Below are 115,343 nucleotides of genomic sequence, written 5' to 3'. Positions count from 1 at the left end.
CCACCGCCTGTTCCTCCAAGCGTAAAGGCTGGACGAACAATTACAGGGAAACCAATTTTTTCAACAAAGGCCTGTGCCTCAGCCAATTCATGGACAATTTCACTATCAGGAACAGGCTCGTTTAATTCGTTCATTAAATTCCGGAATAATTCACGGTCCTCAGCTCGGTTAATCGCCGATAACTTTGTACCGAGAATTTCTACGCCACACTCTTCCAAAACGCCTGATTTTGATAATTCAACGGCAAGATTAAGACCTGTTTGCCCTCCAAGAGTTGCTAATAGAGCATCAGGGCGTTCCTTGCGAATAATGCGGCTGACAAATTCTACTGTCAGAGGTTCGATGTAGACAGCATCAGCCATCTCTGTATCTGTCATAATCGTAGCAGGATTTGAATTGACAAGGATAACACGGTAGCCTTCCTCTTTAAGAGCGATACAAGCCTGTGCGCCTGCATAATCAAATTCCGCAGCCTGGCCGATTACAATTGGGCCTGATCCGATTACTAAAATGGAGTTAATATCTGTACGTTTAGACATGTGCTGTTACCTCCTGTTTGTTCTCTTCCATAAGCGCAATAAAATGTTCAAATAATCCATTTGCATCTTCCGGTCCTGGTGAGGCTTCAGGATGGTATTGAACGGTAAATGCAGGATATTCCAGATGCTTTAAACCTTCAACTGTCCCATCATTTAACGCAACATGCGTAACTGCTAATTTTGTATTTTTAACAGAATCTGCTTCGACAGTATAGCCATGGTTTTGTGATGTAATCGCGATTTTTCCAGTAGCAAGGTCTTTTACCGGATGATTGGATCCGCGGTGGCCGAACTTCATTTTTACTGTGTCTGCCCCGCAAGCAAGAGCAAATAATTGATGACCCAGGCAAATTCCAAATAGAGGAACCTTCCCTAATACTCCTTTTAGCATATCAATTGCTTCTGGAACATCTTTTGGGTCTCCAGGTCCGTTCGAAAGCATGATTCCATCCGGACGCAGTTGAAGGATTTCTTCAGCAGTTGTATGGTATGGCACGACAACTACATCGCAGTCACGCTTATTTAATTCTCGTAAAATGCCGTGTTTCATTCCAAAATCTACAAGAACCACTCTTTTTCCACGTCCTGGGCTTGGATACGGATTTTTCGTAGAAACCTGTCTTACCTGATCGATTGGAAGTGTTTTGCTGCGTAATGATTCAATTACTTCATTTGCATCTTTTTCAATACTGCAGATAGCTCCTTTTAAGGTTCCGTACTGACGGATAATTCTTGTTAATTTACGTGTATCAATCCCGGCAATACCAGGAATTTTTTTCATTTGGAAATACTCATCAAGAGTAAATTCACTTCTCCAGTTTGAAGGAAAATCACATACTTCTTTTACGATAAATCCTTTTATTGCCGGATTAATTGTTTCAAAATCATCACGGTTAATCCCATAGTTTCCAATTAAAGGGTATGTCAATGTAACGATTTGTCCGCAATAGGACGGGTCGGATAGAATTTCTTGGTATCCGGTCATTCCAGTATTAAATACTACCTCTCCAACCGTTTCGCTATCACTGCCAAAACCTTCACCGATAAAAATCGTTCCATCCTCTAAAACCAACTGTCTCTTCATGCTGTAACACATCCTTTTTCCCAAACTATATTTCCTTCTGCGATTGTCATGATCGGCCAGCCCTTACATGCCCAGCCTCCAAACGGGGTGTTTTTTCCCTTTGATAAAAATTCCTCTGGGTTTATATTTTGTTCTTCTGTTAGGTTCAATAGGACAAGATCTGCCGGTGCCCCAACCTCGATTTTCCCATATGGCAGGCCAAATGCTTCTGCCGGTTTCTTTGTTAAAAACTCAATTAATTGCTCAAGCGTAATGATATTCTTTAATACTAAGTTTGTATAAAGTAGCGGGAAAGCCGTTTCTAAGCCGACAATTCCAAATGGTGCTGCGACCATCCCTTCGCTTTTCTCCTCTGCAGTATGTGGTGCATGGTCTGTTGCAATAAAATCGATTGTTCCGTCTAAAAGACCCTCAATGAGCGCTTCACGGTCGCTGGCATCCCTTAGCGGCGGATTCATCTTATAGTTTGCATCAAGTCCAGGAATATCATCTTGAGAAAGTAATAAATGGTGCGGGGTTACTTCCGCAGTAACCTGAATTCCTGCTCTTTTCGCATCTCTTACTACCCGGACAGATTCCTTGGTACTAATATGGCAGACATGATAATGGCAGTTTGCCGCTTCAGCAAGTAGGACGTCTCTTGCAATTTGAACCGATTCACAAACTGATGGAATTCCATTTAAACCATTATTTTTTGAAAATTCTCCTTCATGGACACTGCCTTTATGAATCAACGTGTTTTCCTCACAGTGCGCAACAATCGCCATATCCACTTCTGCTGCCTTTTTCATCGCTTGCAGCATCATATCAGCAGATTGCACCCCTACACCATCATCTGTAAAGGCAAATGCTCCTGCCTCTTTAAGTGCCGCAAAGTCGGTCAATTCTTGCCCAAGCTGTCTGGTTGTGATTGAAGCATACGGTAAAACGCGGACACTTGCTGTTTCCTTGATCCTTTGTTGCATCCACTCCATTTGTTCTTTGGAATCAGGAACCGGTCTCGTATTCGGCATAGCTGCGATGGTTGTAAATCCGCCCTTAGCAGCAGCTAATGTCCCCGTTGCAATGGTTTCCTTCTTTTCTCCACCAGGCTCACGAAGATGGACATGCAAATCGATAAATCCAGGAGTAACAAGCAATCCTGCTGCATCAATTTTACGATCAACAGCCGCTGTAATATTCTCCTCAATTTTAGTAATCACACCATTTTCTATTAATATATCTGATTGAATTTTTTCTCCATTAGATGCTGTGTAATAAGCGTTTTGAATAAGCAGTTTCATTGTTATTTCCTCCTTCAAGATTTTCTAGAGCTCTTTTTAAAGCAGCCATTCTGACATATACACCGTTTTCCATTTGTTTAAAAATTCTCGAACGCTTGCACTCAACTAGGCTGTCAGCAATTTCAACATTTCGATTGACAGGGGCTGGATGCATGATAATGGCTTCCGGCTTCATTAACTTTTCTCTTTCTATTGTAAGACCATATTGTTTATGGTAATCATGCGCTGTAAAGCTTCCTTTTTGCTGGTGCCTTTCATGCTGCACACGAAGAAGCATGACTACATCCGCTTCCTTAATGGCCTGATCAATGGGCCTAAACTTCGATAAGCTTAAACTTTGGTTATCAAACCATTCTTCCGGCCCTGAAAAAATAACTTCCGCTCCCAGTCTCGTTAATACATCCGCATTTGAGCGTGCCACCCGGCTATGACGGATGTCGCCGATAATAGCGATGTTTAAACCGGAAAAACGGCCAAACTCTTGATAAATTGTCATAAGATCTAAAAGAGATTGTGTAGGATGATGGCCGCAGCCATCCCCGCCATTGATAATCGGGATATTTACCTTGCCCACTAATTCGTCAAAGTACCGGTCTTGCTGGTGCCGAATAACGATTGCATTTACACCAATTGACTCCAAGGTTTTTACTGTATCGTAGAGAGTCTCACCTTTTTGGACACTTGAAGTAAGCACTTCAAATGGGATTACTTCGAGGCCTAACTTTCTTTCAGCCATATCAAAGCTGCTTTTTGTTCTTGTACTAGGCTCAAAAAACAAATTCGCGGTAAAAACCTGTTTTGCCGGCTGCCATTTCATCCCTTCTGAAAACTTCCTCGCATCACTTAAAATTTGGTAAATCTCTTCAACCTTTAATTCATTTGTTGTCAATAAGTGAGTTAACATAAGTTCATCCCGCCTCTCTTTTATCGAAAAAACACCCTGACTTTCTAGTGTCAGGGTGTAAAAACTCTGTACTAAAAACAAGGCTATCAAACATTAACCTATCGTTTTTGTACTACACCCTTATAAGCCTCTCTGGACTTCATTTAAAAGGATTTTGCAATTATGCTGTTTTCTTCTTATTTTCCACTTCATCTTCGTCAAACATATTTTCACTCACCGGAGGTCTTCCAGGAAGAATAAGGTTAAGTAAAACACCCAAAATTGCTGCTAAGGCCATTCCTTGAATTTGGAATGTATCAGATACTTTAATGAATGCCCCGCCAATACCAATGACAAGGATAACAGATGAAATAACTAAGTTTCTTTTATCCCCAAAATCAATTTTACTATCAACTAACATCCTTAATCCTGAAGAAGCAATGATTCCGAATAACAGGATGGAAACACCGCCCATAACAGGTGTCGGAATGGTGCTAATCAATGCTGAGATTTTACCTACAAACCCAAAGATAATGGCAAAAACTGCTGCACCGGCAATGATATAAACGCTGTAGATACGGGTAATCGCAAGGACTCCAATGTTTTCACCGTATGTGGTCTTTGGCGGCCCTCCAATAAGTGATGAAATGAGTGTCGCTGTTCCATCACCAAGAATTGATCGGTGTAAACCAGGATCTTTAATATAATCATGTCCAACTACTTTGCTTAAGACCAGCTGATGGCCAATGTGTTCCGATAAGGTCACTACGGCAACCGGAACCATCAGCAGGACTAAATCCAAAGTGAATTTAACTTTATAGCTGATAAACGGGAAGATAAAATCCGGAACTTCAAACCATTGTGCTTTTAATACTGGACTGAAGTCGACAATCCCTACTATTAATGCATATATATAACCAATAACGATTCCGCCTAATATTGGGATGATACTCAACATGCCTCTTAAGTAGATTGAAAAGATAATGGTTGCTGCAAGTGTCACAAGAGCCACTGAGAAATGAAGCAAACTATATTTTTGTGTCACTGGGTTATTCATCGCCATTCCAACAGCCGTTCCGGAAATGGCCAAACCGATTACAATGATCACTGGACCAACAACAACCGGAGGGAGGAGTTTCATGATCCAACGATAACCGGCCCTGCTAATGATCAGTGCGACAATTCCGTATAAAAGCCCTGCCATGAAAGTGCCAACCATTGCTGCCCCTGGACCGCCTGCTGTTTTTGCTGCAATAATCGGGGCGATAAACGCAAAGGAAGAACCAAGGTAGGCAGGAACTTTAAATTGTGTAATTAATAAAAACGCCAAGGTCCCAAGTCCGCTCGATATTAGCGCAATCGCTGGACTTAATCCAACCAAATACGGAACAAGAATTGTAGAACCGAACATTGCGAATAAATGCTGTAGACTTAAAGTCAGCCATTGTCCTGGCTTTGGAACGTCTTTTACGTCTAAAATTGGTGAGCTTGACATTTTTTCTCCTCCAGTTTTCATAAGGGGTTTTTCTTTATTTATTAGCATGGATTTTTTTTTCATAAAAAAACCTCTTTGCCCGGAATGGTACAAAGAGGATAGAATTACCGAATATTGAGTGTATACCCGGTTTTTCCCCTTTGTCAGCCTCACGGGACTGCTATTAAAAGGGTGCTATTTATTTGTCATAAATACTTACTTGATCAACTTGGTCAATTTCTGCTAATTCAACCACGATTTTTTCCACACTTGATGTCGGAATGTTTTTCCCGACATAATCGGCTCTAATTGGAAGTTCTCGATGTCCACGGTCTACTAATACGGCTAGCTGGATTACAGAAGGGCGGCCCAAGTCCATAATGGCATCTAGCCCTGCTCTTACCGTTCGTCCTGTATATAATACATCATCTACAAGAATAACTTTTTTATCAGTAATTTCCGCAGGAATATCTGAGCCTTTTACAAGTGGTTCTTGATTATCCGTTTTCTTCGTCAAATCATCTCGATACAAGGTAATATCCAGTTCTCCTACAGGAATAGGTTTACCTTCAATCTCTTCAATTTTTTTTGCCAGGCGTTCAGCGATATAAATTCCCCTAGTCCGAATCCCAACAAGAACACATTCTTCAATACCTTTATTTTTTTCAATAATTTGATGAGCAATCCGTGTTAAAGCTCTCGAAATCGCCTGCTCATCAAGAACAATTGCCTTTTGATTATTCATAAAAAAACCTCCCGCTGTGCTTGGCGAGAGGTTGACAATTCTGAAATTAGGCAAAAACCACCTAAAGACATAAACCGTTACCTTCTCAGCCTCACAGGACTGATTTAAAGGTCATATTCAACTGTTGTTATCTTACAATACTTTTTATTCCCGTGTCAACGATTATTTCGTAATTGATCTAACAGCCTTTCAAAATCGGATGGAATCGGTGCTTCAAATTCCAGATATTCCTGAGTTCGCGGATGAACAAAACCCAGTACCCCTGCATGTAATGCCTGTCCGTCAATTTCAAGTGTTTTCTTCGGTCCATACTTAGGATCTCCCGCAAGTGGATAGCCAATGTATTTCATATGGACACGAATTTGATGGGTTCTCCCTGTCTCTAATTGACATTCTACCAAGGTAAAATGGTTATAACGCTCCAGCACATGAAAATGGGTCACCGCATGTTTGCCATCATCCACCACAGTCATGCTTTGACGGTCCTTTGGATCCCTTCCCAGCGGTGCGTCAATTGTACCAAAATCATGCGGGATAACCCCATGCACAATTGCCTTATATTTACGGGTTACTGATTTTTCAACTAATTGATTTACTAAGCTCTCATGCGCCATATCGTTTTTTGCAACCATTAAAAGACCTGAGGTGTCTTTATCAATTCGATGAACAATTCCAGGACGTAATACCCCATTAATACCAGATAAATCCTTGCAATGTGCCATTAGGCCATTTACAAGCGTTCCCGTTAAATGACCTGGCGCAGGATGAACGACCATTCCTCGCGGCTTATTTACAACTAACACATCGGTATCCTCATAATAAATATCTAAGTCCATTTCCTCTGGAATCACATCGAGTGGTTCTGGATCTGGAATCGTAATCTCGATAAGATCATTTACTGCACATTTATAATTTGTTTTCACCACTTGTCCATTAACGAGGGCATTTCCATCCTTTATCCATTGTTGGACCTGTGTTCTTGACCATTCTTCATCAAGGGCAGAAATTACTTTATCAATGCGGTCGCCCTTTTGTTCCTCAAGAATGGTGTGTTCCATTTTCTCCATATGATTTCTCCTTTGATTCTCTCTCATCACGCAGCATCGAAATCATTAATAAAATTACGCCGATTACTAATGCTGAATCTGCAATATTAAATACTGGAAAATTATAACCAAAAATAAACGTATGAATAAAATCGACAACTTCCTTACGAATCACCCGGTCAATGAAATTCCCAATAGCCCCTCCAAGCATAAAAGAAAGGGAAACTCCAAGCAGCCATTTACCTTTTGCTGCTTTTTGTAAATAGTAAATTAAAGCAATAATGACCACCAAGGTGATGACGTAAAATAGCCACATTTGTCCTTGTAAAATTCCCCATGCAGCTCCTCGATTTCTATGGGAGGTAATATAAAGAAAATTTTCTATAATGGTGATGCTTTCGCCAAAATGCATTTTACTTACAATTAGCCACTTCGTAATTTGATCCAATACAATAACAAAAATCGCAATTAAGTAATAAAACACTAAGAAATACCTCCACATTTAACATTACTTCCTTAGCATTTTAGCATAATGAATAGCGAAACGACAATGTGATGGATTAAAAAGAGGAATTTATCGGTTTTTTATAAAATCTAACCAAATACTCTGAATCTTTTGTTGACTTTAACGTGGGGATTAACTGTAATAAATCGTCCGGCAGTAATTCACCTGAAATTTCACATTGACCATATTGGCCCCTTTTCATTTTTTCCATAGCAGAATCAATATCAGCAAGTTCTTCCTCCAATATAGAGGTAATCCACTCCCGCTTACTCTTGTGTTTTAATGAATGTTCAATTTCTTCTTTTGTTTGACGGAGTTCCAAAAACAGCTTTTCCTGCATTGCATTCATAGTTGTTACCTCCGCTTTCATTATTGTTTCATTATTATCCACCGTCTGACCAAAGCTGACACGGATAAACATTTGACATCAAAAACAACAATTAACGGAGGTGGAAAAATTTAAAAGCCCTGTTAACACAGGGCTTAATCTTTAGGCTAAATGTGTATAATTTTCTTTTACTACTTCTGCACAGCGCGGGCAAAGTGTTTTATGCTCTGAATCCTGGCCGACCTCTGGTGAGACAACCCAGCAGCGCTCACATGTCTCACCTTCCGCTTTGGTGACAACAATCGCTGCATTTTCAAGTTTAAGAGCATTTTCAGGTGCATCCTCCATAGAGCCTGCAACTTCAAAACCAGAGACAATAAATAACTGCTGCAAGCTTTCTTGAATCGAATCTAAAAGAGCTTTTGTTTGCTCATTTACATACAGAGTAACTTTTGCTGTTAACGATTTTCCAATTACTTTTTCATTTCTAGCTTCTTCTAGCGCTTTTAAGACATCATCCCTGAGTTTCATAAATGATGACCATTTTTCCTCTAAATCTTTTGCATTTGCATAATCTACGTATTCAGGAAGATCTGTCAATTGAACACTCTCCTCCTCAACATCAGGAATAAACTTCCAAACCTCATCCGCTGTATGAGAAAGAATCGGTGAAACCAATTTAGTTAAAGCAACCAATGAATCATACAAAACAGTTTGGATGGCACGGCGTTCATGATTATCTTTTGCCTCAATATATAGGACATCTTTTGCAAAATCCAAATAGAATGCGCTCAAGTCAAGTGTACAGAAATTATTTACTGCGTGATAAATACCGGAAAACTCATAATTTTCATATGCATTTCGGACATTTTTAATTAGCTTATTTAATTTGACAAGCATAAATTGATCCACTTCTCGTAAGTTTTCAAAAGCAACCTTATCAGAAGCTGGGTTAAAGTCTGCTAAGTTTCCTAATAAGAAACGGAACGTGTTACGGATTTTTCGATACACTTCGGCAACTTGTTTCAAAATGGCATCTGATACACGGACATCCGCTTGATAATCAACAGAAGCTACCCATAAGCGTAAAATATCAGCACCAAGCTGGTTCATAACCTTCGATGGAAGTACTGTATTTCCTAATGATTTACTCATTTTTCGGCCTTCACCATCAAGTGCGAAACCATGGCTTAGAACTCCTTTATATGGAGCTTTTCCTGTAACGGCAACAGCTGTAGAAAGTGATGAGTTAAACCAGCCGCGATATTGGTCGGAACCCTCAAGATAAAGGTCTGCCGGGCGGACTAAATCTTCTCTTTCTAGTAAGACAGCCTGATGGGAAGATCCTGAGTCAAACCAAACGTCCATGATATCTGTTTCTTTTGTAAATGTGCCATTCGGGCTGCCCGGATGGGTAAATCCTTCAGGAAGCAACTCTTTCGCTTCACGTTCAAACCAAACATTTGAACCAAACTGGCGGAATAAGTCTGATACATGATTAATTGTTTCATCCGTGATGATTTCTTCCCCATTTTCTGCGTAGAATACTGGGATTGGTACACCCCAGACACGCTGGCGGGAAATACACCAATCACCACGGTCACGCACCATATTAAATAGACGAGTTTCTCCCCATGCAGGAACCCATTTGGTTTCCTTAACCGCTTCAAGGAGCTCATTTCGGAAATCTTTAATTGAAGCAAACCATTGGGCAGTAGCTCGGAAAATGACCGGTTTTTTGGTTCTCCAATCATGTGGATAGGAGTGTGTAATAAATGAAAGCTTTAACAGTGCCCCTTCTTTTTCTAACGCTTCTGCAATCGGTTTATTCGCTTGATCGTAAAATAATCCTTCAAAACCAGGTGCTTCATTCGTCATATGCCCTTTATCATCCACTGGACAAAGTACTTCCAAACCATATTTTTGACCAACATAGAAGTCATCTTCCCCATGGCCTGGAGCAGTATGGACACAGCCAGTACCGGCATCTGTTGTGACATGCTCCCCTAACATAACTAATGAATCACGGCCGTACAACGGATGCGAAGCAATGATATTTTCTAGTTCAGAACCTTTTAGTTTTTGTACAACAGCTGTTTCTTCCCAGCCAATTTCCTTTGTTACAGCTTCTAAAAGAGCTTCGGCAACTAAGTATTTATTTCCATTTGCAGTTACAACTACATACGTTAAATCAGGGTGAACAGAGATCCCTAAGTTTGCAGGAATCGTCCAAGGAGTTGTTGTCCAGATGACAATTTGGGTATCGGCATCAAGAACACCCTTTCCATCTTTCACTTTAAAACCAACATAAATGGAGGCTGAACGTTTATCTTGGTATTCAATCTCTGCCTCAGCAAGAGCTGACTCACTGGATGGTGACCAATAAACAGGCTTTAGGCCTTTATAAATATAACCTTTTTTCGCCATTTCCCCGAATACTTTAATTTGCTGTGCTTCATACTCCGGTTTCAGAGTGATATAAGGGTTTTCCCAATCACCGCGAACACCAAGACGTTTGAATTGAGTTCGTTGGTTATCAATTTGTTGTAAGGCATATTCAGTACAAAGCTTTCTGAATTCCGCAACGGTCATTTCTTTCCGCTTTACACCTTTATTGGTTAATGCCTGTTCGATTGGCAGACCATGTGTGTCCCAGCCCGGTACATATGGCGCTTGGAAACCGCTCGATGATTTATAGCGAACGATAAAATCCTTTAAAATTTTATTCAGAGCATGACCCATATGGATATCGCCATTTGCATATGGAGGTCCATCATGAAGGACAAACATTGGACGTCCTTTTGTCCGCTCCTGTACTTTTGCATAAATATCAATTTCTTCCCATTTTGCCTGGATATCTGGCTCCCTTTGCGGAAGATTGCCCCTCATTGGAAATTCAGTCTTTGGCATTAATAACGTATCTTTATAATCCATTTTTTCTTCCTCCAATAAATATTTCTATTGAACAGATTAGACCATTTTTACAATTGTCTCTGTTAAACATGGTTGTTGATTTCCGCTCCAGGCACTTCGCTTTCCGTGGGCGGTCTGGGGAGCCTCCACATCACTTTGCTCCTGCGGGTCTCCCCTACCCCGTACTCCCACAGGAGTCTTCGTGCCTTCTGCTCCAATCAACTTTGTTTAAAAATCAATATTGTTCTTTAATATTTCCTTACAATAAAAAAACCCTCTCATCCCAAAATAGGGACGAGAAGGTTTTCCCGCGGTACCACCCTGATAGACAAGTACATATATACCCATCCGCTTAACCATTCGTAACGTGAATCATACGCCAAAGCCTACTAACCTTATATAGATTTTCAGCCTGGGACTCAAGGGTGATCTTCCAACTTTTCAACTTTACCGGGCTTTCACCCTCCCCGGCTCGCTAGAAAAAGCATCCGAAAAATTGTACTGTCCCTTTCATCGTCATTGTCCATACTATTTAATCTGTTAGAAAATTATATGCTATTAACTAAAGATTCGTCAAGTTAATGAATCTTCTTCTTCGTGAACTTTTAGTTCGGTTGCATCAATTTCGTATTCCAATAAATGATCCCAATCATCTGTGTTCAACATATCGAGCTGGGCTTCAATTAGCATCTTAAATCTTGTGCGGAAGACTTTTGACTGCTTTTTCAAATCCTCAATTTCCATTGCAATTTTTCGTGCTTTAGATAGGGATTCGTTTACAATCCGATCAGCATTTTTCTCAGCCTCTTTAATAATCAGCTTAGCTTCCTTTTGCGCACTTCGTTTTACCTCTTCACCCGCTTCTTGAGCAATAACAATTGATTTATTTAATGTTTCTTCAATATTTACAAAATGGCTCAAGCGTTCATTCATTTCATTTAAACGCTCTTCCAATTCTTTTTTCTCGCGTAAAACTAATTCATAATCCTTTATTACTTGATCAAGAAATTCATTTACTTCATCCTCATCGTAGCCTCGAAAACCTTTATTAAATTCTTTATTGTGTATGTCTAACGGCGTTAAGGGCATGATGCCACCTCCATCAATGTATGCGTCTGTATGTATAACATTATTAATTCGACAAGATTTTCGATTTTCCTGCTGAAATATAAATTATTTTTGTTTCCCAACTTGTATTCGCCATTTTTCTTTCTTTGTTTTTCCATCAATTGACAAAATTTTCACTCTGCCGTGTCCGCGGACAGAGATTAAATCGCCTTCTCCACATTCAAAGGAAGGGCTTTCGGTTAGAGTCCAGTTAACCTTAACTAAGCCTTGCTGAATCAGAAGCTGCGATTTTTGCCTGGAAAGATGATGAATTCCAGACACTACCGTATCCAAACGCAAGGATGAAACTGTCATTTCACTTTCTACCCATTCATTGTGTACAGAAATTGCCTGATCAAGTTCTATTTCCTTTAATCGTACGGTGGCCCGCCCAATGGATTGCAGATTCATTTTAATATAATCACTAACTTCCTTTGAAGCAAAAAATTGAACTCTTTCTTCCTCAAACAGAATATCTCCGAATTTCCCCCGCTTCAAGCCCAATGACATTAGTGTTCCTAATACCTTTGGATGTTCAATCGTCAAAAATTTGGAGGGATATACAATTTCAAATAATGCAATTTGGAAATCATCAAGGGTCTCTGAAAAATAATCAGGAATAATTAGCGCTCTTTTTCTTTCAACGCCTAAATTACCGCCAAAGAGGCGGTATTGAATTGAACTATTTTCACCAATCAGGACTTTTAAAATATGCTGTTCCCTTGGATCAAGGAAATCCGTCAGCCTAGTAGAATAAGAGGATTCCACATAATCCTTCCAATGTAATACCTGATCAATAAATTCCCGCTCTTCAGGCCGAAAATGCTGATAAATATTCATAACCGTCTCCTAACTAAAGCGGTAAAACCGAAATTAAACAATCCAACTTTGCAATGCTCTTAGTCCTACCGGAGCATAATAGAGAACGAAAAATGCTGCCAATGGGGATAGATCCATCATGCCGATTGGAGGAATAATCCGTCTAAATGGCTCTAGGAACGGTTCACAAATTCGTGCAAGGAAAGAACCAATTTGCGAGCTGCTCATATTTGGGAACCAAGACATTAAAATATAAATGATTAGAATCCAACGATAAATTCCGATTAACTGAATTAATAGATTAAAAATTAAATCCATTTCCGTTTACCACCTCGTATCCTGAAATTCACTTTCCTTTACCAATGCTTCTGTAATATTACCGGACACTTCTACATTATCAGGTGTACACAAAAAAATCTTTTCGCCAATTTTTTGAATTTCTCCGCTGATGGTATATACTGCACCGCTTAAAAAATCTACAATTTGTCTTCCCTGTTCACTATCAATGCGCTGCAAGTTAACGACAACGGCACGGCGATTTTTTAAATGATCAGCAATCTCAGTCGCCTGAGAATAAGTGCGCGGTTCGACGAGTACAACCTTTGAAGACTTTTGTACACTTTGCAAGCTTACAACATTTTGAGGTTTAGCAGCTGGTTTGGGCTGTCTGACAGGCTGGACTTCTTCTACAATGTCCTCATTTCCATCAAATTCCTCATCTAAAAAGAAAAACGTTTTTAATTTTGACTTTATGCTCATCATCATCCACTCCTAACCATCTTCGCCTACTAGTGCTGTTCCTATTCTTACCATTGTTGCTCCCTCTTCAATTGCAATTGCAAAATCATTAGACATTCCCATCGAAAGCTCTGTACAAGGCGCATAATCTAGTTGAAGTTCCATGATTTGGTCCCGCAACTGTCTTAACCCGCGAAAACTATTGCGAAGCACGTTCTCATCATCGGTAAAAGGTGCCATTGTCATTAAGCCCTCAACCCGAATGTTTTTCAATGGCTGAAGCTGTATAATAAATTCAATTGCTTCTTCAGGTGTTAAGCCATGTTTTGATTCCTCTTCGGAAATATTCACCTGAACGAGACATTTAACTGGTTTCACTGCACGCTTATTGATTTCTTCTGCCAGGGAAAGTCGGTCCAATGAATGGATATATTCAACTTTATCGATGATATTCTTTACTTTTCTTGTTTGCAAAGTTCCAATAAAGTGCCATTTAGGCTTGTCCCCTAACACTTCCCATTTCTTAAGAAGACCTTCATCACGGTTTTCTCCCAGATTTAAGATACCAGCTTCAACTGCTTCCATCGCTCTTTCCGTACTCACATATTTGGTAACGGCAATGACCTTTATTTCGTCGGGCTTTCGATTTACTGTTCGACATGCCTCTAATATTTGCTCATTAATATGTTCAAGCTTTGCTGCTACTTTCATAATCGTTTTAGCTCTCCTTCCAACCAATGAAACTCATCATTCTTCCTGACCGTCCCTTATCACGGCGATGGGAAAAAAATTCCCCTTCATCGCAACTGGAGCAAAAACCGGTCACGAGAATATTTTGATTAGGTATACCTGCCTTTATCAAAATTTGCTTGTTAAGCTCACGCAAATCTAATGAATATTGACCATCATTTACTAAATTATATGGCTTTTTTTCGACATCTTCTAGTGCTTTTTCTACAAAATCAATAACACGGTCATCTACAATATAACATTTTTCACAAATAGACGGTCCAATTGCCACAAAAATTTGGTCAGGACTAATTCCTTCCGCTTTAAACTCCATAATCATAGTGGCGGCTATTTCATTGACCGTTCCTTTCCAGCCGGCATGGGCGGCTCCAATCAAATGTTTCTCCGGTGCAATAAAAAAGAGGGACGCAATCTGCAAAGCAGAGAGTTAATAAAATGCCCTCTTCAATTGTATAAAAACCATCCGTCCCTTTAAACGAATGTTCATAAGCATCAGAACCTTTTCCTCGGTCCGCCTTTGTGATCTTTTGAATCACAATATCATGTGTTTGTTCAGCACCAACCCATTGTTTCAAAGGGAATTGGAGCAGGTCAGCAACCTTCGCTCTATTGGAGCATACATGAACTGGATTGTCACCGACGTGAAACCCCATGTTTAGCTTTTCAAATTCCCCTAGTGAGTCCCCGCCTTTTTTGGTCGTAATACCGGCAACTAAACCGGGGAATTTCTCCATCCAGCTTTGTATTGTAAAAAATGATTGATTTCCTTTAACAAATGAATCCATGATCTACCTCTTCTTTTTCCTATAGTTTAACATGAATAGTAAGATTGGTCACCGCAAGGATAACTTGGTGACATTTAGGCTTCATCAGAGATTTTTTCTTCAAAGCCTTTATAACGGACCAATATTACATCCTGGCCAATTTTGATAATATTCTTCCATGGAATCACAATATCTTGATCCTTTCCAAAAAGGCCGAGGACCCTGCCGCTTCCGCTTATGACGACGGCTTCAATTCTTCCTGTTGATAAATTAATTTCAATATCCCCGATATTCCCTAGCCTTTTCCCATCTGAGACATTGACAACGTCTTTTATTTGAAAATCAGAAATTTTAACCATCCTTATTCACTCCCATTTTTCTATATACTATAGAAAATATATGATAAAAAGATGGAATTTATTTTGAATTACAAAAGAAAAAGCGGAACCGCCTTAGGAACAAGCACAGCTTGTTCCTGTGATGATTATTCTAAGTAGTTTTCCTTAGTGATCAGACCCAACAGCTGCTTGCGGGCCTGACGGTGAAGTCGTTTTTTTGACTTCATCAGCATGCCTACAACACTGAATTTGCATCCTTGAAGGCATACGACGAGGTGAACGGCACTTTTTGGAATATGCTTTGCCGAAGGAGCAGGATAGCGACCTAGAGGGGCTATGCACTGGAGCTAGACAATTAAATAAAGCTGCCCATTTTGGACAGCTTAATTTTGGATGTTTTTATTCATTTGTCGGATTGCGGCTTTCTCTAGACGAGAAACTTGGGCTTGAGAAATTCCAATTTCGTCAGCTACCTCCATTTGCGTTTTACCTTGGAAGAACCTTTTTCTTAAGATTAATTTTTCGCGGTCGTTTAACCTGCGCATACCTTCTTTTAAGGCAATCTCTTCTATCCAATGGATATCTTTATTTCGTTCATCGCTTAATTGATCCAATACATAAATCGGGTCGCCGCCATCATTATAAATTGGCTCGAAGAGAGAAACTGGGTCTTGAATCGCATCAAGTGCAAAGACGATTTCTTCATGGGGAACCTCTAAAACCTTCGCTATTTCTTCGGCAGTTGGTTCCCTGGACGTCTCACTCATTAGCCTTTCTCTAACTTGCAGGGCCTTATAAGCAATATCTCTCAGAGATCTGGAAACACGAATCGGATTATTGTCACGTAAATACCGACGAATCTCTCCAATAATCATTGGTACGGCATAGGTGGAAAACTTTACATTTTGACTTAAATCAAAGTTATCAATTGATTTCATTAGTCCAATACAGCCCACCTGAAACAGGTCATCAACAAACTCTCCACGATTGTTAAATCGTTGAATAACACTTAACACGAGTCGTAAATTTCCGTTGACGAGCTTTTCACGGGCAGTTAGGTCGCCCTCTTGCATTTGCTTGAAGAGTAATCTCATTTCTTCGTTTTTTAATACTGGAAGCTTTGATGTGTCCACACCGCAAATTTCAACCTTATTTCGAGTCAATCCTTTTTCCCTCCTCACAGGAGCTGCTGTACAAAAAACAGTATCTCCTTGGGCAGGAAAAATATGCACTTTTACTTGGCAGCTGATTGACCCTAATAGATCGAAAATCGTGCTTACATCCCGAAATTATTAGCTTTTTTGCTTAGAAAAATTTTCTTTTTTTCCAAAACTAAACCATTTTATTGAACTCTTTTCTTAATCTCTTGATTATTCTTTTTTCAAGTCTCGAAATATAGGATTGGGAAATCCCCAACATATCTGCAACATCTTTTTGCGTTTTTTCTTCTCCATTTGTAAGACCAAAGCGAAGTTCCATAATTTGCTTTTCGCGATCTGTTAATTGATGGAGGGCTTTTGTTAAAAGCTTACGATCCACATTTGCTTCCAAATCCTTTGTGATGATATCATCATCTGTTCCAAGTACATCTGAAAGCAATAATTCATTTCCATCCCAATCAATGTTTAATGGTTCATCAAAGGAAACCTCTGATCTAATCTTATTATTTCTTCTTAAGTACATCAGAATTTCATTCTCAATACATCTCGAGGCATATGTAGCAAGCTTAATTTTCTTTTCCGGGTTAAACGTATTGACTGCTTTAATTAAACCGATGGTACCAATACTGATTAAATCTTCAATATTAATTCCTGTATTTTCAAACTTTCTGGCAATATAAACTACAAGTCTGAGATTTCGTTCAATCAAAATGGATCGTGCTGCTTTATCCCCGCCAGGTAATTTTTTTAAAAGCAGTTCTTCTTCATCTTTACTTAATGGAGGGGGCAATGCCTCGCTTCCGCCAATATAATAAACTTCGTCCGTTTTAAATCCCAATTTGATTAGTAGTTTATACCAGTAATAGGAAAAGCGTATTCTCCATTTTTTCATGCAAGTTCCTCCTTCTAAAAATATGTTTTTCTGAGTATAGTAATATTAACTTACCTTTTCTGTATTCCCGGGCTGTCTAGGTCCAGTAAGCATTTTTGGATGGACGATGCATTGGAAAGCATCATCGGGAGAAAGCTCTTGCATAGTAAACGACACAAGACCCTTTTCACAAAGGAAGCAATCACCGTTTTTCTCAATTAATATAGAGTCAGGTTTTACCGCCATAATCAGTTGATGCTCTTGTCCAACCACACGAAAAGGAATTATTCGAAGCTTGTTTTGCCATTCTGAAGGTAATTCTTCCTCTCCCATTAATAAAGTCTCAGAATTCGCTGCCATCCGCTTGATTGGTTCTGACATAACTTCCATTTGGTTTTTAATCGAGATAAACATAACGGGAAGCCTTGTTAAAGGATCATACACTTGATTTCCACTATCCACCAATCCTTTGAATGCATAGGTCTCAGAATTGATCGTAAGGTTAACACTAACAATTTGATCAAACTGAATCTTCGTCATTTCCATCCCTTCCACATTCTTCTTTGAAAAATGCCAAGCAATCGGAAACCCGATAAAAACAAACAGCCAGCTGATCGGATCTCCAAACCCCTTTAGTCCAGCAAGCAGGATGGACTCTGTTTGTAGAAAATAATGCGCCCCAATCAGTGCACCACCAATCAAAAACGTAGAAACATATAATGTCATTAATGCCTTTATAAAATAGACCAGTCGCTTATATCCAAACGTGGCAAGAATCATCAATACCGAAAAGAGAAGTTTTGTAATCGGATGGTTTGAAAAGGCATGTATGGGTGTGAACGATAATAAAATAATCAAGGAACCGATAAATCCACCAGATAACAACCTCCATAATCGAATCTTTCTCTTTAAAAAAATCGCTGTTAAATATAGGAGCAGAGTATCAAATAAAAGGTTTAGAGCCCAGATTACATCTAAATATACAATCAAATAGCTTCCCCCTTCATTGATTCCCCCAAAAGAAAACTAAACCTCTTTATATTTCTATTATTCTGTTTTTTATCTTGTTTAGGAAAAAGTATAACGCACATAGAGCGCTGAAGTGTGTCACTTTCTGTAAACAAAAAAGCAGAAATTTTCACTATATGTCAGAGATTTTGTCGTATTTTTCCAGTCATATAAAAAGAAAAGGCACGGTCCCTATGTAAAATGTACCCTATAGAGTAGACACTTAAAAAAAGTGCTTTCTATAGGGTACTTTTTTTATATAATTTAATAACACAACTAGAGACATACTGGAGACGGAGAAATCATGAGTAAAAAGACTTTTACAGAGAAAGAAATCGCTATACTATCTAAGAATCCATATATACAATCTGTTAGTTCAAAAGGAATTACATACTCTGATGAGTTTAAGCAACACTTTATCTCAGAGTTCAATAAGGGGAAATTCTCGAGACAAATATTTGAAGAAGCAGGGTTTGACGTTGATATTATCGGGATACAAAGAATTAAATCAGCTTCAGAACGTTGGAGGAATGCCTTTAAGAAGGCTGGGGTATTGGGACTTAATGACACTAGGAAAGAAAGTTCTGGTAGACCACGTGTAACGGAGTTATCCCTTGAGGAGAAATATGCCAGGTTAGAAGCTCAAATGAATCTCTTAAAGGCAGAGAATGAACTCCTAAAAAAGATCCGCATGCTAGAAAGGGGGCTGGTGAAGTAAAACTCCCTGCTAGTCAAAAATATATCCTCATTCGGTACGTCATTGAGAAATACAACTTGAAGCACATGGTGAGTTTCCTTTGTGAGGCAGCTAATGTTTCACGAAGCGGGTATTATAATTATTTCTCTCAGAAGTCCGTAGAACAGAGAAAACGGCAAGATGCAAAGGATGAAGAATCAAAAGCGTTGATATTAAAGGCCTTTCACTTTAAAGGTAAAATGAAAGGGGCACGTCAAATTAAAATGACATTGGCGGGCCAATTTCAGTGTGTCTTCAATTTGAAGAAGATCCGTAGAATCATGAAAAAATATGATATTGTCTGCCCAATCAGGAAAGCAAATCCATACCGAAGAATGATGAAAGCCACTCAGGAACACAGAGTGGTTCCTAACCTATTAAACCGTCAATTCAAACAAGATGCACCAGGTAAAGTACTGCTCACGGACATCACATACCTAAACTACCATAGTGGACAAAGAGCGTACCTGTCTGTGGTTAAAGACGGGTCTACCGGGGAAGTATTGGCGCACTATCTTTCTAATCGCATCACCATGGATTTGGCCACTAACACCTTACTCAAATTAAAGAAGAATCGAAACTTTAAGAAGGCTGAAAATGCTCTTATCCACTCTGATCAAGGGACACATTATACCCATCCCGATTTCCAAAAACTCGTTCGGAAACTAAGGTTACGTCAGTCTATGTCTAGGAGAGGGAACTGTTGGGATAACGCCCCAATCGAATCATTCTTTGGTCATCTGAAAGACGAGGTAAACATAAAAGCGTGTAAGACGTTCGAGGAGCTTCAATGTGAAATAGACAAGTATATCCGCCACTATAACCATACCAGATATCAATGGAACCTAAAAAAGATGACCCCTGTACAATACAGAAATCATCTTCTTCAGGTTGCTTAATCCCTTTTTTCAAAATGTCCTTTACAAAGGGTACATTTTAATGCAGGACCGTGCCTTTTCTTTTAAAAAAATCTATCTTCTACGATTCCGATTTCTTAAGAAAGTTGGAATATCTAAAGTTTCTTCTTGAGAATTATTTGTATTGCGTACCGGTTCTTGTGGTACTTCTTCACGCTTTGGTTCTCTTTTAACGTTTCCAATTGGCGGTTTAGCCTGCCCAAATGAAGGGCGAGCCACTTTCGGCTGAATGACTTCCTCATTAAATCCGGTAGCAATGACGGTTACGATAATCTCATCTTTTAGATTATCATTGATAACAGATCCGAAAATCATGTTTACTTCTTGGTCAGATGCTGTTGCAACAATATCGGCTGCCTCTTGCACTTCGTACAAGCTCAAGTTTGAACCGCCGGTAATGTTCATCAATACACCTTGCGCCCCATCAATGGATGTTTCAAGTAATGGAGAACTAATTGCTTTCTTTGCAGCTTCAGCTGCACGATTCTCACCAGCTGCAATACCGATCCCCATTAATGCAGAGCCTTTATTCGACATAATCGTTTTTACGTCCGCAAAGTCCAGGTTAATCAATCCTGGAACCGCTATTAAGTCAGAAATACCCTGAACACCTTGACGAAGTACATTATCAGCCTCACGGAATGCTTCAAGCATAGGTGTGCTTTTATCAACAATTTCTAAAAGCCGGTCGTTTGGAATGACAATTAGGGTATCTACCGCTTCCTTCATCGAAGCAATTCCCCCGGATGCCTGTGTAGAACGTTTTTTCCCTTCAAAGGTAAATGGACGTGTAACGACACCCACTGTTAATGCCCCAAGCTCACGAGCAATTTGTGCAATGACAGGCGCCGCTCCGGTACCTGTTCCGCCGCCCATGCCTGCGGTTACAAATACCATATCCGCCCCGCGTAAAGCTTCTTCTAATTGTTCTTTACTTTCTTCAGCAGCTTTTTTTCCTACTTCAGGATTAGCCCCAGCCCCAAGACCTCTGGTCAATTTACCGCCAATCTGCATTTTTACTTCTGCCTTTGAAAGATTTAAGGCCTGTGCATCTGTATTTACAGCAATAAATTCAACGCCTTGTACCCCATGTTCAATCATTCGGTTGACTGCGTTATTTCCGCCTCCGCCAACACCGATTACTTTTATTGTCGCAAGAGAATCTAAATTGGTATCGAACTCTAACATGACAAATCCTCCTAATTCGTCGATTTTCCTTTTCGTATGCTTATTCGAAAAAGTAACCAAGGATTTTTTTAACTTTTGATGACATCTTTTCTTCTGGTTGCTTTTCTACCTTTGCTTTTGGCTGTTGTTGTTGTTGTTTTGGGACTTTCTTTTCGATCGGTTCCGAAACTGGCGATGGTGCAGCAACAGGACCCCCTGGTAATCTAGCATTCTTGTAAGCATATTTGATTAGACCAACCGCTGTTGTATATTGAGGCTCTCTTACTCCAATATAATCAGGTATAGCTATGCGAACTCTATTTTGCAATATCACCTGGGCAAGCTCCAGCACTCCTTGCATATTTGCGATTCCGCCGGTCAACACATACCCTCCAGGCAAATCATTAAAGCCTTTTCGTTTCATTTCATGTAAAATCAAGTCAAAAATTTCTTCTAATCTCGCTTCAATTATGTCAGAAATTTCTAGTTGGTTGAATTGTTGATGCTGATCACTTCCGATTATCGGAACACTGAATACTTCATCCTCTGAAGCTTCATCATAGAAAGCATGTCCATGTTTAATCTTGATTTTTTCGGCATCCTCCGTAGAGGTGCATAAAACCTTTGAAAGATCATTTGTAATATGCTCTCCACCAACCGGCAAGACACTGGTTGATTTTAAATAACCCTGTTCAAAAACTGCCAGGGTGGTAGAACCGCCGCCAAGATCAATTAAGGCCACCCCAAGATTTTTTTCATCCTTTGATAAGGCAAATGAACCCGCAGCAAGCGGCTGAAGGGTTATGTCAAGAATCTCCAAACCTGCCTTTTCAACACATCTGAGTGTATTATGCAAAATGGTTTTAGACCCTGTTATGATGGTCCCTTCCATTTCTAAACGAACACCAATCATACCGCGCGGATCATTGATTTCATCAAGTCCATCAACGATAAATTGTTTGGAGACTACCCCGATGATTTCTCTTTCAGGAGGAATGGAAACGACTTGGGCCGCGTCAATTACCCTTAGGACATCATCATTGGTAATTTCCCGATTCGGACTGGAAACGGCTACAACGCCATGGCATGGCTGCAACATGACATGATTCCCCGTTATTCCGACAATGACTTGTCTAATTTCCATTCCAATCATTCTTTCTGCCTGCTCTATCGCTCTCTTTATTGAATGAACGGTTTCGTCTATATCTACAATTGATCCTTTACGTAAACCTTCCGATTTTACATTACCAACACCAATTATATTTAATGAGTCATTGACCATTTCACCAATGATAACTTTTACACTGGATGTACCGATGTCAAGACTAACATATATTTCATTGCTGTTCATTCTTTGGCACCTCCTTTAGCATTCCTTCAGTCGAACAACAATTTTATTTTGTTCAAAAAAAGTTTCCTATACATATCTTATAAAATTATTCGTCACAACTAAATGATTCCCTTTAAAATTCATCAATTTTTTTCTAATTTTTCTTTGCTAGATGACCATTTTGCTATTAAAATTCGTCGAATGACAGCAATATTTTGAAACAACCTGACTCCAAATGCAAACACTGCTGCTAAATACAAGTCTACACCAAGATGGACACCTAGAAAAGCTAAACTTGCTGCAAGGATGATATTAAAGAAAAAGCCGGAAACAAATACTTTTTCATCGTAAATATTTTGCAGATTTGCTCGAATTCCCCCAAACAATGTGTCCAGTGCAGCGAGCACAGCAATCGATAAATAATTTGCATATTCTTCGGGAATTCGAATATCAGTAAACAACCCGAGAACCGACCCAATGATTAATCCAAGTATGGGAAGCCACATTACTTATTGCCTCCTCCTTCATTTCCTTTAACCGGCTCCATATAACGAATTCGAATTGGATTTTCATAGGAGGGAACCGTCACTTTTGTTTTAGGTGAAGATACAGTCAATCGCAAATTTTCAATGTAAAACTCCTCAATAGACTTTGAAACCTTCATTCGATTATACAATTTTTCTGCAGTATCGATACTGTCTGCGACCACTTTTACCTCTATTGGCAAGCTTTTAATGGTATGTCCATCAATTTTCGTTTGGGCATTAATATCACGAATAACGGTAGTATTAATCACTCTTTGTCCATCAATTGAGACATATTTTGCCTCATACATATTTAATTCATTTAGTAATCTTTGCAAAAGATCCGGAGAAACTTCTTGGGTTACAGATGCCCCTAATTCAATTTCCTCAAGCGCGGGTTCGATTTTCAAGGTAATTCCGGGGCCTGTTACCTTTGTTAACCCGGCTTCAACCTTTAACTCATTTAATGTATCTTTCAGTGCCTGCTCCTTACCCTTCTTTCGTTTCGACTCATATGCGGTCAATTTTTCCTCATTTGAACGAATTTCACTTAAAAGAGTCGACTGCAATTCCTTTTCCTTTAACAAGGCCTCACGAATCTCCCATATATCTCGTGTATCACGATCAACCGGTTTTTTTATCGTTTGAAATTGAATCGCAATCATAAAACCGATTATGGCAGTAATCAAGGTAAAGCTTAAGTTTTTCTTCGGTTTGTCCACCTTTTTCACCTAACCTTTTAATATATTAAATTGTGGACATTGTTTTCATCTACTAATTCCCTAAAATAGGATTTAGAGTTATTTCATTCTCTTGTTCAAGGCTAAAAACAATATTATCATTCACAAGCTGATCCTTTACCCCTCCGGTAAGATTTAATGCAGCAGTTAGAACATCGGGGTCTCCTATTGCCGTTATCATAAAAGGTGCCGGATGCTGCACACCATCAACAGTAATGACAGGACCATTGCAATTAATGTAGGAATGACTTGTCAGCCTTTGGCCATTGATGGCAATTGCCGCTGCACCTGAGATATATAATTCATTTATAACTTTAAACACATGGAATTCATGAACTAAATAATTATTAACATTGACCACTTTAGGGTTATAGGCACCATCCGCCAGAGTCACTTTGACCCCTCTGCCCTTTACCTTTACCTTTCCTAAAAACATCCGGTATTTCTCCGCATCTTCTGCAAGGTTGTAAAAGACCTGCGCTTCCTTCGAAAGGTCTTTTTCATTTTCAAAAACCATATTTTGCTTTTTTGCTAATTCCTTTTCAAGTTTTCTGTTTGATTCCTTTTGTGCATTCAACTGGTTCCTTAAATCAAGGGTTTTCTCCCATTGTTGGTCTGAAAGCCTCTTCGTATCACTCATGTGTTCTCTTTGAGTTAAATGATAGGAAAAGGCAATTAGATACCCAAGCACCAAACACACAAGGGACAAGATTACGTGATTACCCTTGACCTTTATCCTACCCACCTTTTTGTTCCTCCGTCTTTGTATCATATGCCTTGAAATAAGAGCCTACTTCTAAGTCAATCACCCCTTTTTTATTTGGGTCTAATTGGCTCACGATTGAAGGATAATGAACCATTTTTTCTGAAAAGCTTCTTAAGGTTGCACTCACTTCGAAACCATCATTCATAAATAAGGAGATATGATATTTGTCTGTTTTTTTCGGAGTATAGTGAATCTCAGATATGGAATTTACAATTTCAGCGGGAAGATTTTTTAGTTCATCAACCATTTCATTTAAGACAGTGCCTTCCTCGAAATCAAAAAGAATGGGAGAATTACTCGGAATTTCTTTAAACGATTTCTCCGTAAGTATTTTCCCATTTTCCATAACTGGATAATAGGAGCCTTCTTTTTTCAGGTAGGCAATTCGTTTATGCTCTTGGATGGTAATCATAATAGTGTTGGGCCATTGAATCTTAACTTTTACCTTGTTAACTTCTGAAAGTTCCTTTAATTTTTGAGAAATCTCCTTGCTCTTAACCTTCCAAATATTCGTATTTTTCGTGACCCCAGTTTTTTTGATAATTTCCTGACTGGAATATAAATCATTTCCTATCACAGTAATACGTTTAACATGGCTTAATGGTGATTGCATATAGGCGATAGCTGCAATGAATGTAAAAAAAAGAAGAAGCAGGAGAATAAGCCTTCTGTTTGCTTTTCGCCGTCTTTGCTCTTTTAACTTAGGTATTCTGTCCTCTAAAGCAACAATTTTACCTTTATCCATTCCTTTCCCCCCGTCAAAAGAACAACATTAAGCTTGTCCCCAAAAATAGCTTAAAAAATTTCCAATTTGCTTTTAAAGTGAAAACAACGGCACGAATAATCATGCCGTCATTCATTTTCTTCCGTTTTTTTATTTATGATTAGTAATTATATCACAATATTTGTCATTCGGACGAAAAATTAACGTTAGAAAAAAGCAATAAATTTTGGTATTTAACATATCACTTTTTCTATTTTCTGCCAATGATTTCTACTTCTGTTTCCATTTTAACTTCATATAAGCTATAAATCGTGTCCTTTACATATTGTATTAAAGCAAGGACATCACCAGCTGTTGCATTTCCAGCATTGACAATAAAATTGCCATGCATTTCTGAGATTTTGGCCCCGCCTATGCTATGCCCCTTTAATCCAGCCACTTCGATTAACTTTCCGGCATAGTTTGGAAGAGGATTCCGAAAAATACTTCCCGCGCAAGGAAAATTCCATGGCTGTGTTTCTTTTCGGTAATCCTTATTTTTTTGCATCTGTGAAACAATGCTTGTTTTTTCTCCCGATTCAAGTTGGAAAACAGCCTCGACCACAATTCCCGGACGTTTCTTTTGTAGTACAGATGTTCGATAGGTAAATTCCATTTCTTCGTTTGAGAGCCATTCCATTGTTCCATTTTCGAAAAGAATGAGGGCTTTCGATAATATTTTACTAATGTCCGATCCATGTGCTCCTGCATTCATATAAACTGCCCCGCCGACAGAACCTGGAATTCCACTCGCAAATTCAAGGCCTGTTAAACCCATTTTACTAATTTTTGTAGCTAAGCTTACAAGTGAATAGCCGCCGCCGACTCTAATTTCAGAATCCTTAACAGTAAGTTGATCTAAGCCGGTACCTAGTTTAATTACCACACCTTCAATTCCCTTATCAGAAACTAAAAGATTGGAACCACGACCGATTGCCCTCCATGGGAATTGATGCTTACGGACTAATTCCATTACTTTTATTAAATTTTCAGTTGAAGAGGGTTCAATAAATAAATCGGCTGGACCGCCTATTTTGATGGTGGTATGGTTTGCTAGCAGTTCGTTTTGTTTTACTTTTCCAATGTCTAATTCCTTCAATTGTTTAATTATTTCGTTCACTTAATCACCCTGACTTTCTAAACCTTTTTTATACAATTTATGCTTAAAGTGAATTTGGGCTACCTTAGTTTTTCGTTTGTTAGTTTTTTTATTAGTTGTATAAACTCATTTACGCTCCAGGCTCTCGCTTTCCGTGGGCGTTCCGGGGAGCCTCCTCGGCCGTTGAAGCGCCTGTGGGGTCTCCCCAGTTCCGTACTCCGCCGCATGGGTCTCGTGCCTTCCGCTTAAATTAATAAACTATGGTATCTAGCTCAAACTTTTTATTAAATCATAAAGTCTGTTGGCGGAATCTGGAACGCCGATTTTCTTCGCTTTGGCCTTCATGTCTTTCAGTTTTTCCTTGTTTAATAAAATTTGGTCAATGCTTCCAACGAGACTCTTGCTATTCAAATCTTTTTCTAGCAATATTTTTGCTGCACCATTTTCGCTCAATGATCTTGCATTCTTTTCCTGATGATTATTGGTAACATATGGACTTGGGACAAGAATACTTGGAATCCCAAGTGAAGTAAGCTCTGCTAACGTGGTAGCACCTGCCCTTGATACTACTAAATCAATTCCTGAGAGTACTTCGGGCATATTATGAATAAACGGCTTAATGATGACATTACTTGGATTACCGATTAACTCCACTTCTTTTTTTACATCCTCAAAATGCACATCACCGGTTATATACAAAACCTGATATGATTTACTGCCAAATTCAGATAATGCTTTTACAACCGCATCATTAATCGGTTTAGCACCACGGCTTCCGCCAAAAATAAGTACGGAAGGAGCGGTTGCACTTAAGCCGGCTGATAATCTTCCTTTCACCCCATCTTGGCCAATCACTTCTGATGCCCGGGGGTTGCCAGTAAAAACAACCTTATCTATAGGAAAATATTCTTTCGCTTCATGAAAGCAAATGGCAATTTTATTCACATAACGGCTTAGAAACTTATTGGTCAAACCTGGAACGCTGTTTTGTTCATGAATAATGGATGGAATCCCAAGTTTTGCGGCTGCATATACGACGGGACCACAAACATAGCCTCCCGTTCCAATCACAACGTCCGGTTTAAACTCTTTCAAGATCTTTTTGCTATCTCGTGTTCCTTTGAAGAATCGAAAAATTGTTTTAATATTTTCAAAGGAGATTTTTCTCCGAAACCCGGTAATATGAATTGATTTAAAAGGAATTTTTTCTCTTGGGACAAGATTGCTCTCTAAACCATTTTTCGTTCCTATGTATAAAAATTCCGCATCTTTTGTCTGTTTTTGAATTTCTCTTATAAGGGCAAGTGCAGGATAAATATGTCCTCCCGTTCCGCCTCCGCTGACAACTATCTTCATAAATACACCTCATTAATAATTGCTGCCTACGTAATTACCTTCCTCATTCTACTATAAAAATCTATAAAATAAAGTCATTGATAAAAGAATGTTATGTAAATGTAAAGAAAACTCGCCGATTGGCGAGCCGTCAGTTGAAGATAGGGGCTTAGTTGCCTTATAGTGAAAAATACCCTGTTATTAAAACAGGGCATCTAATTAATATCTTGAATAACGGCTAATATTTAATAGAACACCAATAGCCATTAACATTAAGGTCAGCGATGACCCTCCATAGCTTAGGAATGGCAGTGTAATACCCGTAACCGGCATCAGTCCTGTGACTACACCGATATTGATCATAACTTGAATCGCAACCATTGCAATAATTCCAACAGCTAGGAAGCTTCCGTACAAGTCCGGAGCACCCAGTGCGATTCGAATCCCCCTCCAAGGAGCAATGCAAACAGCAATAGGATAAATGAACCGCCGATAAATCCGAGCTCTTCAGAAAGAATCGCAAAGATAAAGTCTGTTTGCGGTTCCGGCAGGTAGAAAAACTTTTGCCGGCTTTGACCAAGACCCAATCCAAACAAACCACCCGGACCAATCGCAAGCAGCGATTGGATGATTTGAAAACCGCTTCCAAGTGGGTCAGACCAAGGATCAAGGAAAGAGGTAATCCGCTTAATACGATAAGGGGCCGAAGCAATCAACCCAACGAATCCTGCAACCCCCAGCAGTCCTAAAAAAGTAAAGTGACTAATTCGGGCACCAGCAACAAAAATCATCACCACACAAGTTCCTATCATTACTGTCCCCGTCCCAAGATCGGGCTGGAGCATTATCATGGCAAAAGCAATAAATGCAAGTCCAAGTGAAGGGATAAGCCCTTTTTTGAAGGAAGTAATAAATTTCTGCCGTTCAGATAAGTACTTCGCTAAAAAGGCAATCATTGCCAGCTTCATGAATTCAGATGGCTGAATTGAAAATGCGCCTACGCCAATCCAGCTTCTTGAACCATTTCGAACATTACCAATCCCAGGGATCAAAACAAGGACCAATAAAACAAAACAAACAATTACGATCGTTTTTGCCCATGTCCTCCAAGTCCAATAATTGATGTTCATAATGAAAAACATTGCAGCGATTCCTACCCCTGCAAATAGGGTTTGTCTTTTTGCAAAGAAGAAGGAATCATGAAATTTATATTCTGCCCATACAGCGCTGGCACTGTAAACCATTATCAGCCCAATGGCAAGAAGCGTGAAGGTTACAATCATCAAAATAAAATCAGGGGTTGTTCTCTTTGTCGGCACCACTAAACACCTCAACTACCAGTTTTAGGGCTTATAGCGAACCTCGGTGGAGAACACTATGATTGTCTAGCGCTAGCGGCCGATAGGCGCCTTGCGCTTCCCTTTGGACAAGCCCTTACTTAAGCTTATGCACGGCTTCGATAAAAATGTCTCCCCTTACTTCAAAAGTTTTATATTGATCCCAGCTGGCGCATGCAGGAGATAACAAAATAACGTCACCTGATTGGGAATACTGATAAGCCACAGGCACGGCTTCTCCAACATTATCGACACGCTTCATCATTTTTATTCCAGCCTCTTTCGCTACACGTTCAAGCTTCGGAGCAGTTTGACCAAACGTTATTAACGCTTTAACATTCCTTAAATAGGGAATCAGTTCATCAAATTCATTTCCTCTGTCCAAACCACCTGCTAATAAAATAACAGGAGTTTTGAAAGCAGCTAATGCATTTACTGTAGCTAAAATATTGGTAGCTTTTGAATCGTTATAAAATTTACGTCCGTTTATTTCACTAACATATTGCAGACGATGTTTTACTCCTGTAAATGTTTTGAGTACTTCTTGAATGGCGAGATTGTCCACCCCGGTAAGTTTGGCTGCGACAAGCGCAGATAAAATATTTTCAAGATTATGTACACCAGGCAGGGCAATATCTTTCACTTCCATCACTTTTTCACCGTTAAAACAAATCCATTCACCACAAAGATAAGCCCCTTCAGATAATTCACTTTTCGTGGAAAATGGAATAATTTTAGCCCCGGAATGACGGGCAATTTCCATCGTATCTTCTTGATCATAATTAACGATTAAATAATCATTTTCGGTTTGATTTTTTGTTATATTTGCTTTTGCCTTTATATATTCTTTCCTTGAGCCATGATAATCCAAATGAGCATCATAAATATTTGTGATAATTGCAATTTTAGGAGTGAATGCCTCAATCCCCATTAACTGAAAGGAAGATAACTCGATGACAATCGTATTTTCTTTCGTCGCCTCTTCTGCTACGCCTGAAGCCACTGTTCCAATATTACCGGCAATCAGCGGCTGCTTTTGTCCCTCCTTCAGCATTTCATAAACTAGAGTTGTGGTCGTCGTTTTTCCATTTGTACCGGTAATCCCAATAAACGGCGCTTCGGAAATTTGGTAAGCCAATTCAACCTCCGTAATGACAGAGATCCCTTTTTCAAGAGCCCCTTCAATGATTGGATTGTTATAAGGAATTCCTGGGTTTTTAACAATTAGTTCAAACCCATCATCAAGAAGCTCTACAGGATGGTCACCGCAAATAACTTTGATCCCTTCTTCCAACAATCCACGTGCTTCAGGGTTTTCCGATAATGGCTTTCGATCATTTACCGTTACAAATGCCCCAAGCTTATGTAAGAGTGCAGCAGCGGTCACCCCGCTTTTTGCAAGTCCAAGAACAAGAATCTTTTTATGACGATACGTCTCAATCTGTTTCAATTACAACCACACCTCGATATAGATTCCAAGAATCGCTAATATTAGTCCTACACTCCAAAAAGTAACAACAACTCGCCATTCAGACCAGCCGGCTAATTCATAATGGTGATGCAACGGGCTCATCCGAAAAATCCGCTTCCCTGTTGTTTTAAAAGAAATGACTTGCAGAATAACTGATAAGGTCTCAATGACGAATACGCCGCCAATAATGATGAGCAGAATTTCAAGCTTCGTTAAAATGGCAATAGCGGCAATCGCCCCGCCTAATGCAAGCGAACCAGTATCTCCCATAAAAACCTTAGCAGGATGCGCATTAAAAACTAAAAATCCTAACACTGCTCCAACAATTGCAACGGAAAAAATCGCTACCTCTACCTGCGATTGATTCCAGGCCAGTACAGCATATGCACCAAAAGCAATGGCCGCTGTACCCGATACTAACCCATCAAGTCCATCTGTTAAATTGACTGCATTGGAAAAACCTACAAGCCAAAAAATAATGAAAAAGACATAGAACCAACCTAAATCAAAGGAGTAATCTCCAAAAGGTAAAGTAATCTCCGTCGGAAAATCATTTTGTTTATAAACAAAATAAAAAATGACTGAAATAATGATTTGTCCCAAAAGTTTTTGTCTGGACGTTAACCCTAAATTTCGCTTTAATACCACCTTGATAAAATCATCAAGGAAACCGAGTAAGCCAAAGCCGAATGTCACTAGTAAAAGCAAATAGGTTTTTACGGTTGGCGCAGAAAACTTTCCGGTCATCACTAGAGTGGTAATAATAATTGAGAATAAGATCATAATCCCGCCCATTGTCGGTGTACCTGTTTTCTTTTGATGGGATTTCGGGCCTTCTTCACGAATGCTTTGTCCAAATTTTAACCTTCTTAAGAAAGGGATAAAAATGGGAGATAACAATACAGAAATTAGAAATGCCATAATGATAGTAAATAAAATAACTTGCTCCAGCATTTTATCCCCTCCTTCCTTCATCAGCTACATTTAACTTATCTGATAATTCATTCAACATCACAGCAATATCATATGTTTGTTTATTTTTGTTAAGAAGTTTTTTCTTTAAAAAATCAAATTTTGTTATATTCATTGTTTTTTCTGTTTCTCCATCTAATTTATCTATATAGTGTTGTAGGATCATCCGCAAAGCTTCCTCCGGATCTTCCACAAGAAAAACCGGAAAGTGGTTCGGAGTATAGCGCGGCAGCTGTTTTTCTTTATCCCAAATGGCAGCGATTGCCCCATTGGCAAGTGCCTCTTTTAGTTCACCTGATTCTTCACTGAGTGGTACAAAAATCCCTTTCGGCTGAATTGCCGCTGATTGGTCCGTTACCGTATAAAAAGTTAGAGTGGGATCATGGGCGCCCCGAACTTCATGAATGAAATTGGCAACATCATTATAAACTAAATACATCTCCTATCTCCCCTTGAGTGCATCTTGAGCTACAAGCCGGTCATCAAAATCATATACCTTGCTACCAATAATTTGATAGGTTTCATGACCTTTACCGGCAATAAGAATTACATCACCTTCAGATGCACGTTCAACTGCTGCTTCAATTGCCATTTTTCTGTCGGGTATAACTTCAAAGCTTAAACCTTGTACTCCTGAAACCATATCATTAAGTATGGCCATTGGATCCTCACTTCTTGGATTATCTGATGTAAATATCGGGTCTGTCGCAAATTTGCAGGCAATTTGAGCCATCAGAGGTCTTTTCGTGCGGTCCCGGTCACCCCCACAGCCAACAACGACAAATATTTTTTTCTGGGCGAATTGCCGGACTGTCTTCAAAACATTTTCCAAGCTGTCAGGTGTATGCGCATAATCAACGATGATTGTAAAGTTTTGACCTTTATCAACTAGTTCAAATCTTCCCGCCACTCCTTTAATACTTTGAATTGACTGGATAATTTGCGTTATGGGCACGGCTGAAACGATTGAAGCTGAAACGCTTGCTAACACATTATACACATTGAATTTCCCTAAGAGCTGCATTTTAACCGGATATCTTTCCTTGTTAATGATTAATTCGAAGCTTGTGCCAAAGGACTTCATTTGAATATTTTCCGCCCGGATATCCGCATGGTTGTTAATCCCGTATGTAATGACATGCGCAGCCGTAGATTTTTCAAATAATACCGAAGCAGGCTCATCTGCATTCAAAATGGCAAATTTCGGTTTGCTTTTTTCAAAGGTATTTCCGAGCTGGGAAAATAGCAAGCATTTTGCCCGATGGTAATCTTCCATGGTTTTATGGTAATCAAGATGATCCTGGGATAAATTCGTAAAAACCGCAACATCATAATCACAGCCATGGACCCTTCCCATATCTAAAGCATGGGAAGAAACCTCCATTACCGCTAGTTCAACATCGGCCTTGACCATTTGCTGAAAATTTTTTTGCAATGTCAGACTATCAGGGGTCGTATTTTTGGTTTCAATTGTCCTATCACCAATTTTTGTATACATCGTTCCAATCAAGCCAGTTTTCTTCCCCGCATCTGCAAAAATCTTTTCAATTAAATGACTAGTGGTGGTTTTCCCGTTCGTTCCGGTAATGCCAATTAAATGCATTTTTTTCGATGGCTGCCCGTAATAGGCATCGGCAAGGACCGCCATGGCACGATGAGTATCCTTTACTAAAATAACCGGTACATCAAGCGGAAGTATTTTTTCGGCAAGAACAGCGGCTGCACCATTCATAACAGCGGCTTTTGCATAATCATGACCATCCACTGTGTAGCCTTTAATACAAATAAATAAACTTCCCTTTTGCACCTTACGGCTATCGTTTTCAATCGATGAAATTTCCGGATCGGCGCCCGAATAAGGGACTAATGAATGCAAATATTCAAGTAGATTTTGTAGCTTCATGTTCTCTCAAATCCTCTCATGACCAGGAAGTACATGGCTGCCTAATTTGAAGAAGGTTAAAATATTCTACTTCGAGTATTCCAGCTCCAGTGCCCAGCCCTTAAGGTTGCTTTTAGGACTAACCAGGCGCATCAGCTTTTCTTATTTTACATGAAAATAAAACCAAATTCCATTCTACCATTAATTGCAGCGGAAAAATAGGCGGCAGAATACATATTCCAGCCGCCTACCCCATTACTTTTAATTCTATTCACCATTGCCAAAATAAAGTCTAATTTTCGAACCCTCTTTTAATTTTGTTCCCGGTGCAGGGGATTGCCTTACCACTGTATCACCTTCACCACTTGCATCAATTTTCAAATTGATCATTTGTTCGCCAATTTCACTTTTTGTCAATCCAACCAGGTCAGGCAGTTCAATTACCGGGACATCATCCCAAGCCTTTTTCTTTTCAATTTGGTTTTTACGTGGCTCAACCCCCATGGCTCGCAAACTATCCTTCATGATATTTCCAACTATTGGCGCTGTAACCTGACCCCCGAATTGAACAACTCCCTTCGGATTATCGACAGCCACATAAACAACTAGCTGCGGGTCATCCGCTGGCGCAAACCCTATAAAGGAAACAATATGATTATTTTCTAGATAACGTCCATTTTGTGCTTTTTGGGCCGTCCCTGTCTTACCGCCAATTCGATAAGAGTCAACAAATGCTTTACCACCAGTCCCTTGAGCAACAACACTTTCAAGTGCATTGCGAACCTTTTTAGACGTTGCCTCAGAAATCACTCTTCGTTTTGCTACGGGTGAATTTCTCATAACTACTTCATTTGTTAAAGGATCATCAATCTCTTTCGCAATATACGGTTTATACAAAATTCCTCCGTTAATAGCCGCCGCAACCGCTGTAACCTGTTGAATGGGGGTAACTGATACCCCTTGGCCAAATGCCGTAGTCGCTAATTCAACCGGACCGACCCGATTTAAATTAAATAAAATCCCTGTACCTTCTCCTTGTAAATCAATTCCTGTCTTTTGGCCAAATCCGAAATCCTTTATATATTTAAACAATGTATCTTTACCTAAACGCTCTCCTAATTCTACAAATCCAGGGTTACATGAATTTTGTACAACCTGTAAAAATGTTTCACTGCCATGCCCTCCGCGCTTCCAGCATCTCAGCCTCGCCCCCGCAACGGTAACATATCCAGGATCATGAAATTGATCCTTCTCTAAATTCACCTTTCCCTCTTCTAGTGCAGCAGCAAGGGTAATAATCTTAAAGGTAGAACCAGGCTCATAGGTTGACCATACTGGAAGATTCCGGTTGTAAACCTCCTGCGAAACATTTCTAAAATTAGAAGGATTAAATGTAGGGCGGCTGGACATTGCTAATATTTCTCCATTATTAGGGTTCATAGCAATGGCTATAATTCCATCTGGATTATACTTAGCCTCGGCAATATCTAACTCCCTTTCCACAATGGTTTGGATCTTTGTATCTATGGTTAATTTTAAATTAAGACCATTTTTAGGCGGTTCATAATCATCCGCCATATCGTTCATCCGCTGTCCTTTTGCGTTTGCATAAAACTTTACGGAACCCCGGTCCCCGCTAAGTTCCTTATCATAATACTTCTCAAGACCCATCAGGCCCTGGTTATCCACTCCGGCAAAACCAAGAACATGAGAAAGATAGCTTCCATATGGGTAATGGCGTTTAGAATCCTCACCAATATAGATTCCATCAAGACCTAATGCCCTTATTTCTTTGGCCTTTTCATGGGATATTTTCCTTCCCTCTTTGATTCTGACAATCGATTGTCCTTGGGTAATTTCTTTATATGCCTTTTCCTTAGTTATATTTAGCACGGAGGCAAGTTTTTCAGCCGTTTCCGCTGGGTTTTTAATTTGTCTTGGAACAACCCAAACCGTTGGAGCACTGACATTTGTTGCAAGCGGGACCCCATTTCGGTCGACAATCTCTCCTCGCTCAGGCTCAAAGGGTATATTTCGGCTCCACGAATCTTTGGCTTTTCCTGTAAGCATATCACCAAGAACAAACTGTACATACCCAAGCCGGACATCGATAATTAAAAAGACAAGTATTCCAACGAAAAGTGCAATCATTAACCGTTTACGGACAGTTACATTTGAAACACGCATACTTTGAACGAGCCTCCTTTGTGTGGTCGTTCCATTTATATGCTTGTACAAAAAAAATTAGACCGTTAAGAAATAAGAAAACTCACCCTTTGATGAAAGGGCGAGTTTTCCTTAATCGCTAATATTTTGATCAGGTTTTTTTTCTTGACTGGCATCCTCTGTGTTTATTGACTGCTGCTCGGGAGTTTGCAATTGTACAATCAAATTATCTCCCTTTTTTAACGTAGCTCCAGGACTAATATTCTGCTTCACTACATACCCGCTGCCTGCAACGTTAAACTTCAAATTCGCTATTTTTGCAAGCTGCATAACATCACGGAGTGACCAGCCTGTCATATCAGGAGCAAACATCTTACCTTTCGTACCTAATAAAACCTTTTCTCCTTCGAGAATGGTTGTTCCAGCTTTAGGAAGCTGGGTGGTTACTTCCGGTCCTTTTCCAAGCACAATCGGACTAAATCCTTGATTATTTAAATTTTTTACAGTTTCTGTTATTGCATCACCAGTGAAATTTCCAAGCTTAATCGAACTAGGCTTTTGAAGTTTCGATGGACGGATATTTAAGTATTGCAAACTATTTTTCATTACCGGTTTAAAAATCTCTGAAACAGGGCGTGAGCCAAATTCATAGTTGTCTACTTGCGGCTGTTGCACTGCAACATAAACAATTAATTTCGGATCATTTTTTGGCGCCATTCCAAGAAAGGAGAAAATATAATTCTGTGAACCAGTTAAATATCCCCCGCCATTTGGGTTTGGGATATTCGCTGTCCCGGTTTTACCAGCGACGCTATATCCATCAATTTTGTAGCGACCGCCTGTCCCATTTTTTGAAGTAACAACTGTTTCAAGATAATTACGAACAGTTTTTGCGGTTTCAGCAGTTATTGGTGTGGATACCACTTCAGGTTTGTTTTCTTTAATCGTTTTTCCGGTATCGTGATTGACAATTTTCTCTACTACATGAGGTTTCATCATTTTACCATCATTGGCAATCGATGTTGCTGCCTGAATTTGCTCAATTGGTGTTATCGCTGTACCTTGTCCAAAGGCTGTTGTTACTTTTTCGATTGGGTAATTATACTGAATTTTTCCTGATGCTTCATTGGGAAGATCGATTCCGGTCGGCCGGTCAAATCCGAATTTACTTAAATACTCTCGGAATTTCTCAAAGCCTAATTTTTCATGAGCTATTTTTGCGAAGGCAACATTCGATGAACGCTGCAAACCTTCTAAAAAGGAGATGGTTCCCCAGCCAGAATAATTATGATCATGTATCGCCGGTGACCTTGGAGAAACCTGATAGGATCCTGATTTATACAATTCATTCGGGTTGAAAACCCCTTCATTCACCGCTGCGGCAAGCGTGAAAATCTTCATGGTCGAACCAGGTTCATATGAGGTTTCAATGGCTTCATTATGCCAGCTGTCCGTAATGCCTTCTTTCGTTTTCGGGTCAAAAGACGGACGCTGCCCCATCGCTAAAATATCACCTGTTTTCGGATCTGCTACAATCGCAATAATTTTTTTCGGATTATATTCCTTTGCAACCTTATTCATGGCATCTTCTAAAAATGTTTGGATTTTCTGATCTATTGTTAAATAAACATCATCCCCATCCTTTGCAGGGGTGATGTTTTCCTTTTTATCCGGAAGTATATAGCCCCATAAGTCACTTTCGTAATTTATTTTTCCATTTGAGCCTGTTAGGTAATTATTTAGAGATTTCTCAATTCCCATCTGTCCTACTATTTTATTATCTTTTTTTTCATCAGGGTCAGCATATCCTACTAAATGAGAGGCAAATATCCCGTTTGGATAGAAACGCTTCATTTGTGGGATAAAGGTAATACCCGGAAGCTTTAAAGCCTCAATTTTCCTTTTCGTTTCAATCGAGATATCTTTTCCGGCAGAGCCAAATTGAACTTCAAACAATTTTTGGGTTAATCTACTATAAATCTCAGACTCATCCATATCAATATATTTGGCCAATTCTTCTGCAGTTTTATGCGGATCCTTAACATGCATGGGATGTTTCGGGTCCGTCGTCATCTTTTTACTTAAAATGGCAAGAAGTGTATAAGAAGCGGTGTCTTCTGCGACGACTTCTCCGTTTCGATCATAAATAATCCCTCTGGAGGCTTCAAGTGTTCCGACCCTTGTATATTTTTTCTGTGCCTTCGCTGCAAGCGGCTGACCGGCAGCTTCCCCGGATATTTCGATTGAAAAATATCGGAAAAGCAATATAAAAAAGAGCAGGCCGAATATTCCAAATAAACAGGCTGCTCCAACATTCATATAGGGCTGTTTCTTAATCATTTTTGCACAACCTTGACGTTATTTTCGTTTAAAACGAGTCCCATTTCCTTTGCTTTTTCATAAATACGTTCATACGTACTTAGTTCGCTAACTTGTACTTTTAAGTCATTGTTTACTTTCTTTTGCTTCTCAATTGATGTTTCAGTTTCTTGAATCGATTTGTTCACCTGCCATATTTGCGACTGGTTCGAAATCATGTGAACAGCACCAAAACAAACCATACCGGCAAACGCAATCCCGAGTACTTTTTCCCCGGGTGTAAGCCAGGACTTCTTAGCTTTTACTTTTTGTATTAGTTTTTCTTGAACGGTTTCAGTCACTTGTTGCTGCTCTTGATATTTCCTGGCAAGATTACTCAAATTTTTTCCCCTCCAGCAATTTTTTATATTTTTTCTGCAATACGAAGCTTCGCAGATCGGGCACGATTGTTTTGTTCGAGTTCTTCTTCAGATGGAAGAATGGGTTTTCGAGAGATTAATTTTAACGTTGGTTTGTATTGTTCTGGAATAATCGGTAAACCATGGGGTAAATCAGGGGCAACGCTAGCTTTTTTAAATGCCGCCTTACAAATTCGGTCCTCTAATGAGTGGAAGGTAATCACACTGATTCTTCCTCCCGGATTTAAAATATCCATTGCTTGGTTTAATGATTGTTCAAAAACGGATAATTCGTCGTTTACTGCAATTCTTATCGCCTGAAAAACCCTCTTGGCAGGATGTCCGCCTTTTCTTCGGGCGGGTGCAGGGATTGCGTCCTTTATTAATTCAACCAATTCCGCTGTTGTCTCAATTGGTCTGGATTCTCGGGCTGCTTCAATTTTCCTTGCAATTTGCTTAGAAAATTTCTCTTCACCATAGCGAAAAAAGATTCGGACTAAATCTTCATATTCCCAGTGATTAACGACATCATAGGCAGAAGTGTGTGCTTCACGATCCATTCTCATATCTAATGGAGCATCATGATGATAGCTGAATCCTCTTTCCGGTGTGTCTAACTGTGGGGATGATACTCCCAAATCATAAAGAACACCATCAACTTTCTTAATTCCTAAGGCTTGGAGCTCATCTTTTAAATATAAAAAATTGCTTTTAATAATCGTTAATTTTTCAAGATTAGACGATAACTTTTCTTTGGCATTGGCAATCGCCACTTCATCCTGATCAAAGGCAAATAATCTTCCCTCTGCCCCTAATTTCGAAAGAATGAGCTCACTATGGCCCGCTCCGCCTAATGTACAGTCAACGTAAATACCATCCGGTTTGATATTTAAGCCTTCTACCGCTTCGTTTAATAACACAGTTGTATGTTCAAACATTTTCCAATTCTCCTTATCGAATCAAACGATATATAATAAGTTATGTTTATATAACTTTTCCATTATATATCAAAGCCAATCATATTTTCTGCAATCTCAGCAAAAGAATCCTCAGATTGCACAAAATAGTCTTCCCAAATCTGCTTGCTCCAGATCTCAATTCGATTGGAAACACCTAAGACAACACATTCTTTTTCTAATTTTGCATATTGAAGTAATGGGGCAGGAATATTAATCCTTCCTTGCTTGTCCAACTCGCTTTCAGTTGCACCTGAGAAGAAAAATCGAGTAAAAGCACGGGCATCTTTCTTAGTTAGTGGTAAGCCTTTAAGTTTTTCTTCTATCACTTTCCACTCTGTTAATGGGTAACCAAACAAACATTGATCCAAACCTCTCGTGATAATGAACATTTCACCAAGATCATCACGGAATTTGGAGGGCACGATGATACGGCCTTTATTATCGATGCTGTGATGGTATTCACCCATGAACATACCCGCTACCCCCACTTTCTATATAAAATGTACCACATTCCCCCACTTTCCTCCACTTATTTTTACTATTCGTTCTAAAGATTTAAAATCCCTTTAAAACTTGTAATTTTTCTCAAAAAAAAGAAACTTCACAAAACGGGAAGTTTCTACATTTTAATTATTTTATGCCGTCCATCAAACTCAAAACTTAATTGCATTACATCACTAATGAGATTAAGCCCATATTGATTTAAATAATAAAACACATTCCATGTTCTCTCCTGCGGGAACCCGTCAGGTCTTAATGAAAGATCCACACGTCCATATTTTCTTAGGATGACATCGTGTTTTAATTTTACCGAATCATCTAGTTTCTTTTGCATAAATTCAATTTCTTCTACAAGTTTTTTCTCATTTTTCTTTAATAATGGCAAAAGTCCTTTATCAAGCTGGGCAGTCTTTGCCTCAATCAGACGGTATTGCGAAGCCAATTGTTCCTTTGTTGCTAAGAAGAGTTCTTCAGCTTCTTTATCTTTGATTGAGTCAAGAAACAATTCTTTGTCGGTTGTTGTCCCCTTGGTTAAAACAGTAGACAAAGTTAAATTTAGCTCATTCATGTCCGTTTCAACAGAGCGGTCAAGCAGAGTAATATTCAGCCTTGGCACAATCGGGGGCATTTTCATATTAAACAATTCAAAAACATGCTTAAGTTCTGCCCAATAAGAGATTTCCCCCGGGCCAGCAATGAACGCAATGGTTGGGAAAAGTAATTCCTGCATTAAAGGTCTTGTTACCACATTATTGCTCAATCTGCCGGGATCTTTTGCTGCAATCTCCACTAATTCTTCTTTTGTAAAGGAGATGACTCCACTTTTCCCCACAAACCGGTCTATTTCTAGATTGTATTCCAGGAGAATTCGTTCGTTCATTCTTTCATCGCAATAGAAAAGATTCGCAGCCTGATCGTGTGCTTCAATCGTTATCGGGTAACCCTTTTGACTAATCAGATCCTGCTGTTTTAGCAAAGAATAAGTAATCGAGTTATGATGAATAATTTGTTCTGTCAAAAATTCTTTTTGAATCTGGCGAAAAAATCGGTCACCTGAATCAACAATTAACAAGCCGTAATCTTTAAACATTTCCATGACAATGTTTGCAAAAAAGTCTACAAACGTATCCGATTTGCTTATTTGCTCTTCTGCAAATTCAATAAGACGATTGGTATGATTGGTTTCACCAAAGTTTTCAATCACATTTCGTACCCATGCAAGACATACATCTTTATCCAAGTGAATATCAGAAACCATTTTCTTTTGAAAAACTTTCTCTGGATAAATCCATTTATCCATTCGGTTTTCTACCGGAACAAAAACGTGATTTACTTCCTGAAAATCATGATCCTCACCGGCAATCCAAAAAACAGGAATAACAGGTACACCAAGCTGTCTCTCTTTTTGCTCAGCTAATTTAATGATGGAAATAACTTTATGTATCGAATAAAGTGGTCCCGTTAGTATTCCTGCCTGCTGCCCGCCAATGACAACTACACTTTTAGGATTTAACAGTTTTTCAAGTGAATTTTCCACTGCCTTTGAAGAGGGATATTTCTTCATGAACTCTCTAATGTGTGCAGTTAATTCTGCGCGGGGGAAGCTTCGATTTTTCAACTCTGTTAATCGATCCTGGTCGTCGGATATTTGATTATAACGATAGTGGAAAAATGATTGTATATCAGCTGCCTGCTCCAAATAATTAGAAGCAAATCGGTTTACAGCCGGTAAAGAGAGATTTAAAATCTCCATTTATGTACATCCTTTCTAATCAACCATATTCATTCCTTAAGAGTATAGCATTAACCACTCTTTTTCAAAAAAAACTTTGCTTGTGAAAATTCTTGAAAACAAAATTATTTATGAAAAAAAGGTAAAGGTCAGGGCCCGATGAATTGACCCATAAAATGTAAGAGCCGTGTAAAAAAGGAAAAAGACGATAAAATTGCACCTCCAAAATCCCTTCAACACTTTACCGAATAAAATTTCACCTTTTATTTTCCAATGAACCACCGCAAAAGTCATTGCAATTAGAATCACCACTATTATTATTAACCAGAATAGCGATTTTCCCCAAATGGTTACGATTAAAAAATGAACAGCAATAATAAATAAGAAGGTTGTAAAATCTAATGCCTTATGGACAGATTTACGTTTATTCTTTGTGATCATCCTAAATATAATATATGCCGCTACAAATCCTAATGGCGGTAAAACGAAAAGGACTGATAAAACAGTTGAAATAAACGTAATCATATCAAACCACCTTTTCCAAGCTCTTTCCCCTTTAAAAGGAGATAAAAACTTTCAATTAAAGGAACCTTTTTGAACTCCTCATTTGCCTTTTCCGATAAGAAGCCTAAAATTGCTTCCACTTCAGTTTTTCGATTTGCTTCAATATCCTTTAGCATAGAAGAACGATTTTCGGCTGTTTTATGACAAATATCGATTATTTTCTTCAAATGAAAATCAGGGTTTTCTATATTTAATAGAATTGAGATTTCGTTAAATAAATGAACAACATTTTTAAAATAATATTCATTTTTAATTAATTCACCATTTTTCACCCCAAGGATAGCTGTTAATGGATTTATAACCGAATTGACAATTAATTTATTCACCAGCATCTTGTAAAAATCATCGTTCATCAAGATTGGAAATTCACTAGGTCCGGCTTCGATTAATGCTGTTAACACATAAGTATCGCCGCGAAAGACAGCAACATTTGTTACGCCTTCTCCATTATGACTGACGGTAAAAGCATTTTCCCTGTATGCACCATGTTCAACTGATCCGACAAAAATCTGTGTTCCCGTTAGTGTTTCTAAATGCTTTAAATGACCCATTCCATTTTGTAAAAATAACAGGTTTTTTGGAGTTATTGATAGTCTATTTATATTTTTAATAATCTCTTCTAGATGGTAGGATTTTACCGTAATGATGATAAGATCTTCCGTTCCTTCCCATTTACTTAATGGTAAAGCACAAACCAAGGCTTGAGCCCTATTAGTGTTCTTTTTTAAAATAATTCCGTTTTTTTCAATTTCCATTGCTTGTTCTTCTGTTCGTGTATAAAGTGTAACCTTAAAAACACGACTCAAATAAGATGCAAATAATAGGCCAAGTGACCCGGCACCAATAATTCCAATTTCCAAGCATATCCCTCATTTTTTCACTTTTCTATTATTTTATCAGAAGGTTTTTCACTTGGTAAGAAAAATCCCTTTTCATCAAAAGTGAAAAGGGACTTTGTACTGTCTAGCTCCAGCGCCTAGGGGCTTCCGCATTTCTATTTAGACTGGATACACCGGATGTTTCCGAACGCTGAATGTTAATTCTTTTGTCTCATAATAATCAAAACGCTGAACTAATACATCCCGCAATTCCTCCGGGGCAACAATTTCATCCACAATTAACTCCGAGGCAAGCTTATAGATATCAATACTTTCTTTATATTCTTTGTGCTTTTCCTGAACAAAAGCGATTTTCTCTTTTGGATCGGCAATTTCGTTTATTTTATTTGAATAAACTGCATTTACAGCTGCTTCCGGACCCATTACAGCAATTTGTGCCGTTGGTAAAGCAATACAGCAATCTGGCTCAAATGCAGGACCAGCCATTGCATAAAGTCCGGCACCATATGCTTTTCTCACAATGACAGAAATTTTAGGAACAGTTGCCGAGCTCATTGCGGCAATTAATTTAGCCCCATGGCGGATAATTCCGGCTCGCTCTACTTTTGTTCCAATCATGAAGCCTGGGACATCAGCAAGGAACAATAAGGGAATATGGAAGGCATCACATAGTTGAATGAATTTTGCTGCTTTATCAGCAGAATCAACAAACAGGACGCCCCCTTTTACCTTTGGCTGATTGGCGATAATTCCAACTGCCCTGCCGTCGATTCGCGCCAGACCCGTGATAAGCTCCGCTGCAAACAGCTTTTTAATCTCATAAAAACTTCCCTCATCTACTAAGCGGTCAATACATTGGTACATATCAAACGGGGCATTTTGATTTTCCGGAATAATCTCTTCTAGTTCACGGCCTTCCTTTGGCACAATTCCAGCAATTAACTGTGTTCTTTCTTTAAAGTTTGCCGGAAAATACCCGATATATTTTTTTGCTGATTCTATCGCTTCCTCCTCACTATAGGCAAGAACATCGCCACAGCCGCTTACCGAACAATGCATCCGGGCTCCACCCATTTCTTCGAGGGTTACCTTCTCACCGATCACCTTTTCCGCCATGCGCGGCGAACCAAGATACATGGAAGCATTTTGATCCACCATAATAACGATATCGCAAAATGCCGGAATATAGGCCCCTCCTGCCGCTGAGGGCCCAAAAAGAATACAAACCTGCGGAATCATACCGGAGAGCTTTACTTGATTATGAAAAATCCTTCCGGCGCCGCGGCGATTTGGAAACATCTCTAACTGGTCGGTGATTCTCGCACCAGCAGAGTCAACTAAATAAAGTAATGGAACCTTTAATTTTTCAGCGGTTTCTTGAATACGAATGATTTTTTCAACCGTGCGGGCTCCCCAAGATCCAGCTTTAATCGTTGAATCATTTGCCATAACACAAACAGTTTGGCCGTTTATCTTTCCAATCGCACAAACCACCCCATCGGCCGGTAGATCACCCGCTTGGAAATTAGCAAATTTCCCGTCTTCTTCATATATTCCTTCATCGAACAATAACACAAGCCTCTCACGTACAAACAACTTGTTTTGTTCTTTTAGCTTCTCGTGATATTTTTTAAGCCCGCCAGACTCAATTTTTTTACGATTTTCGGTCAATCGTTTATTCAGCGTATTAGGTGTTTCCATTGTTCTCCCCCCTTATCAACTGCTATTCAATTACTATTAAAACATCCCCTTCATTAACAAAATCTCCAATGCTCACTTTACATTCTCTAACAATTCCTTCTGTGGGACTTTCAATCGGGATTTCCATTTTCATTGATTCGAGCATTAAAACCTCCTGCCCCAATTTCACATTTTCACCGTTTGAAACAAAAATATTTAAAATGGTACCAGCCATAGAAGCAGTAATTTCTCTCATACTCATTCTCTCCTTAGTTTTTTAATTGTTTTGTTAAGAAATTTGTTGTATAGATACCCTTTTTAAAATCTTCATTCGCCAGTATTTTTAAGAAAAGCGGCGCGTTTGTTTTAATTCCATCAATTTTTAGGCTTTTAAAGAATCGTTCTGCAATTATTAATGCTTGATCGCGAGTATCACCATGAAAAATACATTTCGCTATCATTGGGTCATAAAAAGGAGTAATAGTACCTCCGCTTACATAACCGGCATCTACCCGGACACCTTGCCCACTTTCCCACTCAAAAATTGCAATTTTACCCGGTGATGGCAAAAAACGTACAGGGTCTTCCGCATAAAGACGGAATTCAATGGCATGCCCCTCTAACGTGATTTCAGATTGAACTTTCGGAAGCTTTTCTCCCTCTGCAATCAAAATTTGCCACCTAACAAGGTCTAGTCCAGTGATTTCTTCTGTAACAGGATGTTCTACCTGAATTCTCGTATTCATTTCTAAAAAGTAGAAATTTTCTTGTTCATCTACTATGAATTCAATTGTCCCGGCATTAGTGTAGTCAACAGCTTTTGCTGCTTTAACAGCTGTATCATACATTTTTTCACGAACTCCATTGGAAAGGAATGGTGACGGGGATTCCTCTACCACCTTTTGGTGTCTTCTTTGAATCGAACAATCCCTTTCATATAAATGAACGATATTTCCATGTATGTCACCAAAAACTTGTATTTCAATGTGTCTTGCGTTTGCAATATATTTTTCGATAAAAACCTCATCTGAGCCAAAATAAGCCATTGCTCTCGACTTTGTCGATGCATAGGCTTTACCGAGCGCTTGCTCATTTTCACATAACACCATTCCGATTCCCCCGCCTCCACCACTTGCTTTCAGCATTATGGGGTATCCAATTGTTGCTGCTAAGGAGCAGGCATCTTCAAGTGTCTTTAATCCATGAGCGCTTCCCGGAACCACGGGAACACCAGCGTGTTCCATTGTTTGCCGAGAAACAATTTTATCCCCCATTAGCTCAAGGGTTTTCGGTTCTGGACCAATAAAAATGATTCCTTCCTCAATTGTTCTCAAGGCAAATCCGCTGTTTTCGGATAAAAATCCATATCCAGGATGAATGGCATCCACCTTTTCCTCTTTGGCAATAGCTAAAATTTTTTCAACTTGCAGATAGGATTTAGTAACTGGAGGCTCACCAACATACACTGCCTTAGATGCGGCTTTAACATAGGGCATTTCCTTATCGGCATCTGAATAAATAGCAACTGTTTCAATCCCCATCTCATGGCAGGTTTTAATAATCCGAAGCGCAATCTCTCCCCTGTTGGCTATTAAAATTTTTTGCACATGATTACCCCTTTCTAAACCCCTTTAGTCCCTCCATAATTATATGTTTCTACAACCTTCACGAAATTTCCTGCAAACTTTGAAAACGCTTCCTGAAGTTTTAATGGAGGAAATTTATATAATTTTGTTATATAATAAACGTAGTAGTTCGATTTAAATAATTCAAAAATTATCTCATATCCATGTTATTCAGTATCACTTGAAGATATACGGATGATGTATCCAATCACTTTCTTTTTAGGGGGTTCCTTTATGGGGTCAAAAGTTGAAAAATTAAAAATCAATTTTAAAACACTTGAAGAATTTAAAAAGTTTAAGCAATATGGAATTCAAGAGCTATCTATGCTAGAAGATTTAGAAGCCAATATGGTGGAAGATCATAGTGATTCACCATTTTATGGTATTTATTTTGGAGACAAACTAGTAGCAAGAATGAGTTTATACCAAATTGACGCGAAATTTGACCGCTATTTCTATCCACCACAAAATTATTTAGAGCTTTGGAAGCTAGAAGTACTGCCTGACTATCAAGGTAAAGGCTACGGCAAACAGCTTGTAGAATTTGCAAAAAGCTTTGGTCTGCCTATTAAAACTAATCCTAGAGTTCATTCAAGTGAATTTTGGAATAAGATGGATTTTGATGCTGTTGAGTATGATATGGAACGTGACCGCGGTGAAAATCCTCTTGTATGGTATCCTGCAGGTGTAGAAGCACAGCATTAAAATAAAAAAGCGGACATAAAGTCCGCTTTTTTATTTTTCCACTCTTTCAAGATTCCCGTTTTTATCCATTTGGAATTTTACCTTTTGCTGACGGTCTTCCTCCTGAAGAACAACCATTTTTCTTGCTCTTTCCATGATTTCAATCAATGATCGATAATCTTCCTCAATCGCTTTTAAGTTTTTACTCAATTTTTCATTTTCGGCTGCCAGATAGAAGATTTTCTTTTCTAATTCTTTTATTTTTTCAACTGACTTTTCTCGGTCCTCTTCAATGGTGGAGCTAACCTCAGCTTTCCTATGAAGTCCCTCTAAAAAATGGATAACGGTTTGAAAACTAACAGATTCACCACTGGATATGGATGAGGCGGCTTCCACCATAACCTCGGTAACATTTTTTTCTTCTTCCACTTGAGGTAATTGTTTTTTCATTTCCTTTCTTTGTTTTTTGGCAAGTTCAATTCCTGACTTGTATTGTTTCCTAACGAAAGAATTCCAGCGAAAACCACAGGCTGCTGAAGTTCTTGACAGCTGTTTTCCTACTTCCTCAAAAGCCTGTAGCTGCGTTCCTCCCTCACGGATATGTCTTAAAACAACTTCGGCAAGCAATAAATCTTCATCTTGTGACCATGCATCTTGGCGAGTTGGCGACATTCAGATCCCTCCTAGTGTTTTTATTCATACATATGCATCTACTAGAAAAGATAGACTGAAACAACACCTGTTTTCGGTTTAATTGTTTGTTTTTTTATTCATAAACATTTTGACATATTGATGGTGGGATTCATTCTCCCAAAGGCGGGCACAATTTCGGACTTCCTTCTCTATTCTCTCTTGCAGTTTCGTTTCCTCCCACCTTCCAATCCATATCTGTTTATAGGATTGCAGTACACCTTTGTCCTTAAATAAGAGATTTTCCAAGAATGTTTCACATTCTTTTATAGGGTCAGTCTCATAAAGGGCGTCAATCAAACCTATCTCATTTAATCTTTCTATCTTATGAACCTCAGCATCCATTAACAGCTTCATGTAAAGGGGATTTGGCAGCTTTTCTGCCAAAATCGTTCCCCCTCCCCAGCCAGTTGTAATTGATTGCTTTCCTTGAATAAAACCAGCTTTTATTCCCTTCCGTGCTAGACGAAAGTCGCAGGCAATGGCAATCTCACATCCGCCACCAACTGCATGTCCGTTCATAAGGGCAATAGTAGGAATGGGTAATGTTAACAGCGAGTAAAGAATTTTAGACATTTTTGAGAGCATTGAATAGGCTTCTTCTTCGGTTTCAAGCAAGTGAAAGACAGATAGGTCTCCTCCAGAACAAAAGGCATTTTCTCCTTCTCCCGTAATAACCAAAGCCAAAACATCAGGGTCAGCTGCATGATGAATCGCTTTCGAAAGCCCTTCCATAACATCATAATCTACTGCATTTCTTTTATTGCCTCTTGTGATGGTAAACAATAAATAACCCTTTTCTGATTTTTCAATGGTATAAGCCATAATCCTTTCTCCCTTCAATATGAAATATGTATGGATTGCTTCTTTTAAAATTACTCATTGATTATCGCACTAATCACTTAGTTTGGAAATTAACATCCCCTTTAAACGACAAAAGCACAAGGGCTTTATGCTCCTTGTGCTTTTTATCTCAATGAAATTAGTCGTTCACAACGTCTTTTCCTTTGTATGTTCCGCAAGCTTTACACACGCGGTGAGCAAGTTTCATTTCACCACAGTTTGGGCAACTTACCATACCAGGTACGTTTAATTTAAAATGAGTACGACGCTTTCTCTTTGCAGTTTTAGAAGTTCTTCTAAAAGGTACAGCCATTCTTCCCACCTCCTTAAAGAGTTTAAAGAAAGTCATGAAGACGAATTACTTAAAGTCTTCACGTTGCTCCATGTTTTGCCGATTATGATTCGGAAGAATTGTCATTGTCAAAAAACTTAGCAAGTCCAGCTAGTCTTGGATCAATTTTTTTCGATTGATCCTCTTCATGAATCACTTCCCAATCCTTACCGGATTGTGGCGCAGCATCTTCATGTGTGACATCTTCGCAAAAAACCTGCATCGGAATCTCAAGTAAAAGAATTTCTCTAATGACTGGCATTAAATCAATACAATCCCCTTTTACTTGATGCACTTCCTCTTCCATTTCGTAATTCGAAGTTTGTAAGAGGAAAGTTTCAGATGTTTCGACATAAATTGGAAGCTTCACATCCACTAAAGTACGAGAACAAGGAAGTATTAAATAACCTTCGATTTTTAAATGAAAGGTCACTTTCGTTGAATCAATATCTCCTCTGCCGGTAATATGCATTGGAGATACCTCTCGGATGGAAGGATCATCTTGTTTAATCTCATCAACCCGAATCGTTTCATCAATCGGAAAATCCTTGTTTCGATATTTTTGTAATTGGCTTAATGTCCATTTCAATTGAATCACCCCAAGGCAACAAAGGTAATTATAGCCTTCGATTAAATTTTTGTCAATGTTTTTTCTTTACACCTAGGAAGGTGATTTTTGAAGCAATAAAGTTCATAAAAACAAATCATTTATTAGTGTAACCATTTACCATTATTACAAACATCATATCAAATTGGCGAATTTAAAGTCTGAGAGAATTCTTGGTATAATGATTTTACCAAATTAATTAAAGGAGTATACAAATGAAAGCTGTTGGCGTAATTGTCGAATATAATCCCTTTCATAATGGACATGCTTTTCACGTCCAAGCAGCAAGAGAAACCTCGAATGCCGATATTGTGATTGCAGTAATGAGTGGAAATTTTCTGCAAAGAGGAGAGCCTGCACTAGTTTCCAAATGGTACCGAACGAAAATGGCTTTATCGGGGGGAGTAGACCTCGTATTTGAGCTTCCATATCAATTTGCTACCCAAAATGCAGAGTTTTTTGCTGATGGGGCTATTTCTATATTAGATGCTGTGCATTGTGAATCTTTTTGTTTTGGAAGTGAAAGCGGTGACATTTCCTCCTTTTTAAAAACCATTGACTTTTTGGAAGAGCATCAAGAAATCTTTGATGAGAATGTAAGAAGACATATTAAATCGGGTGTTAGCTATCCAAAAGCATTATCACTTTCGTTTCAGGATTTTACTGATACAGAAGGTTTATTAAACCTAACAAAGCCTAATAACATCCTGGGATTTCAGTATATAAAGTCGATAAAAAAAGTAAATAGTAAAATAAAACCGCTAACCATTGCCCGAAAGAATGCCAATTACCATGATGAGCATTTTGCTTCTGAAACGATTGCGAGTGCAACAAGTATACGTAAAGCCCTTTTTTCAACTGATGATAGAACATTTACCATCGACCAGTATGTCCCTGAACCGACGACTGAATTATTAAAGGAGTATTACAATCATTATAGGGGATTTCATCAATGGGAAAATTATTGGAGCTATCTACAATTTCGACTGATTCAGTGTACCCCGGAAGAACTTAGGAATATTTATGAGGTTGAAGAAGGAATTGAAAATCGGCTGAAAGCTGCTGCCTTAACCGCTGGCAGTTTTCAGGAATTCATGGAAAAAATAAAAACTAAGCGTTATACCTGGACAAGACTGCAACGAATTTGCGTACATATTTTAACGAATGCAGTAAAAGAAGAAATGAGCAAACCTGAAGGTGCAAACTATTTAAGATTATTAGGGATGACCCAAAAAGGAAAAACATACTTAAACAAAGTGAAATCCGAGCTTAAGCTCCCGCTCGTTTCAAAACTATCTTCCTATAAACAAAAAGAAATTATGCTTGATATCAAAGCAGCACAAATCTATTCATTTGGCATCCCTTTGGACCTAAGAAATGAATTCATCCAGCAAGAATATAAACAAATTCCAATCATAGTAAAGTAAAAAGACGGTGCAATGCACCGTCAGGCTGTCGAAAACCTTCGATAGCTTTTTATTTTATATATTTACTTTTATAATTTACCGCGTTAATTTATTGTAATAATATTAATGTATACGCTTCAAATAGGGCTGTTGATTTGCGCTCTAGGCGCTTCGCTTTCCGCGGGCGTGCCGGGGAGCCTCCTCGTCGCTGCGCTCCTGCGGGGTCTCCCCAGCCCCGTACTCCCGCAGGAGTCTTCGCGCCTTCCGCTCCAATCAACAGGGCGTAACAATAGAGCCATCCTCATAATATAAAAATTATAAATAATAAGTGCTGAATTTAATGTTTAAACCTGAATTAGTTCCTGATGATCTTCTTCGCTTTTAATTGACAAATATATTGATTTCTCCTTTCTTCTTGAAAAAGTTCGTCCATTTTATAGTGAGGATAATGGCCGTGATTTGTACGTTTGTCCTAATAGTCCAGAAATAAAATACAAAACAACAAATCGGGAAGGATATAGAGAATATAAATAGGATTCAAAGAGGTGTGAACATTGTCCACTTCTCTCTCAATGTACCCGTTCAAATAATAAGGTAAAGATAGTAACACGTCACGTTTGGGGAGAAGATAAGGAAAAAGTAAGATTGAATCGACTATCTAAATCGGGAAAAATGCTTTATAAATTTAGAAAAGAAAAAATCGAGCAAAGCTTCTCAGACTCAAAAGAGCTGCACGGGCTTCGCTACTGCCGTTTACGGGGGGTGAAAAAGGCAAGTGAACAGGCTCTCCTTACGGCAGCCTGCCAAAATATAAAAAAGATTGCAACACATTTGGCAATGTTAGAAAAGTGTGTTGCAATACATTAGGTTGATTCTCCCCCTGTTGATTGGAGCGGAGGGCACTCGACTCCTGCGGGATAAAGAGGTCACTGGAGACCCCGCAGGCGCCAAGGCGCCGAGGAGGCTCCAGGACCTCCCCGCGGAAAGCGAGTGTTCGGAGCGGAAATCAACAGGACAGTTAGCAGGAACAAACGATTTAGGTAAAATAAGAAATTTAAATTCAGATAATAAAAAATTGCCGAGAAAAATACCCTTTCTCGACAATCTGACGGTGCTATGCACCGTCTTTTACTTTTTAGGCAATTTTTCTAAATAGGTAACGGCATCATCAAATGTATCTACCGGTACAATTTTCATTTTTGTTTTGATATCTTTGGCAGTTTTCACAGCTGCCCGGTAGTTGGAATCTTTTGCACCTTTTTCATTAGGAGCAAAGAAAATTTCCGCTCCTGCTTTATCTGCTGCTACAATTTTTTGTTCAATTCCCCCAATTGGACCAACCGTCCCATCCACATCAATGGTACCGGTTCCTGCTATTTGATAGCCTTTCGTCAAGTCTTCTTTTGTTAATTGATTATAAATTTCGAGTGAAAACATCAATCCAGCTGAAGGGCCGCCAATTTCATCCGTTTTTACTTCAACAGGTGGATTTACCTTTACTTCCTTGTCATCAACTAAATAAATTCCGATTCCCACTCGATTAGGCTGCTTTTTTAACGGCTGGACATAGAGTTTGGCTGTTTTTGTTTTTTTATCTCTCATAAACGTTAAGGTAACTTGGGCACCCTTATTTTTTTCACCAACATAGGCAATGAATTTTTCTGAGGAAGGGAACTGATGGCCATCAACCTTAAAAATTCGATCACCTGCTTGAAGCTTGCCATCCGCCGGCATTCCCGGAACGACATCCACCACATAAATACCTTTATATTTATAATTTACCGGAAGGCCAGCTTTTCGGTACGCAACATCAATCGCATTTAATTTGGATTGGGCCATGAGATAGAGCTGTTTTGCATTATACTCCTCATCTGTCTCGGTTTTATCTAAAACCTGTTCTACTGGATAGAGTTCTTCATATTTTTTTATTTTTGCTTCTAAATAGGAGTAGATTGTTGCTCTTCCCATTCTTACTGTTGTCAACATAAAGTTGCCTTTTTCCTTGTATCCATCTTCTACCTTTATTATAGGATGAAGTTCTTTAGCCATCCCCGGTTTTGTTACATAAAAGGGGAGTGTATAAAACAAACCGCCAATTAACACAATCGCTATAATTAATATAGCACTGAAATATATTTTCTTACGCATTCCACTTTTTACCCCTTCCACTGCTCAATAGCCTGTTTAATTTGAGGAATATGTTTTTTAATTTCTTCTTCTCCTGCCTTAATAATCTCTTCAATGTTGGTGAATGCGCGTGAACTAAACATTTCAACCGGAGGACGGATCATAATGTCCGCGGCAATCTCCCTTGTATTGATAATCTCAGTCTGCATGATATCAATACTTTGCATAATCACATCATAAATCGAGGTGATTTCAGCGTTTCGTTTCACCATCGAGACATCCACGGCAATGACGATATCTGCACCCATATCTTTTGCAACCGATACAGGTACACGGTCGGAAACACCCCCATCTACTAAAATCCTCCCTTTGTACTTTTCCGGAACAAAAATTCCCGGAATGGAGATACTAGCCCGAACGGCTTCTGCAACAGGACCATTTTGAAACACTACTTTTTCTCCAGTTAAAAGGTCAGTTGCGACAATTCCAATTGGAAGGGATAAATCTTCTATATTTTTTCCGTGCGTAAATACCCTGACAAATTCCTTCACTTTCTTTCCTGCAATAAACCCCATTTTTGGAACAGTAAAGTCTAAAAAATACTTTCGTTTAAAAGCTGTTGAAAGTTTGTATAATCGATTCATTTCTATACCGGCACCGTAAAAGCTCCCCACAAGGGCACCCATACTGCTTCCTGCAATCAGGTGAAATGGGATCCCCTCTTCCACCATTACCTTGATCACACCTAAATGCGCAAACCCGCGTGCTCCGCCAGATCCAAGTGCTAACCCTATTTTAGGCTGTACCATTAAAGTTACCACCTCACTCACCCGCAAAAGTGAAATCTCGTTCAATCTTATGGTCTAATTTCTCGAACTATGAGTATATTTGATTTATATGAGGACGAGTAGTAAAAGGACATTTGCGTGAATATTTCTTATTTTATCATTGATACGGGGGAAATGCATAGTTACTGTTACCCCAAGGAAGGAGGTCCCCTTCGTGTTTCGTTCAAAAGTTAAAACGATTGTCTTATCCATATTCATTACCATACTAGCTGCTTCACTTATCAGCTTTCCGAAGGAATCCTTGGAAGCTTCAGTCCGTGGTCTCAAGATGTGGTGGGAAATTGTCTTCCCTTCCTTGCTGCCCTTTTTTATCGTTTCCGAAGTGCTAATCGGCTTTGGAGTCGTTAAATTTATTGGAGTCCTATTGGAACCCCTTATGCGGCCTGTTTTTCGCGTACCCGGTGTGGGAGGTTTTGTATGGGCGATGGGAATGGCCTCCGGGTTTCCTGCAGGAGCCAAATTTACTGCCCGCCTGCGCCAGGAAGGTCAGTTGACTCAAATTGAAGCAGAACGTCTTGTTTCATTCACGAACTCTTCGAATCCATTATTTATTTTTGGTGCAGTTGCTGTTGGTTTTTTCAATAATGCCAAATTGGGCATCATACTGGCCTTGGCCCATTATCTAGGGAATATCTGTGTTGGTATCATAATGCGTTTTTACGGTAAAGACAAGGGACGCCATCAGGATGAACCAAAGCGTAAATTCATCATCCGATCAGCTTTTTCCACCCTGCATCGTACAAGGTTAAAGGATAATCGCCCCATCGGAAAAATGCTTGGCGATGCCGTTAACTCTTCCATTCAAACCTTGTTAATGATTGGTGGATTTATTATCCTATTTTCAGTCATAAACACACTGCTGTATCATTTACATATTACCGCGATTTTAGCTAAAGCTGTTGAAATGCTTCTTTCCGTGTTTTCCTTTACGGAAAACTTAAGCATTCCTCTTATTTCTGGAATATTTGAACTTACACTAGGAAGCAAGCTGACAAGCCAAGTACAGGATGCACCTCTTTTGCAACAGACCATGATGGTAAGTTTTATCCTGGCATTTAGCGGCTTCAGTGTTCAGGCACAGGTTGCAAGTATTCTAGCCCAGGCAAATATTCGCTTTCAGCCATTTTTCATAGCGCGGATTATCCATGGTATACTCGCAAGTATTTTTGCCTATCTCTTATGGAAGCCAGTTTACCTCCGTTTTTACCAAACCGACCATCCAACCAGTGCCGTACCTGTTGGATTTTTTGAAAAAGGTTCTTGGGTGCATAGCTTTTACGAACGAATGATCGAGGCTGGACCGATAATTACGATATTTTCACTTGCACTTTATACGGTCATCTTATTTTTTAGATTACAAAGAAACCGGACATAATTACTTATGCCCGGCTTTTTTTATTCATGTTTGTAAAATTTTGCATGCAACGCTTTTTCAACATATGGAGGCACCAGTTCTGATATTTTTCCATTGTACTTGGCTACCTCTTTTACAATACTAGAACTTAAAAAGGAATATTGGTTGTTCGTCATAATAAAGAATGTTTCAATTTCTTCATTTAGAACCCTGTTCATTGAAGTAATTTGCATCTCATATTCAAAATCGGAAACAGCCCGCAAGCCGCGAATGATGGCATTCGCCTTAACGCTTTTCGCATATTCAACAAGTAAACCTGCAAATTCATCGACAATTACATTAGGTATATGTTTTGTTACCTCCTTAATCAAGTGAATGCGTTCTTCCGCTGTAAAAAGAGGATTTTTAGAAGAATTATTTAACACTACAACATATATCTGGTCGAAAACTTTGGCCCCTCGCTTAATAATATCTAAATGGCCATATGTAACTGGATCAAAACTCCCTGGACAAACGGCTATGCTAGCCAAAATGACTCCCCCTTATCACTACTCACAGATTGACGAATAAATCGTAACCGTAATAATCCCATATTTTTCATGTTTTATTTGTGTTAAGGCCCCTACCGATAGCGGAAGCTCTACATCGTGGCTGTGTTCACAAACAACAATCCCGTCTTCATTCAAAAGGTTCTCTTCTACAATTGTTTGCATTAAGTTAATAAGCTGCTGCTTTTTATACGGTGGATCCAAAAAAATATAATCGAAACGGATTTCTCTTTTTATAAGTGCCTTTAATGCACGCTCAGCATCATTTCGATATACCTCGATCTTTTCATCAAAGCTGCACGATTTAATATTTTCGCGAATCACTTGAATGGCTTTGGCGTCACGATCAATAAAAATCACTTTATCCAAGCCTCGGCTTAGAGCTTCGATTCCCAAACCGCCGCTCCCTGCAAATAAATCGAGTCCGATTCCACCGTTAAAATAAGGCCCAATCATATTAAATAAGGCTTCTTTCACCTTATCTGTTGTTGGCCTTGTTGTATTTCCCGGTACTGCTTTAAGGGGTCTACCTTTACAAATACCTGAAACCACTCTCAGAACTATCACCACATTTATTTAAAAAATCATTTTTCTTCCCCTATCCTACCATAATTGAATAAACTAGCCAAATATCAAATCATTTCAACATCATAATAGAAAAAAATAAAAAAGCGTGTATAAGCTTTTTCGTTGTGGGGATAATGTTATTAACAACATCAATTCGAGGATGTTGTTGCCAACCGCGGAGAAGACTTACGTTTCCCCATAAGTTCTTCCTCCGGTTTCTCCTCTCCCTTTGCCTTCTATCCTTGGTTAAGGATATAGAAGGACCCTGCAGATTTATTTCTGCGGGGTTTTTTATTTTTACACAAAATGATAAAGTATTGTTGAGTCTAAAAAAAAGGGGAGTCAGACTATTGATCCAGCGTTTTATTGAATTAGGTGAGGGTTTTTCTGATATATATGAGTTAATAGAGCTTGCCAAAGCAAATCAGCATCGTCTGCTGCACATGATGGCATTACATACAACCATCGACGATAAGCAGGTAACCTCCTTAGTCGTTGTTTTGAAGCCAACAGATCCTGGAAAATTTCAAGCCTTATATATCTGCCGAGAAGGAATTCCAAATCCAAATTATTTGGCGAATCAACGTTATGGTTTGTTTGCCCAAACAGCAGAAATCCTTAACAAAACAATTCATGAACTCTCTGTAAAACCATCCACGATATTCCATGAAAAAGAACTTTATTATCAGTATTTAATCGGGATTTTACGATTAAATCATTATTTATTACCTTTACATTAAAAAAGTGGGGGCAGCTGCCCTCACCTTTTTAAATTCCCATTTTATAGTCGTATTCCTTTGCCTTGTCCGGCGCCGAATTTTCAAATTCCTTGTTCAAAAAAGGTTTATAGGAGGGTTCGACCTTCTTTACAAAGGAAAAAGAGCTTAATTTTTCCATAATTCCCTCTAAATCCTCTTGATTACAATACAAAACCACATATTTTAGTTTTTTTGAAACATAATGGACATTCCCAAATCGCCGTAACATTTTGGCTTGTTTTAATGAGTACAGCCAAATAACTAAACCTTGTCTTTGAACAAACATACTTTTTTCCCCTTCAACAAACCTTCATTTTAATTAGTCTAGCATATCAAATCAGTATTTTTCAATTCAAACTTTTCTGTAATTAGAAAAGCGGAAGCACCTTGGTCAGCCCCGACAAGTGCTGGAGGTCCTGGCGGTGAAGTCGTTCTTTGACTTCATCGACAGGACCGAAGCAACCTCGAGGGGCTAGGCGCTGGAGCTAGACAATTCTCAAAGTCGAATTTTTTTTTTATCTCTATAAAAAAATCGGCTTCCTTAGCCGATTCTAATCCCATTAACCACAGCTGCCGCTGCTGCAGCCACCACTGCAGCTATGTCCTGTATCAAAAAATGGATTCCCTGTAGGCACTTTAATATGCTCTGAGACAGATCCACCGATTAAGACACTGATATCGTCCAAAAGTGCCTGCAAATCATTTTCTGCCAGTTTGAAATCTGCTACAAGCGGATCCAAATCCATTTCCCGCTTATATTCACGGACTTCTGTCATGATTTTTTTATAATCAGGGTGATATTTACCAAAGCGCTGCACTTCTTCATATAGGTCTTTTACGCTGATAAACCGTTTAATTTTCCTTTGTGATTCCCGATTATGCCGCAATTTATATAAGGAAATTTGATATTGTTCAACAACATCAGATTCTAAAATCATTTTAGCCAATTCTTCTGCATTTTCTACTAATTCAACTCGCTCAGATGTAGCAAGCATGTCGCCCACCTCCACTCATATTTTAACACGAACGATAGGAGAAAGCGAAATTTTCCTTTTTACTTAGGTATATTTACCATGAATTCTTTCGTTAATCCATATGGCCGATTATTTAAATCAATCACTTCAAGCCTTACTTTATGATTTCCAGGTGTTAGTCCTTTAACGATAAACGCCGCTGTAGAAACCTCTTGAAATTTCCTATCATCGACCCACACAACCATCTTCCCAAGTTTTTCTTTTGAACTGTCAGATTCTCGAAAACTAATCCCGGATAAAATACACTCCACCATCACATTCGGCCCTCTTGTTTTGTATTGAACAAATAAGGAAGGCTTTTCCTCTGAATTTTGGTTTAATTCAGAGTTAGAATCAAATTTATATGTACTAGCTTGTACAAATGGTATTATTTTTGACTTTGATTCCGGCTTGGGCAGATCGTTTTGACATCCTGTCATAATGGAAAGTACAAAAATGGAAAGGGTCAGCATCCAAAAATTCCTTTTCAATTCCATCACTCCTTTCCTGTATTGTTCGCTTCCTTTTTGTTTTTTAATCTAAATAAAACAAGCAAAAGACCACATAATTTTTTTATGTGGTCTTGATTACCCTTGATTTTTCATCGATTGAAACATATTCAACATCATTGAAGCCATTTGTACACTGTTAGAGAATTTTTCCACTTGATGTGGGATTGTTTTCTTATAATAGTGCAATGACGCGATTTCTAATGATTGTATATCATAAGGGTTTCTGCTAAGTTTTCGGTACCAGAGCGGCTGCTCCCGAATAAATTGCTTGAACTCTTTTTGTCCACCTAAATACTCTAGGACATCTTTACGCATATTTTAAAATCCTTTCTTTTAATCTTTTCGAAATGTAAAAGGATTTATTGGCCCTTCTGGCGGTTTTCCGGGCGGTTTTGCCCCGTTACTCCCTTGAAATTGTGATAAAACACCTTGAATCGCTCCAATTGCTTGACTTAAATTGTTAATATGGTTTTGAATTTGATTTGGATCCATTTTGTTAACCATTCCCATTATATTCGATATTAAGTCCCCCTTTTTTTCTGTATTTGTTTCCTGTTCCTCTGGTTTTTCAGACAAGTCATTATTTTCATTTCCAATTTTTTCCCATCGTGCATCCTCTTCTCCCAGCAGATACCAATCCTCGTACAATTCCTGCCAGGTGGTTTTACCCTTCCGTACCTCTTGGATCATCTTAGGATTATTCTTTACAAATTCCTTAAACTTCGCCACAGATGGATGTAGTTTTTTTTGAGCCATTTTTTTCACCTCTGCCGACATCATGCCTATATTACGATATGTCAGAAAATAAAATGTGTGAAAGACTTAATGATGCTTAAATTATTTATAAGTGGTAAGATGTTCTTGAAATGAAATGAAAGAGGTAAAAAGATGAAGGACAAATTATTCACATTATTAGAAGCATGTTTAGAAAATGGTACTGAAAATGATATAACTGCCATTGCCCAATTTCTAGAGGTTTTGCAAAGAAAAATTAACGTAGGTAAACGATCTTTTATCGATCAGTTTTTTCATATGGATAGTAAGCTTGACGAAAACTGCTGTGAAATAACGATTCCATTAAACCCGATTCTAAACAATTCGTTTGATATTGTCCATGGTGGAGTAACAGCAACGCTCCTTGACACGGCAATGGGAACACTTGCAAATTACCTTCTTCCAGAAGGATATGGTGCTGTTACCAATCAGTTGAATATCCATTACATTGCCCCTGGAATTGGGGCAAGTCTCCGCTGTAACGCCGAGATTATCCACCAAGGCAACAAAACATTGGTCGTCACCGGTGAAGTCCATCGGGATGATGGTAAAAAAATTGCCTATGCAACCGGAACATTTTTTGTCATAAAGAAATAATATTTAGGGGGTCAAACATATGGTCACCGCCATTGTAATCCCTGTTATCCTTCTTTACTTTTATTTGATTACAAAAAAAGAAATGAAGGTACAAGATACTAAATGGCTTTCGCTAGAAAATATCCCTCAAGAGGCCGTTGCAGTTGGAGAAATTAAGAGTATTTATGAGGAAAAACAGCGCTATTATTATCATCGCTACATTTTTGTCCAGGAAATAAAGCTACAAACAAAATCGCAGCAAGTCACTGTAAAAAAAATTACTCCTCTTACCAAAACAACAAAGATTGAAACCTTTAAAGTGGGTGAATTTCTAAAAGTATACGGTTGTTGGGAAAGCAGCCAATTAGTCTTTAGTCATTTTGAAAGAATAAAAAAAACAGCGGCCTTCAATAGACCGCTGTTTTTATTGTTTCCACTTTTGAATAAAGTTCTGTGTATAATACTTTTGGAATACTCCTACACCAAGATGGGAAAAATCTTTATTTAACATGGAATCACGATGTCCTTTGCTGTTTAGCCAGCCTTCAACTGATGCTGGTCCATCAATATAATTAGCAGCAATATTCTCCCCCGCAGCTTGATAAACAACCTTAGCTGACTTTAACCGATCGGAAAGGGTGCCAAATTTCTTTGATGTATGGGAAAAATCATTATTTTTAGCCATATCCTTACTATGGCCATATGCAGCCTTCGCGGTTTTTTCATCCCACAATAGCGGCTTTAAATCATGTCTTACTCTTAAAACATTTGTAATGTCAAAAATTTGCTTTTCTTCTCCTACTTCAATCTCTCTCCACATTTCAATACTTGGTTCATCGGCCTCTATTAATTTCCCACTATAAACAAGCTCATAAGGACGCTGTTTAATGAGGGTATCAGCATCAAGGAACCGAACACTTGAAAGATTTCCTGTAAATTTATCAATATAGAGTTGTACATACACATTTCCTAATCGGACGACAGGCCGTATATTTAAATCTGTATCATTCAATTCAAACCGATAAGAGTTCCCATCCTGATCAATTTCAATATTGGCATCAATATATTGAGTATTAAAGATTTCCTCCACTGGTTGGCCAATTTCAAACGGTGCAACATCTAAATTCTTACCAATTGCATAGACTGTTACGATTCGGTTATTTTCAACCCCAACTTGCACATAGCGGGAATAATCTAAGTTATAAATGTACCATTGATAACCATAGGCTGATTCGTCAATTCGCTGCGGCCTTCCAAGTTCTTTTTCCAAAGCCGATAGTTTTTTCCCAATTAGTAGGGATAGCCCTTCTTTTGGCCTTTCCCGAGAGATTTTACTTTGCTTTATATCTGGATTTTTCGGCAATGTCGGACTCATTTCTGAAGTGTGATGGTCTTTTATTAAGACCTCATCACTGCTATCGTCTTTTACACTTATATAAAAACCAATGGATAAGAAAAGAGCCAAGACAACAAGAATTCTTATAAGTGTTCGCAGAGGCCAACACCCTCTCTAATACTTTTCTATGTAATATAGATAAATTAATTATATCATCTATATCTTTTTAAGTGATATGTATACATCATCTTAACAGAATAGTAACATTAAGAACAAGAAAACAGGTACCAACGGCACCTGTTTTCTTGTTCTTTAATGCTGAATTCCATTATAATTTGATTCGGAAATCTCCGTAAGGGCTTGTTTTGCCTGATCGTCTGTTAAATCCCTGATTGCGAAGTCCCCAAGTGATACTATTCCTACTAGCTTATCGCCTTCTACAACAGGAAGGCGACGAATTTGATGTTCCGCCATTAATTTAGCTGCTTCCCTGCTGGAAGCATCAGGTGAAACCGTAATTAAATCGTTACTCATTATATCTTCCACTTTCGATGAAGCAGGATGTTTTTCTGCAACACATCGTAAAACGATATCACGGTCAGTAATCATTCCGACAAGCTTATCATTATCCACGATAGGAATGGCCCCAACATTTAAATCCTTCATTTTAACTGCCACTTCAAATACATTATCAAGTAAAGAACAGCTTTCAACCTTGTCGGTCATAATTTCACGAATTTTTTCCATAACAAATACCCCCTATAATAATAAAATTCTTAACAATAATATAGAATTCCCCCAAGAGATTAAATTATTCTGTAAATGAATTCATTGCAAGTTGATACAAATTCAACTATTATTAAATTGAATTAAATCTGCTATAATACCGAATAATGTAACATAGGGGTAATGGCACGTTTTTAGGAGGGAATTCAAAAGTGAAATTCGAAAATACTGGAATTGAAAAATTTAAAGCTGATTTAAACCGCTTGGATGAGGTCATGGATGAACATGGCTTAGTACGTGAAGGCCAATGGGATTATGAACGTGTTACATATGATCGTAAATTTGAATTAAAAGAGGGCATTTTCTACTTGCGTGTGTTTGGTTATGCCACCCAGGGGGACGTGGGCTCGCACAAAGCTACTATTCAATTGATGACACCATTACTAGGGAAATACTACTATCCACACGGAGTAGAATATGGTGAAGGTGAAAACTTCCCAAGCGGCCTTGTAAACCAATGTAAAAAAACTTTAGAAGAAATTAAAGGTAAAATTGAAAAGTTTGCTGAATAAAAAAAGACGCATGATTTGCTCATGCGTCTTTTCTTTAAAATCCGAGAATTGCTTTGATTAAAGAGGTAGTTTCTCCACCCTTGTAAAATACATATAATAATAGGTAGACCGCTACACCGGTGATGGCCGTAAAAAACCAGACAATACATGTGATAGGTCCAAGTTTGCGGTGAACTTTAAGTTTATTTTTATAGCCAGTTATTATGGAAATAAGGCCTAATACTGCTCCCGTAGTGGCAAGCGTAATATGAAAGATTAAAAACACTGTATAGAAAATCTTAATATTATCAGGACCGCCAAAGGATGTATTTCCGATAAACACTGTTCTTGACTCATAAATAATAAAGAAAATAAGAGCAAATATGGCCGCAAGTGTCATTGTTTTTTTATGGGCATCAATTCGTTTTTGTTTTATTTGCCGCCAGCCAATTGCCATTGTAATGGCACTTAGAATGATAAAGGACGTACTAATCGTAGGTAAAATAGGTAAGGACATTTAAGCTTCCTCGCTTTTTAATTATTCTAATGCAATTTTAAAGTACTTCACATTCTTTTTCAAACATAAAGCTAAATTGGTTTAATTCGGAAAAAAATCTCCCATTGGGACAGGGAGATTTTATTCAACAAGGGTTGGCTTTAAAGTTTTATTTAGTTCTGCCTCAGATTCAGCTTGATCTTTGCGGTACCATTCAAAAAATACATGCCCTAATACAAAAGCAAAAATGATTTCCTGAAGAACCTTCATAATAACTCCACCTAACTGTTGGTCATCCACTAATGACATGGAACTAAATAGTTGTGGTCCACTAAGATTTAAACCCTCGAAGGTCGAAGATCCGACACATAAACTCATTACCCTCCCCCATACATTTGGGTCAGAATAAGTCGCGTAAAATGAATGATCTGCAAAGATAATTAATGCACATGAGGGTGTCAATAATATTCCGTTTATAAAAAGGTACCCTACTTTTTTTAATCCGGTTATACCTTTTAGTTCCGGAAGCGGGCATATTAATGACCACCACAAACAAACCGCGGAAGAAAATAACAATATCGAATAACCAGCATGGAAAAATCCATTTTGCATTACATTATCAAAAATAACTGGAATATGATACAAAGAAAATAATCCATTAAAAAGTAAAAGTGCCAAAATTGGCTTTGTTACTAGATTAAAAATAGGTTTTACTATTTTAAGACTTAACACTTTTCTCCAAAGCCATGGCGGGATCCCTAATACAAACAATGGTGCAACAAGAAACACTAACAAAATCATTGTGGTGGCATGGATATAAAACATCAAATGACCCATTAAATCAAGTGGCGAACCTTTAATGGTATATAAAAGGCTAATACATAATACAAAGTACACTGCTTGCTTTCTAGTTAATGGCTCGCTGTCATTAAACTTGCTCCTGAATTTAATCGTAATTAAAAAATAACCAACCAATAATGCAATTAAAATTGATAAAAAGTACGGGCTCCATAGTGCTTTGAATCCAAAAATATCTAATGTAAGCACCGAAAATCACCTCAATATATTTTTAAAAAGCCATCCATTAGTATACCCTTTTGTTCACCTTAAAGCCAAGAATGACAATATTTATATCATTATATCATGATAAAAAGAAAATCGGCCTTTCAGCCGATTTTCTTTTTATTTTGCTTACCACCAAATGATGGTAGTAAATGTTAATATTGTGATTGCTCCTACTAGTACCCCTGAATACAAGAATAATGATGGAGCTTCATGCCCTTTATGGCTCATGTGCATGAAATAATAGAGCTGAAAAATGACTTGAACCACAGCCAAAAGAATAATAAATGGTACTGTGAACCATGCAGTAAACCCTTTGACTGCAACTGCTGCAAAAGCAATCAAAGTCAAGAAAATCATTAAAGCGAAAGAAATAACTTGATATCTCATTTCTTCAGCGCTTTTTTTCCGACGATATTCAATGTCAACTCTTGGGTTACCTGAATTTACCTGTGGATTTGCCATCAGTTTATCCCACCATTCCCATTAAATATACTACTGTAAAGATAAATACCCAAACAACGTCGATAAAATGCCAATATAAACTAAACACATAAAATTTAGGCGCGTTGTAAAGGTCTAAACCTCTCTTTCCATTTCGGAACATTAGTGTTAAACACCATAATAAACCAAATGCAACGTGACCACCATGGAAACCAACTAATGTATAGAAAGCAGAACCAAATGCACTGCTTGTAAAGGTATGCCCCTCATGAACATAGTTGTTAAACTCGTAAACCTCTAGTCCAAGGAATCCGGCACCTAATAAAGCAGTCAATCCAAGCCATACCATCATTTTCTTAAAGGCAAAGTTTTTCATATGATACATTGCATATACACTTGTTAGCGAACTTGTTAAAAGAAGCATTGTAGCAACAAATGTCAGCGGAAGTTCAAACAAATCTTTTGCCAAATGCTGACTTGAATCCGGAACCTTATCTTTTAATGCAAGATAGGTTGCGAAGAGAGAAGCGAAGAGTACAGTCTCCCCGCCTAAGAAAAACCAAAATCCTAAGAACTTATTTTTTGACTCAAGGGTGGATTTTTCAGGCTCAGCAGGCCAGTTTTCATATGTGAATTTTTCTTCAGCGTGCATTATGCCTTAGCCCCCTTTTCTTCTTCAAGTAATTCTTCTTTATGGATATGGAAACCATGGTCATCAATTACTGAACGTAAGAACATGGACCCAAAAGTAATAAGTAAACCAATAATCATAACCGGTAATGCCCATGCTTTATCATTTACATGGTACATAGCACCGAATGCGGCAATGAAAAGACCAAGAGCCGTTGTAAATGGAAGGAATGATGAATTCGGCATGTGAATATCACCAAGCGGCTCAGCCGGAGTCATTTCCTTTTTACCTTCCATTTTTTCTAACCAGTATGCATCTAATCCACGAACTAGCGGAAGCTGCTTAAAGTTGTAGAATGGAGGTGGTGATGGAATCGACCATTCCAGGGTTCTACCATCTCCCCAAGGATCGTTACCAACTTTAACATTTTTTACAGATGTGACAATAATGTTTATTAGCATTACGATAACTGCTGCACCCATAAAGGCAGCACCGATTGAACTAATCATGTTAGCCGTGTCAAATCCTTGACCTGGAAGGTATGTGAAAACACGACGCGGCATTCCCCAAAGTCCCAAAAAGTGTTGGATAAAGAATGTCATATGGAACCCAATAAAGAATAACCAGAAAGTTATTTTACCCATTGCTTCATTTAACATTGTACCAAACATTTTTGGCCAATAGAGGTGAGTTCCGGCAAAAACGGCAAATACTACACCACCGACAATTACATAGTGGAAATGGGCAACTACGAAATACGTATCATGATACTGGTAGTCTGCAGCAGCGGATGCGAGCATAACCCCTGTTACACCACCAGCAAGAAACGATGGAATAAACGCAAAGGCCCAATGCATAGGTGTAGTAAATTTAACACTACCACCCCAAATTGTTAACAACCAGTTGAAAATTTTAATACCAGTTGGTACACCAATTGCCATTGTTGCAACAGCGAAAATAGCGTTCGCTACTGGTCCTAATCCTGTTGTAAACATGTGGTGAGCCCATACCATGAATCCTAAGAAACCGATTAAAACGGTTGCAAATACCATGGAGGAGTAACCAAATAAGCGTTTTCTTGAGAAAATCGGGAATATTTCAGAGAAAATACCAAAAGCAGGTAAAATCAAAATATAAACCTCTGGATGTCCAAAAATCCAGAAAAGGTGTTCCCAAATAACGGTGTTACCGCCCATAGAAACTTCAAAGAAATTCGCTCCGAACAAGCGATCAAACATCATTAACACTAAACCCACTGTTAATGGAGGAAATGCAAATAAAATCAATGCAGATGTTACAAATGTTGTCCAAGTAAACAATGGCATCCTCATATACGTCATTCCTGGTGCACGCATATTGATGATGGTTACGAGGAAGTTAATACCACCAATTAAGGTTCCAAGACCAGAAATCTGTAACCCTAAAATATAGAAATCAACACCATGTCCTTTAGATGCAACAGCTAGTGATGCATAAGATGTCCAGCCTGCATCTGGTGCCCCGCCTAAAAACCATGAAAGGTTTAGGAAAACACCGCCGAAAAAGAATAACCAAAATCCTAAAGCATTTACATATGGGAACGCTACATCGCGTGCCCCGATCTGTAAAGGCATTACCGCATTCATAAAACCAAAAATTAGCGGCATCGCTGCAAGGAAAATCATCGTTGTTCCGTGCATCGTAATAATTTCATTAAATTGTCCAGCACTAACAAAATCATTATTTGGCACTGCAAGCTGGATACGGATAAAGACCGCTTCAATTCCACCTACTAAGAAGAAAAATCCGCCTGCAATCATATAGAGGATCGCGATTTTTTTATGGTCAACTGTAGTTAAAAAATCCCATAAAGTTGCGCCGAATCCCTTTTTTTGAGCATAGGTACTCACAATTTTACCTCCCTTTCAACCAATTCCCCTACTACTGTTGTACTTTCAAGCCCATTAAATACTCAGATAAAGCATTTAATTGATCTTCAGACATTTCTGGGTATTTACCAGTCATTTTATTTCCTGGTTTATATGTTTCAGGATTTCGAATCCAATTTTTTATTTCTGTTTTATTATGATCCAAAATACCAGCAACACGAGATCGATCACCAAAGTTTGTTAAGTTTGGTGCAAGTCTTGCTGCTTCAGGTTTATTGTTTTGTGGAGTTACAGCATGACAGGCTACACAACTTTTATTGAAGATTTCCTGTCCTTGCTGTGCTACAGCGGAATCCGCTTTTTGTGGTTCTTTTACATTTTGCATTGCTTTCACCCAGCTATCAAATTGATCGCGGGACATTGTCTTAACTTTAAAGTCCATCAATGCATGGGATGGTCCGCATAACTCAGCACACTTACCATAGAATAAGTTTCCTGCCTCATCAGCTTTTTTACTGTCGAACTCTAACCAGAATTTATTAATGTTATCTGTGTTAGTATCCATTTTCCCACCTACTGCTGGAATCCAGAAAGCGTGTTTTACATCCATAGACTTTAAGCTAAAATAAACTTTTTCATTTGTAGGAACAACTAACTCTTGGCTAGTTACAATTTTTTGACCTGGATATTCAAAATCCCACCAATATAAATGGGAACGCACATTAATAACAAGTGCTTTAGTGTTTTTCTGATCCATTTTTGACACATCTGCAAGCTTGAACGTTGCAGCAACCGTTGGAACAGCCAGAATTAGAAGTAATAGAATCGGAATAACTGTCCAAATAATTTCTAATTTATGACTCCCCTCAACCTGCTTAGGAATTTTATCGTCCTTTCTTCTAAAACGGAAGAAAACTAAGACGAAAATGATCATGACAACTAGGATAACTCCCACCATGATATAAGTACTTAACTTCATTAAACCATATTGCATATCTGCAACTTCACCAGCGGGCTGTAACGTTGATAGGAACGGTTCACCACATCCGGAGAGAATTAGCGCTAAGATCGCAAACAACGAAATTAAACGCCATTTCGCAAGCCTTTTCATAGCTCAATCAAACCCCTCTTTCGTAAAAAATTTCTTTAATATAAATGTTAGATCAAAGAAGTATGTAGAATGATTCATCCTTTTATGTAAGAATACCCTGCGGCGGGGCTTCATTTTAAAGCCCACCGTGTGCATCCTATTACCAATGGCAGAATAACTTCCATTAGCGTAGAAGAATATCACCGCAAAACTAAATCAATGTAACAATAACCATCGCTACAAATATAATAGTTAAATATTGCAATGAGTACACAAACATTAGTTTTGCCCACTTAATATCATCTTTGATCCTATATCCATAAATCCCTAATGCAAGCCAGCCGAGATTTAACACGGTTGCAAGAATTAGAAATGGGATTCCTAAACTTTTCAAGAAAAATGGGATAGGCAATAAAACTGCTACCCATAGAACAATATGTCTTTTTGTGGTTTTAAATCCTTTAACCACTGGAAGCATTGGAATTCCTGCTGCTTTATACTCCTTCACCCTTCTCATTGCCAATGCATAAAAATGGGGAGGCTGCCACGCAAACATGAGAACAAATAATGCCCAAGCCATTTTATCAAGATTTCCATCAACGGCAGCCCAGCCAATTAACGGCGGGACAGCACCTGAGATACTTCCAATGATGGTATTTGAAACCAACTGTCGTTTTGACCATAATGTATAGAGGAAAACATAACTAAAAACTCCAAGCAGTCCTATTACTGTTGCAGTTAAAGTAGTAAATAATAAAGACAGTGTTCCCATACCTATTAGGATAATTCCAAATGTCAATACCTTTGCAGGAGCCAATTTCCCTGTAACGGTCGGTCTAGCTTTTGTTCGATCCATTAAGTGATCAATATCTCGGTCAAACCAGTTATTAATAACGCATGACCCAGCGATAATAAGGGCTGATCCAGCTAAAGTAAAGAATACGATATCTAAGTTATGTAAAAAACTTTGTCCGGTAAAATGAAGTGCAAGCCATAGGCCAGTAAACGCTGTAATGAGATTGGAATTGACAATCCCAATTTTTATAAGGGCTAAAAAGTCCTTCCATGCCGACGTTTTTTCGATACCAGTTTGCAGGCTTGATGCGTCGTTTTCTATAGCTGTATCACCAAAAGCCTTTGTATTGGACATTTTTTCTCCTCCTAATCCTTTGTTACAATATTTGCAATATCCGTTGTTACGATACCTAATTTATTTTATCTTTTCTAGTTAATCATCTGGAAAAGATACTGTCTGAATTTATAATTTCCTAAGTTAAGAATATGTTTTAAAAAAGAAGTGTTTTAAAAAACACTTTCACTGTATATTAAATCACACTTCGAGTGTTTTTTGTGAATTTTTTTTGAATAATTTTTTACTAAATTGTGTCCGTGATTTTCAGAATACTCAAAAATCCGTTATTTCCTTGATAATAGGGAAATAATTCCTAAATATAGCTATCATTTATAGTTTTAACAAACTGTTAGGTAAGTTTCAATAGTTTCCACTATAATAATAGTGAAAATTTAAAATTATCCAAACCTTATTAGAATTTAAAAATCATCAAAAAAAATATCGAAATTCTGTTCTTTTTCCATTCTTTTCGTTATGATGAATAAGGGCTTTTTTTGTACCATTTTATTTATTATACTTACAATAATATCCATTGACAAATTTTTGAACTAAGTTTGGAAGGTGAATTTTTTGCAACGTTCTTTAAAGTGGTTGGCTGTCGCCACTACGATTGGGATGATTTTAGTTTTACTTGGCGGAGCACTTGTAACAAAAACGGGTTCCGGAATGGGCTGTGGAAGATCATGGCCGCTATGCGAGGATAAATTTGTCCCATCTGACATAACTCCAGAATTAATTATCGAGCTTGCCCATCGGCTAGTTTCCGGTGCTGAAGGTATGATGGTCCTTATTTTATCCATTTGGACTTGGAAGGTCATTGGTCATATTCGGGAAACAAAGTTTCTATCGTTTCTCTCCTTCTTTTTCCTTCTTCTGCAGGGATTAATTGGGGCAGCTGCTGTCATGTGGGGCCAATCTAGCTTTGTTCTGGCATTGCACTTTGGAATTTCCCTTGTATCCTTTGCAGCCGTTTTTTTACTTACCCTGCTTATTTTTGAAATAGATAAGAAATTTGATGCAGACAAGCTTTTTATCGACAAGAGGATGGGGTTTCACATTGTTGGTGTTTCCATCTACAGTTATCTTGTCATCTATACCGGCGCGCTTGTCCGCCATACAAAATCAAGCCTTGTCTGCCGTGATTGGCCTTTATGTCTTAACGACGCTCCATCCTTACCAACCAACATCTATGAATGGGTACAAATGGGTCATCGTACTGCCGCAGCTTTGATATTTATCTGGATTGCCTATGTTACATACTTGGCCATACGCGATTATAAAGATCAAAAGGTTCTTTATTGGGGCTGGATTATTTCATTTTGCCTTGTATGCTTGCAAGTGATTGCCGGCGCCTTGATTATTTTCAGCAGACTAAATCTCTATATTGCTCTATTGCACGCCTTTTTCATCACTTGTTTATTTGGGGTGTTAAGTTATTTATTACTCTTATATTCAAGGTCCAGAAAAACTAATAAATAAAAAAGCTGCCATGTTTGGCAGCTTTTTTATTGTTGAATATAGAATACTTTCCCGTCTTGGGTACGTTTTTTGTTCGCTTTTTGATCTGATTTATTCTTTGCGTTTTCGTATTTAACAAACATCGAGACATTGACAAGAATTCCGACTGATATCGCAAGCATAAGCAGTGAGGAACCACCGTAGCTTACAAATGGAAGTGGTACACCCGTAAGGGGCATTACTCCGGAAACCCCGGCAAGGTTTATGAAAGTTTGAATTCCAATCATACTGGAAATCCCTATTGCAAGGAGACTCCCAAAAGGGTCCTTACATTTTAAACCAATATAAATTCCTCTTAAAACAATATAGGCCAGAGTTAGAATTACAAAGCCAACTCCCCAAACCCCTAACTCTTCGGCAATGACAGCCATGATAAAATCTGTGTGTGATTCTGGCAGGTAGCCTAGTTTCTGAATACTTCTTCCCAATCCTAATCCGTTAACCCCGCCAGAACCAATTGCAATATAAGAATTAGCCAAATGATATCCGGATGTTTGTTCTTCTTTAAAAGGATCACTTCGAACGGAAAAACGATCAACCCGTTTTTGTGAAAAAATTTCCCCTCTTGCAAAAACAATAAAAATTAAACCAATGACTACCCCAATCAACAGTAATTTAGACATACTTTTTAAATTCATACCTGATGAGATAATAATGGTTCCAGCAATGAGAACAATAATAAGTGCCGTCCCATAGTCAGGTTGTTTTGCAATTAAAACAACGACAATCATTAAATATACTAAAGGGGGCAGCACTCCCTTGTTAAATTGATTGATATAATTCTGTTTTTTTGCATAAACGGCAGATAAATAAATAATCATTGCCAACTTAACAAACTCTGAAGGTTGAATTTTTATAGGGCCAATTTGATACCAACTTTGGGCATTTCCTGCAACCGTTCCAAAAGCAAATAAGCCTAATAACGCAATAATCGATAAAAATACCATTGGTGCTAAAAAGTATTTTGTAAATTTCATTATTTTGTATGGGATTATAGCTGTAAAAATAAAAATCACTAATGATCCTAGTAAAAATATTTTTTGTTTTTGGTAAAAGTAATCGCTGGGTAGCCGATACCGTTGAACAGCAGATGCCATGCTGGCACTATAAACCATTACTAATCCAAATGCTGACAATAGGATAATGGCGAGGATTAAGGTATAGTCGTAGGACTTTAATATTTTTTTTACCATTCATTTATTCCTCATCTTCAGATTTAATTTAACAATACTATTATAATAGAAAATTGGACATATTTCTTGAGGAAAAGTTACTGACCTCTAATAATTTTTAAAGTGAAAAAAGGGAGTAAAAATAATAAAGAACTCAAACAAATGGAAATCTTTACTGTTTGAGTTCTTTGGTCATTTATTTTCTTTTGAATGCATCATGGAGTGCGGATAGTTCACGTTCCAATTGATCTAAAAGTGCTTTTCCGTCCTTAATATCAATTAAACCTAGTCGGGCTGCAAAATCTATCTCTCTTGATAATCCAAACATTTGTGTATCCAATACCTCTTCATAAAGAGGGCATTGAGGCATCGTAAGATTGTCCATTTGCACCTTAATAAGCTTTAATATTTTTTCAGCGTCAGCCTGCAATAAGGCATATGCTTTTTCCTGATGATTCACGATCATTTCAGACGCCAACATTCATCCCCCCATTTCAGAGCGATATCCCACTTATCTTTAAATTTTAACGTTTAGAGCATAAAAATGCAAGAATAATGACATATAGGTGTAGGCTGAAATTCATTTTATCTCCCGAATATGACATTCGTCTAAAAAAAAGTTATACTTAATTCGTGTCATGAACGGGGGTAAAAAATTTGGATAAAATTATTTTAATTTCAGGTAATAGTAAATATACGATTACACTTGATCCAAGTGTATGGATTTTTGACGATCGCCGTATTGATTTAACTACCTATTTTTCTCAAGAAAAGGAAGATAAGGATCCACTCGAAGAATATACGAAAGCTGTTTCAAAACATTGGGACCGCGAAATCATGGAAGGAGCAGTTTATCCGCCGACCTTAAAGACTGAAAAGAAATATGAAAAAATAAAGATGTTAACAGGTACTTTTGGTATTCCACTAAGACCTTTTTTACAAAATGCCGAGCCTAACCCAGATGCAAAGATGGTGGTTGTGGAAACCTCAGAAGGGGAAATTGAATTTCCCCTTGAAGAGGCATTCGAGTTTATCCTCAAATTTTCTGAAGACGGCAAGCCATTAACTTCTGATGGACCAGTACATCTTTATTATGGTGATGGCTCAAATCAACACAATCCAATTAAAAATGTTAAACAATTTAATATTAAATAAAATAAGACGGGTGCTGTTTATTAAGCGCCCGTTTGTTTTTTATAAAAGGTCTGCGGCAAGTCTTGCCAGCCCCGATCTTTCTCCTTTTAAAAGCTTTACATGACCTGAAATATCCTGATCCTTAAACTTTTCAACCACATACGTAAGCCCATTATTATATGCATCCAAATAAGGATGATCAATTTGCTCCGGATCGCCCATTAATACGATTTTACTGCCCTCTCCAACCCGGGTTAATATCGTCTTCACTTCATGCTTCGTTAAATTTTGTGCTTCATCAATAATGATGAATTGTTTTGGTAAACTTCTTCCCCGGATATAGGTTAAGGCTTCCACCTCAATCGAACCCATTCCGGCTAAAATCGCATCCAATTCTCCCGGTTTTTTTGTATTGAAAAGAAATTCCAAATTATCAAATATAGGCTGCATCCACGGTCTAAGCTTCTCTTGCTTTTCACCAGGAAGAAATCCTAAGTCCTTTCCTACCGGTACGATCGGTCTGGCAACAAGGAGTTTTTTATATTCCCTAAAGTCCTCCGTTTGCATTAGACCAGCTGCAAGTGCAAGCAAAGTTTTCCCAGTCCCAGCCTTACCGATTAGTGTTACCAAGGTGATATCCTTACGAAGCAGTAGTTCAATAGCCATCGTCTGCTGTACATTTCGCGGATGAATTCCCCATACATGCTCTTGATTTAAGACCAGTTTTTTTACCTTCTTGCTCGTTTTATCTACCATCCCAATCGCAGACGCCGAACCTCCCAGCGCATCTTTCATGATGAGGAATTGGCTCGGATAAAAAGGATGATTGGCAATTTCCGAAAGATACAGTTCCCCTTTTTCGTAAAATCTTCCAAGTAATTCAATCGGCAGAAAAACTTCGATAAACCCTGTGTAAATATGTTCAAATTCAACTACTCTGTCGTTTAGAAAATCCTCTGCATCAAGGCCGATCGCATCCGCTTTAACCCGAACTAGCGCATCCTTGCTGACGATAATGACTGGCTTTCCATTTTCTTTTGTTTGTTCTTCCATATATAAATTCTTTGCAACCGCAAGAATTCGGTTATCATTTGTTTTTTCAATAAAAATATCCTGAAGTTCATGAAAGGAGCGATGGTTTAATTCAATTCTGATCGTTCCCCCATTTTCCAGCGGGATTTTTTCATGGAGTTTTCCTGCCGCTCGGAGGCCATCAATTAACCTTGAAACCTGCCTAGCATTTCTACCAATTTCATCCATATACCTTTTCTTTGAGTCCACTTCTTCCAAAACTACTGCAGGAATGACCACTTCATTATCTTCAAATGAAAAAATGGAATACGGGTCTTGTAATAAGACATTTGTATCTAATACGTATATTTTACTCAAAGAGACGCCTCCCGCTTTTCTAGTTGTTTTGGCTTGTTTGTGATTTTCAACAAGCCGTGTTACCTGTACTACTTTGGTAAAATATATGTTTATTCGAATAAAGATAGAAGGATTAATGCACAATAATTGTTAGCAAAATCAATTGAACTGTTCGATCAATGTTTCCCGGAGGTGAATATAGATGTTGAAAATTGCGGCAGCAATTATTATATTATTTTGCATTGCCGGATGTGCAAACAATGAGGCCAATAAAAAACAAGAAAATAAATCATCATTAGTGAATGTTAAAAACAGCTATATTGAAAATGTCGATCGAAAAACGGGGCAAGAGATTTCTAAACGCTTAGTTGAATTGGCAACTAGTGTCCCAAATGTTAATGATGCCACTGCCGTTGTCATTGGGCGTTATGCAATCGTAGGGATTGATGTGAATTCAAAATTAGAACGTTCACAGGTAGGAACCATAAAGTATTCCGTCGCGGAAAGTTTAAAAAAGGACCCTTATGGAGCAAAATCCATTGTCGTGGCAGATGCTGATACAACAGAACGATTAAGGGAAATTTCCTCGGATATTAATAAGGGAAGACCGATTCAAGGAATCATGGAAGAACTTGCTGATGTCGCAGGAAGATTAATGCCAGAGGTACCTGGTGACATCATTACACCAAATCCAAAGAATGCTACGGATAAGCCGGATAAGAGTCTATCACCAAACGAAGAAAAGAATTTGAATAAGAAACAAGAAGAACAGTCTAATTATTATAAATGAAAAAAGCTTAGTGAAAACTAAGCTTTTTTCATGGCATCCATTACTTGTTTGTCCAATCTGGCAGCTGCATCCTTGTCATATGTTTTATCATACTTGACCTCAGATACAATTTTTGAACCATAAAACATTACGTCTCTGACTTCGTTTATAGATACTTCAATTAACGCCAATTTCAAGGGAACATCCTGTAGTCTTTCCTCTTTAATGTAAGCTGTGCCTTGGATGGAATATGTAGATTCATTGGCAATCAAATTAATGACGACTTGATTATTTTCACCGATATTCTGAATGATTCTTGAGCGATTATCTACTGCAAAATAAAGGGTACCCTCATCCTTTGCTAAAATCCAGGAAATTGCACTGACATTAGGTCCGCCTGTTTCGTAATCTATTGTTGCCAATGTTACGAACCTCTCTTTTTGCAGCTCATCGTAGAGGGGCTTAATTAATTTAGGTTCCACTAGGTTAGCCATGGTTACACCTCCTTTAAAAACAGTTATTCTAATATTACTACTATCTATTTTATTCATCAACTTTCTAACGCTGGTTTTTCTCTAAGCTTAATATGATATACTATAATAATAAATAGCGGTCATAGAGGTAATTGGGGGGTTAAAATGAGAGTAAAATGCGTAATATGCGATAAGATAGAAAAAATTGAGGATGAAACGCTAGTAGCAAAACGGCTGCGTAATCGTCCAATCCATACATATATGTGCCAGGATTGCAGTATCAGGATATCTGAAAGAACAAAAGCCAGGATTGATACTGGAAAATTTCGTTTTTACCGCGAACGACCAGAAAAGGACGATTGGTGAACCAATACAAGGATTAAAGTGATTTTGTGGTAATGCATTATTGATTTGACCAGAAAATTGTGCTCTTGCAGATAATGCAAGGGCATTGCTTTTGCCTTTTTTCTTATCAATTCGTTCTTAAGGGTAATCCAGAGCCGGTCCTTTTACCCTTTTCACAAAAAACTACTCTCTCTGGCAATGCAGGCTCATTCCTTTTACCCTTTTCATGATAAAAACACTTTCTCGGGCATTGCAGGCTCATTCCTTTTACCCTTTTCATGATAAAACACTTTCTCGGGCATTGCAGAGCCGCTCCTTTTACCCTTTTCACGAAAAAATTGCTCTCTCGGGCAATCCAGAGCCGTTCCTTTTACCCTTTTCATAATAAAAACACTTTCTCGGGCAATCCAGGACCACTCCTTTTACCCTTTTCACGAAAAAATTGCTCTCTCGGGCAATCCAGAGCCGTTCCTTTTACCCTTTTACAATTAAACCACTTGTCAGAGGTAATCCACCTAAGATACTCTTATATAATTTACTCAAAATATCTTAGATGCCTCTCCCCTATTGAAATAAAGTTTGCCTTCAACACCCTCCGAACCATCTTTTTTGGAAACACTCCATTACACCATTCATAAACGGCACTAGTGGTAACCTTTCTATCCGGAAACAAGAGCTTTATTTCTCCAATATTCCTTAACATAGTAAATTCAACTTTTTCTTCATGACCACATTGACTACATACACATTTGTTACCCTTAATATTAATAGAAAATGAATAGCACAAGGCACAAGTTAAACCTTTTTTAACCCGTTCATAAGTATAGGGTGGTAACCGAGTATAGGGTGAAATATTTCGATGCACCGAGATTAATTGTTCTGCAACCTTCAGATGGCGACCATTTAGTTTTGATGAAAGTTGATTTAATTTTTTCATAAAGGAATTAAGCTGAGTAGGAAAAATAATGGGCATGTTTACGCGGGCTTCATATAATGTAAACTCGAGGTATACAAAGACAACATATCCTTCAACAGGGAACTGTTTACCAATATTTTGGAGCAACTGACGGAGTAGGAATTTACTACTTTTCAACTGATCAAGTGGGTTTTTTATCTCATTATTGGATATAGTAAAAAACCCATCCTTTTTGGAATCGTAATAGTGGTTTCCTTCATAATTCTTAACTTCCATTGTAAAAATGGTTTCTTGTGAAATGATAAGAGTATCAATTTGAAACACCTGATTATTCACCTTCAGACTTAAGTCATTTATTATATAGAGATCGCTTTCAAGTTTTACAGTTAATTTGTCAAATATCACCTCCCCTTGATAACCTTTTTCAAGATTTAAATAGCGTCTTTTGTCTTGTAGGAATAATTCCATCCGGGTGTTTAATATTCTCATGACCAATAACTCAATTGATTCGGTACGTTGCTTTAATAGTTGCATAACCTACTTCCTCTCTATATAAAATGAGATATCAAATACATCTTATAAGAAAAATTCATGAGTAAGTAATTGTCTTTATGTACATTTTGTTAATGAATATTTTCAAATAAAAAAGAAGGTGTCAAAGGGACACCTTCTTTTTTTATTCTTCTTCCTCCGCAGGGAAGTTGCAATATTTATCTGGTTCGTCATTAATTTGGTTTAAGATTACCTCTATAACCTCACGGGGGAAACGTTGTTTCTTACTTTCACCCTCTTGAAGAAAAGATACATAATACATGACATCATCTGTTGTAATCTCGATATTTGCAAGATGATAATCAGATACAAGAATCTCTTCAAAGAGTTCAACCGTTTCCTTAGCAGCCGTATCATCAGGACGGGCATCACTTACAACCTTAATCGTAAGCCAATTATATAATGCATCCTGCAAGGACTTCATTTTCATCTCCGTTTCCCCCAATTACTTTGCTTCAGCTTGGTGTTTTTTCGATTGATGCAAGCGAATTTTATAAATAATCAAGATTAATGCCGCTATGACAAGTCCCTCCGCAACAGGCAAAAAGATTCCTAAAAAAGTGAGAAGGGTACAGCCGACACACAGAAAAATATAAATAACAATGGATTTACCCAATGGGAGCTTTTTGGCGAAGCCAAGCTTATAGACCACAATCGATAAGGCTACAATTGTTAAGTATAAAAGCCACATCCCAACTTTAGGCTGTTCTGTTACTTTATAAAGTGCGGCAAAAAATGAAAGACGTTCTGCAACATTCACACACAAAACCTCCTTTAAAACTATTTTTATCAGTGGTTTCGCTGGATGCTAAAGGGTCCCTCATTTTGTGCCACTGATGGTTACTAAAAAGCTTATCTTAACTCATTTCAGCATATTTTTTCTTTTTAGCCATACGTTCACGTTCATTTTTATCAAGAATTTTCTTACGAAGACGGATGGATTCTGGAGTAACCTCACAATATTCGTCTTCATTTAAATATTCAAGTGATTCCTCAAGGGTCATAATTTTTGGTTTTTTAATGACCGAGGTTTGGTCTTTATTTGCTGAACGAACATTTGTTGCTTGTTTTACTTTTGTAATATTAACAGTAATATCATTTTCACGCGTGTGTTCCCCAACAATCATACCCTCATAAATCTCAGTACCTGGTTCAACAAAAATCGTTCCACGATCTTCTACTTGCATGATACCATATGTCGAAGCTTTACCTGATTCCATTGAAACAAGTACTCCTTGACGGCGTCCTCCAACTTGCCCTTGGAGCATTGGCTGATAGCTATCAAAAGTATGGTTGATAATTCCATATCCACGTGTCATGGTTAAAAATTCAGTGGTATATCCAATCAATCCACGAGCCGGAACATTAAAGATTAAACGAACTTGCCCTGTTCCATTGTTAATCATGTCAATCATTTCACCTTTACGAGCACCAATGGATTCCATTACAGAACCAGTATGCTCTTCAGGAACATCGATTTGTACCCGTTCAACAGGCTCGCAGCGCACACCATCAATTTCCTTAACAATTACTTCTGGTTTAGATACCTGAAGTTCGTAGCCTTCACGACGCATGTTTTCAATTAAAATCGATAAATGAAGCTCGCCACGACCTGAAACAATCCAAGCATCTGGAGAATCAGTATTATCAACTCGTAAGCTTACATCTGTTTGTAATTGGGCACGAAGTCTTTCTTCAATCTTTCTCGCCGTTAAATATTTTCCTTCGCGTCCTGCAAAAGGACTGTTATTCACTACGAAGGTCATTTGTAGTGTAGGTTCATCAATCCGTAAAACAGGTAATGCTTCCTGGTGCTCAGTCGGACAAACTGTTTCCCCTACGTTAATATCTTCCATTCCGGATACAGCGATTAAATCGCCAGCTTTTGCTTCTTGGATTTCTTGACGTTTCAAACCAAAGAATCCAAAAATCTTGGTAACACGGAATTGTTTAACAGATCCGTCTAATTTCATTAGGGCAACCTGTTGACCTACATGCATGGTCCCACGAAATACCCGTCCAATTCCAATTCTTCCTACATAATCATTGTAATCAAGAAGTGCTACCTGGAATTGCAGCGGTTCATCGCTGTTATCAACTGGCGCAGGAATGTTTTCAACAATGGAATCGTACAAACATTGCATGTTTTCATCCTGTTGATGTGGATTGGTACTTGCTGTCCCATTAATGGCCGAAGCGTATATAACAGGGAACTCAAGCTGGTCTTCGGTTGCATCAAGTTCAATAAACAAATCGATAACTTCGTCAATAACTTCTTCTGGACGGGCAAAATCACGGTCGATTTTATTTACAACAACAATTGGCGTAAGATTTTGCTCTAATGCTTTCTTTAGAACAAATCGCGTTTGCGGCATTGTACCTTCATAAGCATCAACTACAAGTAAAACCCCATCAACCATTTTCATGATACGTTCTACTTCTCCGCCAAAGTCAGCGTGTCCCGGGGTGTCAAGAATATTGATGCGGGTGTCCTTATATTGAATTGCAGTGTTCTTAGCAAGAATGGTAATTCCACGTTCTCTTTCAAGATCATTTGAATCCATTGCACGCTCTTCAACATGTTCATTGGAACGGAAGGTTCCGGATTGTTTTAACAGCTGGTCAACTAGGGTTGTTTTCCCGTGGTCAACGTGGGCAATTATGGCAATATTGCGAATATCTTCTCTTATTTTCAAAAAATTCACTCCTACCTCTATTCATAAAAATAAAGCTTATTATAGTTTTTCAAATACAACTAAAACATTATACCATAATTAAGGTGGAAACCTATAAAGAATTTATGTACAATAATAAAGATAAAGGAAATTAGTCTTGAAAATAACAGTGAGGGATAATTATGAAACAAATTAAATGGACTTTACTTTTATACGCAATCCTTGCTGCGGCGTTGATTGCTGGTATTGGAGTTGCGATTGCTGAACAAAGTATCATTGGTACACTTGCCTGTATTATTGCCGTGATTTTAGTTATGGGTATGGGATTTAAAACAAAAAAAAGAATGCGTGAGAACGGTCAATTATAAAAAAGTGAGCCTGATTTCTCAGGCTCATTTTTACCATTTTCCTTCTTTTAAATAATCTTTTAAAATTGTTTGGTGAAGTCCAGGCTTTGCTACAAGAAGTGAATCCTTATTTAGGAACTCAAGCTTTTCTCCCCTTAAATTTGTTACGATTCCCCCTAATTCTTCTACAATTACGGCCCCTCCTGCAAAATCCCATGGGGAAAGTCGCATCGAAATATAAGCATCCACTCGTCCTGTCGCTACATAGATCATTTCAAGTGCTGCCGTCCCATATGACCTAGTACCCCTTGCATCCCTAACAAGTGGAATGAGTAAATTATGATCAATACGATGGTTTTTCATTACCCAAGTAGCATTTAAGGCAATAATCGATTCTTGGATATTTGTCTCACTTAAAGCCGGGAGAACCTTATCATTCAAATAGGCGCCCTTACCTTTAAAGGCATGATATAATTCGTCATGGACTACATCATAGATAATCCCAATTCTCCCTATTCCATTTTCATAAATTCCTAACGAAATGGCAAAATTCCGCTGCTGATGTATAAAATTCATTGTTCCATCAATCGGGTCAATCATCCAGGCAATTCCTTCTAAATCCTTTAACTCGTCTCCAAATCCTTCCTCGCCTAAAATTTTGTGGTCTGGAAAGCTTTCTCTTATTTTCCCAATAAAAAATTGTTCAATTTCTTTATCCATATTTGTGACAAGGTCATTCGCATTTGATTTTGTTTGAATATTCAATGTCTGATCAAAGGATGATCTAATTCTTTCCCCGGCTTCTTTCACCCAAGTAAGTGCAAGCTTATAAATATTTTCCCAATTCATTTCGTCCCTCCAATGTTTACTAATTTTCGCGCGTTGTAGCTAATGTATGTAGTATGAACACCCAAAAAAGATTGATGTACTTATAGCTTAATCAAATTGCTTTAACACATCAACTCTGTTGTTCCATTTTTATACATTCGTGAATAGATTAACAAATGGAAGCAATAATAAACGAACTCCCATTTTGTCACTGGAGTTCGTTTTAGATAAGTTCGACTACTTTTCTATTTTGTATCATTCCTGTAGAGTTTCTCCTTAGAAGAAATACCTGTTTTAATTAAAGAGCTTTTAAACGTAAAAGTTCCTGACGGATTTTTTCCAATTTCTGCTTACATTCTTTTATTTTCTTTTCATTTTTTTCCTCAATTGCTTCAAATAAAGTAGCCAACTCATAGTCCATTTCCAATCTCAAATAGGCAGTTCTTTCTTTTTCTCCGGCTTTTTTAAGCGTTGAATTCATTAGTTGTTTCATGGTTTTCCTCCCTTTCACGATTGTTATTTACTAATTTTTCAGACTATTTTTTACTGTTATACTATGAACCAACACGTAAGGATGTAACAAATTTGTGCGTTAACCTAGATAAGCAATAGATTTCTTCAAAAACCGCCAATATGCTACAATAGTGGACAAAGGTTATTGCAGGGGGTTGCAAAATGGAGTTTAAAAGTTTTACAAAAGAGGATTTTGATGTGTTCTTAATAGATGGTTTAGAAGCAAGAATGGAGGCGCTTAAGGAAACCATTCGTCCAAAGCTAGAGTTCTTGGGACAATATTTTTCTCCCCAATTAGCTGCCCTTACAGGGGATGAAATGTATGTTCATGTAGCAAAACACGCCAGACGAACGATCAATCCGCCAAAGGACACATGGGTGGCCTTAGCAAATAATGCACGCGGCTATAAGATGCTACCTCATTTCCAAATCGGTTTATGGAATACCCATTTATTTATTTGGTTTGCGGTCATATATGAGTCACCACAAAAAGAGGTCATTGGTGAAAGGTTCACAAAAAAATTAAATAAATTATATAAAGAAACACCTAAAGATTTTGTTTGGTCTGTTGATCACACAAAACCAGAGACAGTTAAACATCAAGAACTGTCTAAAGAGGAATTACAATCATTTTTCCAGCGGCTCCAAACGGTTAAAAAAGCTGAAATTCTTTCCGGCTTCGTAATGGATCGCGAAAAAGTTATTCAATTAAAACCTGAAGAGTTGCTTGAAGAAATCGAGACAGTATTTAAACAAGTTGCTCCATTATACAAGATCGCCGTAAATCACAAATAAGAAAAGCTCCAGAACACTTGTTCAGGAGCTTTTCTTATTATGTCATAGAAATTTTAACACCTGTATCTGCTTCTTTGGCCTTTTTAATGGTCTTGTAGGAAGAATACCCGCTTGTTTCTTCAAATTCACCACATATTTTCTTTTCCTCTGCCTTGCCTGGTACAATTTCTTTGAAGCGACGATAGGCATTCATGATTTCATCACGGGAAATTCCCTTTTCATACGCCCTTTCAACCGCTTCAAAAAATTTTATTACATACACGATTTCTTCTGTTGACCAATGATAATCAATTGGATATTGGTACTCCATTCTATTCACCTGCTTAATATATCTCTGCTTTAACTTATTTTCCCCATTTTTTGCGAATTTGTTCTGCATCGGAAATCATTCGTGAAAATAATTCCTCAACGGTGGGTACGTCTTTTATTAATCCCATAACCTGACCTGCCCATGCAAATCCCTCGTCCTCTACTCCATCATAAATATAGCGAATATTCGCTGAACCGCTAATAAAGTGTTTTAGCTGTTCATAGCCCCCATCCTCTTTTTCGATTTCAAGTATTTTTTCAGTCCATGTATTTGCAATGGCTCTTCCCGGACTACCGAGGGAACGCTTGATCACAACAGTATCTGCCTCATTTCCCTCCACTAATCTTTGCTTATATCGTTCATTCGCATGAACACATTCCTTTGTAGCTATAAATCTTGTTCCCATTTCAATCCCTTCAGCCCCTAAACTAAGTGCAGCCATTAATCCTCTTCCATCACCAATTCCTCCGGAAGCAATGACAGGAATTGAAACAGCATCGACAACTTGTGGAATTAAGACCATTGTACCGATATCATCTCTCCCAAGATGTCCTCCTCCTTCTTGACCAACAACCATAACCGCGTCCGCACCAAGTTCCTCTGCTTTAACAGCCTGTCTTCTTGCTGCAACAAGGACTAAGGTTTTAATTGAAGTTCCTTTTAGCTGTTCAAAAATAGGAGCTGGATTCCCGCCTGTCATTGAAATAACTGGCACGTCTTCCTCAATAGCTGCCTGTAAGAAATCCGCAAAGGATCTTCCATGCTGCCCAATAGCAAAGTTAACACCAAATGGTTTGTCTGTCATCTGTTTAACTTTCCTAATTTCTTCTCTTAATTTTTCCGGATGTCCAAGTGACATAGCCGTAATTTGCCCGAGACCTCCGGCATTTGAAACTGCAGCAGCAAGTTCTGAATAAGCAAGGTATGCTAGTCCTCCTTGGACAATTGGATATTGAATATTGAGTAAATCAGTGACTCGAGTTTGCCAATTCATTCGTACCCCTCCAATAACTCATTGTTGTTTATTTCTCGTTTAAAGGGTAATTTTCCTGTTTTTTAGGGAAACTAACTTTTAAGAAACGTTTCTCTATGCAAGGGGAACGAATAGTGCTATAATTCATATGTTTTATGTATTTTTATTCAAATGAAAATATAAGTATTTGAAATAAAGAGGTGTGGTACTAAATTGTCGCAAAATCAAACACCGCTTTTCAGCGGTTTATTAGCACATGCAAAAAGGAATCCTGTTCAATTCCATATCCCGGGCCATAAAAAAGGTGCTGGTATGGATCCGGACTTTCGAAATTTCATTGGTGAAAATGCTCTTTCGATTGATTTAATTAATATCGGACCACTCGATGATCTGCACGCACCAAAGGGCATGATTAAACAGGCTCAAGACCTTGCTGCCGAAGCATTTGGTGCCGATCGGACCTTCTTCTCGGTCCAAGGAACAAGCGGAGCGATTATGGCTATGGTAATGGCTGTTTGCGGTCCGGAAGACAAAATCATTGTTCCTAGAAACGTTCATAAATCGGTTATGTCAGCCATTGTATTTTCTGGTGCTATCCCTGTATTTATTCATCCCGAAATCGACGAGGAATTAGGGATCTCTCATGGAATTACAACGGATGCAGTGGAACGAGCATTAAAGCAGCACCCGGATGCAAAGGGAGTTCTAGTCATCAATCCAACCTATTTCGGCATTTCAGCGGACTTGAAAAAAATAGTTGAAGTTGCTCATTCTTATAACGTACCCGTTCTGGTCGATGAGGCACATGGTGTGCATATCCATTTTCACGATGAACTTCCCCTCTCTGCTATGCAGGCTGGAGCTGATATGGCTGCAACAAGTGTCCATAAACTTGGAGGTTCAATGACCCAAAGCTCCATCTTAAATGTCAAGGAAGGACTTGTATCTGCTAAACATGTTCAATCGATACTCAGTATGATGACAACGACTTCCACATCTTATTTATTACTTGCGTCTCTAGATGTTGCTCGTAAACAGTTGGTTACCAAAGGGAAGGACCTCATAGAAAAATCAATTCAATTGGCACAATCCATTCGTAAAAGAATTAATGAGATTGAGCACATTCATTGTATTGGAGAGGAAATTTTAGGTTCGAAAGCTACGTTCGATTACGACCCGACAAAGCTAATTATTTCGGTTAAAGATTTAGGGTTAACAGGGTATGAAGTAGAAAAATGGCTAAGAGAAAAGCATAATATAGAGGTAGAATTATCTGATCTATATAACATTCTTTGTATTATTACGTTCGGTGATACTGATAATGAGGCTGACATTTTAGTAAATGCCTTGAAAGATCTATCTGAGGAATTTAAGGATCGTGCAGAAAAAATCGAACCAGTTCAAGTATTACTTCCAGATATCCCTTTACTTGCTTTAACACCTAGAGATGCTTTTTATTCAGAAACGGAAGTAATTCCTTTTGAACAATCTGAAGGCCGTATTATTGCAGAGTTTGTGATGGTTTATCCGCCAGGAATTCCGATTTTTATCCCAGGTGAGATTATTACAAAGGAAAACCTGCTCTATACCCAGAAAAACATCGAAGCAGGACTTCCTGTTCAGGGGCCTGAAGATGATGAATTAAAAACAATTAGAGTTATAAAGGAATACAAGGCAATTAAATAAAAAAATAGGATTCCACTTTGGAATCCTATTTTATTTTATACATAAATTATTTTTCTTCTTTTGAATGGTGTTCGTTACAGCAAGTGCATTTTGAAGAATATAAAACTGTAACTTTTTCGTCTTCAAAATGATCAATAGTAGAATTGCAAGCTTGGCATACGATTGTACCCATCTTTTCTATCCCCTTTATATGAAATGTAAGCGGTTAAAACATCCTTGAGATAATAATAATATATCACATTTAATTTTTCAAGCCTAAATTGTATGTCACATTTAATTTTTATGTAAACAAAAAGGGTCCATACTGGACCCTTTTTGTCCCATTATTCATACTGAGTATAAGAATGAACGGAAGGAATGGTTACGCTGAAAAATTCAGCTAGATCGGCTGCTTGTTGTCGGTCGGTAATTCGGAAAACGGATTGCAAGTGGTCAATATCTTCGATGTCTTTAGGGTCGAGGAGGGTAGAACGGCCGGTCTGCATGCAGACTACCAGAGGTTTTCCAAAAAACATATTCGTAAAAACGATTCCAAAGTCATAGCGGGTATGTTCAGTCGTAAAACCGACAAACCTCACCTTTACATTTTCCTGCTCATCATATAACTTTTCAAATAATTCCATTGGACTCCTCCATTCTTTGAATATTTAGAATATTATTGTAATTTATTTTCACTAAAATTACAAGAAACTTATTTTTGTAACGGTTGTCATTGGATTTTATTCAATGCTAAAATAGAAAGGGATATAATTGGAGTGTTAGGGGGGAATGATGTTGGCGAAAAATGCATACATCAAGCTAGTGCCTGCATCTGCAAAACAACAAGTTACAATTGATGAAGTAAAAGAACTTTTTTATTATTATAAAGATATTACCTCAAAAACAGGGAATCAAGTTGATTGGCAATTTGGAAACGCTGCCTTTCCTTATGAAGTAAAGGAAAAGGAAGAAGGAAAAGGAAAATGGTTTTATTTACATTCCGACCATGAAAAGTATTTTGCTATTTTAATTGGTGTTGACACAGAAGCAATTCGCGATGAGAACGGCGAAGAAAGAGAGCAGCATTACATTCAAGTAACCCTGCCAGAGCAATCCACATATGGGGATAAAGGGAAAGCCAATGAATTTTGTAAATTTCTTGCAAAAAAAACGCAAGGAGAACTGCATCTTTTCAATGAAAGAGTCATGTATTATTATCCAAGAAAATAATTAAAAAACTCCTAAAAGGGAGTTCCTGGCTGTCGAATCTTTCGATAGCCTTTATTTTATTCACCCTCTTTAGTAATTAACCGCGTTAATTACTTATAATTATAATACATATAGGTTGGTCTGTGTAAAAAGTCTGTTGATTTCCGCTCCAGGCACTTCGCTTACCGCGGGCGTGCCGGGGAGCCTCCTCAGCGCTTTGGCGCTTCCGGGGTCTCCCCTGCCCCGTACTCCCGCAGGAGTCTTCCTGCCTTCCGCTCCAATCAACACGTGCATTTAATAAAATTTCAACTCATTAACTATTTTAAAAAAATGGTGAATTCAATATTTAAATCAAAAGTGTTTAACCAAAGAAAATCTGATTTTGTTTCAATTAATGAATTAGTTCAAGATATCACCTTCTAAGCTTGATTTACAAATATATTAATTTTTCCTTTCTTCTTGAAAAAGTTCGTCCTTATTATAGTTAAGATATTGGCCACCCAACTAATTTGCTTATTTTTTAAAGTTAATTTTATTGAGATTTTCGAGAAAGTAGAGGTAGAGACTGGCGAATATTTGAGGAAATAAATAATTTATTTGCCCCCCTGATGATTGGAGCGGAAATCATCAGGCCCTTTGCAGGTACTATCAATAAATTGATATTTTGATATGCAAAAAAATGTCGAGAAAAATAATCTTTTCTCGACAATCTAAATCTCCCTAAAAAGGGAGTTTTTTAGTGGGTATAAAGCTCTAGTGTGTAATGTATTGAGGTGTAGATCACAAGGCTTAAAGCGGTGAGAAATAATGTTTTTCTTGAGGATTTCGTTATACCGTTACCAATCAAATAGGCCAAATAAAAAAAGACAAAAAACATAATGACTTTATATACTAATTGATCATGCTTTGATAACCACTCAATCAAAGTATAACCGCTCCAAATAATAAATTGCAGCAGCATCACAACATAAACCCTCAAAATTATCACCACACAAACTTCATCTAAAACCATGAATATTATAGTATATGTAAAAAAAATATAGTTATTTTCGAGAAAAGCTCTTTCTTAAAAAAAATGGTTCTTTCCTCTTGGAAAGAACCATTCAGTGTTATTTAATAATATGGATTGGGCTTCCTAAAGCTACTTCGGCCGCTTCCATTGTTATTTCCCCAAGGGTTGGATGTGCATGAATAGTCATTGCAAGGTCTTCTGCTGTCATACCAGCTTCAATAGCAAGACCAAGTTCTGCAATCATATCTGATGCACTAGCACCGGCAATTTGAGCTCCAATTACAAGACCATCTTCTTTACGAGTGATTAATTTTAAGAATCCATCTGCACTGTCAAGTGAAAGCGCACGACCATTTGCCGCAAATGGGAACTTCGCTGCAATCACTTCAATTCCTTCTTTTTTCGCTTGATCTTCAGTATAACCAACTGATGCAAGCTCAGGCTCTGAGAAGACAACAGCAGGAATACCTAGGTAATCAATTTCAGAAGAATGACCAGCAATCGCTTCAGCAGCAATTTTTGCTTCATATGATGCTTTATGTGCTAATTGAGGGCCTGCAACCACATCACCAATCGCGTAAATATTACTAATATTGGTACGGCATTGCTGATCAATTTCAATTAATCCGCGCTCGCTTAATTTAACACCGACTTGCTCTAAGCCCATCTCATCTGTATTTGGACGGCGTCCAACCATTACAAAACAGTAATCAGCTTCAATTTTCTTCTCTTCACCTTTTGTTTCAAACGTTACAACAACGCCATTTTCGGTTTCTTCTACACCCTTAGCAAATGCTTTTGTATAGAATTCTGCACCTTTTTTCTTCATATTACGCTTAACAAGGGCTGCCATTTGCTTATCAAAAACACCCATACCTAAAATTTCATCGGCACCTTCTAAAATCGTTACCTGGCTGCCAAAGTTAGCGTAAGCACCGCCAAGTTCAATACCGATTACCCCGCCGCCAATAACAACGATTTTTTCAGGAATTTCATTTAAATTAAGTGCGCCTGTAGAGTTCAAAACACGTTTTGAGTACTTAAATGCAGGTAGCTCAATAGGGCGAGAACCAGTTGCAATAATTGCATTTTTAAAGGTATATGTTTGGGCTGAAGTTTCATCCATCACACGAAGTGTATTGGCATCGACAAAATACGCTTCACCACGAGCGATGTTTACTTTATTTCCCTTTAATAACCCTTCAACGCCGCCTGTTAATTTATTTACAATACTGCCTTTAAACTCTTGAACTTTTGAAAAGTCAACCTTTACATTTTCTGCTGTAATTCCAAATTGATCGGAATGCATAGCTGTTTCATAGCGGTGACCTGCAGCGATTAACGCTTTAGATGGAATACAGCCGACATTTAAACATACTCCACCCACATATTCCTTTTCTACAATCGTTACTTTTTGTCCAAGCTGTGCAGCACGAATAGCAGCAACGTATCCACCAGGGCCTGCACCGATGACTATAGTATCTGTTTCAATTGGGAAATCTCCTACTACCATTTTTTTACGCCTCCATTAGCAATAGTTCAGGATCGTTCAATAATCGCTTAATATGATTCATTGCGTTTTGTGCTGTAGCACCATCAATCATACGGTGGTCAAAGCTTAATGAAAGAGCTAGTACTGGTGCAGCAACAATTTCACCATCTCTTACGATTGGTTTCTCCGCAATTCGACCTACCCCTAAAATCGCTACTTCAGGGTGATTAATAACAGGAGTAAACCATTGACCGCCAGCTGAACCAATATTAGAAATCGTGCAAGATGCACCTTTCATTTCATTTGGAGCTAACTTTCCATCCCGTGCTTTTGTTGCCAATTCGTTGATTTCATTTGAAATGTTAAACACGGATTTACGGTCTGCATCCTTAACAACTGGTACTAATAAACCTTTTTCTGTATCAGCTGCAATACCGATATTATAGTAATGTTTATGAATAATCTCACTTGTTGCATCATCTAAAGAAGTATTTAATGCTGGGAACTCTCTCAAAGCACTTGTTAATGCTTTTACGATATAAGGTAGGAAAGTTAACTTGATACCTTTCGCTGCAGCTACTTCCTTGAATTTTTTACGGTGAGCAACAAGTTTCGTTACATCAATTTCATCCATTAAGGTAACATGTGGAGCAGTATGCTTAGAATTAACCATTGCCTTCGCAATTGCTTTACGGATACCGCTCATTTTTTCACGTGTTTCAGGATATTCACCTTGTGGAATTGGTGCTGCTTTTGGAACTTCAACATTTACTTCCTCGGATACAGCAGCAGTTTCAACTGGTACTGCTGGTGCACCACCGCTTAAGAATGCGTCAATATCAGCCTTCATGATCCGGCCATTTTTACCAGAACCAGCAACATGAGCAATTTCAATACCTTTTTCACGTGCATATTTGCGTACAGATGGCATTGCAATGATTCGGCGATTTGGATCTACATCAGCTTGAGGTTGTGTTACAGCAGCTGCTGTAACTGCTGCCTGTGCTGCTGGTGCTGCTTCTTGCTTTGTTTCAGGTGCTGGTGCTGCTGGTGCTGCTTCTTGTTTTGGTTCATCATCACCGTGATCGCCTTTAAATTGCAAGTCTTCATATCCTGGTGCATCAAATGTAACAAGAACCTGTCCAACTGTTGCAACAGTGCCTTCACCAATTAAAACATCAATTACAGTACCTTCTACTGGAGAAGGAATTTCAACTACTGCTTTATCATTTTGCACTTCGCAAAGTACATCATCTTCTTGAACCTTGTCACCTGGTTTTATGAACCATTTGACAATTTCACCTTCGTGAATACCTTCACCAATGTCAGGCATTTTAAATTGAAATGACACTGTAATTCATCCTCCTATACTTCCTCTATTTTCGCAGGTGTATTCAAACATTATGCGGGAAATAGAGCAGACTTTTTTTCGATTATATTAGAACGTCAATACCTTTTTAGCCGTTTCAATCACATCTTTATAGTTAGGAAGCCATACAGATTCTGCTTGGGAGAAAGGATAAACAGTATCAGCCGCTGTTACACGTAATACTGGTGCTTCCAAGCTTAAAATCGCACGGTCATTAATTTCAGCTACTACTGTCGCTGCAACACCCGCTTGTTTTTGTGCTTCTTGAACAACAATTGCTCGGCCCGTTTTTTCAACAGATGCTATGATTGTTTCAATATCAAGCGGACTAATTGTACGTAAATCGACAACCTCGACTGAATGGCCTTCTTTTTCTAATTCTTCAGCAGCTTTTAATGATTCGTGAACCATTGCACCGTAAGTAAAGATAGAAAGGTCTGTTCCCTCACGTTTCACATCGGCTTTTCCTAGTGGAATCGTGTATTCCTCTTCAGGTACTTCTTGACGGAATGCACGGTATAATTTTAAATGCTCTAAGAATACAACTGGATCATTATCACGAATAGCTGAGATTAACAATCCCTTTGCATCATATGGTGTTGATGGAACGACAACTTTTAATCCAGGGGTCTGTGCCATTAATCCTTCTAAACTGTCTGAGTGAAGCTCAGGAGTGTGAACGCCGCCGCCAAATGGTGAACGAACTGTAATTGGCATATTATAGCGTCCTCCAGAACGGTAGCGCATACGAGACATTTGACCTGCGATAGAATCCATTACCTCAAAAACGAATCCAAAGAATTGAATTTCCGGAATTGGACGGTATCCTGTTAATGCAAGACCGATAGATAAACCACCAATCCCTGATTCTGCTAATGGTGTATCAAAAACACGCTCTTCGCCAAATTCTTTATGGAGCCCTTCAGTGGCACGGAAAACCCCGCCATTCACGCCAACATCTTCTCCAAATATTAATGTTTTTGGATCATTACGCAATTCAATACGCAATGCATCAGTAATCGCTTGAATCATTGTCATTTGAGCCATGACTTACTTCGACTCCTTTGCTTTATAAATTTCATATTGTTCTTTTAAGTTAGAAGGCATTTCTTCAAACATAATCGACATTAAATCAGTCACTTTTTGCTTCGGAGCCGCATCTGCTTTTTTGATTGCTTCTTTAATGTCTTCTTTTGCTTGTTCAATTACTTCGTTTTCTTTTTCTTCGCTCCATAAACCTTTGTTTTCTAAGAACTTACGGAATCTAACAAGTGGGTCTTTCTTTTCCCATTCGTTATCAAGTTCAGCCGTACGGTAACGAGTTGGATCGTCTCCCGCCATTGTGTGTGGGCCATAACGATACGTAAGTGTTTCAATTAAGGTTGGTCCTTCGCCATTGATCGCCCGCTCACGTGCATCGTGAACTGCCGCATAAACAGCTAATGGGTCCATACCATCAACCTGGATTCCAGGAATTCCTGCAGCAACAGCTTTTTGAGCAACGGTTTTCGCTGCTGATTGTTTTTCTACAGGTGTCGAAATTGCAAAACGGTTATTTTGAACGATGAAAATTGCCGGCGCTTTTAATGCCCCTGCAAAGTTAATTCCTTCGTAGAAATCCCCTTGTGATGCTCCGCCATCACCTGTGTACGTGATAGCAACAGCTTTATTGCCATTCTTTTTCAGTCCAAGCGCTACACCTGCAGTTTGAACGTATTGCGCACCAATAATGATTTGTGGTGATAAAACGTTTACACCTTCAGGAATTTGATTTCCTTGGAAGTGTCCGCGTGAGAACAAGAATGCTTGATAAAGTGGTAACCCGTGCCAAATGATTTGTGGTACATCGCGATATCCAGGTAAAATAAAATCCTCTTTTTCCAAAGCAAATTGGGATGCTAATTGTGATGCTTCCTGTCCGGCAGTTGGAGCATAGAATCCAAGTCTTCCTTGACGGTTTAAAGAAATTGAACGTTGGTCAAGAATACGTGTGTATACCATTCTGCGCATTAATTCTTGAAGTTGAGCATCTGTTAAATCCGGCATTGCCGCTTCGTTAACGACTTCGCCTTCTTCATTTAATATTTGAAATGTTTGAAACTGTTCTTCGACGATTTCGAGCGACTTTTTCGCATCGAGCTGGGCGTTCTTAAGTTTAGAAGCCATTTAGGTCACCTCATCCTTTCTTTTCAAAAAAACATAAGTATAAATTAATCATTCCACCTTTGTAGGTTACCCAAAAACCCTAAAAGACAAAAAATATTGAATGGAAATTTATCTCTCCATCCCATCATATTCTGTATCAGTATTTTTGTTTATTTTATTGATACAATTATTATCTACATATCCGAGTTTACATCAACTTTTTAAACGCGTCAAATACTAAATCTCATAATTTTTCATCATTTCTACATTAACAATAGGAGACATCTTAAACACAGCTGTATTATTTAAAACAAACAATCTGTTATATAAAATCAAACAAATTTCTGTTCTGTTATAACAAAGAAAAACCGGCTCTTTCAGCCGGTTTATTAGAAAATTAAATATTATTCATTTATTTTCAACCCTGACATTTTATAAAATGCAAGCTTTTGATCATTGTATTCCTTTGTAAGTTCATTAAACTTTTTATTTGCCGCATAGACTTTTTGATAGGATTCATTCACCTTATTCACTTTTGCCTCTAAGTCCTCAAAGGATAAATTTTTATTTTTTAACAATCCATACAATTGTTTATCAAGTTTTAAGGCATTAAGATATTCCTTATTCAGTTCATCGTGGGCGGAATATCTATTGATCATAATCTGATAAAGATGTTCCAAAGCTTTTTTTAGTTTAGGATTCTTTAAATCATTTGTATATTGCTTAATTTTTTGGAATGTCTCTTTGGACTCCAAGATACTTTTGGTTTCTTCGTTCATATATTGCTCTCTCTTGTCAGCCATTGCTAAAGCCGCATCAGCCAACTTTACAACTTTATCATGCTGTTTCATTCCAAGGTCAAGAATTTTTTCATATGTAGCTTTTTCTTTTTTTTCTAATGCTACGAGCGGTTCCTGCTGATTTTCAAATCCCTTTTCTTTCTCCACAACCTTTTCTAAAATATCATAGATTTTTTCAACGGGTGTTTTTTGATTGAAACAACCGGATAAAATCACCACAGTAGTAATAATAGAAAGCCATAAACGTCTTTTGATCACAAAAGGCAAGTGTATCCCCCTTATCTAAGAACCATCTAGATACATCACAAAGTGGTTAACTTTTTTAATTTTGTTTGATAGACTAATCTTATTCATTATTATAACAGAAAACAGGAGTGAGACAGCACATGATTACAATGGAAGATATCATACGCGATGGTCATCCAACTCTCAGAAAAATAGCAGCGGAAGTTCCCCTCCCCGCCTCTGATGAAGACAAACGGATCTTACAAGAGCTTTTAGAATATGTTAAAAACAGTCAAAACCCTGAGATTGCTGAAAAATACAAATTAAGACCGGGTATCGGTTTAGCAGCTCCGCAAATCAATGTTTCAAAACGAATGATTGCTGTTCATATACAGGACGAAAAAGCCGCATATAGTTACGCACTTTTCAATCCAAAAATTGTTAGTCACTCAGTTGAAAAATCGTATCTGCAATCAGGTGAAGGCTGCCTCTCAGTCGATGAAGCTATACCAGGCTTTGTACCAAGGCACGCAAGAGTAACGATAAAAGGCATCAACGAGAATGGAGAAGAGGTAAAACTTCGTCTAAAAGGGCTTCCGGCCATCTGTTTCCAACATGAAATTGATCATCTAAATGGGATTATGTTTTATGATTATATTAATAAAGAAGACCCTTTCAAACCGATTGAAGGGGCAATCGTCATTGAAAGATAAAAAAACTGCCGTTCCTTAAGGAGCCGGCAGTTTTTTTTAAGACTTTCATAAACTTAGTTGTTGATTTACGCTCCAGAAGCAAGCGGTTCGTGGGCGGTCTGTGGAGCCTCCTCGTCGCTTTGCTCCTGCGGGTCTCCCCTACCCCATACTCCCACAGGAGTCTTCGCACCTTACACTCCAATCAACTTTGTTAAAAATCAACACAGCCTTTTATTATATTAACTGTAATTCCTTTAAACCATTCCAAATTCCATTTTCAGCGACATCTGTTGTAATATAATCTGCATGTTCTTTCGCCTCTGGGACCCCATTACCCATCGCAACACTGGTACCGACTGCCTTTAACATTTCCAAATCATTTAAACCGTCTCCAAAAGCATAGACATCCTTTAATTCAAATCCCAGACGCTCAATCATTTTTTTGATGCCTTCCGCTTTGGAACCCCCTTTAGGTAAAACATCGACAGAATAATCATGCCATCTAATAAAGTTAAACTTTGGATAGTGATTAAAATACACTAATTCCTCTTTATCTTCACAGAAAAGCAAGGATTGATAAATCTTCCTATTTTTATAAAAAGTAGCATCCTGCTCAGGATGGGAAAAATTCAATGTACCCAGACTAATGTCGATAAAGGGATGTTGTTTAACGGTTGCCTTCATCGTTTGTTCATTCATTACTATTAAAGGGTGTCCATTCTGCTCCGTTTCAATCAATAGTTTTTCAAGCTCAGTTTGATTAAGGGGGTTCTCATAGATTACCTCCCCCTCAAAGACAACCAATTGACCGTTATAGCTAACATATGAATCGATGCCAAGTTCCTTGCGTATACTTTCAAACATAAACGGGGCCCTACCGGTCGCAATTGCGACATAAACACCACTATCCTTTAAAAGCTGGATAGCCTTTTTTGTGCTCGTAGGCAGTTTTTTTTCATGATCCAATAATGTACCGTCTATGTCGAAAAAAACAATCTTCTTCATAATAAACTCCTTCAAAAGCTGCGTATAATATTTTTCTATAAAAACACTAACCCTTCCTAAAAAAATTGTCAATTCGTTAACAATTAATTGAATTCCATGATTATCCATGAAAGAATTAGCAAAATCACCATATAATAATAGCAAAAAACTTTTATCTGAAAAAAATCTTCATTAATCTGTCATGGCTTGCTTTACATTGGACAAGGATCGTTTAAAATAAAGTTAAGGAGATGATCCACTATGTTAAAGAAGCTAAGAAAGAAGCTCTTAAAACAGTGGAAAGATTTACTACGAAAAAAATCGATTGCCTGAAATTTTGAGCCCTTCATACTTGCGAAGGGCTCCTTCCTTATTGTAAATTGATAAGCAGTGATGCTTTTACATACTTTTCACTAAACGTCCATGTCTTGGTTTATTTGTCAAATATAATAAAACACATGAAAAAGATGTAAAAATTTTATATAATAGAAATAGGTATGATCGATTAAGGAGCGATATTGTCATGATATATAAAGTATATTATCAAGAAAGCATTAAACAGGTACCAGTGAGAGAGAACACAAAAACCCTTTATATGGAGGGAGAATCAGAAAGAGATGTTCGGAAAAAGCTTGCAGACCGCGGCTATAACATTGAATTTGTACAAGCAGTTTCAGGTGCGTTTTTAGAGTATGAACAACAAAATGAAGATTACAAAGTATTGGAGATTTGATAATTTATGAAATTTGTAAAAAATGATCAAACTGCTGTTTTTGCCCTGGGAGGACTGGGTGAAATCGGTAAGAACACATATGCTGTTCAATTTCAGGATGAAATCATCCTAATTGATGCTGGTATAAAATTCCCAGAAGACGAGCTTTTAGGAATTGATTATGTAATTCCTGATTACACTTACCTAGTAAAAAACGAAGAAAAAATAAAAGGGCTGTTTGTTACACACGGACATGAGGACCATATTGGTGGAATTCCTTATTTGCTTAGGGAAATCAATATTCCTATTTACGGTGGTAAACTTGCTCTTGGGTTAATCAAAAATAAACTAGAAGAACATGGTCTTCTAAGAAATGCTAAACTGATTGAAATCAAAGAAGATGATGTGATTAAGTTCCGTAAAACATCTGTTACTTTTTTCCGCACCACACATAGTATACCTGATTCCTATGGAATCGTCGTAAAAACCCCTCCAGGTCAAATTGTCCACACAGGTGATTTTAAATTTGATTTCACCCCTGTCGGTGAACCAGCTAATTTAACCAAAATGGCCGAAATTGGAAAAGAGGGAGTTTTATGTTTACTCTCTGATAGTACAAACAGTGAAATTCCTGAATTTACGATGTCGGAACGCCGTGTTGGCGAGAGCATACATGATATTTTCCGAAAAGTTGATGGCCGAATCATTTTTGCAACCTTTGCTTCAAACATCCACCGCCTACAGCAAGTAGTAGAAGCAGCAGTAACAAATGGACGAAAAATCGCTGTATTTGGAAGAAGTATGGAAGCTGCCATCAATATCGGTCTTGAATTGGGATATATACTTGCTCCAAAAGAAACGTTTATTGAATCCAATCAGATTAACCGACTTCCTGCTGATAAGGTAACCATTCTTTGCACAGGAAGCCAGGGAGAACCAATGGCAGCACTTTCAAGAATTGCGAATGGTACACATCGACAAATTCAAATTATACCGGGAGATACAGTAGTCTTTTCTTCCTCGCCAATCCCTGGTAATACAATAAGCGTCAGCCGAACAATCAACCTTCTCTTTAGAGCAGGAGCCGATGTTATCCATGGAAAATTAAGTAATATTCATACTTCAGGACATGGCGGACAGGAAGAACAAAAGTTGATGCTCCGTCTTATAAAGCCGAAGTTTTTTATGCCAATTCACGGAGAATACCGGATGCAGAGAATGCATGCCAAACTTGCCGTTGACTGTGGGGTACAGGAAGAAAACTGTTTTATCATGGATAATGGTGAGGTTTTGGCTCTTTCAGAAAATACGGCACAAGTAGCAGGTAAAATTCCTTCCGGTTCAGTTTATATTGACGGAAGCGGTATTGGTGATATTGGAAATATCGTACTAAGAGACCGAAGAATTCTTTCAGAGGAAGGCTTAGTGGTTGTCGTAGTCAGCATCAATATGAAGGATTTCAAAATTGCCTCTGGTCCTGATTTAATTTCAAGAGGATTTGTCTATATGAGAGAATCCGGTGATTTAATTAATGATGCTCAAAACTTAATTACTAAACATATCAATAAGGTAATGGAAAGAAAAACGACTCAATGGTCAGAAATAAAAAATGAAATAACAGACACACTCGCACCATTCCTTTATGAAAAAACAAAACGGAGACCAATGATTTTACCAATCATTATGGAAGTTTAAAAACGGAAACGGTTAGGCGTTTCCGTTCAGGCTATCGAAACATTCGATAGCCTTTTAATTTATTCTCCTTCTTTAACAATTCACCGCACTAATCTGATACAACATTATTATATATTCTTTTCAACAGGTCCGTTGATTTCCATTCCAGGCGCTTCGCTTTCCGTGGGCGTGCTGGGGAGCCTCCTCGTCGCTTCGCTCCTGCGGGGTCTCCCCTATCCCGTACTCCCACAGGAGTCTTCGCGCCTTCCACTCCAATCAACTTTGTAGTGTTCAATAAAGACATTCCTTTAAACTAAGATGATCATTGTCTAAAGTTAGTTTTTAGGTCTAAAATTCAATGATTCAGTTCCTCACCATTCGACGATTAGTGGAATCATCGACACATTTTTAAAGAAATCGATATTTTTAGGAAATTTTCGGAAATTGTTCTCCTAGCAATGAATTACAAAATAGTTGGGATGGTTCTATTTACGGACTATACTCTTATCCTTCAAGCGCGTGGGATAGTAATGGGGAATTTCCACACTTCTTCGTATTAAATTTGTATTCGCTTTACCCTTACCGGGGTGTTGTTCTATATGTTAATTCTTGATTAGGACAAATGTATTAATCTCGTTCTTTATCTTATATAAATTTCCATTTAGAGAATAGGTCGGTAGTAGGATGAAACTTTTTGTAAACTTATGTTTATTGGAGTTTTCCTTTAAATAGTAAAAGTCGTAACAAGGCATATATGGGAAAAGCGCATAGAAAAGGTTAGGTTAAATCTCATAACTAAAACGGGTAAAATTCTTTTTAATTTCAGAAAGGAAAAAGTTGAGCGAAGCTTCACAGACTCAAAAAATTGCTTTGGCTACGCTACTTCCAGTTACGGTGATTGTAGAATGTAAGTGAGCAGGCTCTCCTACTGCTGCCTGCCAAAATATAAAAAAATTGTCACTCTTAGACAGGCTAGAAAAAGTGTTTGGTAATTCATCAGGTTGATTCTCCCCGTTGATTGGAGCGAAGCACCCGGAGCGGAAATCAACAAGCCCGTTAGCAGTTGCGAATATCAAATGAAAAAATGGTACATTCTGACATAATAAAAAATTGCCGAGAAAAATATCCTTTCTCGACAATCTGAACGGAAATACTTAGGGCATTTCCGTTTTTTAAGGTGCCTATTTTATGCCATGGCCTTTTTCCCAAATCGGTCTATGTCTACATCGCTTCCAATTACAACTAATACATCATTCACACGAAGTGTTTCTTTAGCCTGCGGGGAAACAATCAGCTCTTCGCCTCTTTTTATTGCAACGATATTAAGGCCATATTTTTTGCGAATATCTAAATCCATAATCGTATGCTCAGCGATCTTTCCATTGGCAACAATTTCAACAATACTATGATCATCAGATAATTCAAGATAATCAAGGACATTATTAGATGCTAAATTGTTAGCAATCCGACGTCCCATATCCCTTTCAGGGTGGACAACCTGGTCCGCACCAATTTTCCTGAGGACCTTCTCATGGTAATCATTTTGGGCCTTAACCGTTATATTGGGGACACCTAACTCTTTTAAGATAAGTGTCGTTAATATACTTGATTGGATATCGTCACCAATGGCAACAATTACATGATCAAAATTGCGGATTCCTAAACTTTTCAAAACTGCTTCGTCCGTTGTATCTCCTACAGCGGCATGAGAAGCAATCATCGAATATTCATTCACTCTTTCTTCATTTTTATCAATGGCCAACACTTCAATTCCTTCCTCTGTAAGTGTCCGGCAAATACTCCCGCCAAACCGGCCAAGTCCTATGACTGCAAAGCTTTTTTTCACAGAATTCTCCTCCAGAATCAGGTTCTCTATCTTTGTACATTTTAGCATATACAACGTTGCACGGTAATAAGTCGTTTATCCTTTATCCTCTTGGACTATGATTTCTTCTTTTCTTGATGTAAAGATAAAGAAGCAAACCGATCACTGAAATAATAATTAGAATTGGAAGATTGCCAATGACAAAAACAACTAGCCAGGATACGACAGCTATAAGTGTATTGATACTTTTCATAAACTGTTTTTTTGTTTTCTCCAAGGTGTTAAGATTGTCCTTATCAATATTAGGAACAATCACCTTATATTCATGCAACATGATATTTACCGTTGAAAAGGCGGTTTGATTTTCTAAAAACTTTAATTTCCCTTCAATCGTTTCAATCACTTCCTGAACAGATGCTAAATCTGCAGAAATTTTTAATAAGTCCTCGGTTTTGTTTGCTTTTTTCATAAAAGAGAGTAAGCGTTCCTCCACAACTTTTTTTGAGTTTAATCTGGATTCTAAATCCACATATTCTTCAGTTACATCCTGACCCGTAATATTTCGCTGAATCACTTCAACAGCCTGCCCCTCGGCATCATGTAAAAAACTCTGAAAATACTTTTGAGGGATTCGAATTCGAATGCTTCCACTCACCTGCTCTTTCCCCTCTTTTATTACGTTAGATTCCGCGATATAGCCGCCGTATTTTTCTACTTTTTCTTCGATTCTTCGTACGGTCTGTTCAAACTTTTTCACACGAAGCTCTAAGTCTGCAGTATAAATGACCTTTTTTTCGGGAATTTGGATTTCAATTGATTGATTCATTTCTTTTTTAAAGTTCTCAGCTGATAGTAATGACGCTTTTGCTTGACTTCCATTTTGGGCAGAATCGGCGGTCTTGCTAGTAGCAAAATCCATTTTGGCACTCTCACTTTTACTATCCGACCTGCATGCTGAAAGAAGAAGAAATACAAAAACAATTGGGATCCATTTAATGAATCTATTCATTCGCACGACACCCCTTTTTATTTAAACCGACGAGTAAAAATAAAAATGGTTACAAAAAAAGGTAAAAACACCTATTTATGGATAATTTACATAACTTCAGCCCGGTTAAACTGCGCCCTTACCAAATGATAATACTCTCCTTGAAGCTCCATTAGTTCTTCATGATTGCCTTTTTCACTTATTTGACCATGATCTAATACAATGATTTGTTCAGCATCTCGAATAGTCGAAAGACGATGGGCAATGATAATGGCGGTTCGGTCTTTTAATAAAGTATTTAAAGCTTTTTGGATAAGTACTTCTGTCTCTGTATCAATACTTGCTGTCGCCTCATCTAAAATTAAAATTCTTGGGTCTGCTAAAAGTGCTCTGGCAAACGAGAGAAGCTGCCTTTCACCGACGGATAAAATATTCCCACGTTCTTCTACTTCATGATGAAAACCATTTGGAAGCCTTTCAATAAAGTGATACGCTCCAACAGCTTTTGCTGCATATAAGACTTCCTCGTCCGTTGCATCAGGTCTCCCGAAGCGAATATTTTCCATAATCGTCCCTGAAAAAATAAAAGTATCCTGCAAGACCACACTAATTTGCCGTCTAAGACTCTTCAGTGAGATATCCTTTATATTGTGATGGTCAATATAAATTTCCCCTGATGTTGCGTCGTAAAAGCGTGAGATAAGATTGGCTATCGTTGTCTTTCCTGAACCGGTGTGCCCCACAAGTGCTGTTGTTTGTCCCGCCTTTATTTCAAGGCTCACTCCTTTTAATGCATGCCGACTCTCACTATAAGAGAATACAACATTTTCAAATTGAATATGTCCCTTTATATCCCTCATTTCCTGCGGGTCGTCTTTTTCTGAAACAATCGGCTTTTCATCTAGAAACTCGAATATCCGTTCAGAAGAGGCCATACCAACTAATAACTGATTATACACCTGTCCTAACCTTGAAATTGGTTCCCAAAACATTCCAAGATAAAAGGCAAACGAAACAAATTCACCAATTTTCATTGAATCATTTAAAATAAGATAGCTCCCTAACCAAATTAAAACCGCAGAACCAAGGGCATTGGTTATTTCAACAAGCGGCCTAAACATCGCATTTTTTTGGGAGGCTACTTTCCAGCTTTCGAAATTCTCCTGATTTACGCCCTGAAAAAAAGCCATATTCTCCTTTTCCTGGGTAAAGGATTGGGTAACGCGAATTCCCTGGATGCTTTCATTTAAATGAGAATTAAGCTTCGCCTGTTTTAATCTTACGACCTGCCAAGATTTGCGAATTTTTCGGCGCAGGCTGGTGGATATAAAGAACATAATCGGTAAAATGAGCATTACAGCAAGGGCAAGTGACGGACTAAGTGAAAATAATACAATCAAAACACCTATTAACAATAATGAATCCATTAATGAATTAATAACTCCGTTGGTAAATAAATCCTGCAATGAATTGATATCATTCATAATCCGAACAAGAATCGAACCAGCAGAACGCTGGTCAAAAAACTGATGCGAAAGATTTTGTACATGTGAAAAAAGATGCTTTCGAATATCGTAGATGACCCCCTGCCCCAGTTCATTCATCCAGCGAATTCGAAAAATATTTGCAATGTACGATATGAAATAGAGGCTGGCAATGATGATAACTAGGATGGTCAATAAATGGATGTCTTTATTGATGATGGCTTTATCTAGCGTATAGACTCCAATTAAAATCGGAATGGTTAAGCGAATGGCTGTGGTGATGATGACCATTATTGCTGAGAGAGGTAATAAATTTTTCTTATATGGCTTAAGATAACTAAACAGCCTTGCCATTTGAATCCAGTTAAAGGGTTTTTCAATCACTTGATCTGAGGAATAATGAAAGCGTTTTAATATACTTGGATGCGCTCTTTTTTCAATCAAAAACATTCCCTCCTTTAACCTGTTTTAGATGATGCCTTTTCCTGCCAATCCTTATATTGGATTTCAAATACCCGTTGATATGGACCATTATTATTGAACAATTTCTCGTGTTTTCCCCGTTCCACAATCCGGCCATTATTTAATACTAAAATTTCATCTGCATGCTTTAAGGAGGAAATCCGGTGAGCAATGATGAAGGTAGTCCGGCCTTTCATGACTTCTTTTAATGCCTTTTGGATATTTAATTCCGTTTCCATATCGACTGCACTTGTAGCATCGTCTAAAATTAAAATACTTGGGTCCACACAAATAGCTCTGGCAATCGCAATTCTTTGCTTTTGGCCTCCTGAAAGGCCCATTCCCCGTTCTCCAAGTATCGTTTCATAACCATTCGGAAGTTCCATAATAAAATCATGCGCCTGGGCCCGTTTAGCTGCATTAATAATTTGGTCCATGTCTGCCTCAGGTCTTCCGTAGGAGATATTTTCTTTTATGGTAGTCGAAAATAAAAAGGATTCCTGCAATACAAACCCTATATTGCTTCTTAAGGTCCTTAGAGAAAAATCGCTTACCGGTTTACCATCAATCAAAACCTCTCCTTCACTTGGTTCATAAAATCTCGTCATAAGCTGCGTAATGCTTGTTTTACCTGAACCGGTAGGGCCAATGAGTCCAATTACTTTTCCAGGCTCAATCTTAAAGGAAATACCAAATAATGCTTCCTTTAAGCCCTCATCATAGCGTAAGGAGACGTTTTTAAACTCTACTCGACCGTTTAACCTGCCCGAATCAATTGCCTCATCTTGATCAGTTATTTCGTTATTCACTTCTAGGACTTCTAAAAGCCGTTCCCCTGAAGCCTTTGCTTGTGAAAACAAATTAATTACAAATCCAAGATTAACAATCGGCCAAATAATATACCAAACCAAACTATAAAAAGCGACAAGTTCCCCCGGTTTTAATGAACCCTTCATGACAAGAGTACCGCCGTATCCTAATAAAAGAACAACACTGATATTTCCCATTAGCTCCATTAATGGAAAATACTTTGCCCATATGGTGGAGGTGAAGATATTTTGCTGCTTATAATCACCATTTGAAGCGTTAAATTTTTCAATTTCAAATCCCTCTCTTGATAGAGATTTAACAGTATTGATACCACTGATGCTTTCCTGAACTTTTGTATTTAATCGTCCAAATGATTGTCGAATCCCCTTAAAGGCAGGGTGCACCGCACGATCAAATTTATAAACGATGATAGCTAAAAAGGGAAGTGAGATGAGTGTAATGATGGTCAGACTGATGGAATAGTAAAGCATCACGGCTACACTAAGCGCGATTAACAAGAGGAATCTAAGTAATTCTGAAAAGCCAAAGGAAAGAAAAAAGCGAAATCCTTCGACATCTGCCGTTAATCGGGACATTAAATCTCCCGTTTTGGCATTATCATAGTATCTAAACGGTAGAAACTGCAGCTTTTCATATAAGGAATTTCGCAGTTTATAGACGGAGGTAATTCCAAATAAATCACCTGTGTATTGATTGATAAAGGTGGCTCCCCCTTTTATGCCCATTAGAAAAATAAAACCAATGGCCAGGTATGGAACCAAATAATACTTCTCTTTTAACACCACCTCATCAATTGTTTGCTGTAAAATCATTGGATATACAACAGTTATTGCTGTAACGACTAACAAAAAACTCATGGAAATAAAAAAATACTTTTTGTAAGGCCAATAGTAAGATTTTAGTTTTTTAAACGTTTCCATATTCAATCCCCTTTCCTTACAATTTTCAATTTTTTGAATAAAGGCGCAATATTTAATATATCGGGTTTCGAAGTATTTTTCTAGTCCTTTGCCTACATTTTTAAGAAATTTTTTCCATAAAAAAAACTGCTCGCTTTAATACGAACAGTTCTGATTACTATAATTATTCTATTCAGTTTTTTCTAATTCATCCAAAACACGATTTACCCGTTTTTCAAGCATTTTCATGCCGCTTCCGCCTGCTTGAAAATGACGAAGCTTACCTTCACGGTCAAAAACATAGTAGGCAGGCACATATTGATTTTCAAACGCTTCCGTAAGTTTGTGTTCACTGTCAACAAAGATTGGCTGGGTAATCCCATGTTCTGCGGCCACTTGCTTGATTTCTTCAATGTTTAAATCATTTTCAGAACGAGGCATATGAACAGCGATTACATTTAATTTTTCTTTGAAGTCATCACGGAATTGATTGACCTGTGGCATTGCTTCTTTACAAAGGTGGCAGCTAATCGACCAAAAATGAATTAGTGTAGGCCTTTCTCCAACTAACTCATCTTTCGTCACCTGACCGTTCAACCATTCGGTTGCACCTGTTAATTCCGGCATTGGCTCACGTAATTTCATTTCAATCCCCCCTATTTTAAAAATAGACCTAACACTTTAAAGGTTAGGTCTATCGTGTTTGATTTAAAAATTGTCTAGCTCCAGCGCCCCTGAACAAGGCGCTTCCGCTTTTCTATTTTAAACATTTAGTGTAGCTTGTCCTGGCTTCCAGTTTGCAGGGCAAAGTCCGCCAGTTTGAAGTGCTTGAAGAACACGAAGTGTTTCATCAACGTCACGGCCGATATTGTTATGGTTTACTACAGAATATTTTAATTCGCCTTCTGGGTCAATGATGAATAAACCGCGAAGTGCAACACCTTCTTCTTCAATTAACACACCATATTCACGAGCAACAACATGGTTAGTGTCTGCTGCTAATGGATAATTTAAATCGCCAAGACCATTTTCTTTACGATCTGTTTTAATCCAAGCAAGGTGAGTATGAATGGTGTCTGTAGAAGCACCGACTACAACAGCATCAAGGTCATCGAATTCTTCGTAACGATCAGACATTGCAGTGATTTCAGTTGGGCAAACGAATGTAAAGTCCATTGGGTAGAAGAACAATACTGTCCATTTATCATTTTTCATGTTCTCTTCAAGGCTAACTTTTCCAAATTCTTTGTTTGGTAATACTGCATCCATTTCAAAGCGTGGAGCTTGTTTACCTACCATACGTTCTGGCATATCGAATCCCTCCAAATATTAATTAAATGAGATAACTTTATAGCAATTCTCATTTGCTATCCCTTTGACACTTTTCATTATAGGATAATTCTTATTTTGAGTCAATATTAAATTATAATTAATTTAAATAAATACTAATTTTAATTATAACCTAGATTTCCCCTCCATCAGTTTTACCGTTTTAGATGAAGATTAAACTTTTTCTATGTAACAAAATTCACCATTATTTGCTATAATTTTATCATGATTTCCAAAAAGTATAAAACAAAACGCATTGTGATTTACGCTTTATTCCCTTGATAAGTAATATAGTTTGTCATTACCTTTATAGCAACATCAATAGCATCTTCGTTAGGATTTAACCTTGAATGGTGCAAGCCAAATGGCGAGTCCACTCCAAGCCAAAACATAAATCCTGGGATTTCCTTAAGCATATAGCCAAAGTCCTCACCCGTCATGGCTTCTTTGCACTCAATTACCTTTACTTCATTTTGCCGACTCATATATTCGAAAAAATCACCTGTCAATTTTTCATGATTATAGACCTGATGATACATCGCTCCAAAATCAATCTTGGCCTCGCATTCGTAGCCTGTTTCAATCCCTTTAACCAGAGACTCTACTCGATGTTTTACCTTTTTCATTGATTCAGGTGATAATGTTCGAATAGTCCCTTCTAAACGAGCTGTTTCGGCAATGATATTTTGCACAGTTCCCCCAGTAATTTTACCAATTGTAATTACAGCACTATCCAGCGGATCGACATTTCTAGAAACGATGGTCTGTAGTTGATTGACTAACGAACAGGCAGCAATAACCATATCATTGGTTTGATGAGGATAGGCCGCATGGCCGCCTTTACCTTTTAAATCAATAAATAGTTCAGACGTATTAGCAAAGAGTAGTCCTTCTTTTAAAGCAATCGTTCCTACAGGGTATTCTGGGGCGATATGTAAGGCAAAAATCATATCCGGTTTCCATTCCTGCATGATTTCTGACTGCAGCATCGGTTCCGCCCCCCAGGGCCCTCCTCTGCCGGTTGAAAAATAAATAATAAATCATCTTGGATAGGATTTTCCACAAAATAGGTAAGAGTTCCAACCGCAATACTCATGTGAAAATCATGACCGCACGCATGCATTTGCGCATCATGAGTTGATTTATAAGTCAGCCCTGTTTCTTCTGAAATCGGCAGCCCATCGATATCTGTTCGATACCCAATGGTTTTGTTTGGATTAAGACCATGTACCTTTACAAAGATCCCCGTTTTCCACTTTTTAATCGTCAGCCTATTCTGAGGTAAACCTTGTAAATAAGATAATAAATAAGCCTGGGTCTTATATTCTTGGAACCCTAATTCCGGAATTTGATGTAAATCACGACGAATTTTCACATATGAATTCATTCAGGTTACTCCCTTGGTTAGAAAAAAAGCGTGGATTATCCACGCTTTCCTCCTATTGATTATAATTGACGAAGCGCATCCATTATTTCTGTCTTCGATTTAGTCTTTTCATCAATATCTTTTATTTTTTTTGCAGGAATTCCAGCAACAACTGTATTTGGTGGAACATCATCCGTTACAACTGCACCTGCTGCAACAACGGACCCTTTTCCAACTGTTACACCTTCGAGTACAACTGCATTTGCTCCAATTACAACATCGTCTTCGATCACAACAGGTTTTGCAGATGGTGGTTCGATTACTCCTGCTAAAACAGCACCGGCACCAATATGACATCTTTTCCCAACCGTTGCTCTGCCGCCCATTACTACATTCATGTCAATCATTGTATTTTCACCAATAACTGCACCAATGTTAATGACAGCCCCCATCATAATAACCGCATTATCACCAATTTCAACCTGATCGCGAATCGTGACACCTGGTTCAATTCGGGCATTTACATTTTTCATATCAAGTAATGGCAATGCTGAATTACGGCGGTCATTCTCAATTACATAATCTTCAACCTTTGCTTGATTGGCTTCTAATGCAGCATTAACATCTGCCCAATCACCAAAAACAACCCCTGTATTTCCATTCACAAATACCTTTGAATTGCTTCCAAAATCAATTCCATCAAGGTCACCCTTTAAATAAACCTTTACAGGTGTAGATTTTTTACTATTTTGGATAAACGAAATAATTTCATGTGCATCCATCTTTTTCATAATTTATTCTCCTCCCTATGGCTTGTACTAAAAATTACTTTAACAAACGAAAGCGATGAAAACAATAAAAAAAATGGGATTATTGTTTTTTTTCAGAAATATATTCTTTGATTAATTCAACAAACGCATTTACCTGTTTCAATTGAAAAGCTGATTCATAACCTAAAAGCCATGTATCCCTTTTAAGCGGCAGCTGATTTTCATTGAGAAGCGGGATTTTAAATATATTTTTTTCTGCGCTTTTTAAGGTAATCGACGGCAGGATGGAGTAGCCGATTCCATTAAACGTCATTTGTTTACAGGTCTCAATTTGATCGACAACAATGGTCCTTTTTGGTGAGGTCTTAAAATTTCTCATCCACCAATCTTGAATTTCTTGATAATAGTTAGAGTCACTTTTAAATTGAATAAACGGACGATCAGTGTCCAAAACCTGCTCTGGCTTTGTAATAACTCTGTCTACTAGATATAGCGGATCACTAAAGAGGTGGATCTTAGCCCCTTTCCAATCAGGAGTTCCGCGAATAATCCCGATATGAACCTGGTCATCATGCAAGCATTTTAAAATTTCACTGCTCCAGCCAGTTACAAGCGAAATTTTTGCCTGGGGATAGGTATCAATATATTGCTTTAATACTTGAGGAAGCCAATTTTGCCCAACTATTGAAGCAACTGCTATTTTTAATGTTCCGGACACACCGCCCTGGAGTGAATGAATCGACTCCCTTACCTTTTCTTCCTTTTTCAAGACCTCATTTACAAATTGGATAACTTGCTCCCCTGATGGGGTCAGCGCCAGTCCTTTTTGAGAACGAATAAACAATTTCGTCTCCCAATCTTTTTCGATGGTTTGCAGGCGCTGTGATAATGCCGGCTGGGAGACAAACAGGCGCTCAGAAGCCTTACGCATATTCATTTCTTGAGCCAAAACAGATAATAATTGAAATTCAGACAGTGAAGACAACGTTTAAACCACCTTATACTTTTTTTCAAAAAACCTTTTAATGGAAAAAAGCTCTGTTTTTAAACAGAGCTATTCCCTTTTTTCGGAATAAAGAAAACCAAAATCAAACTTATTAGCGCAAAAATTAGAACTACATAGTAGACAGTATGCAGGGATAGAGTTAAACCATTTTGAAGCACTTCTCTTACCGTTTCAGTTAACTGTGCACGCTCTTTTGCATTTAAAAGAATATTAGCCGAATTAATAGTTAGTTTCTTCCCGGCTTCTGCAGCATTTTCATTTAAATAACTGCTTAACCGATTATTAAGAATTCCGCCTAATAAAGCAGCCCCTATCGTGTTCCCCAAATTTCTCATAAACATATTAGCTGCTGTTGCGATCCCGCGCTGCTGCCATTCGACAGTACTTTGAATAGAAACGATGAAGGCAGTCGAAGTTAACCCCATTCCAATTCCTACAATAAATGAGCCTGCAGCGGCCCAGATAGGACCGACAGAAGTGGACATTGTGACAAAAAAGATACTGCCAAGCACTAATGCTACTCCACCAATAATCGAGGTGGTTCGATACCCTAGAGAAATTAGCATTTTTCCAGACATTGTGGATGCAATTGGCCAGCCAATTGACATTGTCGTCAAGGTAAATCCTGCAATAATGGCTGTTTGTTCCATTACCCCCTGAACAAATGTAGGTAAAAAGCTTGAAATCCCGATTAACATTATTCCAGTTGTCAACGAGGTAATATTTGCAATAAAAATGGACCGTTCTTTCCAAATATTAAATGGCATGACAGGCTCTTTTGCCCTTCCCTCCTGAAAAACAAACGCTGCCAATGTAAGCCCGCACAATGTAAAAAGCGATAAAGCCTGCCAAGAGTTCCAGGCCCAATGACTGCCCCCTTCAACTAGAACTAACATAAGCGAAGAAATGGCAACCGTTAGTAGAATAGCTCCGAGATAGTCAATTTCGTGTTTTTTCTTTTCCACATTTTCATGTAAAAACAGCCATAATCCAGCAAGAGAAAGAATTCCTAATGGGATATTGATCCAAAAAACATAATGCCAGCTGACATATTGAACAAGCAGACCGCCAACAGCCGGCCCTGTAATGGCAGAAATCCCCCAAACGCTTGAAAGATAGCCTTGGATTTTTGCCCGCTCTTCAGCCGTATAAATATCCCCTACAATGGTTGTGGCAATCGGCATAACAGCGCCAGCTCCAAACCCTTGTATGAGGCGAAAAATAATCAGCATTTTCATTGATGAGGCAAAACCGCAAAGTGTCGATCCTATTAAAAAAATGATAACACCAAAAAACATGATGGGTTTTCGTCCAAATAAATCTGATAACTTTCCATAAATGAGAACCGTTACAGAATTCATTAACAAATACGCTGAAAACACCCAACTGTATAATTGGAAGCCACCTAAATCAGCAACAATGGCAGGCATCGCTGTTGAAACAATAGTTGCTTCAATTGCCCCCATAAACATAGCGAGCATAACAGCAGCTAAAACCAGGTGCTTTTTGGTTCGCTTTTTTTGAGATCCTCCAATACTCTTTTCTGCTGCGGTATCCCCCATTATAACACCTCTTTTTAAACTCAATAATATAGCTCCCTATCAAGGGAGCTCTGATCAATTATTTAATAAATTTTTTAACTAAATTGTTTAATTGATTTAATACTGTACTTCTTGGCAAAATTCCTTCAAAAAAACCATCCTCAGATTCAACACAAAGGAAAGGTTGATTTACGAGCAGCTCAAGGCATTTTATAATCGATTCGGAAATCTTTACCCGTGAAATATCCGATTTCATGACCTCTTCTACCCGTTTATTCTCCAACTTTTCAAATTCAATCCGTTCCAATCCTAAAATGGAATCCATGATAATCGGCGTACTAATTAACCCGTGGAGCTTATAATGTGGGTCTAAAACAGGAATAGCAGTATATCCACTTTTGGTTAAAACTAATAAAGCATGCTCAAGATTGTTCCCAATCTGAACATGTGCGACCCGCTCGGAAGGGATCATAAAATCTTTTATACTTAATTCTAAAAATTCCCCACTGTGAAGACTTATCATGAGCCGAACCCCTCAAATTTTTTGTTTGATTCCTCTTTATTTTACCATAGTTCCTTTGATACTGTACGGTTTTTACATGTTCAAAACCGAAAAAGAAAGGAACCCGAAGGTCCCTTATTGAATCAAATCAAAAATTTCAATTGTAATCATATCAATATTATCAAATTGATACCGTTTTGGTTTTTCCTTCTCATTGTATACTTCTAATTCAAATGTTTCTGTCTTAGGATGAAACGTTACCTGACACTTGCGCTCGCCATTTACCTCGAAATAACGTTGTGCAGGTTCTCCACCCCCCGATTGTTCCTGAAGGTTTTTTAATCGAGTTAATATACCTTGAAGCTGTGACATTTGCCTATCTCCTTTCAAACACAAACAAACTTCCTACATTTATGTTTCTCTTTTGACATGTTTCTATCCAAACGGATTATGGTTTAATTTTAACTACCAAGTTTTTATATGCCAATATTAAAAGAATAAAATAAGGAACGGCATTTGTCCAAGCAAAATTGGAGGAAAGGAAAAATTTTTTTATTAAAGGGTGCATTAAGTCACATTATAAAAGCTGCTCATGCTCAAATAAATATTGATAAGATATGTCGATAAACAAATATTCTTCGCCATTCATGGGAAAAGAAAAAGTTCGAATCGTTTCACCTGTTTCAATATCACTGTATAAATCTGACAAGATTCCTTTTCGCTCATTACGCATTTTGATAATATTTTCTAAAAAATAAGGACGCCAGCTCCAGTTTTTATTAAGATACTGTGCTTGAGTTATCCAGTCATTTTTTTCTTTAAAGATATTAACCGATTTTTGAAAGCCATCTTCATCACATACATACATTCTGAAGGCGATTTGATCCAATTCTTTTATCAAAGCTTGAAATAAATCCTCATAACTTGTCTTCCTGTTTTTTATAACAATTTCCTGAACTTTAATTTGAAAAAACTCGGCGGTCGTATATACCGCTTCTAATTTTCTTTTTTCATATGAAATAAAGTCGTGGAATTTCTCTTTTAGTCGTTCTTTTAACATATCCCCTTGAATAAATTCTGCCTCTGGCGGATGGAGATAATATCCTTGATAGTATCTTCCCCCATTTTTCCAGGCAAATTGGAGCTGATAACTCATTTCAATATTTTCAAACAATAATGTTGCCCCGATTTTCCGGGCCAATAATGACAGAGTAAATAATACGTCATTAAAATTCGTTCCAGTTGACGTTGATTTTAAAGCTTCTAGATTGACCTTCAAAATATCAGGTTCTATTTCTCCAATTCGCTGAAAATAATTTTTTGCACTATCAATCCTGGCAATCGCAATTTGGATCCCATACGTACGATAGTATTGCAGTAAGTGATCTAATTGATCGAAATCCCCTGTATAATTTTGTTCCGATATTTCAAGAACAATTCTGCTCAATCGAATTCCTCTTTTTTCAAATTCTAAAAGCTCTTGTAAAAATGGTTCGCCATGTCCATACATTAATAAATCAGCATTTCGATTTAAAAAAATCTTGACATGATCATCCAAATTAAGTGCTTTTTCTAATGCCTTACTTACCACAATTTGGTCTACTTCAAATTTATATTCATCCGGAATCTGATCATCCTGAAAAAAGGGTCCTAAGCTAATGATGTTCCCTTCTGACTTATATCTTCCCAATACTTCATATGCGACCACACTATGTTCTTCCGCACTAAAAATTGGTTGAAAAAAAGGAATGACATTTTCAAGATCCGCTAGGATATCCAATGCATCCATTTACTTGCCCTCCAAAAAAGATTTTTCTCATTATACCATACCAATATATACAATACGCAGAAAAGCCTTCTCACGTTCGTTTCCAACAGGATACCATCATATAAGAAGAGATACAATCACACCCTAAATTCAAGTCCATTTAAAGGGGGAGAAGTATTGAAGAAGCTTTTTGCTTTGGCCACCATTCTTCCATTGCTTGGATGCAGTAATTTAGATGATGATACCCTTTCAAATAGAACAAAAAAAACGGCCCCAGCCGCTGTTATTGAAAGAAACAATCAGGTAAAAATGCAAAATATTAACTCAACCGGCGTATTAAATGAAATGATACCAATACAAGCAAAACAATCGAAGCCTGCAAATGTAAACCCTAAAAAAGCTTCACAACTGCTTAATGTACCTCTAATTAGGCAAAACCCTGAATTAAGGTATGGATGTGAAGTCACCAGCCTTACAATGGTTCTCCAATATGCAGGTGTCAAAACGGATAAAATGGAGCTCTACCGCCTGATTAAAAAGGATTCCGACCCGCTCGTAAAAACGAATGGTGATATTCGGAGGTGGGGAAATCCCGCAGAAGGATTTGTTGGTGATATGACAGGAAAGACCCCGGGCTATGCAGTTTTTGATCGTCCAATGGTTCAATTAATTAATCAAAAGCTACCCGGTCGGGCAATTAATTTAACAAATCAGACTTTTGAACGGGTATTACAGCATGTTTCAGATGGATATCCTGTCGTTGTTTGGACAACTGGAGATTATAGGCTTCCAGACCGCTGGGAGTCATGGTATCATGGGCAACAATACATTAAAACGCCTTTAGACCTCCATGCGGTGGTACTCGTTGGATACGATAGGAATTTCGTCTATTTAAATGACCCATTATCAGGTAGAAAACAAGTAAGAGTTGGTAAAGATCGATTTATTTCCTCCTGGAAAGCATTGAATTGCCGGGCAGTTAGTTATAAATAAATGCAATGAATTGTGAGATGCCAAATTTTTGGTATCTCTTTTTTATGAATAATTGTCCAAGTTTTGAATATTAACGTATTAAGCAGCCGTAAAAGATCTTTTTGTTAAAAACACTTGCTTTCTTTGCCAATTTTAAAGAAAATACGAAATGACGTTTATTTTTAAGGCTGTGTTAAAGTACAATGTTTTAACCATGTTGATTGGAGCGGAAGACACGAAGACCCTGTGGGAGTACGGGCCGGGGAGAGACCGCGCAGGAGCATAAACGGCGAGGAGGCTCCCCGGACCGCCCGCGAACCGCTTGTGCCTGGAGCGGAAATCAACTGACTAGTTTAACACAGCCATTTTAAAAAAATAAAAAGTGAGGTGGAATGGAAGAAAAGATGCAAACAAAAATGACAAGAAGATTCCTTTTAAAGCGTTCATTCGGTGCATTCCTCACAATCTTCGGCCTTAGTTCAGGAGGATATTTTTATGCCAACCGGATTGAACCTTCCCTGCTAGACGCTAATAACCTGGAAATCAAACATCCCTTAATCCCAAAAAGCTTTGACGGAAAAAGGATTATTCAATTTAGTGACACCCACTTGGGCTTTCAATATAATCTCCATCAGCTAAAAAAACTAATGACAAAAATTAATAACCTCAATCCTGATCTCATTCTTTTTACAGGAGATTTAATGGATGAACCGAATCGATATAATAAGATGAATCAAATTATTCCACTCTTGAAGCAGTTAAATGCTCCACTTGGAAAGTTCTGTATTTTTGGCAACCATGATCATGGGGGTTATGGCACTGACATTTATCGGAATATTATGGAGGCAGGAAATTTTACAGTCTTATTAAATGAATCTAAATCCATTAAACTAGAAGATGGTACGAGCATCTATTTAATTGGAGTAGATGATGCGATGTTAGGAAAACCCAATATCGCCTTAGCTTCAAGTCATATACCCAACAATAGGTTTAAAATTTTATTATCACATGCTCCCGACCTTGCGGATACCGCATCACAGTACCCAATACAATGGCAGATCAGCGGACATAGTCATGGAGGTCAAGTGAAAATTCCGTTTTTAGGGGCACTTGTTACCCCGCCTTTTGCCCAAATTTACACTGAGGGACTGTATTCAATTGGGAATCTTACTTTATATGTTAATAGAGGAATTGGAACAACACGTCTCCCTTTTCGTTTTATGGCCAAGCCAGAACTAACCATTTTCACACTAAGATATGAAAAAGCTATATAAAAAAGTCCTTATCTATTTTTAATGGAGATAAGGATTTTTATTTATTGAAAACTTTTTTATTTTTTCTTAACTAGATATCTTTCCTCAATTTCTAATGCGGGCAGTGGTTTTGAATAATAATACCCTTGTATTTTATGACATTTCGCTTCTGCTAAAAATTCTACCTGATTTTGATTCTCTACACCTTCAGCTATGACCTCTAATCCTAAACTTTTTCCAAGGTGAATAACCGTGGTTGTAATAGCCATATCCTTTTCGTTTTTAGGGATTTCCTTAATGAAGGATTGGTCAATTTTTAAAACATCGATTGGGAATTGTTTTAAATAGTTTAATGATGATTCACTTACTTTGTCCGCACTAAATTTTGAAGATAGTAGGTTGATTGACTGCTCCATTTTATCATCCTTTAGACATAAAAAGTTCGCATATTTTTACAATAATGTTTTTACATTTGTGTATTTCTATTTTACAATCTAAATAAGTGAAAATATCGAATTTATTCATTATT

At 38.1% G+C, this 115,343-nt stretch carries 117 protein-coding genes, 5 pseudogenes and 1 other annotated feature (1 of these 123 running past the window's edge); of the genes and pseudogenes, 22 read left to right on the top strand and 100 right to left on the bottom strand.

The features are described from left to right. The 20 genes and pseudogenes from carB to spoIIGA all read right to left on the bottom strand — a co-directional run. A pseudogene (carB, locus tag RCG21_RS11130) lies at positions 1-539 on the bottom strand (carbamoyl-phosphate synthase large subunit); its annotated part reaches 2,635 nt to the left of the window's first position; the annotation flags it as partial. Then, positions 532-1,623 carry a carbamoyl phosphate synthase small subunit gene (locus tag RCG21_RS11125; protein WP_133332495.1) on the bottom strand — a complete coding sequence of 364 codons (1,092 nt, stop codon included), beginning with the start codon at positions 1,621-1,623 and terminating at the stop codon, positions 532-534. The pseudogene carB and the gene RCG21_RS11125, both read right to left, overlap by 8 nt. After that, complete coding sequence (gene pyrC / locus RCG21_RS11120) at positions 1,620-2,906, bottom strand: dihydroorotase (RefSeq protein ID WP_133332496.1); 1,287 nt, start codon at positions 2,904-2,906, stop codon at positions 1,620-1,622. The genes RCG21_RS11125 and pyrC overlap by 4 nt, the downstream gene beginning before the upstream one ends. Next, positions 2,866-3,810, bottom strand: coding sequence for an aspartate carbamoyltransferase catalytic subunit (locus RCG21_RS11115; RefSeq protein ID WP_133332497.1), 945 nt, complete (start codon positions 3,808-3,810; stop codon positions 2,866-2,868). Before RCG21_RS11115 ends, pyrC begins: the two co-directional genes overlap by 41 nt. Positions 3,811-3,970: 160 nt before the next feature. Next, positions 3,971-5,284: a solute carrier family 23 protein gene (locus RCG21_RS11110; RefSeq protein WP_308913167.1), complete on the bottom strand. Its 1,314-nt coding sequence runs from the start codon at positions 5,282-5,284 to the stop codon at positions 3,971-3,973. Positions 5,285-5,462: 178 nt separating this feature from the next. Further along, complete coding sequence (gene pyrR, locus RCG21_RS11105) at positions 5,463-6,008, bottom strand: bifunctional pyr operon transcriptional regulator/uracil phosphoribosyltransferase PyrR (protein WP_133332499.1); 546 nt, start codon at positions 6,006-6,008, stop codon at positions 5,463-5,465. A gap of 155 nt (positions 6,009-6,163) precedes the next feature. Then, positions 6,164-7,075: an RluA family pseudouridine synthase gene (locus tag RCG21_RS11100; protein ID WP_133332500.1), complete on the bottom strand. Its 912-nt coding sequence runs from the start codon at positions 7,073-7,075 to the stop codon at positions 6,164-6,166. Continuing rightward, complete coding sequence (gene lspA, locus RCG21_RS11095; RefSeq protein ID WP_026574815.1) at positions 7,047-7,538, bottom strand: signal peptidase II; 492 nt, start codon at positions 7,536-7,538, stop codon at positions 7,047-7,049. Before lspA ends, RCG21_RS11100 begins: the two co-directional genes overlap by 29 nt. 76 nt (positions 7,539-7,614) lie before the next feature. Then, on the bottom strand, positions 7,615-7,908 hold the full coding sequence (locus tag RCG21_RS11090; protein ID WP_133332501.1) for a hypothetical protein: 294 nt from the start codon (positions 7,906-7,908) through the stop codon (positions 7,615-7,617). Positions 7,909-8,049: 141 nt separating this feature from the next. Further along, complete coding sequence (ileS, locus tag RCG21_RS11085; protein ID WP_308913166.1) at positions 8,050-10,821, bottom strand: isoleucine--tRNA ligase; 2,772 nt, start codon at positions 10,819-10,821, stop codon at positions 8,050-8,052. Between the two features lie 266 nt (positions 10,822-11,087). Then, positions 11,088-11,323, bottom strand: a binding site (T-box leader). Positions 11,324-11,373: 50 nt separating this feature from the next. Beyond that, positions 11,374-11,889 carry a DivIVA domain-containing protein gene (locus RCG21_RS11080; RefSeq protein WP_133332503.1) on the bottom strand — a complete coding sequence of 172 codons (516 nt, stop codon included), beginning with the start codon at positions 11,887-11,889 and terminating at the stop codon, positions 11,374-11,376. An 84-nt stretch (positions 11,890-11,973) separates the two neighbouring features. After that, complete coding sequence (locus RCG21_RS11075) at positions 11,974-12,747, bottom strand: YlmH family RNA-binding protein (RefSeq protein WP_308913165.1); 774 nt, start codon at positions 12,745-12,747, stop codon at positions 11,974-11,976. Between the two features lie 33 nt (positions 12,748-12,780). Further along, on the bottom strand, positions 12,781-13,044 hold the full coding sequence (locus RCG21_RS11070; RefSeq protein ID WP_133332505.1) for a YggT family protein: 264 nt from the start codon (positions 13,042-13,044) through the stop codon (positions 12,781-12,783). Between the two features lie 6 nt (positions 13,045-13,050). Then, positions 13,051-13,485, bottom strand: coding sequence for a cell division protein SepF (locus tag RCG21_RS11065; RefSeq protein WP_133332506.1), 435 nt, complete (start codon positions 13,483-13,485; stop codon positions 13,051-13,053). Between the two features lie 12 nt (positions 13,486-13,497). Then, the gene (locus RCG21_RS11060) at positions 13,498-14,175 is read right to left on the bottom strand and encodes a YggS family pyridoxal phosphate-dependent enzyme (RefSeq protein WP_308913164.1); all 678 of its coding nucleotides are present in this window, start codon (positions 14,173-14,175) and stop codon (positions 13,498-13,500) included. Between the two features lie 7 nt (positions 14,176-14,182). Then, a pseudogene (gene pgeF, locus RCG21_RS11055) lies at positions 14,183-14,867 on the bottom strand (peptidoglycan editing factor PgeF). A 206-nt stretch (positions 14,868-15,073) separates the two neighbouring features. Further along, positions 15,074-15,337 (bottom strand): YlmC/YmxH family sporulation protein, encoded by a 264-nt coding sequence (locus tag RCG21_RS11050; RefSeq protein WP_133332509.1) that lies wholly within the window; start codon positions 15,335-15,337, stop codon positions 15,074-15,076. A 362-nt stretch (positions 15,338-15,699) separates the two neighbouring features. Beyond that, positions 15,700-16,479, bottom strand: coding sequence for an RNA polymerase sporulation sigma factor SigG (gene sigG / locus RCG21_RS11045; RefSeq protein ID WP_026574805.1), 780 nt, complete (start codon positions 16,477-16,479; stop codon positions 15,700-15,702). A gap of 169 nt (positions 16,480-16,648) precedes the next feature. Then, complete coding sequence (gene sigE, locus RCG21_RS11040) at positions 16,649-17,368, bottom strand: RNA polymerase sporulation sigma factor SigE (RefSeq protein ID WP_133332510.1); 720 nt, start codon at positions 17,366-17,368, stop codon at positions 16,649-16,651. A 45-nt stretch (positions 17,369-17,413) separates the two neighbouring features. Then, a complete protein-coding gene (gene spoIIGA / locus RCG21_RS11035; RefSeq protein WP_133332511.1) occupies positions 17,414-18,337 on the bottom strand; it encodes a sigma-E processing peptidase SpoIIGA in 924 nt (307 codons plus the stop codon). Between the two features lie 322 nt (positions 18,338-18,659). Between spoIIGA and RCG21_RS11030 the strand changes: the two genes are divergently transcribed. Then, positions 18,660-19,990, top strand: a protein-coding gene (locus RCG21_RS11030) for an IS3 family transposase (protein ID WP_308912891.1) whose coding sequence is annotated in 2 segments (ribosomal slippage) — positions 18,660-19,032 and positions 19,032-19,990 — 1,332 coding nt in all. Because the reading frame shifts where the segments join, the coding sequence is not laid out codon by codon here. Between the two features lie 72 nt (positions 19,991-20,062). Here the strand turns inward: RCG21_RS11030 and ftsZ are convergent. The 24 genes and pseudogenes from ftsZ to RCG21_RS10910 form a co-directional block, all read right to left on the bottom strand. After that, complete coding sequence (gene ftsZ / locus RCG21_RS11025) at positions 20,063-21,196, bottom strand: cell division protein FtsZ (protein WP_133332512.1); 1,134 nt, start codon at positions 21,194-21,196, stop codon at positions 20,063-20,065. 40 nt (positions 21,197-21,236) lie between these two features. Then, positions 21,237-22,526 (bottom strand): cell division protein FtsA, encoded by a 1,290-nt coding sequence (ftsA, locus tag RCG21_RS11020; RefSeq protein ID WP_133332513.1) that lies wholly within the window; start codon positions 22,524-22,526, stop codon positions 21,237-21,239. Between the two features lie 122 nt (positions 22,527-22,648). Further along, positions 22,649-23,011 carry a small basic family protein gene (locus tag RCG21_RS11015; RefSeq protein ID WP_133332514.1) on the bottom strand — a complete coding sequence of 121 codons (363 nt, stop codon included), beginning with the start codon at positions 23,009-23,011 and terminating at the stop codon, positions 22,649-22,651. Then, a complete protein-coding gene (locus RCG21_RS11010) occupies positions 23,011-23,751 on the bottom strand; it encodes a DUF881 domain-containing protein (protein WP_133332515.1) in 741 nt (246 codons plus the stop codon). Before RCG21_RS11010 ends, RCG21_RS11015 begins: the two co-directional genes overlap by 1 nt. A gap of 52 nt (positions 23,752-23,803) precedes the next feature. Beyond that, entirely contained in the window at positions 23,804-24,541 is a 738-nt protein-coding gene (locus tag RCG21_RS11005; protein WP_133332516.1) for a DUF881 domain-containing protein, read from the bottom strand. Further along, on the bottom strand, positions 24,507-25,280 hold the full coding sequence (locus tag RCG21_RS11000; RefSeq protein WP_133332517.1) for a cell division protein FtsQ/DivIB: 774 nt from the start codon (positions 25,278-25,280) through the stop codon (positions 24,507-24,509). The genes RCG21_RS11005 and RCG21_RS11000 overlap by 35 nt, the downstream gene beginning before the upstream one ends. 229 nt (positions 25,281-25,509) lie before the next feature. Continuing rightward, complete coding sequence (gene murB / locus RCG21_RS10995) at positions 25,510-26,418, bottom strand: UDP-N-acetylmuramate dehydrogenase (RefSeq protein ID WP_133332518.1); 909 nt, start codon at positions 26,416-26,418, stop codon at positions 25,510-25,512. A 246-nt stretch (positions 26,419-26,664) separates the two neighbouring features. Next, positions 26,665-27,753 (bottom strand): undecaprenyldiphospho-muramoylpentapeptide beta-N-acetylglucosaminyltransferase, encoded by a 1,089-nt coding sequence (gene murG / locus RCG21_RS10990; RefSeq protein ID WP_308913163.1) that lies wholly within the window; start codon positions 27,751-27,753, stop codon positions 26,665-26,667. 198 nt (positions 27,754-27,951) lie between these two features. After that, a pseudogene (spoVE, locus tag RCG21_RS10985) lies at positions 27,952-29,051 on the bottom strand (stage V sporulation protein E). A 115-nt stretch (positions 29,052-29,166) separates the two neighbouring features. Beyond that, entirely contained in the window at positions 29,167-30,519 is a 1,353-nt protein-coding gene (murD, locus tag RCG21_RS10980; RefSeq protein WP_308913162.1) for a UDP-N-acetylmuramoyl-L-alanine--D-glutamate ligase, read from the bottom strand. Continuing rightward, positions 30,520-31,494, bottom strand: coding sequence for a phospho-N-acetylmuramoyl-pentapeptide-transferase (gene mraY, locus RCG21_RS10975; protein WP_026574792.1), 975 nt, complete (start codon positions 31,492-31,494; stop codon positions 30,520-30,522). 1 nt (position 31,495) lies between these two features. Beyond that, a complete protein-coding gene (locus RCG21_RS10970) occupies positions 31,496-31,951 on the bottom strand; it encodes a hypothetical protein (RefSeq protein WP_133332521.1) in 456 nt (151 codons plus the stop codon). Positions 31,952-31,954: 3 nt separating this feature from the next. Then, positions 31,955-33,415: a UDP-N-acetylmuramoyl-L-alanyl-D-glutamate--2,6-diaminopimelate ligase gene (locus RCG21_RS10965; protein WP_308913161.1), complete on the bottom strand. Its 1,461-nt coding sequence runs from the start codon at positions 33,413-33,415 to the stop codon at positions 31,955-31,957. A 246-nt stretch (positions 33,416-33,661) separates the two neighbouring features. Next, positions 33,662-35,581 carry a stage V sporulation protein D gene (locus RCG21_RS10960; protein WP_133332523.1) on the bottom strand — a complete coding sequence of 640 codons (1,920 nt, stop codon included), beginning with the start codon at positions 35,579-35,581 and terminating at the stop codon, positions 33,662-33,664. A gap of 111 nt (positions 35,582-35,692) precedes the next feature. After that, positions 35,693-37,900, bottom strand: a complete 2,208-nt coding sequence (locus RCG21_RS10955; RefSeq protein WP_133332524.1) for a penicillin-binding protein — start codon at positions 37,898-37,900, stop codon at positions 35,693-35,695. Then, the gene (ftsL, locus tag RCG21_RS10950; protein ID WP_133332525.1) at positions 37,897-38,259 is read right to left on the bottom strand and encodes a cell division protein FtsL; all 363 of its coding nucleotides are present in this window, start codon (positions 38,257-38,259) and stop codon (positions 37,897-37,899) included. Before ftsL ends, RCG21_RS10955 begins: the two co-directional genes overlap by 4 nt. A 23-nt stretch (positions 38,260-38,282) precedes the next feature. Then, positions 38,283-39,215 (bottom strand): 16S rRNA (cytosine(1402)-N(4))-methyltransferase RsmH, encoded by a 933-nt coding sequence (rsmH, locus tag RCG21_RS10945; RefSeq protein ID WP_133332526.1) that lies wholly within the window; start codon positions 39,213-39,215, stop codon positions 38,283-38,285. Between the two features lie 62 nt (positions 39,216-39,277). Further along, entirely contained in the window at positions 39,278-39,709 is a 432-nt protein-coding gene (mraZ, locus tag RCG21_RS10940) for a division/cell wall cluster transcriptional repressor MraZ (protein WP_026574786.1), read from the bottom strand. Between the two features lie 146 nt (positions 39,710-39,855). After that, on the bottom strand, positions 39,856-41,490 hold the full coding sequence (gene bshC, locus RCG21_RS10935) for a bacillithiol biosynthesis cysteine-adding enzyme BshC (RefSeq protein ID WP_133332527.1): 1,635 nt from the start codon (positions 41,488-41,490) through the stop codon (positions 39,856-39,858). A gap of 108 nt (positions 41,491-41,598) precedes the next feature. Beyond that, on the bottom strand, positions 41,599-41,994 hold the full coding sequence (locus RCG21_RS10930; protein ID WP_133332528.1) for a DUF3397 domain-containing protein: 396 nt from the start codon (positions 41,992-41,994) through the stop codon (positions 41,599-41,601). Further along, entirely contained in the window at positions 41,991-42,893 is a 903-nt protein-coding gene (locus RCG21_RS10925) for a 2-dehydropantoate 2-reductase (RefSeq protein ID WP_308913160.1), read from the bottom strand. Before RCG21_RS10925 ends, RCG21_RS10930 begins: the two co-directional genes overlap by 4 nt. Positions 42,894-43,031: 138 nt before the next feature. After that, complete coding sequence (locus tag RCG21_RS10920) at positions 43,032-44,573, bottom strand: acyl-CoA carboxylase subunit beta (RefSeq protein WP_308913159.1); 1,542 nt, start codon at positions 44,571-44,573, stop codon at positions 43,032-43,034. Positions 44,574-44,595: 22 nt separating this feature from the next. Then, complete coding sequence (locus RCG21_RS10915) at positions 44,596-44,808, bottom strand: biotin/lipoyl-containing protein (protein WP_133332531.1); 213 nt, start codon at positions 44,806-44,808, stop codon at positions 44,596-44,598. Between the two features lie 13 nt (positions 44,809-44,821). Beyond that, positions 44,822-46,159 carry an acetyl-CoA carboxylase biotin carboxylase subunit gene (locus tag RCG21_RS10910; RefSeq protein ID WP_133332532.1) on the bottom strand — a complete coding sequence of 446 codons (1,338 nt, stop codon included), beginning with the start codon at positions 46,157-46,159 and terminating at the stop codon, positions 44,822-44,824. Positions 46,160-46,411: 252 nt separating this feature from the next. Here RCG21_RS10910 and RCG21_RS10905 point away from each other — a divergent pair, with 252 nt between their 5' ends. Next, a complete protein-coding gene (locus RCG21_RS10905) occupies positions 46,412-46,882 on the top strand; it encodes an N-acetyltransferase (protein WP_026574780.1) in 471 nt (156 codons plus the stop codon). 30 nt (positions 46,883-46,912) lie between these two features. Here the strand turns inward: RCG21_RS10905 and RCG21_RS10900 are convergent, their stop codons facing one another. The 4 genes from RCG21_RS10900 to RCG21_RS10885 all read right to left on the bottom strand — a co-directional run bounded on the left by RCG21_RS10900 (position 46,913) and on the right by RCG21_RS10885 (position 49,314). After that, positions 46,913-47,533, bottom strand: a complete 621-nt coding sequence (locus RCG21_RS10900; protein WP_308913158.1) for an RsfA family transcriptional regulator — start codon at positions 47,531-47,533, stop codon at positions 46,913-46,915. Between the two features lie 78 nt (positions 47,534-47,611). Next, complete coding sequence (locus RCG21_RS10895; protein ID WP_208025304.1) at positions 47,612-48,376, bottom strand: enoyl-CoA hydratase/isomerase family protein; 765 nt, start codon at positions 48,374-48,376, stop codon at positions 47,612-47,614. Positions 48,377-48,533: 157 nt separating this feature from the next. Then, positions 48,534-48,707, bottom strand: a complete 174-nt coding sequence (gene rpmF / locus RCG21_RS10890) for a 50S ribosomal protein L32 (RefSeq protein ID WP_024029176.1) — start codon at positions 48,705-48,707, stop codon at positions 48,534-48,536. A gap of 82 nt (positions 48,708-48,789) precedes the next feature. Continuing rightward, the gene (locus tag RCG21_RS10885; RefSeq protein ID WP_308913157.1) at positions 48,790-49,314 is read right to left on the bottom strand and encodes a YceD family protein; all 525 of its coding nucleotides are present in this window, start codon (positions 49,312-49,314) and stop codon (positions 48,790-48,792) included. A 233-nt stretch (positions 49,315-49,547) separates the two neighbouring features. Between RCG21_RS10885 and RCG21_RS10880 the strand changes: the two genes are divergently transcribed. Further along, a complete protein-coding gene (locus tag RCG21_RS10880) occupies positions 49,548-50,759 on the top strand; it encodes a nucleotidyltransferase (protein WP_308913156.1) in 1,212 nt (403 codons plus the stop codon). A 423-nt stretch (positions 50,760-51,182) separates the two neighbouring features. Beyond that, positions 51,183-51,605 (top strand): annotated as a pseudogene (locus RCG21_RS10875) (transposase); the annotation flags it as partial. 261 nt (positions 51,606-51,866) lie between these two features. On the opposite strand, the gene RCG21_RS10870 reads toward RCG21_RS10875, so the two are convergent. Together RCG21_RS10870 and RCG21_RS10865 are read right to left on the bottom strand one after the other, a co-directional pair. Continuing rightward, a complete protein-coding gene (locus tag RCG21_RS10870; RefSeq protein WP_133332537.1) occupies positions 51,867-52,886 on the bottom strand; it encodes a SepM family pheromone-processing serine protease in 1,020 nt (339 codons plus the stop codon). 8 nt (positions 52,887-52,894) lie between these two features. Then, positions 52,895-53,674 (bottom strand): patatin-like phospholipase family protein, encoded by a 780-nt coding sequence (locus tag RCG21_RS10865; protein WP_133332538.1) that lies wholly within the window; start codon positions 53,672-53,674, stop codon positions 52,895-52,897. Between the two features lie 193 nt (positions 53,675-53,867). On the opposite strand from RCG21_RS10865, the gene spoVV reads away from it, so the two are divergent. Beyond that, positions 53,868-55,088 carry a dipicolinic acid transporter SpoVV gene (gene spoVV, locus RCG21_RS10860; protein ID WP_133332539.1) on the top strand — a complete coding sequence of 407 codons (1,221 nt, stop codon included), beginning with the start codon at positions 53,868-53,870 and terminating at the stop codon, positions 55,086-55,088. Positions 55,089-55,108: 20 nt separating this feature from the next. Here spoVV and coaD read toward each other — a convergent pair whose 3' ends face one another. Together coaD and rsmD are read right to left on the bottom strand one after the other, a co-directional pair. Continuing rightward, entirely contained in the window at positions 55,109-55,597 is a 489-nt protein-coding gene (coaD, locus tag RCG21_RS10855) for a pantetheine-phosphate adenylyltransferase (RefSeq protein ID WP_133332540.1), read from the bottom strand. An 18-nt stretch (positions 55,598-55,615) separates the two neighbouring features. After that, the gene (rsmD, locus tag RCG21_RS10850) at positions 55,616-56,173 is read right to left on the bottom strand and encodes a 16S rRNA (guanine(966)-N(2))-methyltransferase RsmD (RefSeq protein WP_133332767.1); all 558 of its coding nucleotides are present in this window, start codon (positions 56,171-56,173) and stop codon (positions 55,616-55,618) included. A 359-nt stretch (positions 56,174-56,532) separates the two neighbouring features. On the opposite strand from rsmD, the gene RCG21_RS10845 reads away from it, so the two are divergent. Beyond that, a complete protein-coding gene (locus RCG21_RS10845) occupies positions 56,533-56,922 on the top strand; it encodes a DUF7147 family protein (RefSeq protein WP_133332541.1) in 390 nt (129 codons plus the stop codon). Positions 56,923-56,950: 28 nt separating this feature from the next. Here RCG21_RS10845 and RCG21_RS10840 read toward each other — a convergent pair whose 3' ends face one another. The 5 genes from RCG21_RS10840 to RCG21_RS10820 form a co-directional block, all read right to left on the bottom strand. Continuing rightward, positions 56,951-57,226 carry a YlbG family protein gene (locus RCG21_RS10840; RefSeq protein WP_026574767.1) on the bottom strand — a complete coding sequence of 92 codons (276 nt, stop codon included), beginning with the start codon at positions 57,224-57,226 and terminating at the stop codon, positions 56,951-56,953. Positions 57,227-57,500: 274 nt separating this feature from the next. After that, positions 57,501-57,935, bottom strand: a complete 435-nt coding sequence (locus tag RCG21_RS10835; protein ID WP_308913155.1) for a YlbF/YmcA family competence regulator — start codon at positions 57,933-57,935, stop codon at positions 57,501-57,503. Positions 57,936-57,994: 59 nt separating this feature from the next. Further along, positions 57,995-58,444, bottom strand: coding sequence for a DUF6130 family protein (locus tag RCG21_RS10830; protein ID WP_308913154.1), 450 nt, complete (start codon positions 58,442-58,444; stop codon positions 57,995-57,997). 96 nt (positions 58,445-58,540) lie between these two features. Beyond that, entirely contained in the window at positions 58,541-58,780 is a 240-nt protein-coding gene (locus RCG21_RS10825) for a YlbE-like family protein (RefSeq protein ID WP_133332544.1), read from the bottom strand. An 18-nt stretch (positions 58,781-58,798) separates the two neighbouring features. After that, a complete protein-coding gene (locus RCG21_RS10820; RefSeq protein WP_133332545.1) occupies positions 58,799-59,221 on the bottom strand; it encodes a YlbD family protein in 423 nt (140 codons plus the stop codon). Between the two features lie 132 nt (positions 59,222-59,353). Here RCG21_RS10820 and RCG21_RS10815 point away from each other — a divergent pair, with 132 nt between their 5' ends. Then, on the top strand, positions 59,354-59,836 hold the full coding sequence (locus tag RCG21_RS10815) for a PaaI family thioesterase (protein WP_133332546.1): 483 nt from the start codon (positions 59,354-59,356) through the stop codon (positions 59,834-59,836). A gap of 19 nt (positions 59,837-59,855) precedes the next feature. Beyond that, a complete protein-coding gene (locus RCG21_RS10810; protein ID WP_308913153.1) occupies positions 59,856-60,323 on the top strand; it encodes a hypothetical protein in 468 nt (155 codons plus the stop codon). Here RCG21_RS10810 and RCG21_RS10805 read toward each other — a convergent pair. Then, positions 60,240-61,310, bottom strand: coding sequence for a CAP domain-containing protein (locus RCG21_RS10805; RefSeq protein WP_372512755.1), 1,071 nt, complete (start codon positions 61,308-61,310; stop codon positions 60,240-60,242). The two genes, RCG21_RS10810 and RCG21_RS10805, sit on opposite strands and share 84 nt — an antisense overlap. 153 nt (positions 61,311-61,463) lie before the next feature. Then, a complete protein-coding gene (locus RCG21_RS10800) occupies positions 61,464-61,898 on the bottom strand; it encodes a CBS domain-containing protein (protein WP_133332549.1) in 435 nt (144 codons plus the stop codon). A 191-nt stretch (positions 61,899-62,089) separates the two neighbouring features. Here RCG21_RS10800 and RCG21_RS10795 point away from each other — a divergent pair, with 191 nt between their 5' ends. Further along, entirely contained in the window at positions 62,090-62,449 is a 360-nt protein-coding gene (locus RCG21_RS10795) for a YugN family protein (protein ID WP_133332550.1), read from the top strand. A 34-nt stretch (positions 62,450-62,483) separates the two neighbouring features. Here RCG21_RS10795 and RCG21_RS10790 read toward each other — a convergent pair whose 3' ends face one another. The 7 genes from RCG21_RS10790 to cyoE form a co-directional block, all read right to left on the bottom strand. After that, a complete protein-coding gene (locus RCG21_RS10790) occupies positions 62,484-62,945 on the bottom strand; it encodes a DUF420 domain-containing protein (RefSeq protein WP_133332551.1) in 462 nt (153 codons plus the stop codon). A 120-nt stretch (positions 62,946-63,065) separates the two neighbouring features. Next, positions 63,066-63,971 (bottom strand): cytochrome c oxidase assembly factor CtaG, encoded by a 906-nt coding sequence (gene ctaG / locus RCG21_RS10785; RefSeq protein ID WP_133332552.1) that lies wholly within the window; start codon positions 63,969-63,971, stop codon positions 63,066-63,068. Positions 63,972-64,115: 144 nt separating this feature from the next. After that, positions 64,116-64,451, bottom strand: coding sequence for a cytochrome c oxidase subunit IVB (gene ctaF / locus RCG21_RS10780; RefSeq protein WP_133332553.1), 336 nt, complete (start codon positions 64,449-64,451; stop codon positions 64,116-64,118). 4 nt (positions 64,452-64,455) lie between these two features. Beyond that, on the bottom strand, positions 64,456-65,082 hold the full coding sequence (locus RCG21_RS10775; protein WP_133332554.1) for a cytochrome (ubi)quinol oxidase subunit III: 627 nt from the start codon (positions 65,080-65,082) through the stop codon (positions 64,456-64,458). Beyond that, positions 65,082-66,953 (bottom strand): cytochrome c oxidase subunit I, encoded by a 1,872-nt coding sequence (ctaD, locus tag RCG21_RS10770; protein WP_165976152.1) that lies wholly within the window; start codon positions 66,951-66,953, stop codon positions 65,082-65,084. The genes RCG21_RS10775 and ctaD overlap by 1 nt, the downstream gene beginning before the upstream one ends. Before the next feature lie 28 nt (positions 66,954-66,981). Next, a complete protein-coding gene (coxB, locus tag RCG21_RS10765; protein WP_133332556.1) occupies positions 66,982-68,040 on the bottom strand; it encodes a cytochrome c oxidase subunit II in 1,059 nt (352 codons plus the stop codon). A 190-nt stretch (positions 68,041-68,230) separates the two neighbouring features. Continuing rightward, positions 68,231-69,169: a heme o synthase gene (cyoE, locus tag RCG21_RS10760; protein ID WP_133332557.1), complete on the bottom strand. Its 939-nt coding sequence runs from the start codon at positions 69,167-69,169 to the stop codon at positions 68,231-68,233. A gap of 552 nt (positions 69,170-69,721) precedes the next feature. Between cyoE and RCG21_RS10755 the strand changes: the two genes are divergently transcribed. Further along, the gene (locus tag RCG21_RS10755; protein WP_133332558.1) at positions 69,722-70,630 is read left to right on the top strand and encodes a COX15/CtaA family protein; all 909 of its coding nucleotides are present in this window, start codon (positions 69,722-69,724) and stop codon (positions 70,628-70,630) included. A 26-nt stretch (positions 70,631-70,656) separates the two neighbouring features. On the opposite strand, the gene RCG21_RS10750 is transcribed toward RCG21_RS10755, so the two are convergent. After that, positions 70,657-71,862 (bottom strand): FtsW/RodA/SpoVE family cell cycle protein, encoded by a 1,206-nt coding sequence (locus tag RCG21_RS10750; protein WP_133332559.1) that lies wholly within the window; start codon positions 71,860-71,862, stop codon positions 70,657-70,659. Between the two features lie 175 nt (positions 71,863-72,037). Next, the gene (locus RCG21_RS10745) at positions 72,038-72,319 is read right to left on the bottom strand and encodes an Fpa/YlaN family protein (RefSeq protein WP_026574749.1); all 282 of its coding nucleotides are present in this window, start codon (positions 72,317-72,319) and stop codon (positions 72,038-72,040) included. Positions 72,320-72,498: 179 nt separating this feature from the next. Between RCG21_RS10745 and RCG21_RS10740 the strand changes: the two genes are divergently transcribed. Continuing rightward, the gene (locus tag RCG21_RS10740) at positions 72,499-72,996 is read left to right on the top strand and encodes a molybdopterin-binding protein (protein ID WP_133332560.1); all 498 of its coding nucleotides are present in this window, start codon (positions 72,499-72,501) and stop codon (positions 72,994-72,996) included. Positions 72,997-73,035: 39 nt separating this feature from the next. Here the strand turns inward: RCG21_RS10740 and RCG21_RS10735 are convergent, their stop codons facing one another. After that, a complete protein-coding gene (locus tag RCG21_RS10735) occupies positions 73,036-74,364 on the bottom strand; it encodes a PhoH family protein (protein ID WP_026574747.1) in 1,329 nt (442 codons plus the stop codon). Positions 74,365-74,545: 181 nt separating this feature from the next. On the opposite strand from RCG21_RS10735, the gene RCG21_RS10730 reads away from it, so the two are divergent. Then, on the top strand, positions 74,546-75,133 hold the full coding sequence (locus tag RCG21_RS10730; RefSeq protein WP_133332561.1) for a YhcN/YlaJ family sporulation lipoprotein: 588 nt from the start codon (positions 74,546-74,548) through the stop codon (positions 75,131-75,133). Between the two features lie 17 nt (positions 75,134-75,150). Here the strand turns inward: RCG21_RS10730 and RCG21_RS10725 are convergent, their stop codons facing one another. After that, the gene (locus RCG21_RS10725; RefSeq protein ID WP_133332562.1) at positions 75,151-75,606 is read right to left on the bottom strand and encodes a pyridoxamine 5'-phosphate oxidase family protein; all 456 of its coding nucleotides are present in this window, start codon (positions 75,604-75,606) and stop codon (positions 75,151-75,153) included. 144 nt (positions 75,607-75,750) lie between these two features. Between RCG21_RS10725 and RCG21_RS10720 the strand changes: the two genes are divergently transcribed. Further along, positions 75,751-75,951, top strand: coding sequence for a YlaI family protein (locus tag RCG21_RS10720; RefSeq protein WP_133332563.1), 201 nt, complete (start codon positions 75,751-75,753; stop codon positions 75,949-75,951). A 514-nt stretch (positions 75,952-76,465) separates the two neighbouring features. Here RCG21_RS10720 and RCG21_RS10715 read toward each other — a convergent pair. The 4 genes from RCG21_RS10715 to typA form a co-directional block, all read right to left on the bottom strand. Beyond that, on the bottom strand, positions 76,466-77,380 hold the full coding sequence (locus tag RCG21_RS10715) for a nuclease-related domain-containing protein (protein WP_308913151.1): 915 nt from the start codon (positions 77,378-77,380) through the stop codon (positions 76,466-76,468). 142 nt (positions 77,381-77,522) lie between these two features. Further along, positions 77,523-77,828 carry a hypothetical protein gene (locus RCG21_RS10710; protein WP_308913150.1) on the bottom strand — a complete coding sequence of 102 codons (306 nt, stop codon included), beginning with the start codon at positions 77,826-77,828 and terminating at the stop codon, positions 77,523-77,525. 15 nt (positions 77,829-77,843) lie between these two features. After that, entirely contained in the window at positions 77,844-78,158 is a 315-nt protein-coding gene (locus RCG21_RS10705) for a YlaH-like family protein (RefSeq protein WP_026574742.1), read from the bottom strand. Positions 78,159-78,255: 97 nt separating this feature from the next. Continuing rightward, on the bottom strand, positions 78,256-80,094 hold the full coding sequence (typA, locus tag RCG21_RS10700; protein ID WP_133332565.1) for a translational GTPase TypA: 1,839 nt from the start codon (positions 80,092-80,094) through the stop codon (positions 78,256-78,258). A 161-nt stretch (positions 80,095-80,255) separates the two neighbouring features. On the opposite strand from typA, the gene RCG21_RS10695 reads away from it, so the two are divergent. Then, entirely contained in the window at positions 80,256-80,441 is a 186-nt protein-coding gene (locus tag RCG21_RS10695) for a YlaF family protein (protein WP_133332566.1), read from the top strand. 30 nt (positions 80,442-80,471) lie between these two features. Here RCG21_RS10695 and RCG21_RS10690 read toward each other — a convergent pair whose 3' ends face one another. Next, positions 80,472-81,269 carry an inositol monophosphatase family protein gene (locus RCG21_RS10690; protein ID WP_133332567.1) on the bottom strand — a complete coding sequence of 266 codons (798 nt, stop codon included), beginning with the start codon at positions 81,267-81,269 and terminating at the stop codon, positions 80,472-80,474. A gap of 277 nt (positions 81,270-81,546) precedes the next feature. Continuing rightward, positions 81,547-81,741: a YkzI domain-containing protein gene (locus RCG21_RS10685; RefSeq protein ID WP_133332568.1), complete on the bottom strand. Its 195-nt coding sequence runs from the start codon at positions 81,739-81,741 to the stop codon at positions 81,547-81,549. Between the two features lie 182 nt (positions 81,742-81,923). Here RCG21_RS10685 and RCG21_RS10680 point away from each other — a divergent pair, with 182 nt between their 5' ends. Then, positions 81,924-82,556 carry a YktB family protein gene (locus RCG21_RS10680; RefSeq protein WP_133332569.1) on the top strand — a complete coding sequence of 211 codons (633 nt, stop codon included), beginning with the start codon at positions 81,924-81,926 and terminating at the stop codon, positions 82,554-82,556. Positions 82,557-82,593: 37 nt separating this feature from the next. Here RCG21_RS10680 and RCG21_RS10675 read toward each other — a convergent pair whose 3' ends face one another. Then, positions 82,594-82,866 (bottom strand): UPF0223 family protein, encoded by a 273-nt coding sequence (locus tag RCG21_RS10675; protein WP_133332570.1) that lies wholly within the window; start codon positions 82,864-82,866, stop codon positions 82,594-82,596. Between the two features lie 34 nt (positions 82,867-82,900). After that, the gene (locus RCG21_RS10670; RefSeq protein WP_133332571.1) at positions 82,901-83,860 is read right to left on the bottom strand and encodes an NAD(P)H-dependent flavin oxidoreductase; all 960 of its coding nucleotides are present in this window, start codon (positions 83,858-83,860) and stop codon (positions 82,901-82,903) included. Between the two features lie 192 nt (positions 83,861-84,052). Between RCG21_RS10670 and RCG21_RS10665 the strand changes: the two genes are divergently transcribed. Then, positions 84,053-85,525, top strand: coding sequence for an aminotransferase class I/II-fold pyridoxal phosphate-dependent enzyme (locus RCG21_RS10665; protein ID WP_133332572.1), 1,473 nt, complete (start codon positions 84,053-84,055; stop codon positions 85,523-85,525). A gap of 46 nt (positions 85,526-85,571) precedes the next feature. Here the strand turns inward: RCG21_RS10665 and RCG21_RS10660 are convergent, their stop codons facing one another. Further along, entirely contained in the window at positions 85,572-85,697 is a 126-nt protein-coding gene (locus RCG21_RS10660; protein WP_081810767.1) for a GapA-binding peptide SR1P, read from the bottom strand. Positions 85,698-85,848: 151 nt separating this feature from the next. Continuing rightward, positions 85,849-86,148: a DUF3055 domain-containing protein gene (locus RCG21_RS10655; RefSeq protein ID WP_133332573.1), complete on the bottom strand. Its 300-nt coding sequence runs from the start codon at positions 86,146-86,148 to the stop codon at positions 85,849-85,851. 151 nt (positions 86,149-86,299) lie between these two features. Here RCG21_RS10655 and RCG21_RS10650 point away from each other — a divergent pair, with 151 nt between their 5' ends. Beyond that, positions 86,300-86,734, top strand: a complete 435-nt coding sequence (locus RCG21_RS10650; RefSeq protein WP_308913149.1) for a DUF1885 family protein — start codon at positions 86,300-86,302, stop codon at positions 86,732-86,734. A 1,088-nt stretch (positions 86,735-87,822) separates the two neighbouring features. Here RCG21_RS10650 and lpdA read toward each other — a convergent pair. The 5 genes from lpdA to RCG21_RS10625 all read right to left on the bottom strand — a co-directional run bounded on the left by lpdA (position 87,823) and on the right by RCG21_RS10625 (position 93,789). Beyond that, the gene (gene lpdA, locus RCG21_RS10645; RefSeq protein ID WP_026574730.1) at positions 87,823-89,238 is read right to left on the bottom strand and encodes a dihydrolipoyl dehydrogenase; all 1,416 of its coding nucleotides are present in this window, start codon (positions 89,236-89,238) and stop codon (positions 87,823-87,825) included. Positions 89,239-89,242: 4 nt separating this feature from the next. Further along, the gene (locus RCG21_RS10640) at positions 89,243-90,568 is read right to left on the bottom strand and encodes a dihydrolipoamide acetyltransferase family protein (RefSeq protein ID WP_133332575.1); all 1,326 of its coding nucleotides are present in this window, start codon (positions 90,566-90,568) and stop codon (positions 89,243-89,245) included. A gap of 87 nt (positions 90,569-90,655) precedes the next feature. Continuing rightward, the gene (locus RCG21_RS10635) at positions 90,656-91,633 is read right to left on the bottom strand and encodes an alpha-ketoacid dehydrogenase subunit beta (RefSeq protein WP_026574728.1); all 978 of its coding nucleotides are present in this window, start codon (positions 91,631-91,633) and stop codon (positions 90,656-90,658) included. A gap of 3 nt (positions 91,634-91,636) precedes the next feature. Beyond that, entirely contained in the window at positions 91,637-92,752 is a 1,116-nt protein-coding gene (gene pdhA, locus RCG21_RS10630) for a pyruvate dehydrogenase (acetyl-transferring) E1 component subunit alpha (protein ID WP_133332576.1), read from the bottom strand. A 383-nt stretch (positions 92,753-93,135) separates the two neighbouring features. Next, positions 93,136-93,789 (bottom strand): YkyA family protein, encoded by a 654-nt coding sequence (locus RCG21_RS10625; RefSeq protein ID WP_133332769.1) that lies wholly within the window; start codon positions 93,787-93,789, stop codon positions 93,136-93,138. Positions 93,790-93,917: 128 nt separating this feature from the next. Between RCG21_RS10625 and def the strand changes: the two genes are divergently transcribed. Then, a complete protein-coding gene (def, locus tag RCG21_RS10620; RefSeq protein WP_133332577.1) occupies positions 93,918-94,469 on the top strand; it encodes a peptide deformylase in 552 nt (183 codons plus the stop codon). Positions 94,470-94,682: 213 nt separating this feature from the next. On the opposite strand, the gene RCG21_RS10615 is transcribed toward def, so the two are convergent. Continuing rightward, positions 94,683-95,453, bottom strand: coding sequence for a Cof-type HAD-IIB family hydrolase (locus RCG21_RS10615; RefSeq protein ID WP_133332578.1), 771 nt, complete (start codon positions 95,451-95,453; stop codon positions 94,683-94,685). A gap of 502 nt (positions 95,454-95,955) precedes the next feature. Here RCG21_RS10615 and RCG21_RS10610 point away from each other — a divergent pair. Beyond that, positions 95,956-96,165, top strand: a complete 210-nt coding sequence (locus RCG21_RS10610; protein WP_133332579.1) for a DNA-dependent RNA polymerase subunit epsilon — start codon at positions 95,956-95,958, stop codon at positions 96,163-96,165. Positions 96,166-96,171: 6 nt separating this feature from the next. After that, the gene (gene rnjA, locus RCG21_RS10605) at positions 96,172-97,839 is read left to right on the top strand and encodes a ribonuclease J1 (protein WP_133332580.1); all 1,668 of its coding nucleotides are present in this window, start codon (positions 96,172-96,174) and stop codon (positions 97,837-97,839) included. 1,165 nt (positions 97,840-99,004) lie between these two features. On the opposite strand, the gene RCG21_RS10590 is transcribed toward rnjA, so the two are convergent. From RCG21_RS10590 to RCG21_RS10530, 13 genes and pseudogenes are all read right to left on the bottom strand, one after another. Then, positions 99,005-99,664 carry a potassium channel family protein gene (locus tag RCG21_RS10590; protein ID WP_133332581.1) on the bottom strand — a complete coding sequence of 220 codons (660 nt, stop codon included), beginning with the start codon at positions 99,662-99,664 and terminating at the stop codon, positions 99,005-99,007. Positions 99,665-99,746: 82 nt separating this feature from the next. Beyond that, positions 99,747-100,652, bottom strand: a complete 906-nt coding sequence (locus RCG21_RS10585; protein ID WP_308913148.1) for a DUF4349 domain-containing protein — start codon at positions 100,650-100,652, stop codon at positions 99,747-99,749. An 86-nt stretch (positions 100,653-100,738) separates the two neighbouring features. Further along, positions 100,739-102,556 (bottom strand): ABC transporter ATP-binding protein, encoded by a 1,818-nt coding sequence (locus RCG21_RS10580; RefSeq protein WP_372512754.1) that lies wholly within the window; start codon positions 102,554-102,556, stop codon positions 100,739-100,741. Positions 102,557-102,573: 17 nt separating this feature from the next. After that, a complete protein-coding gene (locus RCG21_RS10575; protein ID WP_133332584.1) occupies positions 102,574-104,328 on the bottom strand; it encodes an ABC transporter ATP-binding protein in 1,755 nt (584 codons plus the stop codon). A 168-nt stretch (positions 104,329-104,496) separates the two neighbouring features. Continuing rightward, positions 104,497-104,952 (bottom strand): TlpA family protein disulfide reductase, encoded by a 456-nt coding sequence (locus tag RCG21_RS10570; protein ID WP_308913146.1) that lies wholly within the window; start codon positions 104,950-104,952, stop codon positions 104,497-104,499. Between the two features lie 117 nt (positions 104,953-105,069). Continuing rightward, positions 105,070-105,618, bottom strand: a complete 549-nt coding sequence (locus RCG21_RS10565) for a peroxiredoxin (RefSeq protein ID WP_133332586.1) — start codon at positions 105,616-105,618, stop codon at positions 105,070-105,072. A gap of 281 nt (positions 105,619-105,899) precedes the next feature. After that, a pseudogene (locus RCG21_RS10560) lies at positions 105,900-107,023 on the bottom strand (N-acetyldiaminopimelate deacetylase). Positions 107,024-107,082: 59 nt separating this feature from the next. Next, complete coding sequence (gene dapD, locus RCG21_RS10555; RefSeq protein ID WP_133332588.1) at positions 107,083-107,793, bottom strand: 2,3,4,5-tetrahydropyridine-2,6-dicarboxylate N-acetyltransferase; 711 nt, start codon at positions 107,791-107,793, stop codon at positions 107,083-107,085. Between the two features lie 79 nt (positions 107,794-107,872). After that, positions 107,873-108,757, bottom strand: a complete 885-nt coding sequence (gene ccpC, locus RCG21_RS10550; protein WP_133332589.1) for a transcriptional regulator CcpC — start codon at positions 108,755-108,757, stop codon at positions 107,873-107,875. Between the two features lie 59 nt (positions 108,758-108,816). Further along, the gene (locus RCG21_RS10545) at positions 108,817-110,340 is read right to left on the bottom strand and encodes an MDR family MFS transporter (protein WP_133332770.1); all 1,524 of its coding nucleotides are present in this window, start codon (positions 110,338-110,340) and stop codon (positions 108,817-108,819) included. Between the two features lie 58 nt (positions 110,341-110,398). Beyond that, a complete protein-coding gene (gene cbpB / locus RCG21_RS10540; protein ID WP_026574713.1) occupies positions 110,399-110,842 on the bottom strand; it encodes a cyclic-di-AMP-binding protein CbpB in 444 nt (147 codons plus the stop codon). Between the two features lie 114 nt (positions 110,843-110,956). Continuing rightward, the gene (locus tag RCG21_RS10535) at positions 110,957-111,193 is read right to left on the bottom strand and encodes a YkuJ family protein (RefSeq protein ID WP_026574712.1); all 237 of its coding nucleotides are present in this window, start codon (positions 111,191-111,193) and stop codon (positions 110,957-110,959) included. 205 nt (positions 111,194-111,398) lie between these two features. Next, positions 111,399-112,610, bottom strand: a complete 1,212-nt coding sequence (locus tag RCG21_RS10530; protein ID WP_133332591.1) for an EAL domain-containing protein — start codon at positions 112,608-112,610, stop codon at positions 111,399-111,401. Between the two features lie 156 nt (positions 112,611-112,766). Between RCG21_RS10530 and RCG21_RS10525 the strand changes: the two genes are divergently transcribed. Then, positions 112,767-113,582 (top strand): C39 family peptidase, encoded by an 816-nt coding sequence (locus RCG21_RS10525; protein ID WP_308913145.1) that lies wholly within the window; start codon positions 112,767-112,769, stop codon positions 113,580-113,582. A 383-nt stretch (positions 113,583-113,965) separates the two neighbouring features. Next, entirely contained in the window at positions 113,966-114,835 is an 870-nt protein-coding gene (locus tag RCG21_RS10520; RefSeq protein WP_133332771.1) for a metallophosphoesterase, read from the top strand. 56 nt (positions 114,836-114,891) lie between these two features. Here the strand turns inward: RCG21_RS10520 and RCG21_RS10515 are convergent, their stop codons facing one another. Continuing rightward, a complete protein-coding gene (locus tag RCG21_RS10515) occupies positions 114,892-115,230 on the bottom strand; it encodes an EAL domain-containing protein (protein ID WP_308913144.1) in 339 nt (112 codons plus the stop codon). Positions 115,231-115,343: the final 113 nt, after the last annotated feature.

It is taken from the genome of Bacillus salipaludis (assembly GCF_030938565.1).
Taxonomy (GTDB): Bacteria; Bacillota; Bacilli; order Bacillales; family Cytobacillaceae; genus Neobacillus; species Neobacillus salipaludis_A.
The sequence above is the reverse complement of the archived record's forward strand: the minus strand, read 5'-3'. Positions and strand labels throughout refer to the sequence as shown.

Bases quoted from the DNA above. Each gene is read 5' to 3' on its own strand.
- RCG21_RS11125 (WP_133332495.1), bottom strand. From the start codon at position 1,623: ATGAAGAGACAGTTGGTTTTAGAGGATGGAACGATTTTTATCGGTGAA.
- pyrC (WP_133332496.1), bottom strand. From the start codon at position 2,906: ATGAAACTGCTTATTCAAAACGCTTATTACACAGCATCTAATGGAGAA.
- RCG21_RS11115 (WP_133332497.1), bottom strand. From the start codon at position 3,810: ATGTTAACTCACTTATTGACAACAAATGAATTAAAGGTTGAAGAGATT.
- RCG21_RS11110 (WP_308913167.1), bottom strand. From the start codon at position 5,284: ATGTCAAGCTCACCAATTTTAGACGTAAAAGACGTTCCAAAGCCAGGA.
- pyrR (WP_133332499.1), bottom strand. From the start codon at position 6,008: ATGAATAATCAAAAGGCAATTGTTCTTGATGAGCAGGCGATTTCGAGA.
- RCG21_RS11100 (WP_133332500.1), bottom strand. From the start codon at position 7,075: ATGGAGAAAATGGAACACACCATTCTTGAGGAACAAAAGGGCGACCGC.
- RCG21_RS11090 (WP_133332501.1), bottom strand. From the start codon at position 7,908: ATGAATGCAATGCAGGAAAAGCTGTTTTTGGAACTCCGTCAAACAAAA.
- ileS (WP_308913166.1), bottom strand. From the start codon at position 10,821: ATGGATTATAAAGATACGTTATTAATGCCAAAGACTGAATTTCCAATG.
- RCG21_RS11080 (WP_133332503.1), bottom strand. From the start codon at position 11,889: ATGCCCTTAACGCCGTTAGACATACACAATAAAGAATTTAATAAAGGT.
- RCG21_RS11075 (WP_308913165.1), bottom strand. From the start codon at position 12,747: ATGAATATTTATCAGCATTTTCGGCCTGAAGAGCGGGAATTTATTGAT.
- RCG21_RS11070 (WP_133332505.1), bottom strand. From the start codon at position 13,044: ATGGATTTAATTTTTAATCTATTAATTCAGTTAATCGGAATTTATCGT.
- RCG21_RS11065 (WP_133332506.1), bottom strand. From the start codon at position 13,485: ATGAGCATAAAGTCAAAATTAAAAACGTTTTTCTTTTTAGATGAGGAA.
- RCG21_RS11060 (WP_308913164.1), bottom strand. From the start codon at position 14,175: ATGAAAGTAGCAGCAAAGCTTGAACATATTAATGAGCAAATATTAGAG.
- RCG21_RS11050 (WP_133332509.1), bottom strand. From the start codon at position 15,337: ATGGTTAAAATTTCTGATTTTCAAATAAAAGACGTTGTCAATGTCTCA.
- sigE (WP_133332510.1), bottom strand. From the start codon at position 17,368: ATGAAAAAATGGAGAATACGCTTTTCCTATTACTGGTATAAACTACTA.
- ftsZ (WP_133332512.1), bottom strand. From the start codon at position 21,196: ATGTTAGAGTTCGATACCAATTTAGATTCTCTTGCGACAATAAAAGTA.
- ftsA (WP_133332513.1), bottom strand. From the start codon at position 22,526: ATGAACAGCAATGAAATATATGTTAGTCTTGACATCGGTACATCCAGT.
- RCG21_RS11015 (WP_133332514.1), bottom strand. From the start codon at position 23,011: ATGTGGCTTCCCATACTTGGATTAATCATTGGGTCGGTTCTCGGGTTG.
- RCG21_RS11005 (WP_133332516.1), bottom strand. From the start codon at position 24,541: ATGATACAAAGACGGAGGAACAAAAAGGTGGGTAGGATAAAGGTCAAG.
- RCG21_RS11000 (WP_133332517.1), bottom strand. From the start codon at position 25,280: ATGGATAAAGGTAAAATTGTTGCTTTAGAGGACAGAATACCTAAGTTA.
- murG (WP_308913163.1), bottom strand. From the start codon at position 27,753: ATGAAGATAGTTGTCAGCGGAGGCGGAACGGGAGGACATATTTATCCT.
- mraY (WP_026574792.1), bottom strand. From the start codon at position 31,494: ATGCTGGAGCAAGTTATTTTATTTACTATCATTATGGCATTTCTAATT.
- RCG21_RS10970 (WP_133332521.1), bottom strand. From the start codon at position 31,951: ATGTATTTAGTTTATAATGATGTTGCCAATTTCATTCATGAAGTTCGG.
- RCG21_RS10965 (WP_308913161.1), bottom strand. From the start codon at position 33,415: ATGAAGCTACAAAATCTACTTGAATATTTGCATTCATTAGTCCCTTAT.
- RCG21_RS10960 (WP_133332523.1), bottom strand. From the start codon at position 35,581: ATGCGTGTTTCAAATGTAACTGTCCGTAAACGGTTAATGATTGCACTT.
- RCG21_RS10955 (WP_133332524.1), bottom strand. From the start codon at position 37,900: ATGATTAAGAAACAGCCCTATATGAATGTTGGAGCAGCCTGTTTATTT.
- rsmH (WP_133332526.1), bottom strand. From the start codon at position 39,215: ATGTTTGAACATACAACTGTGTTATTAAACGAAGCGGTAGAAGGCTTA.
- mraZ (WP_026574786.1), bottom strand. From the start codon at position 39,709: ATGTTCATGGGTGAATACCATCACAGCATCGATAATAAAGGCCGTATC.
- bshC (WP_133332527.1), bottom strand. From the start codon at position 41,490: ATGGAGATTTTAAATCTCTCTTTACCGGCTGTAAACCGATTTGCTTCT.
- RCG21_RS10930 (WP_133332528.1), bottom strand. From the start codon at position 41,994: ATGATTACGTTTATTTCAACTGTTTTATCAGTCCTTTTCGTTTTACCG.
- RCG21_RS10920 (WP_308913159.1), bottom strand. From the start codon at position 44,573: ATGGAAACACCTAATACGCTGAATAAACGATTGACCGAAAATCGTAAA.
- RCG21_RS10915 (WP_133332531.1), bottom strand. From the start codon at position 44,808: ATGAGAGAAATTACTGCTTCTATGGCTGGTACCATTTTAAATATTTTT.
- RCG21_RS10905 (WP_026574780.1), top strand. From the start codon at position 46,412: ATGGGGTCAAAAGTTGAAAAATTAAAAATCAATTTTAAAACACTTGAA.
- RCG21_RS10900 (WP_308913158.1), bottom strand. From the start codon at position 47,533: ATGTCGCCAACTCGCCAAGATGCATGGTCACAAGATGAAGATTTATTG.
- RCG21_RS10895 (WP_208025304.1), bottom strand. From the start codon at position 48,376: ATGGCTTATACCATTGAAAAATCAGAAAAGGGTTATTTATTGTTTACC.
- rpmF (WP_024029176.1), bottom strand. From the start codon at position 48,707: ATGGCTGTACCTTTTAGAAGAACTTCTAAAACTGCAAAGAGAAAGCGT.
- RCG21_RS10880 (WP_308913156.1), top strand. From the start codon at position 49,548: ATGAAAGCTGTTGGCGTAATTGTCGAATATAATCCCTTTCATAATGGA.
- RCG21_RS10870 (WP_133332537.1), bottom strand. From the start codon at position 52,886: ATGCGTAAGAAAATATATTTCAGTGCTATATTAATTATAGCGATTGTG.
- RCG21_RS10865 (WP_133332538.1), bottom strand. From the start codon at position 53,674: ATGGTACAGCCTAAAATAGGGTTAGCACTTGGATCTGGCGGAGCACGC.
- RCG21_RS10840 (WP_026574767.1), bottom strand. From the start codon at position 57,226: ATGTTTGTTCAAAGACAAGGTTTAGTTATTTGGCTGTACTCATTAAAA.
- RCG21_RS10835 (WP_308913155.1), bottom strand. From the start codon at position 57,935: ATGCTTGCTACATCTGAGCGAGTTGAATTAGTAGAAAATGCAGAAGAA.
- RCG21_RS10825 (WP_133332544.1), bottom strand. From the start codon at position 58,780: ATGCGTAAAGATGTCCTAGAGTATTTAGGTGGACAAAAAGAGTTCAAG.
- RCG21_RS10820 (WP_133332545.1), bottom strand. From the start codon at position 59,221: ATGGCTCAAAAAAAACTACATCCATCTGTGGCGAAGTTTAAGGAATTT.
- RCG21_RS10815 (WP_133332546.1), top strand. From the start codon at position 59,354: ATGAAGGACAAATTATTCACATTATTAGAAGCATGTTTAGAAAATGGT.
- RCG21_RS10810 (WP_308913153.1), top strand. From the start codon at position 59,856: ATGGTCACCGCCATTGTAATCCCTGTTATCCTTCTTTACTTTTATTTG.
- RCG21_RS10800 (WP_133332549.1), bottom strand. From the start codon at position 61,898: ATGGAAAAAATTCGTGAAATTATGACCGACAAGGTTGAAAGCTGTTCT.
- RCG21_RS10790 (WP_133332551.1), bottom strand. From the start codon at position 62,945: ATGTCCTTACCTATTTTACCTACGATTAGTACGTCCTTTATCATTCTA.
- ctaF (WP_133332553.1), bottom strand. From the start codon at position 64,451: ATGGCAAATCCACAGGTAAATTCAGGTAACCCAAGAGTTGACATTGAA.
- RCG21_RS10775 (WP_133332554.1), bottom strand. From the start codon at position 65,082: ATGCACGCTGAAGAAAAATTCACATATGAAAACTGGCCTGCTGAGCCT.
- coxB (WP_133332556.1), bottom strand. From the start codon at position 68,040: ATGAAAAGGCTTGCGAAATGGCGTTTAATTTCGTTGTTTGCGATCTTA.
- cyoE (WP_133332557.1), bottom strand. From the start codon at position 69,169: ATGTCCAATACAAAGGCTTTTGGTGATACAGCTATAGAAAACGACGCA.
- RCG21_RS10750 (WP_133332559.1), bottom strand. From the start codon at position 71,862: ATGGTAAAAAAAATATTAAAGTCCTACGACTATACCTTAATCCTCGCC.
- RCG21_RS10730 (WP_133332561.1), top strand. From the start codon at position 74,546: ATGTTGAAAATTGCGGCAGCAATTATTATATTATTTTGCATTGCCGGA.
- RCG21_RS10725 (WP_133332562.1), bottom strand. From the start codon at position 75,606: ATGGCTAACCTAGTGGAACCTAAATTAATTAAGCCCCTCTACGATGAG.
- RCG21_RS10720 (WP_133332563.1), top strand. From the start codon at position 75,751: ATGAGAGTAAAATGCGTAATATGCGATAAGATAGAAAAAATTGAGGAT.
- RCG21_RS10715 (WP_308913151.1), bottom strand. From the start codon at position 77,380: ATGCAACTATTAAAGCAACGTACCGAATCAATTGAGTTATTGGTCATG.
- RCG21_RS10710 (WP_308913150.1), bottom strand. From the start codon at position 77,828: ATGAAAATGAAGTCCTTGCAGGATGCATTATATAATTGGCTTACGATT.
- RCG21_RS10695 (WP_133332566.1), top strand. From the start codon at position 80,256: ATGAAACAAATTAAATGGACTTTACTTTTATACGCAATCCTTGCTGCG.
- RCG21_RS10690 (WP_133332567.1), bottom strand. From the start codon at position 81,269: ATGAATTGGGAAAATATTTATAAGCTTGCACTTACTTGGGTGAAAGAA.
- RCG21_RS10685 (WP_133332568.1), bottom strand. From the start codon at position 81,741: ATGAAACAACTAATGAATTCAACGCTTAAAAAAGCCGGAGAAAAAGAA.
- RCG21_RS10680 (WP_133332569.1), top strand. From the start codon at position 81,924: ATGGAGTTTAAAAGTTTTACAAAAGAGGATTTTGATGTGTTCTTAATA.
- RCG21_RS10675 (WP_133332570.1), bottom strand. From the start codon at position 82,866: ATGGAGTACCAATATCCAATTGATTATCATTGGTCAACAGAAGAAATC.
- RCG21_RS10670 (WP_133332571.1), bottom strand. From the start codon at position 83,860: ATGAATTGGCAAACTCGAGTCACTGATTTACTCAATATTCAATATCCA.
- RCG21_RS10660 (WP_081810767.1), bottom strand. From the start codon at position 85,697: ATGGGTACAATCGTATGCCAAGCTTGCAATTCTACTATTGATCATTTT.
- RCG21_RS10655 (WP_133332573.1), bottom strand. From the start codon at position 86,148: ATGGAATTATTTGAAAAGTTATATGATGAGCAGGAAAATGTAAAGGTG.
- lpdA (WP_026574730.1), bottom strand. From the start codon at position 89,238: ATGGTAGTAGGAGATTTCCCAATTGAAACAGATACTATAGTCATCGGT.
- RCG21_RS10635 (WP_026574728.1), bottom strand. From the start codon at position 91,633: ATGGCTCAAATGACAATGATTCAAGCGATTACTGATGCATTGCGTATT.
- pdhA (WP_133332576.1), bottom strand. From the start codon at position 92,752: ATGGCTTCTAAACTTAAGAACGCCCAGCTCGATGCGAAAAAGTCGCTC.
- def (WP_133332577.1), top strand. From the start codon at position 93,918: ATGATTACAATGGAAGATATCATACGCGATGGTCATCCAACTCTCAGA.
- RCG21_RS10615 (WP_133332578.1), bottom strand. From the start codon at position 95,453: ATGAAGAAGATTGTTTTTTTCGACATAGACGGTACATTATTGGATCAT.
- RCG21_RS10610 (WP_133332579.1), top strand. From the start codon at position 95,956: ATGATATATAAAGTATATTATCAAGAAAGCATTAAACAGGTACCAGTG.
- rnjA (WP_133332580.1), top strand. From the start codon at position 96,172: ATGAAATTTGTAAAAAATGATCAAACTGCTGTTTTTGCCCTGGGAGGA.
- RCG21_RS10585 (WP_308913148.1), bottom strand. From the start codon at position 100,652: ATGAATAGATTCATTAAATGGATCCCAATTGTTTTTGTATTTCTTCTT.
- RCG21_RS10575 (WP_133332584.1), bottom strand. From the start codon at position 104,328: ATGGAAACGTTTAAAAAACTAAAATCTTACTATTGGCCTTACAAAAAG.
- RCG21_RS10570 (WP_308913146.1), bottom strand. From the start codon at position 104,952: ATGAAATTACGTGAGCCAATGCCGGAATTAACAGGTGCAACCGAATGG.
- RCG21_RS10565 (WP_133332586.1), bottom strand. From the start codon at position 105,618: ATGCCAGAACGTATGGTAGGTAAACAAGCTCCACGCTTTGAAATGGAT.
- dapD (WP_133332588.1), bottom strand. From the start codon at position 107,793: ATGAAAAAGATGGATGCACATGAAATTATTTCGTTTATCCAAAATAGT.
- RCG21_RS10545 (WP_133332770.1), bottom strand. From the start codon at position 110,340: ATGGGGGATACCGCAGCAGAAAAGAGTATTGGAGGATCTCAAAAAAAG.
- cbpB (WP_026574713.1), bottom strand. From the start codon at position 110,842: ATGATAAGTCTTCACAGTGGGGAATTTTTAGAATTAAGTATAAAAGAT.
- RCG21_RS10535 (WP_026574712.1), bottom strand. From the start codon at position 111,193: ATGTCACAGCTTCAAGGTATATTAACTCGATTAAAAAACCTTCAGGAA.
- RCG21_RS10530 (WP_133332591.1), bottom strand. From the start codon at position 112,610: ATGGATGCATTGGATATCCTAGCGGATCTTGAAAATGTCATTCCTTTT.
- RCG21_RS10520 (WP_133332771.1), top strand. From the start codon at position 113,966: ATGCAAACAAAAATGACAAGAAGATTCCTTTTAAAGCGTTCATTCGGT.
- RCG21_RS10515 (WP_308913144.1), bottom strand. From the start codon at position 115,230: ATGGAGCAGTCAATCAACCTACTATCTTCAAAATTTAGTGCGGACAAA.